This is a genomic window from Vibrio ouci (assembly GCF_004551525.1).
Taxonomy (GTDB): Bacteria; Pseudomonadota; Gammaproteobacteria; order Enterobacterales; family Vibrionaceae; genus Vibrio; species Vibrio ouci.
In genome coordinates, this window is the sequence record NZ_SATR01000021.1 from 1 (window position 1) to 81,332 (window position 81,332).

Below are 81,332 nucleotides of genomic sequence, written 5' to 3' on the forward strand. Positions count from 1 at the left end.
AGCTTGGCAAAGTGTTGTTGGCTATATCATCAGATATTACAGCCAAATCAGGCCGCACCTGTATAATGGTGGCCTGACTCCGAATGAGTCAGAAAGGCTTTACTGGAAAACTTACAAAACTGTGGCCAATTTTAGTTGACCACTACAGAATGCTCTTACTGGCGCACACAAAGCACACGAAACCGCAAAAGCATTAGGTGGATTGGGTGTTACAGTCATAGTTAGAACAGTAGATGGTATTGACTATCTGATCCTGAAGAACTACGACGTGTTTAAGCAAACGCTGTTGTACGGTGGAGTGTTCAAGGCAAACAACCCACAAGTAATACGTATTGGTTTGACTGCACTTAGTTCAGTGCAAGGTATGACACAATACGTTAAGGTTTCCTCACCAACGGAAATTCTCATCGGTTCTAGCATCAATGTGTTGCAGTTCATACTTAACGATGAGTACACACTACGGAAACTCGGTATCGACCAAACCAAGATACTAATAAACATATTATTGACGGCGGGTATTAGTCTAGGAGTTGCAACCGCATTCCCTGTAGTTGCTGCAAGTGCATTGTATAGCGGTATTACATTAGTAATAGTTAGTACAGCGGTAGCCATGTTTGATAGTCTTACTGACGTACATGAAAAATTAATAGAATCAGTTATTGGTGAAGAAAAAACGAATGAAAGCAACGATAAGTAGAAACTATAGAATATTTTGGTTTATTTTCACCCCAAGTCTATTGATCGGATACTCGTACTTGATATACGTAACCTTAGTTGGATTCATTTCAGAACCCGACAGTGTTATATATGAACCCATTGGTTACGTATACGGACTGCTATATTTGGGTTACTTCCCGTTAATCCCAATATTTCTATTAAGACTGAAAGAAGTAATCACACTGAAGGAAGTAACGTACCCCAAGAAACTAATAAACGTGTTGGGTGTAGTTGGTCTGTCTTTTGGGGTTGCGTTGAATCATCTTACTTACAGTTTTGTTATTGAACCCAACAACATGCTTCAATGTCCCGCGAAACTAGGATACAAAGAAAACTTAGTTCAAGAATACGTTACTGATATTAAAGTGTGTAGGTAGTTCTGTTCCTGGAACAACGAACTCAGCTCTTTGTTTTGCTGTGGCTGTATGACTCGTTCACCCGCGCTTAATAGGAATGTACTGTTATCCATACTTTGGGACACTGATTCAATGCCTCCGTGCGCTTGGCTGAAATTAACGGATTTAACTTCTTCTATAGCTGCTGCACCCTCAAGTGTTGCCATCGTTACCGCTGAAATATTGTAAGGAAATAGAGCACTAGCCCACGCCTCATTAAAATCCAGCTCGATCGTAAAGAGCTCGACACTATTGGGGCTCGCTCTCTGCCTGTTCTAAAAATTGGTGACCGTATTATGATTGGTTGGAATCCGGGGAACTTTGAGAAGATCTACAACGCTAAATAATCTCAACGTTGTGAATTGTTCGTACGACCTGAACATATAAAAGCATCAGGCCGTACAATCCGCCGCACTCTATTCAGTGACGGTTTGTGAATCACTCCGCTTACGCGTTACCACGCCTTTCAGCTTTGAAAACACTCCTTTAATATCTTCAAGCATCAGATAGAGACACGGTACCAGTACCAAGGTCAACAAAGTGGCAAACAGCACAGCAAAACCAAGTGCAACAGCCATTGGGATGACAAACTTCGCTTGCAAGCTGGTCTCAAACATAATTGGCAAGACACCAACAAAGGTTGTAATTGAGGTCAGTGTGATCGCTCTAAATCGCGCGCAACCTGCTTCAATCACCGCTTCTTTAATGCTCACGCCCTTAGCTCTAACTTGGTTAACGTAATCGGTCATCACCAAAGAGTCATTGACGACTACGCCCGCTGCGGCAATTAGGCCAAATGTTGACATCATGCTGAGGTCGAGCCCAAACCAATAATGACCCCATATTGCGCCCGTTAAGCTAAACGGAATCACCGACATAATAATCAATGGTTGAGCATAGCTCTTAAGCGGCACGGCAAGCAGAATGTAGACGATAATCATGCCGGCAATAAAGAAGATGATCTGTTCATTTTGCTGTGCTTGCTGCTCTTCTATAGAGCCACCTAATTCACTCTTAACACCGGGGTAATTAGAAAGAATCTCTGGGATGATCTCACTATTCACTTGCTCGACGATTTGGTTTGGTTCAACTAACTCTTCATCAATAGAGCCGTATACATAAACGCTGCGATAACCGCCTTCACGACGAATGCTACTAACGCCTGGTTGCTGATTAATCTCAACCACATCGCCAAGCATCACTTTCTTACCTTCTGGGGTAGTGATAACCGCATAGCGCAGTGACGAGAAAGCTTCACGGGTCAATTTCGGGTAACGCACCATGACTTTAATTTCTTCACCATCGCGTAATACGCGCTGCGCCTCGCCGCCATAGAAGCTACCTCCGACTTGAGTGGCAATATCAAACAGATCTAAACCGAGGTCGTAAGCGACGGGCGCGAGCGACAATAGCACTTCCTGACTACCAGAATCGATGGAGGATGAGATATCAAACAAGCCTTGTTGCTGCTGAAGAGAAATGATCAGATCGCGCCCTGCAGCATTGAGGTTTTCTATGTCAGAGCCATACAGTAGAAAGCCAAACTCATCGCCCTTTTCGTCATCATTGACGTTATCCGACACATTGAGCATCTTTAAACCGGGAATGCTTGGCAGACGTTCACGCCAACGCCTAGCCAACTCGAAGGTGTTGAACGGCCTTAGCTCTTCATCCACCAGAGGGATCACTAAACGTCCTTCTTTACGCCCTTGGCTAAAGGTCAGAATATCACGCACCATTTTCTGACCTGTCTCCTGCTCTATCTCACTATCAATGGCCAGTACTGTGGATTCAACCAACTTGAGCGCTTCAATGGTTTGCTCACTCGACACATTGTCATTCATCACTAGCTTGATACTAGGAAAGTCATGGGGAACCTTAGGCGAAGGAACAACTCGGACATAACTCGCCATCACCATAGCGACACTTACCGCTAATACGCCGACAAAGGTTGCAAACACGCTCCAACGCCAATGTGTACACCACTTAACGAAGTTTTTGTATGGACCATTGATGAAGCCAAAGAAACGAGTATTAAAACGATCTCGCCAGCTGCCTTTCTTAATCGGCTTAAATTTCGAGTGCGCCAAGTGCGAAGGCAGAATTAGCTTAGATTCAATCAAGCTAAAGAACAGACAGAGAATCACGATGGATGCGATGCCAAAGAAGAAGGCTCGCTCTATCCCTTTGGACATCAAGAACGGCGCAAACACTGCCATGGTTGTCAGTACGCCAAAGGTCGCAGGAGTAGCAACTCGCTTAGCGCCACGCACGACATTTTCGACGCCACCGCCGTGTTTCTCGATTTCGCTGTAGGCACTCTCACCAATGACAATCGCATCATCGACAACAATACCTAGCACCATAATGAAGGCAAACAACGAAACAATGTTGATACTGACGCCAATGAATGGCATCAACATAACCGCACCTAAGAAACAGACTGGAAGGCCAACCATCACCCACATTGCTAGCTTAACGCGTAAAAACAAACTCAACATCAAGGCAACCAGCACCGCACCTTGAAGCAGGTTTTTAAGCATCATGTCTAAGCGAGCATTTAAGTAGTAGGTCATATCGACCAAGGTTTTGATCTGTAAATCTGCCGGCAGGGTTTGATTTTTCTGCTCCAAATACGCCTTCACAGATTCAGCAACCGTGACCATATTCTGATCTTTAGTCGCTTTGACCGAAAGATACATCGCATTTTGACCAGAATAGCGGAAGTAACGGTCATCCTCGGTAAAACCATCTTTAATGGTCGCAATGTCTTGCAGAAGCACCTTACCGCCATTGGCACCAATCTTCACTGGAATATCGCGGAACTCTTCACCGCTATAGTATTGGTTTTCAATTCGTACCGAGATCATCCCTGCATTAGTTCTTACTTCACCTGCCGAGTAATTGGCCGAATAACGTTGAATCGCCCTACTTACATCATTCAGCGTTAGGCCGTATTTCTGTAGCACCCTTGGTTCGATTTCTACCGCGATCTCATATTCAGGTGCACCAAGGTCAACCAAAGCCACGTTGTTTAACTGCAGCAGTTCATCTTCAATTTGTTTTGCTATCGGTTTAAGCTCAAGCAAAGTACGATCACCGACCAAAGCCATCTCAATAACATCTTGTCGCCATTCGTATTGATAGACTTGAATCGGCTCCATAGCGTCAGGGAAATTGGAGGTCGAATCGACTTTTTGTTTGACCTTATCCAACACCGCGTCAATGTCTTCATTAACATTGATTTCAAGCTCAATATTGCCGCTACCACGGTACGCCGTTGATACTGACTTTTTAATGCCAGTCACGTCTTTAAGTGACTCTTCCAACTTGATCAGGATACTTTCTTCAATCTCTTGCGGCGAGGCTCCCGGGTATTGGGCACTAACATTGATATAGTTGACCTCAATATTGGGGAACATCTGTCGCTGGATAAAGAAAAAGCTCACCGTACCAATGATCAGTATGAACACCATCATCAAATTGGCGGCCACTGAGTTATTGGCGAAGTAAGCGATCAGCCCTTTTTGTTTAGACTCTTCCATGACCGACCTCTACTTATCTAGCTGACTGTCTTGAACAGCGACTTCAACTTGCAGCCCAGTTTGCGGATATTCAGGCACGGTCAAAACGATTTGATCATCGTCACTCAAACCTTGATTGATCAGCATGAACTCTTTTTCAGCGCGCAAAACATTGACCGTTCTCGGCTCAAGTTGGTTATCACTATTCACCACCCACACTTGGCGATTATTGACCAGTTCCTGAGGAAGACGATAAATGTGTTTGAGTTCCTTGCCTGGGAACTGCACCTCAACATAAGAACCAAACTTCATCGGCGTTTTATCACTTTCTATCGCGTACGGATTGTCTACTCTCACGACCATATTGATCATACGAGTACTGCTATCAATCACCCCTAAATCACGGTCGATAACACCTTCACGATGAGTATTCTCAATACCTCTTTGAATCACTTGCGCTGGAAGCCCTGCGTAATCTTGCGGTAGAAATGCACTGTCAAAACCTGCAATCGGGATGTGTATTTCTCCCGCTTCAACATTGTTAAGTGTCGCAACATGTGCCCCTGCCGAAATAAATTGACCGACACCGATATCTTTTGCGACAACTAACGCGTCGTATGGAGCAACAATTTTGCAGTTTGCTAAGTCACGTTTCGCACGTTTAAGCTCAGCTAACGCCGACTTAACCTGTGCGTCTGCACTCAACAGTTGTGGCTTACGTAAATAAAGGTCTGTAACCTGTTTTTTAGGAAGGTTTTTAGCTTGGCGCGCTGCAACTTCTGCTTTGGCTTTCTCTTCGATAAGCGCAGCTTTAGCCCCCGCTAACTGCGCTTCAGCTTGCAGTACTGCCGCTTGATAATTATCACTTTCAATGCTGAATAAGACTTCGCCTCGTTTGACGATGCCACCGACAACAAAGTTAGGATGCCAACTGACAACTTCTCCAGATACTTGGGAAGAAAGCTGCGTGACTTCAACAGGTTGAAGCTCTCCATGACTGGTAATTACCACCTTGTGATCGCTGGAGTTTATTTTGGAAACTTTAACTATTGGCGGTGCTTTCGGTGGTTTACTCTCTAGTGACTCCGGCGCACTTGATGCAATCGCAGAATACCCAGCATAAGCGCCACCTAAAATGATAAAAGGCAGTAGCCAACGTAACGGCTTAGTCGTCATTTGAGTTCCTTGTCAGTTTATTTATTATTTATATGAATAGTTGTACGTCTGAATAGTGCTTCGACATCAATTACAGGAAAACTATCCCATTGATTGAAGCATTTTTATAGATATAAATAATATCTTGAGCACGAATCATTATTGAGACTAAGCGAAGTAATGCGCAAAGCAGTACCACTTCATATTATTTGGTGGGTATTTGATGCCCTAACGAATGTCTGGGCATCGAGTGTTAACCTAGATTAAGTTAGCCGAATGTCTTTACCTGAAAGTGTGGGTTGTCCACCAGCACTTCCAATTTTGACAGCGTATCAAGTACAACAAGTTGCTCGATGGAATCTACGACCAGCTTAATACACTCTTGTTGATCTTCATTGCGCGCGGTATCCAGCGCCTTCCCTTCTAAACTTTCACCGTCTTTGAATGTCAGGCGAACCGGATAACGGTGCATACACACTATCTCAATGTAGTCATAGTCACTGCAGCTAATCATCGCACTTACCTACTCTCACTTGTGGTTTATAACACTGCACATCGTCATTATAGATAAACTCAACCTCATTTTTGATGCTGTCTAGTTTATCCTTTTGGTAATGAGAGACATAAAGGAGCTGGCTTAAATTTTCTTTGGCGATCAGCTCTAAGGTGTTTTTGACCAAGCGACGACCAAGATAATCTAGCCCTTGGTATGGCTCATCTAGGATCAATATTGCTGGTTGTTTGACGATGGCTCGCGCGATCAAAAGCAGTCGCTGCTGACCATATTCTAACTGCCTAAACGAGGTATTGGCATGCTGTGACATGTGCAAGATCTCAAGCCATTCCCGCGCCACGATGATCTCTTTTTTGCTCGGCTGTTGATAGAGACCAATCGAGTCATAAAACCCGGATAGAATCACATCAATCGCTTTGCAGCTAACACGGTATTGTAAGTGCAGCGCCGAAGAAACCATGCCAATGTGCTGCTTGATCTCCCAGATTGACTCACCGCTACCACGCTGCTTACCAAAGATCTGAATGTCGTTGGAATAACACTGTGGGTGATCGCCAAATATCAGGCCAAGTAAGGTACTCTTGCCACAGCCATTAGGGCCTTTAATTTGCCAATGCTGCCCGTTTTCAATCCGCCAGTTTAAATCGGTGAAAATGGTTTTCTCTGTGTACTCGACTCGGCCATTTTGTATTTCGAACACTGGATTTTCAAAGTGATGGGAATGCTGATAGCGATGGATCAGCTCCATCATTTGCTCACTCTGTTGCTGAGATTGAGCTTTGATTTGACTGATAATTGGATGAGATTCCCATTCGCGCTTGTTCATCGTACTTTCAAGCTTGCCATGATTGAACAGAGCAATATGTTCTATCCATTCTGGAATATCTTCTTCACGGTTGAAGGTCACAATCATTTGCACGCGCTGAGACAGCTCAGATAAGAACTCAGCTAACGCCGCCCGATGGGCAACGTCTAAGCCAGTAAATGGGTTATCCAGTACAATCAGATTAGGCTCGGTCGCCAGCGCCCTAGCAAGCATGACCCGGCGCGTCTCTCCGGTAGAAAGCACTCGAAAGCCACTCTGCTTTAGGTGCTGCAGATCAAGCTGTCCAATCAATTGCTCGGTCAGTGACGACGACTGACATTGCTCATAGATCAAGTCGTAAACAGCGGTGCCGCTATCGACCTTGTCGAGATAATCCGTTTCATCTTTTGCGATTTCTTCTTCCAACAGACGCTGCTGCTCCACCAAGGAGACTTGGGCGATACGACCTTGGGTTAACTGAAGTGAGGATGGATCGGCTGCCAGCTCGCCACAGAGAAGGCAACCGAGCGCAGAACCAATGTCGCCTTCGGTACTAAAGACGCCCCAAGATTGTTTCTCTTCAATTGTCCATTGCTCAATATCGAGCTCATGCGTGCCTAAGTCCAAGTGAAGCTGTTGAATATCAATTTGCATGAAACGGTGTCCCTACCTTTCAAGATTTTGCGAGTGTTAACTCCAAATTACTGTAATTGTTTAATAAGTGCGATAGAGATTAAGCAAAGTGTGATATTTGCAGATAAGTGCTTTCATCACACGTATTGCTTAACAAAATCGATAAAGGTTTTGTCGGCAATAGAGAGATAACCGTCCTTTCGCCAAGCCAATGCCAGATCCAGCTTTACCTTGGGTTCAAAAGAAATGCCAACCACATCCTTTTCATGTTGAGTGACCAGTTCTAACAGCGCGGTAATGGCAAACTCATGCTTGACGATACTTAAGATCATTGGCAATAAATTGGTTTCAAATGAGAACAGCATTTCTTTGTCACACAGCTTGGCTTGATTCTCGATAAAGTCTCGGTGGAAATAACCCGCTTTAAACATCACAAGTTCATGTTGAAAGAACTCATCAAACGTAATCGAATCTTGGCTGGCAAACTCATGCTCTTTCGATACAACCGCGACCATTTCAGAGGTGAGTAAGTGGTCTGTTTCTAGGTCGTCAGGTACATTTTCATCATTAATCACGCCTATATCGAGCTCTCCGTCTAATAGCATCTGCCTAATTAAACGGGTCCCGGCATCGACTAACGTCAGCTTAAGGTGCGGATAACGGCTCTTAAACGCCATGAGCACTTCGGGGAAAAAGTAAGACCCCATCATGCTCGGCGCGCCAAGGCGTACTTCCCCTTTCTCTAGCCCTTTTAGCTCATCGATCGCAAGCTGAGCGTCTTCTAACTGTTGTAATACCCGCTTCGCGTGCTCATAAAGGATGTGCCCCTCATCAGTCAGTGATACTTGCCTCTCTTCCCGACGAAACAGTTCGACGCCCAGACTCTGCTCTAGTTTTTTAATCGACACACTCAACGCTGGCTGTGCAATATGGAGCGCTTTAGCCGCTTTGGTAAAGTGTTGATGCTCGGCAACAGCGACAAAATGCTTTAACGGTTTTGATTCCATAGTGGTCATACTAAAAATATATTAGGTTTATATTTTTAATATATTTTATATATCACCATTAGACTGATATTTTGCTCACATAGTTTCCAATCAGATACCGACCATGATCGAACTCAAGAGCAAAGATTACCGCCGCGTCACCTTCAGCCTAGCGCTAGGATCTTTCTTAGTGTTTTGTAATCTTTACCTTTTCCAACCGATGCTGCCTTATATGGCAGATTACTTTTCCGTCAGTGAAACCCAAATCAACTGGCTGTTTGCTGCAAGTACATTAGCGCTCTCAGCCTGTCTTGTGCCATGGGCCGTTGCCTCTGAAGCAGTTGGACGACGCAATGTGATGCTATTGGGCCTGCTCGCCATGCCGTTTATTGGTGGCATTATGCTGCTGAGCGACTCGCTATTATTACTCGTGGTCGCCCGCGCACTAATGGGCGTTGCCTTGGCGGCATTTGCCTCTGTCGCGGTGGCTTATATGGTAGAAGAACTCTCTGAAACCGCCTTTAGTCACGCTATTGGCGGCTACATTGCTGCCAATTCGTTGGGTGGTATTGCTGGTCGTATTGTCGGTGGGACGCTCACGGATGCTTACGGTTGGCAGCAAGCAGTGATGGTAATGGCAATATTCACCTTGTTCGGTGCCATTTGTGTTGTGTTTCTTTTACCTAAGCAAAAGAACTTCGTCCCACAAAAAGGGATGCTACGTCAGCACAATCGCGCACTCATAAAACATCTATCAAACAAGACTATCTGGTTTGCCATGCTCATCGGCGGCGTCAATTTCGCCTTGTTCGTTAACCTCTACTCAGTAATGGGCTTTAGACTAGTTAGTGAGCCTCATAACCTGCCTATCGGTTTGGCTTCGCTTATCTTCCTTTGCTATTTAGCCGGGACCATCAGCTCCAAAATGACCTCTCTTTGGACAAAAACTCGCAATACTATTTCTGGGATGATGACGGGCACTGTTATCAGCTTACTGGGTATGCTCATCGCCTATATTGATGCATTGCCGTTTATGCTATTGGGATTGCTACTGATCAGTTTTGGCGCATTTTTCACCCATACCTTGGCGTATTCGTGGGTTAGCCGTAAAGCAACCCATGCCAAGGCGACCGCGACAGCGCTTTACTTAGTTCACTACTATGTCGGGGGAAGTATTGGTGGCTTCTTCCTTATCTATTGTTGGCAACACGGTGGCTGGGGAATGGTCATAACTGGTGGTCTGTTCCTGTACGCCGCGATCTTCCTACTATGCCAACTACTAAAAAAATTTGAACAAAGCAGTACACAGGCAGAGGAGCATCCCTCAACCGATTCTGCTATTCTTGCGCCAAATACTAAATTGGAAGCAAAATGACAGCCAATAACTCAACACCTAACAACACTGAAATCGTCGCTAATGCTGTCGAGCAATGGCTAAATGATGTGGTGATTGGTCTTAACTTGTGTCCGTTTGCGGCAAAGCCTCAACGTAATAAGCAGATTAAGATCTTCGTTAGTGAAGCCGCAACCGAAGAAACGTTACTCGAAGATATTTTGACGCAACTTCTGGAGCTTGAATCCACGGAGCCTGAGCAGCTAGAAACGACGCTTGTTGCGGTGCCAAACATGCTGCAAGATTTCTATGATTACAACCTGTTCATTGATTGGGTCGAAGCACTAATTCGTCAACAAGAGTGGGATGGTATTTTCCAGTTAGCGACTTTCCACCCTGACTACTGTTTCGGTGGCGCAGAGCCTGAAGATGCAGAAAACTTAACTAACCGTTCTCCGTATCCGGTGTTCCACTTGATCCGTGAAGAGAGCATGGAGAAGGTACTTAAGCACTACCCTAATCCAGAAGCAATCCCTGAAACCAATATCGCCCGCGTTGAGTCATTAACTGCGCAAGAGAAAGCAAAGCTGTTTCCATATCTGGTTTAGAGCACTTCCTTTCTCTCATCATTTCAAGATGGCCCCATACCTAAGGCTTACTAGCTTTCGCAGTAAGCCTTATTAGTACCGATGGGCTACAGGTAAGATTTATCCCAAGCACGTGTAGTAAAAGGCTTATTCATTGGTTCTTGGCTACTTAAATGGTATCTTAGCCTCTTCAATTACATGCGTATTAGAGGCCTTGCTATGCAGGTTGTTTTGGTCGAAGACAACGAAATTTTAAATCACCATCTTTCATCTCAGCTTAAAGACCGAAATCATACTGTCTACTCAGATAAAACGGCCTCTGCTTGCCTGCAGACCATCCAAAAACAGCCTAACGCAGATGTAATGATCATCGATCTCGGTTTGCCCGACTTTGATGGGATCACTCTTATCAAACAAATACGCCGCAAAGAAATTCAAGTCCCTATTTTAATTCTTACTGCTCGTGGTGATTGGCAAGATAAAGTAGAAGGGCTAAACGCAGGTGCCGATGACTATCTCACCAAGCCGTTTCAGTTTGAAGAGTTAGCCGCAAGACTAGAAGCTCTAGTAAGACGTTATCAAGGCTTTGCTTCATCAAATATTACCGTTGGTGATCTCACGTTAGACACACAAGCGAACAGCATTGCTTTCCATGGCACTTTGCTAGAGCTCACCGCTTTAGAATATCAAATCTTCGAGTACTTGATTCGCCACCACCAGCAAGTTATTTCCAAAGAACAAATTGCTAGTTCCCTTTATGATTCAGGGCAAGAAGTCCAGCTTAACAATATTGAGGTGATCATTTCGCGTTTGCGTAAAAAGCTCTCCAGCTATAGTGATGATAAGATAATTACAACAATCCGAGGCCAAGGCTACCGCTTGATATTTAAGGAAAGCGATTAATGAAACGTTTAGTCTCAACCAGTTTTCGTCGCCGAGTTCTGGCTGTTTCACTATGTGCTGGACTCAGTTTTGTTTTAGTCATCGGCTTTCTTTACTACCAAATTGCTAAAGCGAATCTCATCAAAGACTACTCGTTGCAGGTTTATAGCCATATACCGGCAATAACGAACGAGTTAGTTTCCTCTAAGTTAGTCCCCCCTCCTGAATCATGGCCAACTATTTATCCAAACGATTCAGAACAATTTGCGATGGCGATTTGTGATGAAGAGAATAACGAGCTTTGGCGATCTATGGACGAAGAGTCCCGTCAGAAAATGCTTAAGGCCGGGCTATTTGTACCCAAGATAGATAACTATTGTCTCGACCCGTTGCTACCTACTAAGCTCAACACGGTCGAACTGATTCAAACTGAACGTGGGGCTGCGTTTATAACGCAAGTATTACCACTTGATGCTACTGAGTATAACCCTCAAGGGCGAATCATTGTTTTCCGTCGCGTTGGCGACAAAATAGAGAACTTAACTGAATTAAAAACGCACGTAATGCTCGCGACTGGCTTTGTCGCTCTTATCATTGCCCTGATTATCCATTGCCTATATCGATGGGGGTTCCGCCCATTCAAAACTCTTGAGCAAGAGCTGAAAGATGTGAAAGCGAGTAAAAAGAACAAACTGTTAGAGACTTACCCTGAAGATTTGGCGCCTCTCACCAACGCCCTAAACGAAATGATCTTCCAGCAGCAAGAAAACGAACAACGATACCGTAGAGCGCTAAACGACTTGGCCCACAGCTTAAAGACACGTGTTGCGGTTTCTCAAGCACTACTTAGTGATATCGAACAAGGCAAGATCGACGCAATCAACCAGCAGTTATTGGAAATGGATGATGTGATTCAAGGTCAATTGAAGAGAGCCTCGTTCGGCGTTAAAGGCATCACCGAAAACTCAACCCTTATCAAACCCGTTATCAATAGCCTACTGATGATGTTTGATAAGGTTCACATGGATAAAGGCCTGCAGGTCGAACTGTTTATCTCAAAAGGACAAACACTACCCATGAGTAAATCAGACATTATGGAAGTGTTTGGTAATCTTCTCGAAAACACCTACCGATTCGCTAAGTCACGCATAGATATATTCGTAAATAATGGCGAGAGTGGCCTGATGGTCACCATAAATAACGATGGTCCTCCTATCGAGCCAGAAATCCGAGATAAATTGTTTCAGCGAGGGGTAAGAGCCGATGAACAAAACCCAGGAACAGGTTTAGGGCTGGCGCTGTGTGATGAAATCATTCACAGCTATAAAGGAGCGATTTGGTTTGAAGATCCAGCTGACCCATCCATGGGTGTCAGCTTGAAAATTATGTTGCCTTATACCTAACTAACTTTGTGGCTTAAGCTCAACTTCTACTCGTCTATTTAGGTGGCGTCCATACTCTGAATCATTACTTTTGATTGGGTGTTGTTCGCCATCAGTCACCGCTTTGATATTTGTGTTCAAGTAGCTAGTAACAGCTTCAGAGCGCTTTAACCCTAACACCAAGTTGTATTGCTCAGAGCCAAGAGAGTCGGTGTTTCCTACTACAGTCAATTCACTCTCACTAGCGTCGATACGCGCTTTCACTTGTGAAAGAAGGTAGCGTGACTGCGCATTCAGATCGCTTTTATCAAAATCAAACAGTACTTGCGCTTTTAGCTGTGGTTGCCACTGTTCATTGGGCGCAAGCGTAGCGTGACTCAGCAAATACTCAGCACAGCTTGCCTCTACACCTACCTGTTGGAGACTTTGTCTAACACTGTCTAACTGCTCTTTGTTGCCTTTATCGGTCGAGATTTGTAAAAATGCACCTTGGTGATACATCACTTGCTGACCGCGTCCAACCATCACTCGCTCTTCATACTCGTTACTGCCCTGTTGACAGTAATAATAAAGTGCTTCGTTGATGTCACTATCGACGGTTTCCGCCGCGACAAATTGACTCATTGGCAGTACCGCTAGCAAACACAATTTCAATTTACTATTCATCATTATCTTTCTCTGTTATTGCGCCAAATGACCGACTTCTTCAGTGATCAGTGACAAGATTTTATTGAGGATGTCATCCTTGTTTTCAGCTTTATAGACGTTATCTTTACCAACACAATTGCGCAGACCCACATTGGCATTCAGCTCATAATCGAAGCCAATCACTGCCATGCGCGCATTCATTTGCTCCCCATCTGGCGTTTTCATTCCTTTACTGTCGGCCATGCCATTCACTGTCATAGGGCCGCCATTGACCAAATTTAGAATGTTCTTGCACATGCCTAGATTCACTAGCTTCTCTGTTTGGCCTGCGTAATGTTTGTAGTCTTCCCCATCGGATAAAATTATAACCAACTGCTTTGGGTTAACCGCTTTAGCTTTAACAATCTGGCCTGCTCGAATAATGCCTTGTAATGAGGCTGTACCACCATCAGCCTGAAAATCATTTACCGTATTAATGAAACTAGTAAAATTTGTTGTGAAGAAAATGTCTTTAAAAACTGCATCTTCAGCTTGGCTCGGCACCCTTTGTGCGGCCCCCTTTACAACAAACTGCTGATTAATTGTTTTCTGAGGATAAAATATGTCTTTCTCATCGTAACCCGGCTGTAACGTTGTGATTCGTTGATCTCTTATAATCAACTTTCCATTGCTTCCTGTATTGATTGTACGTCGGTTGTAGCCCGTGATAGCAACTCGGTGAGGATGCTCAGGGTAAAGCTGGTTATACACAGAAAGCTCGTTCGTTACGTCCTCAATAATATCTTTAAGATCTTCTATTTTACTTTTTGATCCACCAGTCCAATCTAGGTTCATTGAATCAGAAAAATCAACAACGAAGATAATATCGACAGGTTGGCTTTGATAACGACGAGCTTTCGAAGAACCGGTCACATCAAAGCTTTCTCCAAAGCCTGCAATCACATCGTCACCTGGGAACCAAGATTGATGTTGAGCCTTACCAGCAACGCGATATTCAAAGAATCTTGCTTCTCCCTTTTCAATACCTGCGGCGCATTCAGGGATCTCTTCACAAGAAAGTTTTCTTACTGATACTGCTTCTAACGACTTCATGTCATACAAATAGTGATCGATGTAGTCTTGGGCCAGCTGATGATCTTCTTCATCTTTTGCAGAAACCGCTAATACCGCCGCTTCTGCTGCCTCTTCCAACCGCGCTTTGGTTTGCAATGCTCGTGCACCATCAGAACCAAGCATGAACACGCCAAATAATGCCGGGATCATGATTGCAAACAGCATTGCTGCGTGACCGGATTGCTTATTCATTGAGTGTTTCATTTTATCTCCCGATCACCACAGAATCTGACATGACGTTAGTGAACTTTTTGCCTAACAAATCACCAATCCAATTACTGGTTTCGTAACACATGGTCACACGATACAAAGGCATTTCTCGACCGCGATTACTCACAACCGTTAAGTGTTCCAAATCAGTGATGGATTGCGCTACCTCGCAGGTTACTCCCCCGCGGTTTTCTGCAATCACTGGATTCGGTTTACCCACTTCTTTAAAGCTCAGCTCTTCGACTAACAAACCGTATTTATCGGTTTCAAATGCGCCGAAAGTTCTTTGCAAAGAACGTTTCGCGAGCGTATCAAGGTCATTCACTTCTTTAGCAGTAAGTTGATAATCAGCGTCATATAACTGGGTGCGTTCTTTGACAATATTAACCAGAGAGTATGAGAGGCGGTCTAACTTACCTTTCACCGAGAGTTTGATGATCACGTCGCCACTAAAGGCCAGCAGCAAGCTAAAGAACACACCGACAATGGCAAACTCAATACTGAAAGTACCGCGCTGTTTAGACTTCAAATTGGGAGCGTTCATATTCTTGTACCACTATCATTTCTCGACTCATCAAATTTGACGTTGTCACGAAGTAACTGAAGATAGGTTTAAAGCGATAGTTAATTCGGTAGATTGCAATAGCTGCATTGTCCGCTTTACCACACTCAGTGCTTTCTAGGATCTCGGAGCTACCACATAAATCTTCTACATCGACTAGGTCATCGAGTGATTTCACGTATTGAATCGTGACTTGGAAGTCATCCCCATCAACCACCTGGTTCCAGATACTGCCCTCTCGATGTAAGACGTCTTGCACCGTCTCCATGTAATTGTCCGAGCCCTTTTTGGCGGTGCGAGCAATCTCAGAAATCGCAAGATCATTGATGGCAGAGATATACGAGATGTAACTCATCTCCACCCAAGCCATACACATCAGCCAAAACGCAAAGAAACCAATGGCAAACTCGATACTTGCCACTCCGCGCTGCTTAGCTTTCATCATGTGCCTCTGAAGCCTGCATGCCACTCACGGCTAGAGAGCGGCTTTCTGCTGAGTAGACACTGTGGTTACGAATCGCTTTATAGATCTGTTCTATTTGATGTTGGCTAAATCGGTCACTCAATACCGATTCAACAAATGAATAGTGACCTAGCTTTGCCATGCTTAACGTCAGGTTGGCAATCATCTGCTCATCAGCCTGGCCGCGCTTATACAAAGGTAATAATCTCTGTGCCGCCGATTGGTAATTTTCTTGTGCGATATCCAATACCGCTAGGTTATTGTTCACCGTTGCTGAGTCATAAAAGTGCTCTCGTGCACGTTCAAAGTAACCACGTGCTAACTCATACTGATAGCTATAGCCATAAAAGGTGCCAAGTAGGTTCTCGGCTGCTGCGTTCTCTGGCGACTTTTCAAGTACACGTTTAGCACTATTGATCGCCGCAGGGTATTGGCCGAGTTCACTGTAAGCTCGGCTTTGAAGCAATAAGCTCTCAACACTTGCGTTTTTTTCCTTGGTTACAGGCGCGATATAAAACAGTGCAGACTCCGCATCCCCCATCGCGAGGTAGCTCGTTGACAGTTTCTCTCTTAACTCAACCGTATCTTTCTTCTGAAGCTGTTTCTTGTATAACTCGGTCAGTTGGACATGATTATTGGTTTGTTTGTAAATGGTCTCTTTGGACTCGTCTTGCTGCCAATTGGATTGCGTCGAGCTACAAGCCACTAACGCGAATGTAAGACCCATTGTGATAATTTTCTTAAGCATTGAGCATTAACCTCATGACACCTGGTGCGGCGATAACAAAGACAATTGGGATCAAGATGAAGACGATAAGTGGTATCGACATCTTGGCGGCTAACTTCCCTATCTCTTCTTCCAACTCCAGCATCTGAACTTCTCGGATATCTCCAGCTAAAGTCGTTAACATGGTGTAGATTGATGAGCCATGTTGAATGCTCTGGCTCAATGTCATCACGAAACTGCGCATTTCTGATGACGGCACCTTGTCATACAGCTCTTCCAGTGCTCGTTGCATACCCACAATTCGAGCGCGATGGTTCGTTTTGTCCAATAGACTGGCCATCTCTTGGTTGAAGCTGCCCATTTCCACCGATAAATACTTCATCGAAGCTTCTATGGTCATACCGGTTTGGACACAAATCGCCATTAAATCGATCAAATACGGCATCTGCTTTGAGATTCGTCTTTGACGCGCTTTTGCCATTGAATCTAAGATAATGTCAGGCAAGGCAATGGCGATCATCGCCCATGCCCCTGCTGCTGCAATCCAATGATTGGTTTGCCCCTCTGTGAACCAGAAGAAAGCGCCAATAATGACCTCACCCAGAACCAAAGAAATGTACTTCATGGGCATAAACAGATGAGCAAACCGGGTATCACTGAAACCAGCACTTTCAAAGCGTACGCTTACATCATTTTGAGATGTCGTGAACACAGACGTTACCGGCTGTAGCCACTGCGTCATTTCATTCCGTGGAGCGCTTTTACTTTCCGCGTATCGATTCGTTTTGGCCAAAGCAGCAATACGTCGCTTTTGTTTAACTTTATAAAATAGCCAATAAGCTAAGATCAAGATGCCGAAAGCGATACCTGTCCAAGCAAAAAATAACTGCAATTGGTCATTCATTACTTCACCTTTTTCATTAGCATCCAGATGATTAGCATGCCGATACTTTCACTGATAATGACGTAGTACAGTATCGGACGCCCCTCTGGGTGAAACATCACAAATTCAAAGTTCTCTGGGCTTAGAAACTGTAAAATAAACAGAAAGAAGAATGGTGTTGCGCCGACAATCTTGGCTGAAATTCGCGCCTCGGACGTCATGGCATACTTCTTTCTTTCTACTGCTCTTGCTTCAAACATTTGCCTGTTCAATCGCGACATCACATCTTTTAGTTGTCCACCACGCTGCATGTTGGCTCGCAGTGTAATGACAAAGAAATGAAACGACGGATACGGAAAGCGGCGACACGACTTTCGAAACACCTCATCAATGGGTTCACCTAAGTTAAGACGCTCACTCATTAGCTTGAATTCTTTGCCCACCTCACCTTCTAACTTTTGGCCTACATAAGTAATGCCTCGGCCGATACTTTCACCAGCACTGAGAGAGCTAGTTAGCATGTTCAACGCATCGGGGAATGTTTCTTCAAAACGTTGTTGTTCACGTCTTTGTAAGAACAAATATCCCCAAATCCATGCGAGTATTAACGCCACAGGTAACACTTCAAACATAGGTAGTCGCAACATGGTTTGGTTGACAACCCCAACAGCCGTTAAGGCCAACACTGAAAACAATGCAATTTTTAATGCGGCCATTTTGCCTAACTGACGCTGAAGGTTATCCCAACGCTGCAATATTCTCTGTTTTAGATTTCGATCGGAAAGACTCGCCATATTGATGGCCTGTTGGGTAAAACTCGCGTTATTCGCTGCGTTGACTTTCGAGTTTTCCAAATAGTCATTGATCGTTTGCTGCCGCTCAGGCTTTAGAGCAACAAAGACGAGCGCAAACCCGCCAAGGATGATTAACCAATACATACCCGCTCACTAGTTGTGTAGTGTCATTAACTCAATGACTTGGGTCAGCTGATGCTCGACACCAAAGAAACGTGCCTTTTCAAACAAAGCAGAACGGGCCATAACCCCTGATGTTGTATATGAGCCTTGAATTCGGCCATCCAGGTTTTCTGGCGAAGCTTTAAAAGAAAACAGCTCTTCTAGCACCACATTCGTTCCTTCAATGCCAACCACTTCAGTGATGCTCATGATCTTACGTGAGCCATCATGCAAGCGGCTAACCTGAACAATGAGATCAACCGCGCTGACAATCGAGCGTCGAATCGCTTCCAACGGTAAGTTACTGGTTGCCATCATCACCATAGCTTCGACGCGAGCAAGCGCATCTCTTGGCGTGTTCGCGTGCAATGTCGACATCGAACCATCGTGGCCTGTGTTCATTGCTTGCAGCATTTCAAACGCTTCACTGCCACGACATTCGCCGACAATAATTCGGTCTGGACGCATACGCAGCGAGTTAATCACCAAATCTCTTGATGTCACTGCCCCCGTCCCCTCAATACCATTGTTTCGGGTTTCCATTCTCACAACATGTGGCTGCTGCAAACGAAGCTCCGCGGTATCTTCGATGGTGACGATACGCTCACCATCAGAGATATGCTGAGACAAGGCATTGAGCAAAGTTGTTTTACCCGAACCCGTGCCCCCAGAAACCAGTATGTTCAATCGACAGCGAGCCGCGATTTGCAATAGCGCCGCCATTTCGTTCGAAAGCGAACCAAATTCCACTAGGTGTTCAAAACCTATACTTTGCTGGCGAAACTTACGAATAGAAATCGAAGTACCATCAAGCGTGATTGGCGGAATGACGATATTAACTCGGCTTCCATCCTCTAAACGTGCATCACAAGTCGGCGAAGACTCATCAACACGGCGACCTACTCGGCTGGCAATACGCTTTGCAATATCCAATAGCTGCTGCTCATCAATAAAACGGATCGGAGCCTGCTCAACTAAACCGTTTCTTTCGATGTAAATTTGCTTGTGGCCATTGATCATGATGTCGGTAATCGAATCATCATCCATCAAGACTTGTAGTGGCCCTAAGCCGACAAGTTCATGGATTAGACTAGTGACATACTCAGATTTCGCCAACGACGACACCGGAAGCTGCTCTCGATTTACCAGCATATCCACCGCATTGGCCAGCTGAGCCTCTAGTTCACTACGAGACAAACTCTCGATAACACTAGCATCCAGCGCATCAAAGATCTGACGACGTAACTTAAGGTAAACACTTTGAGATTGTTCCATGATGATTACCCGTTACGCTTTAACAAGTTACGTAAAGAAAAGCCTTTGCTCGGCGCTACTTTCTCACCAACCAATAGCGCGACTAGATTTTGTAACCCTTGCTTCATTTCTGAGCGTGTATCGCTAATCAAATCACCTTGGAGCAAATAGTGATTTGCTTTAAAATCAAACACTAACTGCGCATCGGCTTTACGACCAAAGTACTTTTCTACATCTGCTTCATTGATCGAGGCAGCATTATCAGGTCTAGAACGATTCATGACCATCAGTACGGTAAGCTCTGGGTAGCGCAGCTCGATTTCAGAGCTAATACGATTGAGCTCGCGCAGTGATGAAACTGTGGCATCAAATACCAAAACTAACACGTCAACACCATCTATCGCTTTCTCAAATTCAGCGTTAGTTGTTGCAGTGTGTGAGTAGTCCTCAACCACAAAGGTATTGCTTTGAACCATCTGCTGCTTCAGTGCTTGAGTGTACTGATGGAGCTCTTCTCGGCTAAATTCGTCAGACTCAACCGCAAGTATCGACAGGTGTTTTTCAATATTTTGTACAAGGCTCAAGGCAATATCGCTATCAATGCCCGTTGCCAGCGTTCCTTTTTGAACGCTGCGTTTATTGAATTTCTTTAGCCCCATCATCACATCAATGTTGCTGCCAGTGTAAGTATGGTCAACCAACAGTGTGCTAGCGTGATGATACTTCGCCAATGAGCGCGAAACTTCACAAGCCACTAAGGATGTACCCACCCCACCTTTTACACCCATAAATGCAATCTGCTTAGCTTTACGGTTTTGGCCTACGCCACGTTTGTCGACATGGTTATTTGCCACATTGCGATAAAAGTCGGCAATTTCCGCTTCGTTTGCGGGCCAGAAAAGGTAATAAAAACCAAGCTCTTTTAGTGCACGAATGGTTGAGATAGCATCTTCACTGCCGATGATGATCACAGAGACATGAGGAGGAAGGCTACGTGATAGTTGCTTCGCATCCTCAACTACATCGCTGCTTTGGTTAAGCTCAACCAACACAACTTCAACCTCTGGATTCTGCTCCAACTTGTCAAAGTTCTGAGGTTGATTGATTAACGCTTGTGGTTCCTCAAAGCCTTCAAAACGAAACGCCTTTTGTACTAAGGCACTGCAGAGCTGAGACTGATAGAACAGTGCACAACGGCTTTGCTTCGCAACATTTTTAGGTCCTGAACTACTTAACTTATCAACTAAATCAAACATACCAATCCCCTAAATAGCGTTTTGTGGATTAACCATTGATTGCCAGCGACTGGTGTCGGTATTACAACCTAAACTGCCGCGACCATATTTACCAACTTGTTCTTGGTGGCAAATTTCAAGCTTCACCTGGTGCACTGTAGCGGCGACTTCAACCTTAAATTGTCCGCTTTTTTGATGCTTGAAATAGACGATACGATTCGTATCAACCCCTGCTTCAATCAATTGTCTTTTCGCCGATTGGTACAAACCGTCTCCATGAGTTCCGGCAATTTGGATTTTCCAATCTGCGCGAGTAACCAGCGTTGGATGCTTATCAATAAAAGTATTTAGCCTTTCCGATAGGTGATCTTGGCTTGTTTCTGTTAACTTGAACTGGTAAGTGACTGGAATAACTTCAATTGAGGTGCCGCGTGGCTCTTCAATGTGGTCGGCACAACCCACTAACGCTGCAGCCAGAACAACTGAAATGATTAATGCTCTCATTGGCTAAAACCTCCTGCTGATAGAACTTCGTCTGCCCATTTTTCTTGCGACGTTTCATACTCGCTATCTAAAGCAAAAAAACGTTTTAACGTGCTGGTTTTTTTCATTGTCGGCAGCTGGATTTGATTAGCTTTAACCGGTTGAACAAGGTTAACTGTCGCAACAATCACCAATTCCGTCTTATTGCGCTCCGTCCCTGTATGACGGAATAAACTACCCAAGATAGGAATGTCACCAATAAACGGGATTCGCGTTAACGACTCCTTCTCTTCACTGTTGAGTAAACCACCTAAAACAAAACTTTGACCATCACCTAGCTCTACCGTTGTTTGTGCTCGGCGAGTGTGCAATGCGGGTATATTAAAATCATCACTGGTATATTGCTTATCAAGTGAACTCACTTCCGGCGATAGCGCGAGTTTAATTTTGTCGTCACGCAATACCTTCGCCATTAATTCGAGCCTCACACCGAACTCTTTATACTCAACGCTAGTCCCACCATCATTGGAGGTCATTATCGGCAGCTCGCCACCCACTAAGAAACTGGCTTTTTCTCCAGAGATCACTGAAAGATTAGGCTCTGCTAATACTTGACCAACCGTATCCGTACCTACAGCAGAGATAACAGAGACAATATCGCTAGCGCTAAAACTAGTTAATTGGTCAACGAAGATCCCTGCATTCCCCCCACTACCCATTTTGATACCAAAATCTTGCATAAAGGTATGTGAGACTTCCGCAATGGTAAGTTTGACATTCACTTGTTTAGTAGCAGCAACTTCAATGTTGTTAACCACACCTTGGTACTCAAGCTGAGTCATAAAGCCGATTTCAATGTCATCATCATCTTCTTCAGCCATTTCAAAAGTGGCCGCTGTTTTCACTCTTTTCCCAAATAGCTCGCCGACTAGCTTAAGAATATTGTCTTTTTCTTGCTCGGTACTGACACTGCCGCCTAGCACCACATTGTCACCAATGCCGGACACAGTCACTTGTGCATAGGGGAACTGCACAGCAATCTGCTGCTCTATCGCTCGATAGCTTTTGTTTACTACCAGCATTTTATTAATCAATTCTTTGCCATCACCATCAAAGGCGATAAAGGATGTTGACCCCATCTCTTTGCCCAAAACGACTACTTTATGCGCGTCAATAACTTGGTAATCGGCAACCGTTTGTGAAGAAATAAAAACTGATGCAGCTTCGCCAGAAATAGACAACGACTTGGCTTCACCTTGGGTTAAGTTAATCGTCCCTTGAGCAAATGTGCATAAAGGCATTAACGTCATTAGCATTAGGGCGCTTATTGTTTTTTTCATACCCGGTCTCTTAATTAAAACGAAATTCACGAATACCACTTGCACGGCCTTGAACACGAATGATGTCAGCCGAATCCGCCACTAAGTCATTTGCGTAGGCTTCACCTAACGATTTGTGTACCGCTATCTCTGCTACTCGACTTGCGACAGTGAGTCGAGCTAACTGCTGATTGGTCACTTGAAGAATCAACGTCACTTCACTGTCATCATCTCGATTTAGAGAGTCCAATGACTTTTCAGGTAAGACCATGTCTAAGACTTTGATCTGTGCCAGTAACGGCATCATGGTTAAATGCTGGATGTCCGATACGGTTTGGTCAGTCGATAGGTTCTGACTTGGCGTGGAGAGCACAGAAATATCGACCAAGTCACCAGCACTAATCGTCCCGCCAACGACATCCTTACCAGGAACTGTCACGTTATACGGAACAAAGCCAGATTGAAGTACCACGTTTAGGTAATCGCTTTCGCCCGGCATTGCGACAACATCGTCACTAACAATGTCACCAACAGATAAATCCTTCACGGCAAACATTGGCTCATCCCAATCCAAATCAATATCACTATCGATTCCAACTAGAGCCGCCTTTGCTTGGGGTAGATACTCGACCATTAAATGGCCGCGAGTTAACTTGGCGCCTTTTGCTAGCTCATGCTTTACGCGCCAAACTTTGTACGTCACTTCAGGTGAAGTAGTTGGCTTGGGTGTTTCTGCGGGCTTGGCGTTGGTCACACCATAAAGCCCAATAGATATAGCGACGAACGCTAAGCCAAGAATGATTTTTGAATTCATTGATCAACCTACAACGATGCCGCTATACCTAATAAGCTTCCCAAACAAATAGGTACACCATAAGGCACCCCTTTGTTGACCCAATTAGCATTGCCAGTCATTTGACTGACTACCCATTGGGAAATGGCTAAGGCTCCACCTGCACTTACAATAATAAAAACGGTCAGCGGAAAGTAATTGGGCGATATCATCAAACTATAAGCCGCCAATAGTTTGCTATCTCCGGCAGCCATGATGTTGAAATAAAACAGCAAGGCACCGATAGCAAGCACTGGGATTGGCATGGCTAATTGTTCATATCGACCCTGTTTGAAGACAAAAAAAACACCCAACAGAGTAATCACTATCACCACTCCATTGGGTATTTTTCTATGTCTGATATCTTGATAACTGGCTACTAAAGCCATGGTGGCGATAAAAGGCAGCCACCATAGTTGTATATTCAAACTACTATTTAATACCAGACGCCGTATTAATGTTTCTGGTAATTGCAGCGATCGCGCTATCCAATGCTGTTTTTAGAGAACCATTGAACACGGCAAGAACGATCGCTGACATACATACACCTAGGATTGCGTATTCAATTGCTGTTACACCGCGCTCGTCGTTTTTGAATGATTCAATAAATAGTTGAGTTTTAACAAATGCTTTAGTTAACATCTTTGTTTCCTGTTGATTAATGGACTGTGTTGTTTACGGAAGAGATATTAAAAACTGTTGCATTTGCTAACAACGGAAGTGATAAGCTCCTCACATTTCCCTGACAATAACGGCGTTTTCATTCAGTTTGGATTCAGTTTCGCGGTGAATATCGCCCCCTCTACTCATTCACAGCAGATTTAATGAGGTTCGCGGATAGCGAGAACGGAGCCGCTTTGGTAGTATTGGCACAACATAATGACATCCGGACCTATTGGATATGCACCTTTCAAAACTGACCACAGACATTTTTAACCATCTTTACCGCGATATTTCTGAATTCCGCAGCACGTTTGATCTACCTGTTGCCGCGCCAGAAAGCTTAGATGACAAAGCTGACACTCTTCACACATCACTTGCAATTGAAGAACTGACCGAGCTAGCAGAAGCGGATAACAAAACAGAGCAAGCTGATGCGATCATCGACAGTGTTTATGTTTTGATGGGTCGTTTGGTGCACCTAGGCCACGATAAAGTCGAAGATAATCTAGCGATCAATTATCTGATTGATCTACTGCTTAACGTTGCGGTAAACCGTGGTATCGACTTTATCCCTTGCTGGGATGAAGTTCACTCAAGCAACATGAGCAAAGTATGTCGTAACGAAAAAGAGTACGCTGAAACTGAAGCACATTACGCAGAGCAAGGCATTAAGCTAATGGCTGTACAGAAAGGTGATTACATCATCGCAAAATGTGCGGAAGACTTTGTTGCTGAAGGCAAAACGATTCGCCAAGGAAAAGTTCTAAAATCGGTTTACTACCGTCCAGCCGCTCTTGCGCCTTTAACTAAGTAGTTAAAAGCACAACACAAAATAAAAAAGCCGCTTGCAGTTCAAGCGGCTTTTTTGTGTCTGTATCACGCTGATATTAGTCGAACAGTAAAACGGGACTTCCTTCGACGTGCGCTTTAGTAACTTTGGTTTTGAACACCCGCGACAGTTCTTTAACCGATAAGACGTCTTTAACCTCTCCCACCCTTTGTAACACGCCCTGCTCTAGCAACAGTGCTTTATCGGCATGCTTGAGCGTTCTATTTAAATCATGGTTAGACATGATGACGCTAATACCCATATCTGCCACACGCCTAATCAACTTGTATAACAGCGTTTCTTGGCCAATATCGAGTGGTGCTGCTGGCTCATCAAGAATAAGCAATTTCGCATAAGGGTTTAGTGTTGGCCAAATCTGCAAACAAATGGCGCACAGTCGAACGCGTTGCCACTCCCCCCCTGAAAGGTGGTGAATAGAACGATGGAGCTTGTCATCGATCTCAAGCAATTGGGATAGCTCATGGATTACTGACTCGATGTCTGGTGAGTGAGAGTCGATATGTGTAGGTAAAGACAACGCTAAATACTGCACCACATCGAGATTAAATGCTGGTCGGTCACTTTGGCATAAGAACGCGCGGCAAGTGGCCAGTGATTCGATAGAACTGCTGGCGACGTCTTGCTCAAAGATGGACGCCTGACCATCAAAATCTAACAAACCTGCCACCGCTGATAGCAAAGTACTTTTGCCACTGCCGTTAGGACCAATCACGTGCAAAATTTCACCTTGGTTGACCTCAAAGGAGAGCGGCAGTAATCGTGAGCCAACCGATAAGCTATTAACGTGAATCATGATTATTCACCAACATCCAGATAAAGATCGGCGCACCAATTGAGGTTGTCACCACCCCCAATGGAAGCTCAGCCGCATCAAGTGCGGTTCTTGCGACAAGGTCAGCAAAAACCACCAGCGTGGCGCCCGATAAGGCTGAAAGCGGAATCAAATAACGATTCTCACTGCCTATAGCCAATCGTAAAAGGTGCGGTACCACCAATCCTACAAAACCAATTACGCCACCTAACGCAACCGCGCCGCCAACAAGTAAGGACACTGCTAGGATCAACTTCCAACGTACAGCGTCAATATCTACACCAAGCTGCTTTGCGTGCAATTCGCCCATCATTAATCTATCAAGCAAGGTGCCTTTAAAACATAGCCATAACAGCACTGGGATAAGGACAAGAGTCAGCATGTGGTGATACCAACTTGCTGCACCTATGCTTCCCATCAGCCAATACATCAGCTGACGCAGGCTTAGGTCATCGCTAAAGTAGAACGCCCAAGTCACTACCGCTCCGGACAATATACCCAGTGCCACACCGACCAATAGTAAGCGTGTGGTGGTCAAGCGCATCGCTTTGGCGACAAAGACGAGCAGCATTGTGAAAGCCAGTGCACCAAGCACTGCAGCAATCATAAAGCCAAATGGTGTTGCTAGCGTCGGCGCAAAGAACAACAGCAGTACCATGAGCACGCTAGCGCCGCCGGATATACCAAGTACGCCAGGTTCTGCGAGAACATTACCCAATAAAACCTGTAATACGGCACCAGAAACGGCAAGCGAAGCCCCAACCGCAATTGCAGCCAGCAAGCGAGGTAAACGTAATTGAACAATCAACTGTTCTTGTAGCGATGAAAGCGATTCAAACGGCGAGATAAACACTTCACCTACCATTAAGTAAAGCGCGCTAATGATAAAAAGTGAAAAGGCGCAGAGCCCACCAAAGCGTATCCATCTTTGCTGCCTGCGATTGAGTAGCTGAGTAAATTCCATGTGGTTGCTGAGTAACCGAGCCTAGCCCCTAAAAATAATGGCTTAACGATACCGTTAAGCCATTAAAATAGAAAGTGTAATCACTATATTCAACTTGAATGATTGTTATCAATCGTAAACAAGCTGGCCTTCGTCATAGCGAGTTTTCACCGGGCAAACCATCAAAGCGGCACGCTGACCGATAGCAACATGACGATTAGGGAAAACAATTGCTTCCCCTTCATTTTTAGCCATCAGTGGTTTATCGCCATCATGTCCGAAAACTTCACCATGTTTAAAGGCGGTAAAGTTTGCTACTCCGTCATCAAACAAAAAGTCAAAGTCATCATGCAGACGTACAATAGTACGACTGACTCGATACATGACCGGTTTACGTGGCAAATGCTCTGGTTCACTGTCTGAAATCAAATCACGTAGCGACAGATCAAACGCCACTAACTTATCCAATTCATTTTGACCAATTTTAGCCACTCGGCCAAGCTCAACAGTCAGTGCCTGCGCACCAAAGTTCTCGGCGCTATACCAACTAAACGTGCTGGATGGCGCATTCGAAAACATCACCGCTTCTAAATGGGCACTAGAGACAAATTCCATTAACGCCTGACTACGCACTGGATGTCTCACCTTCGGGCTGACGACAAATGAGTAATGCTTTGAATCGCGAATCGCACAATGAAGATCAAGGTGCCAACGCTGTTCTTGCTGAGTATTTTCAAAGAAATCAGTGACAATTTGTTTTAGGTTATTCGCAATGTCGAGTTCTTTCGAAGGCTCATACTCTTTGTCGTCAAACAAACGATTTAAGTTCATTTCAATGAAGCGCGTATGGGCGTTAGTTGCCTCTGGGTGCGCATTAATGAACAGAAGTCGCTCGGTAACGGTTTGAAAACCTGTTTGGATATCTGTGATGATCTTATCGACGATCTCCATTGGCGCTGTTTCATCACCATGGATACCGCAAGAGACAATGATGTGCTTGCTCTCTGATGAGAGGTTTGGAGGAATCACCTCCAACACACCACGTTGATGTAATTTGAATACTGTTCCACCAGCCACAGTCATTTCATTGGCAGGCATTTCTTGTTCTAAGTCTAAGCTGTCAAAAAGAAAAGATTGGCGAAAGAGATTTTTCGTCATGCGCTACTCCTTTATTGCACAGCGGGTATGTTAAAGAATTGTTCATCTAAATTATGTAGGGGCGATCCCACTTATGGACACAAATTTTGTGCTTCATCGTAATTTATTAAATTGCCACCACCTTCTCGGCTGGTAGCGTCGCTGTACAAATTAGCCGAGCAATTGCCCGGCTAATGATAATACCATGATTTAGAACCTGTTATTTTTGATCTAGCAACAACTCAAACTCATCAATCTTGGCTTTTACTCGATCAATACTTTGCTGCCAAAAATCCGCATTCGATAAATCCATACCCAAATGTTTTGCGACGACCTCTTCAGCCATCATTGAGCCTGTATCGCGTAACAGATTCACATAATCGGTATAGAAAGACTCCCCTTTACTCTCACGTTGAGCGTAAACGCCAATGCTAAATAAATAGCCAAACAGATACGGGTAGTTGTAAAAGCTCACCTCTGAAATCGAGAAGTGCAATTTGCTAGCCCAGAAGTATGGATCGGGCTCTGACATGGAATCCCCGTACCACTCACTCCATGTTTCGCTCATCAGGTTACAAAGTTCGGGACCTGATAGCTCACCGTTACTGCGCTGCTCATAGAATCGTTTTTCAAATTCAAAACGCACAGGAATATTAATCATCAATGCATAGCAACTTGAGAGTTCTTCCCATAACATTTCTAGCTTTTCTTCACGGCTAGACACTTGTTCTAGCAGATAGTCACGCACAATGTTTTCAGCAAAGATCGACGCCGTTTCGGCCAACGTCATCGGGTAACGTGTCTGACAAAGTGGCATGTCACGCATCACCCAGTTGTGGAACGCATGACCAATCTCATGAGCCAGCGTTAACAAGTCTGAACGACTGCCACCCCATGTCATAAATACAAGTGGCGTTCTTGTTGCAGCAAACTTAGTACAATAAGCCCCTAAACGGCGATTTTCAGTTGGCTCAGCATCAATCCAGCCATTTTCAACCATGCGGGTAACAAAGCTCGCCATTTCTGGTTCCACTTGCTCAAACGCGGCGTAGATGATCTCAATCGCTTCATCGAATGAGTACACTTTTGGCTCAGCGTCGGTCAAACTTGGCATTCCGGCTAGATGATTCCAAGGACGCATTTGTGGCAAACCATGAACGCAAGCCATCAATTGACCCGCTTTCTGCCCAACCGCCCTATTCGCTTTCGCAGTCTCCATCATCGCATTTAATGTAGAAGCTTGAATTCGACTGTCATGAAGGCTTGGGTCTAAGAAACTTACATCAGCGACTTTTGAACGCTTTTGATATTCCGTTAAGCGCCAACCTCCAAGTGCATTGAGGATTGCAGCGAACGACTCTTGATTGTCTTTCATCGACTCTTGGATACCACGCCAAGCTGGCTCTTGCGCTTCAAAATCCGTCCCATAGAGGGTACTCGCCGCTTGAGAGAAGCCTACTTTGGTTCCTTGGCCATCTTGCAAGGTGACTTGTAGCGACCCCGTGATGTTATCGTATAATCGACCCCAGGCATCTCGACCATCCACTTGCATTGCGGTCAGGAGTTGCTCTTCTGCAACCGATAGCTTGGTCTCGGCAATCTTTCGTGTACATTCAATTTGGAATGCTTGGCCATTTACATCACCACTTTCATGGTTAAGCACATCAGTAATAAAGCTCTCTGGTGCGACCGTGAGTGCATTTTCATAAGGCGTAAACGCCTGAGAAAGTTCAGAGTTTAATTTAGCAATACGACCAATTAGCGCTTTGGCTTGAGTATTGGTTGCATCAATCGAAGCGTTACATTGAGCAAAAGTATTTACCGTCGCCAGCAGTTTTCCTGCTGCTTCACTGGTTTGAATGGCATTTTGCATAACACTGACGGCGCTGCAGTTATCGACATGAAGCACCAATACCTCAATGCACTGCTTAATGAGCTCAATGTCTTGTTCTATCTTTGGGTCTTCAAGGTGTTGATAAGCAATTGATAAATTCCAACTCGGTGCTGTCATCTTGTGTCCTTACCTTAAATTAATGGTTTACCAATCATACAAACTCGTAGGTAGTTTTTATCGGCTTGAGTGAGTTGTATGTGGGTCAGTGTTTGGTGACCGATTTGTAGGGTTGAGTAGAGCGATGGATTAGCACAATCGAGCTGCAATACATTCGCTAAAATCATTCGAATCGTGCCACCATGACATACGATCAATGTATCTTGGTCAAGCGTTTGGATAAAACTTTCCCAAGCCTTTGAGATTCGATTGTAGAACTGTTCTAAAGGTTCCGCATTGGGCAGCACATTGTTCGCAGGATCACGCCAAAAAGCATCAAATTTGGCCCAGTCAGACGATGCCTCTTCAAACGGCACACCATCTAAATCGCCAAAATGGGTTTCTTTCCAATTGTCGGTCACGTTGAGAGCAAGCTCTGGGCAATCATCAACTAGCTGCTGAGCCAATACTTGGCATCGCTTTAATGGCGAGCTTTCAATTGCGGTAAAGCCTAAGCCCTCTTTACTCAATGCGTTACAAATCGAGTGCTGTGTAGCCAAAGAGACTTCAATATCAGTATGGCCATAGAGGGCTGGTGCACCTTGCGTTTTACCGTGGCGTAATAGATAGATATTGAACGTCTTCATTTCAGTCATTGGTTGCGTCACGCTTTAGTTCCTTTAAGAATCATAGGCAAACCAGCAGCGACAAACGTCACTTGCTCCGCAACTTTCGCTATTGCTTGATTCATCCAGCCGGCGTTATCGACAAAGAGCCTAGAGACTTCACCCATAGGCACAACGCCTAAGCCAACTTCATTAGAAACCAGAATCACTTGTGCAGAAGTGTTATTAAGAGCTTCAACCAACTCCGTCACTCGCTGTTGAATCTGAGCCTCATCTAGCGTAGTACCTTCATTGTAGATAACGTTATTGAGCCACAGGGTTAAACAGTCAACTAGAACCACATCGTTACTATCAAAGCGAGTTAATAAAGCAGCTAATTTGGTCGGACACTCATGCTCTGTCCAACTATCGCCTCTTGATTGCTGATGGTGAGCTATACGCGCTCGCATCTCTTCGTCAAACGGGATAGCGGTCGCCACGTAATGCTTGGTTGATTGCTTGGCTAGCTCACTCACACAAGTTTCAGCAAAACGTGATTTCCCAGAGCGAGCTCCGCCTAAAATGAGATGTATACTCATGCGCCATTCACCATCCATGCAATCAAGGTTAGGTAGATCAATAGTTCACTGAGTTGTTGCGCCGCACCTAAACAATCTCCGGTAAAGCCACCGATTCGCTCTAGAAGCCAACGCTTGAACAGAAAACGAAACACGATAATCACCGCCACTAAGGTAAAGGCAACAGGCAAGCTCAGAAGCAAACAAGGCACTACACCTGTTGCCAGCAGTACGGTAAGTTCCAGTTTAGACTGCTGCTGAGCAAGAGGTTTGCTTTTACTGGCATCCGCATCACTGACATAAGGCATATCATAGATCAGCGATGCCGCAACGGCGCGCGATAAGGTGTATGCGACAATAATAAACGTCGCTATTTGCTCAAACTTAACCAGTTCAGACAGCAGTACATACTTACCAAGTAGTACCATCACCAACGCGCTCGCCCCATAGGTACCGATGCGACTATCTTTCATAATGGTGAGGCGACGCTCTAGGGTCATGCCGCCACCGATACCATCGGCCATGTCCGTCAAACCATCTTCATGAAACGCGCCAGTCAACATAAGGCTAAACACCATCATGATAATAATCGCGACTGAAGCAGGTAGAACAGACGATGCCAAACCATATACGAGAGCGCACAAGCTACCTAACAGTAACCCCACAAGGGCAAAGTAACGCCCCGCTTGATTCATCCGCTCTTCACTGTAAGGAATTGAAGCGGGAACCGGAATTCGAGAGAAAAAACCAAGCGCTAGCATAAACAGTTGGTACTGGTACTTGAGAGTCATCATTGCTCGACAACCACTCCTGCCTCTTCAAAGCTGGCCATATTGTTGTAGAACTCCGCCGCCGCGCGAAGCAGTGGCATTGCCAATACTGCGCCCGTCCCCTCACCTAAGCGTAGAGACAGGTCCAAAATCGGCTCAGCGTCGAGTTCTTTAAGTAGATACTGATGCCCGGCTTCATGAGATTGATGAGCAAAGATCATGATATCTCGACATTGCGGGTTGATCAGAGCCGCCGCGTACGCTGCTGCTGTGACGATAAAACCATCAACCAGTACTGGCGTGTTGCGCTTAGCTGCGGCAAGGAAGCCACCGACCATTTGCACAATCTCGAAACCGCCGACTTCAGCCAATACCGATAATACGTCCTGGTTACGACAACGAGAGACGCCCAGCGTAACTAGCTCTACTTTTCGTTGCCACTGCTCATCACTGATACCTGTGCCGCGGCCAACACAATCTTTGGCATCACGCTTAGACAAGGCACTTAGGATTGCAGCGGCGCTGCTGGTATTACCGATGCCCATTTCGCCAAACATGACGATAGTACTGCCATCTTCAATCATCTGAGTAACCAACGTCTGACCGAGTTCAATGCCTTGTTTGACTTGCTCAGCCGTCATTGCGGCTTGTTTGGCGAAATTTTCTGTTCTGCTGCCGAGTCGCTGAACGATAAAGTTCGCATAGTCATGCTCGACAGGAAGCAAGATCCCTGTATCAACGACCTTAAGGGCCACATCATTGGTGCGACAGAAACAATTGATCGCCGCGCCGCCCGCTAAGAAGTTTAAAACCATTTGCTGCGTGACAGCACTTGGCGCAATGCTAACACCCTCATCGGCGATACCATGGTCACCCGCGAAGACAATTGCGGTTGGGTTCTTTAACTCAATATTTGTGACAAGGTCACCTTCATTGCCACTTTGAATCATCGCAAGTTGGTGCGCAATCGTTTCTAGCTGGCCTAATGCGCCGACTGGTTTAGTTTTTTGATTGATACGATGCCAAATAGCATCAGAAAAGCGTTGTTCTAACATAGGGAGTTTACTTAGGCCTTGCGACTGAAAAAACGTTGTTGATAGTGGCATACTGGCTACCGCCAAGACGAGACAATGGATTCACTTTCAAAGCGTCCACAACCAGTCGGTCACTTCGTTCACCAATCACTTCAGGCGAAATATAGATTTGTTCAATTTCAGCGAAGATAAGACTTTGCGGAGTTTCACCAATCTCTTTCACTTCAAATAGCTTACAGCCAAACGCGATCGGGCAGTCTTTAACACGAGGCAACTCAAAACCTTCAAACTCGACAAGCTCTAACTCAGACGCATCCACCTCTGACTCACCGTGGTCCAGTGTTGCAGCAGTTTGAGTCACTTCATTGGCCAAGGCTTCATGGGCAATATGGACAACCATTCGCCCCGTTTCAAGAACGTTACGAGTGGTATCTTTCACCTCACCACTTGGCTTTTTACCCACAGAAAACATTAATAGTGGTGGGTTGCTAGAAATAGGCGTAAAGTAAGAAAACGGCGCGAGGTTATAATTGCTTTCCCCAGACTCAGTCAATACCCAAGCGATGGGTCTCGGTATCACGGTTTGAGTCATAAGGTGGTAGATTTGGGTAGGTGCTAGTGTGCTGAGATTGATGTTCATCTCTTATCCTTTTCGCTGAAATCCTTCGCTCCGAGTGTAACTTGAAATCAGGGACTTAACACCCCTTATCACCATATGCCTCCCCTGTTTTCTACTAATTTGACTCCTATTCTGAGTGGAAATATGAAAGTTTTAACAGTTGTAGTCTATCTTATTAATAAGATGAGGAATTATAACGGCATGAACTCTGCATTCTTTTAGCCGTGATATCGCTTATCTCATCTGTAACGTGAAGGAGGCTTTATGTTTGCCAACCAACGATCGAATAAGCAAAAACCGAACAAATCTCCACAACGAAATCAAAAGAAAGTCCCTATGTCTCTAACATAGCTGTAAAAAGACCTCGCTAATCTAGCGAGGTCTTCCGTAATCTCCCATCGCTCTATATCGTTCAAAATCTGTTGTTATTGTTTACTCACTGCCCAGTTAGTGTTGTGCAGTTTGTTTTCGATCACAGTAATTGCGCGGCGTTTGTTGGATGCTTACCGATTAAGCGCGGAGTTTTCCGCAGGACTGAAACGCACTACACGTAACCTATGACAGATAACCTAATTGTGATCACCGCTGGTAGTACAGGACTGGTTGGTAATGAGCTTCTCAAGCAAATGTTGGACGCAGGCCCAATTGAACGCATCTACGCGCTGTCACGTAAAGAGTTACCGTTTTTCCATTCTAAACTAACCACAATCAAACACCCTGAGCTGCGCGTGCTTGATTGGCAGTCCGATGAGCCTCAACCTAAATACGGGTTTATTTGCCTAGGCACCACATTAAAAGAGGCAGGCTCAAAGCAAGCATTAGAGAAGATTGATCATGAACTGGTCTGCCAGGTCGCTCAAGAGATGAAACTTCTTGGCGTGACTCATCTAGCCGTTGTATCGAGTGTCGGTGCGTCCTCGCGATCGTTTTCTCACTACTTGCGCTGTAAAGGACGTATGGAGTTAGCCATCGAAAGAATGCAGTTTGAGCGAGTGGTGTTCGCCAGACCTGGCCCACTTAAAGGGCTTAGAGAGAACCCGCGTAAAGACGAAGTCGTTACCCAAACCATGCTTAAAATCATGCAGCCTTTGATGATTGGTCCGCTCGCCAAGCTGATTCCAATCGACGCCGCTGACGTTGCTCAAGCAATGCAATATCAGTTATTCAGTCACTCAAATAAAAAAATCGAACTTATTGATTCAGTCGATATGAAAAAACTGCTCAAGAAATATCGCTAATCGATTAATATTTATAAACATTTGCTTAAATTCTCTTCAACCTCTCCCTTTAATAACTCAACGTTATATTTAATACCCAAATGTCACTTCATTTGGGTATATCAAATCCATTAATCTCTTACCAAACCACACCCCATAAGGTATAAATTTCACTTATACCTAACAATAAAATCATAAGGACAATCAATTATGTCAGTCATGGCTATCGCTGCTTTAGCGGTATTTGTCGGCATTCTCTTCTTTCTCTACGGACAGCAGAAAAAAGAGAACACACTTTCTCGCTTGGTGCTATTGGGCTTAGTTTTCGGTAGTACGTTTGGCCTTGCACTTCAGCTTATCTTCGGCGAAGGCAACCCAGTTATCGCTCAAACTCTTGAGTGGGTAAATATTGTTGGCCGCGGCTACGTTGGCTTACTGAAAATGATCATCATGCCACTAGTGCTTGTTTCGATGATCGCAGCGGTAGTTAAACTGGAAAAAGGCGGTGCTCTGGGTAAGATCTCGGGCCTCACTATTTCTGTTCTGCTGGCTACTACGGCTATTTCAGCGATTATTGGTATCTTAGTCACGCAAGCATTTGGTCTAAGCGCAGAAGGTCTAACCGAAGGCGCACGCGAAACCGCTCGTATTGCAGCACTAGAAAGCCGTGCAGATCGCGTCAGCGATCTTACTATTCCTCAAATGCTGGTGAGCTTTATCCCAACCAACCCATTTGCTGATCTAACTGGTGCGCGCTCTACATCGATCATCGCAGTGGTAATCTTCGGTGTTCTAACAGGCATTGCTGCTCGTAAGGTAATGGCTGAGAAAGAAGAGCTTGAATCACCAATTCGCACGTTTGTCGAAGCATCGCAATCTATCGTAATGCGTTTAGTTAAGATGATCATGGCACTAACGCCGTATGGTATTGCTGCTCTGATGGCGAAAGTGGTTGCAACGTCGAGTGCATCAGACATTCTTAACTTACTCGGCTTTATCGTTGCCTCTTATGTCGCGATTCTGCTGATGTTCGTTGTGCACGGTATTTTGGTTTCTTTTGTTGGCGTAAGTCCTAAAGAGTACTTCCAAAAAATCTGGCCAGTGCTAACGTTCGCGTTTACCTCTCGCAGTTCTGCGGCAACTATTCCGCTAAACGTTGAAGCGCAGATCAATAAACTGAATGTACCACCAGCGATTGCTAACCTATCGGCTTCATTTGGCGCAACCATAGGTCAAAACGGCTGTGCGGGTATCTACCCTGCCATGCTTGCAGTAATGGTAGCACCAACGGTTGGTATCAACCCGATGGAAATCAACTTCATTCTGTCTCTTGTTGCAATCATCGTGGTGAGCTCATTTGGTATTGCTGGTGTCGGTGGCGGCGCAACGTTCGCTGCTCTTATCGTGCTGCCAGCAATGGGGCTACCTGTTACTATCGCAGCGCTACTGATCTCTATCGAACCATTGATCGATATGGCTCGTACGGCGCTTAACGTATCAGGCGCGATGACAGCAGGCACGATCACTAGCCGCTTAATGAAACAAAAAGCTTCCGATGAACAGCTGGAAACACAGCAAGCGTAAGAGCATTTGGTTCTGATTCAATGGCCGACATCATTTGTCGGCCATTTTTTTATCATTTGAACTGATTTGGCCTTATCTCGTTTGCTATGAGGTTGGCGCAATGGTCTAATACTCAGGTGAATTTCAAACACTTGGTAATAGATAATGCAACAAGAGCATCAACCTACGTTTTTCTTCTTCGACTATGAAACGTGGGGAACTAGTCCTGCTAAAGACCGTCCGTGTCAATTTGCGGGTGTGCGCACTGATATGGACTTCAATATTATTGGTGAGCCTCTTGTCATCTACTGCCAACCTCCGGCGGATTACCTTCCTCACCCTGAAGCTGCCTTGATCACGGGTATCACTCCACAAACCGCTGAAACACAGGGTTTATCAGAGCCTGAGTTTATCGCTAAAATCCATGAACAATTGGCGACACCAAACACCATTAATTTGGGTTACAACAGCATTCGCTTCGACGATGAGGTCACACGTTACACCTGTTACCGCAACTTCATTGACCCGTATGCGTGGAGCTGGCAAAACGGTAACTCACGCTGGGATCTATTAGATGTGATGCGCGCTTGTTACGCACTTCGCCCTGAAGGGGTCGAGTGGCCAGAAAACGATGAAGGCTTTATCAGCTTTAAGCTGGAGAATTTGTCCGTTGCCAACGGCATTGAGCACGAAAATGCTCACGACGCGATGGCCGACGTTATTGCCACGATTGAAATGGCGAAAAAAGTTAAAGCTGCGCAGCCTAAGCTGTTCGATTACTTCTTAAGTATGCGTCATAAACGTAAGCTCAATGAGCTGGTCGACATCGTCAATATGACGCCGCTGATGCATGTTTCTGGCATGCTGGGTAAAGAGTGTAACTACACCAGTTGGGTTGTGCCGGTAGCTTGGCACCCAACCAACCAAAATGCGGTGATTTGCGTCGACCTAGCGAAAGACCCGCAAGCGCTGCTTGATCTAGACGTTGAGCAGTTGAACGAACGCCTTTACACCAAACACTCTGAGCTGGGCCCCGACGAGCTACCAGTGCCGGTTAAGCTGATTCACCTTAACAAGTGCCCTATTCTTGCACCTGCTAAAACCTTAACGGCTGAGAACGCCGAAAAGATTGGTATTGACCGCGAGCAATGCCTGAAGAACCTTGCCTTGCTGCGTCAGCACCCTGAAGTACGCGAAAAGCTGATTGGCCTTTATAGCGCAGAACGTGAATATGAAAAGAGCTCAGATGTCGATACCATGCTTTACGATGGCTTCTTCTCTCCTGCAGATAAGACAGCGATGGATATTATTCGCGAAACCGACCCGAATAACCTCGCGGCGCTGGATATTACCTTTAACGATCAACGCATTGAACCATTGCTTTTCCGCTATCGCGCGAGAAACTTCCCTTGGACTTTAGATGAGTCAGAGCAACAACGCTGGGCAAATCACTGTCGCGACTACTTCGAAAGTCGTATTGAAAACTACATGCTTAATTTGGAAAACTTAGTTCATGAGCATGAGAGTGATCAAAAGAAGATGGCTATTTTAAAATCCATCTACCAATACGTACAAAAGCGAGTATCCTAGAAACAAAATAGAACAATACTGACCAAGTCCTGCCCCTACAAGAATGCCTAATCACCCAATCTAATAAAAACTAGGGATTAGGCTCTGAAATCATTAGAGCTTTCATCCGACTGAAAGCTCACAGTTGGACATCACTAGATTATGGCGAAAACCTTGCTTCAATATGTCGTCTCCATCGGCTTGATATTTCTCTGCCTGTTGGCCGGCATTAACATTCAACACCTTCTCGATATTTCGATCCCTGGCAGCATCATTGGCATGTTGATCCTGTTTGGCCTGATGGCGAGTGGCTTGGTCCCTTCAAATTGGGTTAAGCCAGGTGCAACATTATTCATTCGCTACATGGTGTTGTTGTTTGTCCCTATCAGTGTCGGACTGATGCAGCATTTTGATATGTTAATTGATAACGCTCTGCCAATTTTAGCCAGCGCAGTTGGCGGTACCTTAATTGTTTTAGTCCTGCTCGGCTTAATGCTGGATCGCATGCTTAAAGGAGGACAAAAATAATGTGGTTAATGGTTACAATATTGGTCTTCTTTGCTGCGCGTTGGCTTTGTCAGAAGTTTAATAGCCCATTTATGAATCCGCTGTTAGTCAGCATTGCAGTCATTATCCCGATCCTGACTTACTTGAAAGTGCCGTTCGAGACTTACTATGCGGACAACCAATGGATTAACTACCTTCTCCAACCGGCTGTTGTCGCGTTAGCGTTTCCACTCTACGAGCAGTTGCCACAAATCCGCGCCAACTGGCGAATTATCATGCTAGCCTGCGGCGTAGGCAGCGTGATGTCGATGTTCACCGCATCTATGATTGCTGTCTATCTGCAAGCGGATATTTCCTTAATTGCCAGTCTACTCGGTAAATCGGTGACCACCCCAATTGCAATGGAAGTCTCTAGCCACCTTGGCGGAGAGCCCGCAATCGCAGCCATCTTGGTACTGATTGTCGGTCTGTTTGGCGCGATTATGGCTTACCCTATCTATAATCTGCTCAACATTACTCACCCAATTGCCAAAGGGTTAACCATGGGCACAGTGTCTCACGCTCTGGGCACCGCGACTTGTGCCGAGAAAGATCCTCAAGATGCAGCGTTTAGCTCACTTGCGTTGGTGGTTTGCGGCGTCATTACTTCTATTCTCGCGCCTTCATTCTTTACACTCGCTGTCTGGCTGTCTGCCTAACTAAAATGTATCGAGTTGCTTATTGCAGCTCGATACACATCACGAATTGATTCAATGCAATCGTTATCATGTGTGAGCTCACTCTAATTATGCAAGCCAATCAGTCGTTACATTCAAATGCGTGATCTACATCTCTGAAGTATTCTTCGTTTTACCTAAAATGTAATACCAATATCGTGGTTTATAGCCTGCATTCACGCTCTAAACTCAAAGATATCAACTTAGTTATATAAAGGATTCACTATGAGAAGCCGCATTGAACAGGCGTTAGCTGAAGCGCCAAAAAACGTAGCAGATTTCCTATCTCCTATCCTTCTTGCTGACGATTTTGACGCGACGCTTTCTTCCGAGCAATTTGAACAGCTGTTAGCCATTTCTGGCCTTGAAGACGCCGAGCTTCGTGTGACTCTACTTCCATTCGCGGCAGCTTACTCCTATGCTCCACTGTCTAACTTTTACGTTGGTGCGATTGTTCGTGGCCTATCAGGAAAACTTTATTTCGGTGCTAATGTTGAATTTGATGGTGTGCAACTGGGTCAAACCGTGCATGCAGAGCAATCAGCGATCAGCCACGCTTGGATGAAGGGTGAACAAGGCGTTGCCGATATCACTATCAACTTCAGCCCATGCGGTCATTGCCGCCAATTTATGAACGAGCTTTCAACCGCCGATAAATTGCAGATTCAACTTCCTGAACGTGACAGCAAATCATTGCAAGAATACCTACCAGAATCATTTGGCCCTGCAGATCTTGGTATCACGTCGGCATTAATGACTAACATTGATCACGGTAAGCAAAGCCAAGAAGATGACGAAGTGTTACAACTGGCGATTGCCGCTCTAAACCGCAGTCATGCACCATATACTCATAACCTAAGCGGTATCGCGCTGAAAATGGCTAATGGTAAAGTATACCAAGGCGCTTACGCTGAAAATGCAGCCTTCAACCCTAGCCTGCCACCACTTCAAGTTGCCTTAATTCAACTGCTACTGGATCGTCAGAAGTTTGAAGACATTGAATCGGCTGCATTAGTTGAAGTGTCTGAAGGGACAATCAGTCACTTAGCAACGACTCAGTCAACGCTAGAAGCATTGAACCCAGACATTCCAATGACTTACCTAGAACTGTAATAAGAAAAGGCGCTAAACAGCGCCTTTTTTAATGGTGTTTGTTTTTGATTTAAGCTTCATAGAACCGGGTTGCATCCACCTCTAACTGACTTTGCGCGATTGCCTTTTCAATTTTCACTTGTGATGTTTTCAAGTTAACAAACGCGACATCGATAAAGCGGTTATATTTGCGTGAGTAAAAACATTTAATCTCAGGTTTAAGCGGTTCATTCGAATTAGAAGTCCAAACAATACCTACTCGACCATCACTTAGCTCTACGATGGCACCCACAGGATACACACCGATACAATTAATAAACTTATAAACCAATTCTTTATCAAGGTGGTTAGGCGTTAGGCTAAGTAAAATTTTAAATGCTTCTGCTGGACTCATCCCCTGCTTGTAACAGCGGTCTGCCGTCAGCGCATCATAGATATCGACAATACAGCTCATACGCCCATGCAGTGGCAGTTGGTCAGCCGTTAATCCATTTGGATACCCAGTGCCATCAAGCTTTTCATGATGCATTAAGCACACATCTCGACTGACATCGCTCAAGCCCTCTATAGTCACAATAATTTCACTAGCGAACACTTGGTGCAATTTCATGTGTTCAAACTCTTCTGGCGTCAATCTAGCCGGTTTGTGAAGAACCTTGTCATTCACTTTAATCTTGCCAACATCATGAACAATGCCACCAATCGCCATCTGCTTGAGCATGTCTCTCGGCAGTTCAAGGTACTTACCAAACGTCACCAGCAACGTGGCAACATTGACTGAATGCTCAAGTAAATACTCATCTTTGGTACGCAGCGCTGAGACACAATGCAATGCGTCGGAATGTAACAACACAGACTCAATCAAATCATCAGCCATGACATCCAGCTCATCTAACTCGAACGGCTTGCCCTCAAAGGTTTGAGATAAGATTTTTTGCGCTAAACCTTTTGCATCACGAATGATTTTTTGTGCTTTTTGCTGCTGAGAAAAACGGCTGAGCTTTTTCTTTTTGACTGGTTTAACGTCCTCTGCCACCTCTTCTTCAGGCTCCGGGTCAATGGCAGGTTTAAACACGCTGCCTTTTACCGACAATTCTGGGTCAACCCACGCAAACTTAATACCATTGTCGATTAGCTGTTTAATTGCTTGCTGCGAAGAAACGCGCCCAGCATTGGCTAGGTTTACTCGTTTGCTATCTTCAATCGCGGTGACAAACATACCCGTCGTCAACGTATTGATAGGGATTTTTACTGAGTTTTTCGGGTCATACTGCATGAATACTGAAGCCAGTTAAATGTTAAGAGTAATACAATTCACAGAAATTATATGTCTGATCGTTAGGTTTTACTTAATTTGGCCTAATTAGATATAAATCCATCAATACATTAATTAAAACTTGAGAACCAAGTCAGTATTGTCGAATAAATAGCCATGTTTTCATTCATTTAGACTAAGTGATGACATCTGATAGCTAAAATCGTCAAACAGCGCACGCAAACGTTTGCTTTTTCTCTAAGCTTGAGTATTATGCGTCACAGATATTACTCCTCTTAAACGTTAAGGTTATTTATGTTCGGTACTGCGACAGCTAAAAATTCGACACGTGTTCTGCTCTTAGGCTCTGGTGAACTTGGCAAAGAAGTCGCCATCGAGTGCCAACGTCTTGGCCTTGAAGTCATCGCCTGTGACCGCTATGAAAATGCACCAGCCATGCAAGTTGCTCATCGCAGTTACACACTGGATATGCTTGATGGTAAAGCGCTAGAAGAGATCATCGCTAAAGAACAACCTGATTACGTCGTACCTGAGATCGAGGCTATTGCAACCGATACGCTCGTCGAACTTGAAGCTAAAGGGCTAAATGTCGTTCCTACCGCTAATGCCACTAAACTAACAATGAATCGTGAAGGGATTCGTCGCCTTGCAGCAGAAGAGCTGGAGTTGACTACCTCACCTTACCGCTTTGCAGACAACTATCAAGAGTTTGCCGCCGCTGTTGAGGCAGTTGGTATTCCTTGTGTATGCAAACCAGTGATGAGCTCTTCAGGCAAAGGACAAAGCGTTATCAAAACTCCTCAAGACGTTGAAAAAGCTTGGGACTACGCTCAAGAAGGCGGTCGTACTGGTGCGGGGCGTGTGATTGTCGAAGGCTTTATCGACTTTGATTATGAGATCACTCTACTCACTGTACGCGCGGTTGACGGTGTGCACTTCTGCGCGCCAATTGGTCACCGCCAAGAAGATGGAGATTACCGTGAGTCATGGCAGCCACAAGCCATGTCTGACAAAGCGTTGGAAGCAGCTCAAGATGCGGCAGGCAAGGTCGTTAACGCACTAGGTGGATTCGGTATTTTTGGTGTTGAACTGTTTATTAAAGGCAACACTGTTATCTTTAATGAGGTATCTCCTCGCCCTCACGATACAGGCCTTGTCACTCTTATGTCTCAAGACAGCTCTGAGTTTGCCCTTCATGTTCGCGCGTTTACCGGTATGCCAATTGCGGGCATTACTCAATATGGCCCAGCAGCATCTGCGGTAATTTTAGGTCAAGGAACGTCAACCAACATCCAATTTGATGGTTTGGCAGAGGCACTAGCACAACCACAAACACAAGTCCGTCTGTTTGGTAAACCTGATATCGATGGCCGCCGCCGTCTAGGTGTCGCTATCACACGTCGAGACACTATCGAACAAGCTATCGAAGACGCAGTAGCAAGCGCTGCCAAAGTAAAAGTGATCTACTAATTCATTTTATTGTTCGAAAACTAAAAGGCCTGGTTCACTGACCAGGCCTTTTTCGTTGCAATCACTTTAAGATTCGATGAGATACACTTCTTCAGCGAATCGAGATAGCCCTTTCTTGGCGATCTTAGGGTGATCATCACCCGCTTCATCACGATAAAGTTTGGTCACTTTAAACTCAGAATAGAGTGAACGAATCTCTTGCTCCGCAACTGAGAACGGAGGACCTGCCATCTCTGATTGTTGATAGTCCAAGCTGACCAACAATATACGCGCGCCCGGCTTGAGTAGTGATTTGATTTTTTGCACATACTCAGCACGCATCTCTTCTGGCAGCGCCACCAAAGACGCGCGATCGTAAACAATATCGACTGGTTGAATCGGCGCAGTAAAGAAATCGCCGGTATAAATCGACAGTTCATCAAACTGAAATAGCTCATGCTGCCCATTGACTGGCATCACCATTGGGGTGTAGAAATGTTCAGCAAAGAAAGCTCGAACGGCAATATTGCTTAACTCGACGCCTTGCACATCTTCATGCTTTGTCGCTAGCCAAACCAAATCTTCTGACTTACCACATAACGGGACAAAGACTTTATCTTGGTGATTAGGCTTAGTGTGATTCCAATATTGGATCAATAGTGGGTTCACATCTTCCAAGTGAAAACCTATTTGGTTGGCGGCCCATTTACCATGCCAAAACTCGGGATCTCTCATTATCATTCTCATTGACTGACTTTAGTGGGCATAGCCTATCTGAAAGCGCTCACAAGTGGTATCCCCGTTTAACAACAAGATGAAAACTCTATTCAGATTAAGTTCATGTTCGCCGTTTATACTTGCTTACAAGTTAGCAATGAACCTTGATTCAAAGATGAACTCTAAACAATTGCTCGGATTTTTTGAGAGTGACTTCAAAGTTCAGAACAAGAGCAAGGCGGTGCTGCTTGGAATGGTGAATAGCAGCCCCATTTAATAAGTACAGATGAGTAGCGCTAGTGATTGAATCTTTTTTCGACACCTTTTTAGCTAAGCCCTACACATCTAAGGAGAGTGAATGAGCCTATTTTTGCGAACGACGGCCCTGATGCTTCTAATGCTCAGCCGCGCACCTGCATTTGCTGCTATTCCACCCGCACCAGGTAACGAGGAAAACCGTTCAACCAATCAGAACGAGGTTTGCTCGAAAGCATTCAAACATAACCTAAGCGGCCTTTACGGCATTCAATCTATTTCGTCTTCACCAGTACAACCTTATTCTGATTTCGATGTGCTTTACAGCAAAGCGCACCAAGCTCAAGCCGAGCTAGAAACCCTATGTAAAAGCACCGCACTATTAACATCAACAGACGCATATTTTGCGGGTGTTAAGTCATCTCAACGTGCAAAAGAGAAAATCGCCTACGAGCTAGATGGTCAAACGGAGCGTATTACTGACCTAGCGCGAGCAACTATCGTAGCGGATGATATTGAAGGCTTGATGTCTGCTTATGAGGTGCTAAACCGTGAAACTACCATCGTTAAAGTCAAAAACCGCTTCAAGAAACCCGCGGCTTCCGGTTATCGCGATCTTAACCTTTTAGTGCAATTGCCTAAAACCAATCTGGTTGCTGAAGTTCAGCTTCATTTAAAAGCAATTGCTGATGTGAAAAGCGGCCCAGAGCATGCAATTTACGAAAGGATTCAAAAAATCGAACGTACTGCTGCTATTGAATCACGTGATTTCAACGAGATTGAACAAGCGCAAATCCGCAACATGCGTCGTGAATCTAAAGAGCTGTATCAAAACGCTTGGCAGCCCTACATTACGACACACCTAAGCGCAGCTTAAACTCATTACGGCCTAGTCTTACTAGGCCGTAATTTTTCGCAATACCCAAACTTTTAAACTAGCTTTTGATAGAAGGCTTAATAATAAAGTTGGGAGGCGGTTATGCGAGTATACGCTGGTTTGTTCACTGCGTTTGCTAGCCTCCTAATGCCTGCCAAAGCCTTATCTGACGACGGCTTTGGCCCAGTGCAAACCTATACTCAGTCACCTTTTCATACCAATAATCTCTCCCCTCAACTTCGCTCTGGCTTCTCGATGCCAAACTCGAACTATGAGGTTTATACCGCTGGTGTTATCTCAAGTATTTGGGCTGTGACGGATAAATATGAGCTCGATTACTATCAAAACCAAATCGCGCTCGGGACCAAGTGGCAGTTAAGTTCAAACTGGCAATTGGATCTTCATTATCGTTGGAACTACGCTGGCAATAATCATCTTGATAGCCCAACAAAAAAGTTTCACGAGTTTTTTGGTTTAGAACAGAATGGCCGAGATAATGTCGAAAATCATCGCTTTGTGATTCATATGCCTGAATACGGCATTCAGCTAGAGGGATTTAGAGGGGAGACGTTAAGCCATGCTCTGACTGGTTATCTTCAGTATCAACTTTATACGCTACCCCACCACGGGGCATCGCTTGGACTGTCACTCTATTACAATGATACTTCACATGGCATCTTCAGCTCATCAGATTTTGAGCAAGCACTGCAGGTTAACTATGGCTATGTTCGCGACGCCCATTCATTAGACGCGACTGCCGCTATTACTTTTCGCAGCACGCCCACCGTGTTTGAACAAATGCCCTATCGCGATCGTACTTGGATGGTTGGTGCAAGTTACCGCTATCAGCTTTACGATAGGCACACGCTCATCGCACAGCTAGTGGTATTACAAGGTGTCACAGATGATGATGGAGAGTTCTCCGAGCCTTCAACCGAGTTTACTTACGGCTATCGTTATACTCTCAAAAATACCGCAGTGGAACTCACTGCGGTAGAGAATATGTTTAATGCTGACAACAGTACCGATATCGCTTTCGGTATCGCTTTCCGCTATCGTTTTGGCGCCGATGAGGCTAGATAGACAAGATGCGGTTTACCACCGAGTGAATTTCACTGTCAGAGGCATCTTTTGCGAGCGAAAATGAGACGTATTGGTCACCTCTCATGCTAAATGAGCGATCCACTTCCGCTAAGCAGTGCACCAGATTGCCATCAAGTATAAATGAGACTTCAATTTCTTTGCGGTTGATAAAGCCATTGCTACGAAATTCAATTTCTTGGTAACAGCCAGACTTAGAAGAGAAGTTACCACCTCGTAAGTGCCCTTTCTCGACATCCGCTTTAACCATGGCAAAACCCGCTTGTCCGATAGCAGAAAGTACCTTGGAGACTACTGGCAACGGTTTTACTTCAACAAAGTCACGATCTTTAGGATCGATGGCAAAATCAATATCAAGGGTCGTTTCTACCCAAACATGACACAGATTCTTGAGAACATTTAACGCTGTGATAGGCGTTTCATCATTCAATCTGAATTCAAAAGGCACTTGTTTGGTTTCGTTTGGCTGGATAACAAAAGGTTGAACGGCTTGAAGCTTACCAATAATGAAGTCTTGGTAACTGGTGCTTTCATCGCTTTCCACTTTTACTTCAGTACAAAGCTTTAGGTTAATCGCATCAATTTGCTGCTCAACGTCTCCACCTTTGATATGAACCGTGCCTGTTAGTGTCTCACCTTGAAAGACAGACATACTGTCTAAAACCGTATCAACTTTCGCAGCGCCAATTCCTAAAGAAGCCTTTAACTTTCCAAACATAAACTGTCCTTATGATTTATTGTGTTTAATGATTTATCTTGATGGCGTCATTTATGCAAGCGCTTTCGAGTCGTATGCCGAAAAAACGTGCACACTAAAAAGATTTAGTTGTCCCTGAGAGCTCATCACTTGCATTAATCGTATAAATGTATAACCATTTGTATAGTCAAATATAAAAATGATGATTTTATGAGTAACTCGCCTCTTTACTTGCAGATTAAGAAATTTATTGCCGATCAAATCGATAAGGGTCTATGGCCGGTTGGACATCGCATTACCACTGAGCTTGAGCTGACCAAGCAGTTTAAGGTCAGCAGAATGACAGTGAATAAAGCGATTCGAGACTTGGTTGCTGAAGGCCGTTTGGTAAGGCGTCCTCGCCTAGGCACTTTTGTTTGCGCTCCTGACGACAAAGCGGAGTCACCACTACTCGATATTCGTAACATTGCTAAAGAAGTAGAACAGCGAGGCAAACAATACAGCAGTAAAGTGATCAAGCAGGTTTCGCTTACCGCTGATGACACGGTGGCGATGAAGCTCGGCGTCATGCTAGGCAGTGAAGTTTTTTATAGTGAAATCATCCACTTTGAAGACAAGTCACCGATTCAACTAGAACTTCGCTGGGTTAACGCAAGCTATGCGCCGAACTACCTAGAGCAAGACTTTTCACAAATGACGCCCAACCAATACCTTTCGGAAAACTGCCCACTCAGTGCCATTGAACATACGGTTGAAGCGATCGTTGCTGATGACGCCGTCCGCTCTGCGCTCAGACTGGCTGTCAACGAGCCTTGCCTTCTACTAAACCGTAGAACTTGGAGTGACGAACGCTTAGTCAGCACGGCATTACTCTACCATCCGGGTACTCGATACAAATTAAGCTCTAAAGTTTTGCTCTGATAAAGAATTTCATACTTTTTACTGATCACATTTTCGCAACATTAAACTTGATCAATTATCTGATTTGAACGAATAATTGTATATACATTTAAATCAGAGCAACCGATATGAGTTTTTGCAGTGATCTCGTTTTGTCGAACGCCAAGGTCGTCTCAATGACACCGGGCCAAGATGGCTATGCCCTCTCCCCTCTTTGCCATTTACATATCAAAGATGGGCGAATCGCCGCTGTCTCGCAACAACCGATCGAATCCCAAAACACTTACGATTGCCAAGGTAAGCTAGTTACCCCCGGTTTCATTGATTGCCACACCCACCTGATTTTCGCTGGTAGCCGCGCAAACGAGTTTGAAATGCGTCTTAACGGCGTTCCTTATCAAGAGATCGCCAAACAAGGTGGCGGTATTCTTTCCACGGTTAAAGCAACTCGCCAAGCCAGTGAAGAGCAACTAACCGAACTGGCGTTACCAAGACTCGATGGTTTAATCCAAACGGGCGTGACCTCTGTTGAGGTTAAATCAGGCTATGGCTTAACTATCGATGACGAGCTCAAGATGCTACGCGCTGCGAAAGCACTCGAAGCGCATCGAAAAATTCGTGTTTCCACTACACTGCTAGCAGCGCACGCTCTACCTCCAGAATACGCTGGCCGCCCAGATGACTACATCGAACTGGTTTGCAAAGAGATCATCCCACTAGTCGCCGAAGAGCAGTTGGCAACTAGCGTTGATGTCTTTTGCGAATCGATAGGCTTTGACCTGACGCAAACAGAAAAGGTCTTTCAAGCTGCAGCAGAACATGGCCTTAATGTAAAAGGCCACACTGAGCAATTGTCTAATTTAGGTGGCAGCGCTCTTACTGCGCGCTATTCCGGCCTTTCAGCCGACCATATAGAGTTTTTGGATGAAGATGGCGTCAAAGCGCTCGCGGCTTCCAACACCGTTGCGACACTTTTACCGGGCGCATTTTATTTTCTTAAAGAAACCCAACTTCCACCTATTGAGTTGCTGCGTCAACATAAAGTCCCGATGGCAATCGCGACAGATTTGAACCCCGGCACATCGCCATTTGCAGATTTGACTATGATGATGAATATGGGTTGCACTTTGTTTGGCCTGACTCCTGAAGAAACACTACGCGGAGTGACCTCAAATGCAGCCAAGGCACTCGGCTATGGTGAGTCGAGAGGTCAGATTGTCACAGGCTTTGATGCTGATCTGGCAATCTGGGATATTTCTCACCCTGCTGAGTTTAGCTATTTCCAAGGCGCGCCACGACTTTCTGCACGCCTTGTGGCCGGAGAGTTAGATCATGTCTAATCAATTAACTACAAGCCTTGAGTTTCATTGGCAAGGCCGTCACGACGCAGAAGATGGTGCGCAAGGAAAACGTGTTCACCATGTGGTAAAGCAAATGCAAGTCACTGAATTGCAGCCCTACCACAATGCCATCAGCATTCTTGGTTTTTGTTGTGATGCTGGCGTAGCTCGCAACAAAGGACGTATTGGTGCTCACCGTGCCCCAGATTTAATCAGGCGCGCTCTGGCTAATATGGCATGGCATAAAGAGAGCCACCTCATCGACTTAGGCAACGTCATTTGTGATGATGATTTACTTGAGCAAAGCCAAGACCAATGCGCCAATGTGATTGCTACCGCTCTCAAGTCTACCCCTGTGATTACTTTAGGTGGGGGCCATGAAGTCGCATGGGCATCGTTCCAAGGGTTAGCACGCTACTTTGAGTATATTAATCCAGCCAAGCCACCGAAGATCGGTATTATCAACTTCGATGCACATTTCGATTTACGCGCATTTGAAAGCGAACGTGCTGAAGTAAAACCGAGCTCAGGAACCCCATTTAATCAAATTCAAAAATATTGCTTTGAGAACGACTGGCCATTTCACTATGCCTGCTTAGGGGTAAGTAAAGCCAGCAACACTGAAGCGCTTTTCAAACGCGCAGATGAATTAAATGTCTGGTACATAGAGGACAAAGAGCTCACGCCTCTCAATCAGGTCTATCACTTAACTCAGCTACAGCACTTTATCGATAATTGCGACTTTATCTATCTCACCATCGACTTAGACGTTTTCCCAGCAGCCACGGCCCCTGGCGTCAGTGCGCCGGCGGCACGCGGGGTGAGCATTGATACGATCGCGCCTTTTATCGACCGAATTTTGCACTACAAACAAAAACTGGCCTTAGCCGATATCGCAGAGTACAACCCGACGTACGACGTAGACAGTCAAACCGCCCGTCTTGCCGCACGATTATGCTGGGATATCGCGAACGCCTTTTCAGAAAAATAACAATCAACCAAATAGCGGGCAATGAATAGGATGCATCAGTATCAAAGACCCCTATTTGTCTGAATAACGTGAACAACAAGGAGTTTTACCATGACACAGCGCCAAGTAGAGGATATGCGTCTCGATACTACAAGGACTATACGTGCCCCACACGGGGCAACCTTGAGAGCAAAATCTTGGCTAACTGAAGCACCGCTTCGAATGCTGATGAACAACTTAGACCCTGATGTTGCTGAGCACCCGCACTCATTGGTTGTTTATGGTGGTATCGGCCGTGCAGCCCGTAACTGGGAATGTTATGACAAGATCGTCGAAGTACTAGAGCGTCTAGAAGATAATCAAACGCTGTTGGTTCAATCAGGTAAACCTGTTGGCGTTTTTCCAACGCATAAGAATGCCCCTCGCGTACTGATCGCTAACTCTAACCTTGTGCCTCACTGGGCGAACTGGGAGCACTTCAACGAGCTCGATAAAGAAAGCTTGATGATGTACGGGCAGATGACCGCGGGAAGCTGGATCTACATTGGCTCTCAAGGCATTGTTCAAGGCACCTACGAAACCTTCGTCTCAGTGGCGAAAAAGCACTTTGATGGTGAAGCAAAAGGCCGCTGGGTGCTAACGGGTGGTCTTGGCGGTATGGGCGGCGCTCAGCCTCTCGCTGCGACAATGGCAGGCTTCTCAATGATTGCGGTTGAATGTGATGAGTCACGTATCGACTACCGCTTACGTACTGGCTATGTTGATAAAAAAGCCACCAGCCTAGATGAAGCATTAGCGATTATCTATGAATCAGAAACGCCAGTTTCTGTTGGTCTACTAGGTAACGCTGCTGACGTATTCCCTGAGCTTGTCGAGCGCAACATTACTCCTGATGTCGTGACTGACCAAACATCAGCTCATGATCCGCTAAACGGCTACCTGCCAATTGGTTGGTCAATGGAGCATGCAGCAGAGATGCGCCTAAAAGATGAAGCTATGGTGGTTGACGCAGCAAAAGAATCAATGGCTATCCAAGTGAAAGCGATGCTGGCTCTGCAAGAGCGCGGTGCAGCGACACTCGATTACGGCAACAACATCCGTCAGATGGCACTAGAAAAAGGCGTCGAAAACGCATTCGATTTCCCAGGCTTTGTTCCTGCTTACATTCGTCCGCTGTTCTGTGAAGGTATTGGCCCATTCCGTTGGGCAGCACTATCCGGTGATCCAGAGGATATCTACAAGACAGACCAAAAAGTAAAAGAGCTGATTCCAGATAATCCGCACCTACACAACTGGCTAGATATGGCGCGTGAGCGTATTCAGTTCCAAGGTCTGCCTGCTCGTATCTGTTGGGTTGGACTAAAAGATCGTGAACGCCTAGGTCAAGCCTTCAATGAGATGGTGAAAAATGGCGAGCTAAAAGCGCCAGTCGTAATTGGTCGTGACCACTTAGACTCTGGTTCTGTTGCCAGCCCGAACCGCGAAACTGAAGGTATGTTGGATGGCTCAGACGCAGTTTCTGACTGGCCACTAATGAACGCACTACTGAACACTGCAGGCGGAGCAACTTGGGTTTCTCTACACCATGGCGGCGGCGTTGGTATGGGCTTCTCACAACACTCAGGTATGGTAATTTGTTGTGATGGCAGCCAAGATGCATCAGAGCGTATTGCTCGCGTTCTACATAACGACCCAGCAACGGGTGTTATGCGTCATGCTGATGCTGGCTACGATATCGCTAAGCAGTGTGCCGCAGAGCAAGGCCTAGATTTACCAATGCTAAACGAAGAACTGCGTAAGCTTAAATAAGGATTATGAAGATGTTAAACCTCACACTTAAGCCGGGACAACTTAACCTAGCCCTACTGCGTCAAGTGAGCCGTTCGCCAATCAATCTAACTTTGGATTCAAGTGCGGTACCAGCGATTGAAGAAAGCACCCAAGTCGTTGAGCAAGTTATCGCAGAAGATCGCACAGTCTATGGCATTAATACTGGTTTTGGTCTTTTAGCCAACACACGCATTGCTCCAGAAGATCTAGAAACTCTGCAAAAGAGCATTGTTCTTTCTCACGCAGCAGGTATTGGCGAGTTTATGTCTGACGAAACCGTTAGACTGATGATGGTATTAAAGATCAACAGCTTGTCACGTGGTTACTCAGGTATCCGCCTAAAAGTGATTCAAGCGCTGATCGACTTGGTAAACTCTCAAGTCTACCCATGCGTACCGCAAAAAGGCTCAGTAGGCGCGTCAGGTGATTTAGCTCCCCTAGCCCATATGAGTACAGTGCTACTTGGGGAAGGCCAAGCGCGTCATAACGGTAAAATCATTTCCGGTATTGAAGCGCTTAAGATTGCAGGACTTGAGCCTATTACGCTTGCGCCAAAAGAAGGCCTAGCGCTTTTAAACGGAACTCAAGCATCGACTGCTTTTGCACTAGAGGGCCTGTTTGCGGCAGAGGATCTGTTTGCTTCAGCAACAGTGTGTGGCGCGATGTCGGTAGAGGCTGCTCTTGGTAGCCGCCGTCCGTTTGACCCTCGTATTCACCGCGTACGTGGCCACCGTGGACAAATGGACGCTGCCGCTGCGTATCGCCACTTACTTGATATCAACAGCGATATCGGTGAGTCGCACACTGGTTGTGAAAAGGTTCAAGATCCTTACTCACTGCGCTGCCAGCCTCAGGTAATGGGCGCATGTTTACAGCAAATTCGTAATGCTGCAGATATCTTGCAAGTCGAAGCGAACTCAGTGTCAGATAACCCGTTAGTATTTGCGGAAGATGGCGATATTATTTCTGGAGGTAACTTCCACGCCGAGCCTGTTGCAATGGCAGCGGATAACCTGGCCTTAGCAATTGCTGAAGTTGGCAGCCTGTCAGAGCGCCGTATGGCTCTGTTGATTGATAGCGCGCTTTCGAAACTACCACCATTCTTGGTTGACAATGGCGGCGTTAACTCGGGCTTTATGATTGCTCAGGTTACCTCAGCAGCACTGGCGAGCGAGAACAAAACCCTTGCTCACCCAGCGTCTGTAGATAGCTTGCCAACCTCAGCCAACCAAGAAGACCACGTATCCATGGCAACCTTCGCTGGCCGACGCCTGCGTGACATGGCAGAGAACACTCGCGGCATTCTTGCGGTCGAGTACTTATCAGCAGCACAAGGGCTAGACTTCCGCGCGCCAAATAAGTCATCGGCTCGCATTGAAGAAGCCAAGCAGATCCTGCGTGAGAAAGTCTCGTTCTACGATAAAGACCGTTACTTCGCACCAGACATCGAAGCGGCCAATGCACTGCTTAAACTAGCGGTACATAACCATTTGATGCCAGAGGCACTACTGCCAAGTGTCAAAGTCGCTTAAGACAATTTGAACAGCACATAAATACAAAGCCCTGCGATTTAAGCAGGGCTTTTTCGTTGCAGACTAAATAAGAGACGCTAAATCCAACGTCTAACCCTTTGTTTGTAATCAATGTATGACGCGCCAAACAGAGACTCTAAAGCACGCTCTTCTGGCAGGATTTGGAAGCGGTTCATATAGAGGATGAATGTAAAAGAAAACGCGATTGAGAAAAGGTTTTGCTGCCAATAAGCAAAGCCAAATAGAAGTAGAAATAAACCGAGATACATAGGATTGCGTGTATAGGCGAAAATGCCACTATCCACCACTGTAGAAGCAGTATCTACTTTTACCGGGTTAACCGTGGTCTGAGCTCGCCTGAACTCATATACACCGGCGATACCGACAAATCCAGCCACGACAAAACAGACTAAAAACACCACTACGTTCAGCGGTAAACTAACCGTAAAACGAATAAACTCATGGCTGATATGATTGATGGCAACTACGAATAAGACAAACAAGGCCACAGGCGGGATTTTGCGCTCTAATACATCCATGTACTTTCCCTAAAATTGAGTTACCTATAAAAATAGCTCAACCATTAAGGCTGAGCTATTTAGATTTACACTATCTGGAGCAGTGCTTGCAGCGGATGCTGAACCTTTTCCTGCTCAAAGCGTTTCACTTGGCTTCGACAAGAATAGCCCGTCACTAAGCAGCGCTCCTTAGGTAAGTCTTGCAACCTTGGCTTCCAGCTCAGGCCATAAATATCTTTCGACATCTGCAGCTTATCTACCTCATGACCAAACGTACCCGCCATACCACAACAGCCGACCGGAATAGTATCGAGTCGTGCGCCAAAGTGGGCAAAAATAGCTCCCCACTCTTTCTCAGCATTTGGCATCTTGGTCTTTTCAGTACAGTGGGCAAACAAGTACCATGGCTCATCACCATTAGGTGCTTGCTGTTCAAACTCGGCTAACTTAGGCTCTAGCCATTCGTGCACCGTTAGAACTTGGAAGTCACCACGTTTTTCCTGTAGCACCTCTTGATACTCATCTCGATAGCAGAGCACCAGTGCAGGATCGACACCAACTAAAGGAATATTAATATCTGCTACTTGTTGCAAGAACGCCGCGGTGTTTTTCGCATTGTCGGCAAACTTCTTAAGGAAGCCTTTCACATGCTGAGCTTTACCATTTGGCTTAAACGGCAGTAATACCGGTGTCTTACCCAACTTACTCACTAACGTAGCAAAATCTTCGACTACTTGAGCGTCGTAGTAACTCGTAAATGGGTCTTGAACGATCACAACGTGATTCGCTTTGTCTTCTTTTGATAGCGCAGCTAACGCCTGGAGATCAAAAGCTTTAAGTCCAACAAGGCGCTTACTCAAAGTAGGAATAGAAAGCAGCGGCGAGTCCACATAGCCAACCGACTTAGCCGTGAGATCTTGAACCCATTGCTGCTTTAACGCTCCATTAACCAGCTTAGGCGCTTTAGCCAATACTGGCAGCATGCTTTCAATATTCGCCACCAAGTAATCTTTCGCTGGACGTTGGTAACGTGAGTAGTAGATGTTTAAAAAGCGCGAGCGGAAGCTTGGGACATCCACTTTAATCGGACATTGGCTCGCACACGCTTTACAAGCTAGACAGCCATTCATCGCCTCATACACTTCATGAGAGAAGTCATACTCATGACGTTTATTTAAACTATTGCGAACGCGATCAATCATAGTCTTGATTGAAGCGCTCTCTTGCAAGGACTGCTTTTCTAAGTCGAGAATATCGACTCCTTGATCGGTCAGTTGACGGAGCCACTCTCGCACCATACCAGCGCGCCCTTTTGGCGAATGTCTTCTATCCGCGGTCACTTTCATCGATGGACACATTGGCGACGAGGTATCGTAGTTAAAGCATAAGCCGTTGCCGTTACACTCCATCGCTTGCTTGAAGCTGTCACGTACTTCTACGTCGATCTGGCGATCATAGTAGCCACGTTTGGTGTCAGTCACTTTGACCAATTCATGATTACTTTCTAGCGGCGTACAGATCTTACCCGGGTTCATCTTATTCTGTGGGTCAAACGCAGACTTGACTCGGCGAAGCTCGGTAAACAGCTCTTCACCAAAGAAGTCAGGACCATACTCTGAGCGGAAGCCTTTACCATGCTCGCCCCACATCAGACCGCCATATTTCGCCACCAGCTTGACCACTTCATCAGAAAGTTCATGCATCAGAGCTTCTTGCTTAGGGTCGCATAAATCAAGAGCAGGACGAACGTGCAATACGCCCGCATCAACGTGGCCAAACATACCGTAGTTGAGTGATTTCGCATCAAGCAACTCTCGAAACTCTACGATAAAGTCGGCTAAGTTCTCAGGTGGCACACAGGTATCTTCTGCAAAGGCAACAGGCTTTGCTCGACCTTTTGCTGCGCCAAGCAGACCCACGGCCTTTTTACGCATGTTGTAGATGCGACCAATACTCGCCACATCACTACACACTTGATAGCCAATAATGCCCGCTTCATTGTTCTCTATCATGGCATCAAGGCGCTGGCTTAATGCTTCAACCTGAGCACTGACTTCTTGCTCATCTTGACCAGCAAACTCAACCATGTTGATCCCCTGCATATCTTTGCCAGGAACATCAGTGAGCAAATCACTAACGGTATGCCAAACAATATCTTGCTTAGCTAAGTTCAGCACTTTTGAGTCAACCGTTTCAACCGACAGTGCCTTTGCTTCGACCATAAATGGTGCATTGCGTAAGGCCGACTCGAAGCTGTTGTACTTAACATTCACTAAAGTACGGGCTTTGGGAATTGGGGTAAGGTTGAGCTTAGCTTCAGTGATAAAGGCTAAAGAGCCCTCTGCGCCACACAGCACGCGAGTTAGGTCAAATTGGTCTTGTTCCACGTCTAACGCGTTCTTTAAGTCATAGCCGGTTAGGAAGCGATTAAGCGGGGGAAATTTCGCATCAATCTGCGCTCGTTTATCACGGCACACTTTTTCGGTCGTATGGAAAGCATTAAACGCGTACTCGCCTTCTTCTGGCATTCCGCGAGATAAATCGGATTCAATACACGATCCATCAGCAAACACCGCTTGTAAAGAGAGCACATGATCAGAGGTTTTACCGTACCTTAAAGAGCCTTGGCCGGATGCGTCGGTGTTGATCATGCCGCCAAGTGTCGCGCGGTTACTGGTTGATAGGTCGGGAGAGAAAAAGTATCCGTATGGACGAACCGCATCATTAAGCTGATCTTTGACCACACCCGTTTGAACTCGGACCCAGCCTTCATCTTCATTGATTTCAAGGACTTTGTTCATATGACGCGATAAATCCACCACAATCCCTTTAGTCAAAGATTGACCATTAGTTCCGGTACCGCCCCCACGAGGAGAAAAGGTAATGCGTTCACATTGGGAATTGTTGCTTAGCTTGCCGATTAACACCACGTCTTGGGTGGTTCTTGGGTGAACAACGGCTTGAGGCAACTGCTGATAAACACTGTTATCAGTGGCAACCGCTAAACGACTAGAAAACTGACTTTCAATATCGCCTGTAAAACCAGCGGCTTCGAGTTCTTTTAGAAAGGTGAGTACAATCGGATCCACATCCGACTGAGAATGTAATCTTGGTAACATTGGCTTCCTGCTCCCTACGACGCTGATCCAATCAGCACTGGGTTCGCTATAATTTGAACTATTATTTGAATCTCGTCACTTTACAACATTTAAAAGGGTGATCAAAACAGAAATGCAGTGTCAGAATGGAACTTATCGCATTTTTTTCCCACACTTAAAATGAATAAAAACAATTTAAAGTGTTTCTATGAGCGAATCATCCATGAAAAAAAATAAAGTTGTCACAACAGAAGATATTCTATTAAAGCTATGCCAGTCCGTTTCTGGTGTATTGAGCTCCGCAACCAGCTCGCAAATTACATACTCAGCCATGGTGCAAAAAATCACCAAAACCAGTTTAAAACCTGACTTTGGCTGTTTTGTTCTTTTCGATGGTGGCTTCTCAGGTTTAGTGGTTATTAACTTCACCTCTAAAGCTGCGCTAGAAGTTTACACAAACTACATGCGCAATATGGGGATGCCTGAAGAAGAGCTTGCTGTCCTGCACACCTCAGATGAAGTAGCGGATGTACTAGGCGAACTGATGAACCAATTGGTCGGTAACTTTACCAATCAGGTCCGTAAAGATCTTCACACCCACATTACTCAGAACCAACCGAAAATGCTGGCGCTGAATAAGCAAGTGAACCTCTCGGTTGATACTAACCTTGATCGTCCGCAAGCTCGTCGTGTGACCTTCTCTACCGACCAAGGCAACATTTTCTACTTAGAACTTGCGATGGATAAAACTGAATTTATCCAACTAGAAGAGTTCGAGTCAGCTGAAGACGAATGCCCAGATACAATTTTGGAAAAAGCTCAGCAAAAAATGAAGTCGGATAAAGAGACAAAGTCTGAGGCGGCGAGTGGTGCCAATGCAAACGACTTGCTTGATGAACTAGGCATCTAACTCGTCGCTCGTCCGTAATGTTTATACGCGCTACCACCACGGGTGGTGGCGTGTTATTGGCTTTTTACAAACTCCGCACAGTGAAACTCACCGCATAAGTCCGATTCGTTTTCGGTACCGTGTCCCGCACCTATCTGGGTTTCTATCTCCTCTGACATCCGCCGTTCATGCGTTGGATTATTTCCGTTTTAACTCATAACACGGTAAAATGGCCGACTTCGTAAAATTAATGAGATTTGTTCCGGTCAATGAATAAACAGAAAGCCCTTAAAAAAATTGCAAAATGTTTAGAGCTTGGTAACTCAGCCAACGTAAACGAAGCAGCAAATGCGATTAAAATGGCTCATCGTCTAATGCTGAAATACGGCTTAGATAAAGACGATATCGAGTTTATCAAGATGGGCAAAACTCAATCGACACACCTACTCCCAGCCAACGTCGGTTCGAATATCCTAAGGATCATTCGTGGTATTAACACCAAGTTTGGTGTTGAAGCAGTCCTACTGAATCACAAAGGGCTAAAGCGCGTGGAATTTATCGGTGAAGCAGACCGAGCCATCTTCGCAGCCTTTGCCTTCGATATTATTTATCGTGAAATGAACGAGCAAACGGGCCGATTCCGTAACGGTTTTGCTGGTTCAGGCACCTCCAATGCTGAAGTTACCCGACGCGTGAATTCATTTCTTTCGGGCTGGGTTGAAGGCGCACTCGAAAAGCTGCCAATTATCAGCCCTGACGAAGACTCAGCGAAGAAAATTGATGATTACATCGACAAAGAGTTTCAAAACATCGATCGTGAGACTTTCAAGCAGCAGCTTAGAGAAGCGATGAAGAACCTCACTGATGACTATGAGGTCGGTTTGAAGAAAGGTCGCACTGTTTCAGTCAGTCGCCCGATCAATGGTGCACAAGCGCCTAAAATGCTCAGGTAGTTCAAAAAACAGACGCCAATTGTCATATTGTGTCAAATTATGCTTTTTAGATTTGACATAACGAATATCATAAGGTTTATTCACTGTCGATCGAAAACCCGTATGAATTACGGGGAACTAGCATAATACACGGAGACGTTATCGTGAAAAAATTAACACTCGCATTGGCTGTCGCAATCGCACTTACTGGCTGTCAGGCAACTCAACGCCAAAACGCGACCACTGGTGAATCAGAAACTAACTCGGCAACGAAAGGCGCATTGTTCGGCGCTCTAGCTGGTGCTGCAGTTGGCCTAGCTACGGGTGATGACGCTGATGAACGTCGCAAGCATGCACTAATTGGCGCAGCAGGCGGTGCAGCTGTTGGTGGCGGCGTAGGTTATTACTTTGACCAGCAAGAGGCAGCACTTCGTAAGGAGCTGCTAGACTCAGGCGTTCAAGTTGAACGTGTTGGTGAGAACCAATTACTGCTTCGTCTAGAAAATGGCATCGGCTTCCATTCGAGCTCTTACGCACTTGACCCAAGCATCCACAACACTCTACGTGGTGTTGCCCGTATCCTTGTTGAATACCCAGATACTAGCCTAGTGATTGATGGCCACACAGACAGCACTGGTAGCGATACAACAAACCAAGTGTTATCTGAGCGCCGCGCTGAATCTGTACGCTCATACCTAGTTTCACAAGGTGTAGCGGCTGGCCGCGCAGTGGCACGTGGTAATGGCGAGCGTTACCCACTATGCACTAACGACACTACAACAGGTCGTGCATGTAACCGTCGTGTAGAGATCCAAATTCTACCGCTTAAATAAGTCACGTTGCACCAGTACATTGACTAACAATTGGCTTCTTCGGAAGCCAATTTAGTATTGGTTACACAATTTTCACTCATCTTGCTCTATCTCTGCGTACGAATTGATATACTTAGCCAATAGTTAAGCTGGTTTTAGCCATTTTGAGGTCACTTTTGCGCACACTCTCCCTACTTTTATTATTTCTGTCTTCTTCATGCCTCGGGCAATCTATTGAAGAGCTTATCCAAAGTGCGCAGAGCCAAAACGTCCAAGCCCAACTAGAATTAGCTAACCGATACTCCACAGGTGACCAAGTCGAACAATCGCAATCAGAAGCGTTTTATTGGTACCAGCAGGCTGCGCAAAATGGCAACAGTACCGCAGCTTCGGCATTAGGACACGCTTATCTTAGTGGTGAGGGAACCAAATCAGATACTGAAAACGCGATTTTCTGGCTCAGCCAAGCAGCAAGCAATGGCAATTCGGATGCGGCGAGATTACTCGGTAAGCTTTACGAAGATCTCAAACAAAGCCCAGATACCCTCGACTTAGCGGAGCTATGGTATCAAGAAGCGTCACGCACGAACCCTCAAGCAGAGGAAGACTATGCGCGCGTGTTAGAGGCACAATTTAATGCCCGTCGCGCAAAACAAGTTGCGGCCATTGATCAGCTTGAAGTCGCATTTGATACGACCGATATTGAAGTGAGCCCAAAAGCACAGTCGATAGCCAACAGCCAAGATGCACAGAATATGACGTTATACGGGATTTTAGCCCTACTAGGCACAAGCTTACTGGTCATTGGCTGGCTATTTCGTCGCAATCAGCGTCTTTCACTCTCATCAACAGAGCTCGACGATGAAGCCAAGCGAAAACAGATTAAGCTAGAGCGAGAGCTAAAGCGCAAAGATGAGCTATTAAAGCAGCAAAAACGTCAGCTAGAGACGCTCTACCGCCATATCAAAAAACAGCAGGCAGCGACGCCTAAAGCTCCTAGCGCAGATTCTACCCCTAAAGACAAACCACTCACCCTCGCCTGCGCGTTATTTGGTTATAGCCCAAACGCTATTCCCGATGAAAAGCAGGTAAAAGCCCGTTACAAGCAATTGTCTAAAATCTACCATCCAGATTTGAAAGGCAGTGACGCAGAAATGAAACGTTTAAACCAAGCGTTAAAACTGATTCTTAAAGTTATTAACAAATAGTTACAAAATGCGTATCAATAGGTGGTGTAAATACGATAAGCCTTGCAATACCAAGCTGCGCAATCGATCCCCCTCCCATTAAACATAACAAATGCTTAACCAATCCATGTTCTCTATGCCATAATTTGCCGCGAAAATAACACCTAAATTATAAAGGTGAGGAGAGTATTATGTTTACGATCGAAGGCATCTGTGACTGGTGTAAAAAACCAAGTATGCTTGCCAAGCATGAGTATGTTGATGGTTTGTGCCACCACTCATGCAAAGAGTGCAATGATTTAGCGACACTAGACGTACGTCAGTTTAACATTGCCGAGCTGCAACAAAGAGAGCGTAACCCTAACGCTTTACGCTAAGTTGTTCGCTTCTCCGAGAAGAAATAAGGGCCGCCATTGAGTGGCCTTTTTGCTTTCTAGCATTAGCCACAATGACAGCCCATCATGTAGGTCTTTTATTCTTATGGGATGTGTGAGCTACACCGCATCCGGCTGATGTTCAGGGGCGGCTTGAATAAATGCCCTTACCTTGCCAAGTGACGTTGTCACATCAACTAGATTCGGATAACTCGTCAGATCGACGCCAAAACGCTGCGCGTTGTACATTTGAGGGACTAAACAGACATCCACCAGCGAGATTTCGTTGCCCACACAGTACTGACCTCGCGTAACTGAGATACGTTGCTCCAAGGCTTCAAACCCGGTGGCTATCCAGTGTTTATACCAAGCACTCTTTGCATCTTCATCAACATGAAGTTCATTACTCAAATACTGCAAAACACGTAAGTTGTTTAATGGATGCACATCGACAGCAATATCTTGCGCCATCGCTTTCACCAAATAACGTAACTCGCCACTTTTTGGAACCAGCGGAACATCGCTGTAGGTTTCGTCGAGATAATCGATAATTGCCAATGACTGGTTAAGCGCCAGACCATTGTCCATTAAGACTGGCACTAGTTGATTGGGGTTTAGACGCTTAAATTCGGTGGAGTGTTGCTCCCCACCGTTATTAACCAAATGCACAGAGCGCTGTTGGTAGTCTAGACCTTTTAGGTTTAGTGCAATACGTACTCGATAAACCGCCGACGAGCGCCAGTAACCATAAAGAATACGATCATGCATACTTCACCACCTGCTGATCGATTGAACCGAAAATCGACTCACCACTTTGATTTAGCATTTCCATCTTGATTCGATCACCAAACTTCATAAACGAGGTCGATGGAGACCCATCACGGATGGTTTCAATCATGCGCACTTCCGCAATACACGAGTAACCTACGCCCCCTTCAGAGATTGCCGTGCCATATTCCGTGCCCTGCTTATTCGATACCGTGCCTGAGCCAATAATCGCTCCAGCAGACAGAGGACGAGATTTGGCGGCATGCGCGATTAGCTCAGGAAACTCAAAGGTCATATCGACGCCAGCATTCGGACAACCGAAAGGTTGATTGTTATAGAAGCTCAGCAGTGGCAGATTCACTTTTCCGCCATCCCAGTCTGCACCTAACTCATCTGGCGTTACTGCCACCGGCGAGAAGACCGAAGACGGTTTAGATTGGAAAAAACCAAACCCTTTACCTAGCTCATTAGGAATTAAGCCACGCAAAGAGACGTCATTAACAAGCATCAGCAATCGAATCGATTTGGCGGCATTTTCAACCGATACTCCCATTGGCACATCACCTGTGACTACTGCAACTTCCCCCTCAAAATCAATCCCCCACTCTTCACTGACTACCGGAATATCATCTCTAGGAGCAATAAAGGCATCAGAGCCACCTTGGTACATCAAAGGGTCAGTCCAAAAGCTAGGCGGCATCTCAGCACCGCGTGCTTTTCTGACCAATTCAACATGGTTGACGTAAGCGGAACCATCCGCCCATTGATAAGCGCGTGGCAATGGCGATTCACACAGCGACTGGTCAAAAGCCATCTCTTGAGTCAGTTCACCATTATTGAGAGCCACATACACTTCGTTTAACTGTGGTTCAACATTGTCCCAGTTATCCAACGCATATTGCATCGTCTGAGCCACTTCAGGAACAGCAACGCATTTAGCAAGATCTTTACTGACAACGACCAACAAGCCATCGCGGCTATCATTTTTCAAGCTAGCTAACTTCATACTTTATCCTCGCGTTACTTTTCCTGCCAACTGTAGATATATTGCTGATTTTCTACTTGTTTTGCTTCATCACTAAACTCAAGTGCATGACGAGTATCAATCATCACCGCGACTTCATCGGTAAACTTCTTCTTATATTCTTGTCCTGCTTTGAACGCCTTTGGGTGAGGTCCGTGAGCAAATCCCGCCGGATGGAATGTCACCATACCCGCTTCGATATTGTCTCGGCTGAAAAAATCACCGGCGTGGTAAAACAGCACTTCATCGTAGTCATCATTGCTATGATAGAAAGGCACTTTCAGCGCACCAGGGTCGCTTTCGATTGGCCTTGGCACAAACGTACACACGACGAAGCCTTGGCCGACAAACGTGGTATGCGCAGAAGGAGGCAAGTGATAGCGATGAGACATCAACGGCCTAATATCACGCCAGTTGACGCGAACCACAGCAAGGTCGCCATGCCAACCAATGGCATCGAGCGGATTAAATGGGTAAGTTACGACACTGACATCACCGTGGCGTTTAATGTGTACCTGCGTCGATTGATCTGAGTATTGCGCTTTAAACGCCTCATCAATCTTGGGCACATCTAAGACCGCAGGGTCAAATATGGCGTGATTACCGACCATCCCCTTCTCTGGCAAAGTGTACGCGGCATCGGTATTTTCAATCATGAGAACAAACATTGGCTCATGTGGCTCAATGCGCCATGTCGTCGAACGAGGGATCATCACGTAATCCCCTTCCGTTACTTTTAAATGGCCGTAGTCACAAAATAGGTCTGCCTTACCTTGGTGGATAAATAGCAGCTCATCACCGTCAGCATTACGCACCAAATGGCTCATCTCTTTATCAAACTTCCACACTCTGACTTTGCAGTTTGCATTGTGTAGCAAATGAGGCACCGCCCAAGGTGACGTTTGAGTGGCTGTTTCGACGTCACTGAAATCGAATGCGCGCGGTTTTAACTCCCCATCCCACTCACTCCAGCCTGTCGGTGCGTGTTGGTGATGAAAGTGTGAGGCAGGGCCAAAGAAGCCACTTCGCCCCGCTTCTCGCTCGTAAATAGCCTCCTGCGGGAAATCGGCATGTGCTTGCTTAGAGCACACTCCCTCCCGGTGAGGGAATGTAATCCACTTATGCATCGTCTAACACCCCGCGGCGAATTTGATCTTCTTCGATGGATTCAAACAGCGCTTTAAAGTTACCCTCGCCGAAACCTTCATTACCTTTACGCTGGATAATTTCAAAAAATACTGGGCCAATCACCGTTTGTGTGAAGATCTGCAGCAAGATGCCATCTTTCATTGGCGCACCATCAATCAGGATGCGTAAATCACGCAGTTTCGCCACATCTTCACCGTGGCCTTGTACACGGTCGTCCACTTTTTCATAATAAGTATCTGGTGTCGGCATGAAGTCCATACCGCGGTTGCGCAGGGTTTGAACCGTTTGATAAATGTTATCTGTGGTTAGGGCGATATGTTGGATGCCCTCGCCATTGTATTCGCGAATAAACTCTTCGATTTGCGACTTATCATCTGAAGATTCATTAATTGGGATACGGATTTTTCCACATGGTGCTGTCATTGCTCGACTGACAAGGCCCGTCAGTTTGCCTTCGATATCAAAATAACGAATTTCGCGGAAGTTACCTATACGCTCATAGAAGCCAGACCATACGTCCATATTGCCCTGCTTCACGTTGTGAGTCAGATGGTCGATTTCATATAGGCCAACATCCATTTTTGCCAAGCGCTCTTTGGCGTCATCGTAGAAACGGAAATCGACTTCATAAATACTGCCGTCTTGGTAACGATCGACAAAATAGAGCAAGCTTTCACCGATGCCGTAAATTGCTGGAATGCTCAGCTCCATCGGGCCAATTTCCGTCACGTACTCTTTTCCGCCATTCTCTAACGCTTGCTTCATCGCCACTGCTGCATCTGCAACACGAAAAGCCATGCCACAAACAGACGGACCATGTACCTTAGCAAATCCGTGTGCCTGGCTATGAGGCTGTGCGTTGACAATAAAGTTCACATCACCTTGGCGATATAACCAAGCTTCCTTTGAACGGTGCTTCGCGACTTCTGCAAACCCTAGAGAGTTAAACAAGTTTTTTAACTTCTCAATGCCCTCTTGATCTGCCGCCGTGTATTCGACAAATTCAAAGCCATCGGTGCCTAGTGGGTTGTACGCTTCGTTCATTTTAGATCCCTCGTTATTGGTTAACTCCGTGTTTCTCTTAATAACTTGGATCACATCGAGGAATAATTGAACCTTTTGCCTGCAGTTGACAATCTTGATACCACCCGAATACAAGTGTAAATAACATGTTAACACTAAAACTTATTGCTATAAATCAAAAGCTTAAACTACAAATTGAAGTAACATTTTATTTACATTGCCAGTTTCCGTACACCTTTATGGACACATTTTATAGCTATTGCACCTTAGCTCTCATTGAGTGACAACATGTACCCTCAAATACAATTTTGCTTAACGTAAATAGAATTTGCTGAAAATTTACCAAGAGCGGCCGATTACTTGATTTAACGCAGGCTTTGTCTCGTGCCACAACGATAAGGTAATGCCTCTGTTCCCATACAAGGTATTACAATGACTCAAATAAACCGTGAACGCCTAATCGACCATTTCTGCCAACTGATCCAAATCGACAGCGAATCGCGTGATGAAAAGCAGATCGCTGAAACACTCTCTGAACAACTTGGGGAACTTGGCTTTACTGTGCACAAGTTGCCAGTACCGCAAGAGATCTCTAACGGCTTCAACATCTACGCTCGTCTTGAAGGCCAATTAGAAGAAAGCATCGTATTAAGCTGCCATATGGATACTGTTACTCCAGGTAAAGGCATCGAGCCCGTGATTGAAGACGGCATCATTCGCTCAAAAGGCAATACGATTCTTGGTGGTGACGACAAATCGGGCATCGCAGCCATTATGGAAGCGGTTCGTATTATCCAAGAACAAAACGCAGACCATAAGACGATTGAGATTGCGTTTACTGTTCACGAAGAAGGCGGACTGTTTGGTTCTGAACACTTCGACATGTCATTCATTCAGTCTAACAAAGCGATAGTGTTAGATACTGGCGGCCCGATTGGCACTATCGTAAACGCAGCCCCTGGTCAGCAAAAGATCGTTGCTAAGTACATTGGTAAGCCTGCTCATGCCGGTCTCGCACCCGAGGAAGGTATCAGCGCGATTCAAGTTGCCGCTGAAGCAATCACGCAAATGAACCTGTTACGTATTGATGAAGAAACTACCGCCAACATTGGTATCGTCGAAGGGGGCTGCGCAACCAATATCGTTATGCCTGAACTAAAAGTGGTCGCTGAAGCACGTTCATTGAACGATGACAAACTGACGGCACAAGTTGAGCATATGATCACAACATTCCAAGCGGCTGCCGACAAGCACGGTGCGCAACTAGAGATCGAGTCAACTCGCGCGTATAACGCCTTTGTTATTGATGATAACCACCCGCATATTCAAGCGGTGAAGAGTTCGTTTGAAGCGATTGGCGCTAGCCCTTACACCAAAGGCACCGGCGGTGGTAGCGATGCAAACAACTTCAATGCGAAAGGTCTAACAACAGTGAACATCTCAACGGGGATGGCTAAGGTCCACACGACTGAAGAATTCATTGCGGTTGAAGATATGGTTAAGGTAACAGAGTTTATGTATCACTACCTGACACATTAATCCTCTACTCCTTCGATTAAAAAAGCCGCATGATGCGGCTTTTTATTTACGGATTACACCTTATCTTCGAATAGCGGCTTATTTTCTAATCACTACGGGCTCACTCACCTCTTGCTGTTTTAGCATTGAGAAAAACTCGTCACGAGATAAAGGTTGAGAAAACAGATAGCCCTGATACTGGTCACACTGCTCTTGCGCCAGCACATCGAGTTGCTCTTGAGCCTCTACCCCTTCAGCCACCAGCTTTATACCCAAACTGTGACCCATTTGAATGATGGTCCTAATCAGGATGCGATCGGAGTGACTGGTCGCACACTCATCGACAAAACATTTGTCGATCTTGATGATATCGACCGGTAGTTGCTTAAGGTATTTCAAGCTTGAATACTCTACCCCAAAGTCATCGATCGCAATCGAAACACCTATTGCCCGTAACTGCCTGCAGATATCGGTAATGTTCTCCGGATCGCTCATCAAGGTCGATTCGGTGATTTCGAGCTGCAGTAAGTGAGAAGGCAGTTTGATCTCTTTAAGCGCTTTGACCACCACATCAAATAAATCCGCATGGGCAAACTGTACCGTGGATACGTTCACGGCAATACACACTGGCGTTCCTGCGTCATTGAACATCCTTGCCTGTCTGCAAGCCTCATAAATGATCCAGTGGCCGACAGGGACAATTTGGGTGGTCTTTTCAGCCACAGGAATAAACTCAGTAGGCGGCACCATACCTAACTGTGGGTGATTCCAACGTAGCAAGGCTTCCGCCCCCATAACTTGAGCAGAATCCACCGAAACTTTCGGTTGAAACATCAGCACAAATTGCTCACTTTTCAGCGCCGATTTAATTTCCGTTTCTATTTGATGCTGGCGAATCGTCTCGCCAAGTAACTCGTCATTAAACCAGCAAACATTGTTGTCATGATCTGAGCGAGCTTTGAATAAGGCAAAGTCGGCGTTCTTTTCCCACACTTCGTTACTGCCAGATGCATCTTCTGCAAGTGCAATCCCCATACAAAAGCTTAAGCGATGTGACGTGTCATCAACACTGTACATAATTCTTTGATTTTCATTGAGTTTAGACACTAAATCTTCCAGTTTATTGGTTAGCTCTTCACTCTCAACCAATACCAGAAACTCATCCCCACCCAAGCGATAGACCGTGCCATCCGTACCAATCACATCACGCATGTGCTGGGCAAAAGCCACCAGTAAATCATCACCATGCCGATAGCCCAATCTATCATTCACATTTTTAAAACCAACCAATCCAATATGAATCAAGCCGAAGTGGATTGCATTCGCTTTGTCGACCTGTGCTATCGCATCTTTGTAAGCATTCATGTTTGGCAGTTTGGTCAGATAATCAGTCTGACTTTTGGTTCTAAACTCTGCCGCTTGCTGCTTGGTTTTCACATAGTAATAAGTCATTAGAGTGGCAAACAGCGTAATGGCGGTTAGCTCTAAAGAGGTGTCAATAAACGCATCAAAATCCGATAGCGACAATTGGTATAGATAACCATTGATCAAAGCAGCACACACCGCTATTGGCCACAACGTGCCAGGGAAAAGGACGATGTAGCAGAAAGGCAATAGAAACAAGCATTCTTTAATCGCATCTAAGGGAAACGATTGGACTAACCCACCAAAGATAAACAGCGCCGTGGCTGAAAAAGCAAAGATATGTTTTAAAGATTCTGATGTGACGACCAATGCCATAAGGAGAAAAGCGGGAAACAGGTAATAGGCGTATTCCCAAGGGTGAGGCTGCGAAATCAACCCGTGCGAAGTAATGCCTACTGCCCCTATATACGCAATATAGACGATTACCTGCATACCTTGATTAATTTTAACCAGTTGCATCCGATGCCTTACCAATCCCTGTGCTCATATAAACAGTAGCGCAAATTCAACATTTCGAGAGGACGAAATGAACATATTGTTCTATTTAGCTTAGGTGACCTACAAAAAAAGCGCCTCTGTAGGCGCTTTATATGAATTCTTTGATTATGGTACGGCTTACAAACCAAGCTCTTCCGATAATGCTTGCATCTGTTTCAAGTCCATTTGATGAACTCGAATCATTTGCTCAATTTGGCTCAATCGAGAGTTCGCTTCGTCTTGCTTATCGCACGCATCTGATTTTGCATCCCACGAAGTCCCTTCAAGGTAGACATCACAGGCTTTTTTAAGCGCTACCAGTTTCGGCTCTAGCTCGTCACGCTCTTTCTCTAACGCTTCTAACTCTTGCTTCACTTTCAATTCTTGCTGGAACAACTCTCTTGAACGTTCAAACATGGTCGCCTGCATATCAGCTTGGCGGTTCAGTTTGCTGTTTTTAGAGTTAGCACTATCAAGTTGTTCACGTTGCGTTGTGACTTGCTGCTCAAGCGAAAGATTCACTTTTTCCAACTCTTTCACTTGCTGCTCAAGCTTGCTCATAGACGCTTGGTGAGCTTCTTGTTGCTCTTGGATGGCCAGCTGCAGCTTCTGCTCAACTTCATCATCGACTTTAGCGACTTTTTCTTCCACTCGAACAGCCATCTGTTTCTTGTCAGCGGCCAGCGTTTGATACTGTTGTTCCAACGTATGGTAAGTCTCTTCCCATTTTTTTGCGGTCAACGTTGAGCCAATCAAGCCCCCTAATGCCAAGCCTAAAACGCCAGCAATAATGATATATATCTGAGTGCGTTTATCTCGCTCTTCAATGACAACAACGTCATCATTTTCTTGGCTATCGGTTTGTTCGTTCAATTCTTTGCTCCGAGTCGTTAGCGGATGAGTTCTGTGACCATTAATGTCGCGGTATAGATTAAAAAGCCAGATACCATGGTAATCACAACGTATTTTTGTAGCTTCTCGCTGGTTCGATAACGTATCAACACATAAGCTAACGCGATCAAAAATACTATAGCCAATAACCTTGTCATAACCTCTCCTTAGGCAGACTTTCTACTTCTTACTTTATACCATTTTTGTCCCTAAATAGTCAGAATTACGTAGGTTTCTTGTCGAGCAAACAGAGCACATTGGCTCAAGGTCGCACTAACAGGACAAACAATCATCAACTACCGGTGTGAGCTAGCATTTAATTTGGTGACAACGGCAATTTGGGGTATAAAGGACTCACAATTATCAGTGAGATATTAGATATGAAACCATACCAATTAAACAACAAAAAACGTCGTATTCAGAAAAAACTGTTCTTAGGTGAGTTTGCAATGCTTGGCTTCGAACTAAGCTGTGAAACGACGATCAACGACTTCGATCGTTACGATACGTTTGTTGATGACTTCATTGATTATGTAGACGCTCTTGGCTTATGTTTCGGCGGCGGTGGCCTTGAACTTTTTGAAGGTTTCCTATGCTGCACTGAACGTTATGCCGATGTGACTGAAGAGCAGAAAGCACAAGTTGTCGCTTGGCTAGAAGCTCGTGAAGAAGTGACATCAGTAAAAACGAGCGAACTCGTTGATGCTAACTACTTCTAAATAAAGAATAGCGCCATAACGGCGCTATTTTTTTATCTGCTACCTTACCTCTAACCCTAAATTGTACTGAGCTAAACATCTCAAAACGTAACTGACTTTAAGAAACGCAGCGATCACTATCGTACTTATATGCGCCGCGATTTGTTGAGGCAAAGAGAATGCGTCTGCATAAGGGTAAGAAATCAGTACACTCACAAGCATAGCCAACGCCGTTACCGCTAAAGCAACGTTAGAGAATGAGAGTAACATACTGAAATTTTTTTTCGTTGGTTGAGCAATCATATCGACCTCACTGTGATCTTTATTTTGTTTTACCCTTCTATTGCAGTTTCCTTGCCAAATAAACTAACCCTTATAAAACAAGCAAATAAAACAACCCCAACCCAATAATAAGTCATATTGACTCACAATTTACACAAGTCAAAATGACACACCCAAACCATTAAGACATTGAAATTCGACCGCAAAATTATTGTTATTTCATATGAAAATTTTGGTTGAATTACACCAAAAGAATGATAGAGTTCACACGTCAGCATGATTTCAGAACTGTTGACTAACTTTTATCCACTAGTTGGATAATCGTTCCGATGAAGACTGCAGGAGAGTGGTTATTTACCAAATTTTAACATTTGGTAAGAATAACCTACCGAAGAAGTAAATCTTTCAGGTGCCACGTTGTGGTGAGGACTGTCGTTGGAGGAACCTCTGGAGAGAACCGTACTACTTAGTTGTAGAAAGCGGTCGCCGAAGGAGCAAGCTCTACCCTAATTGGTAGTGTGAAACTCTCAGGCAAAAGGACAGAGGAGTGGAAAGACCTATTCTGCTGCATGGCGTTTGTTGTGCATCAATACCAGAGATCCGCGATCTCTGCGCTTTCACTCTTCTCCTTAAATAAGCATTATCACTTAAGGGGAAATCATGGATAACCTACAATCTTTACTTAAAACAATCGACAATTTTGTCTGGGGCCCACCGCTGCTCATTTTGCTCGTTGGTACTGGTGTCTACTTCACTTTTCGCTTAGGCCTATTACAGTTTCGACACCTGCCTACTGCCCTCAAAATGGTCTTCAGTAAAGATGACTCTAATAAGCAAGGTGACGTTTCAAGCTTCGCCGCGTTATGTACTGCTCTATCTGCCACCATTGGTACTGGTAATATTGTTGGTGTCGCAACCGCGATAAAACTAGGTGGTCCAGGCGCACTGTTTTGGATGTGGCTGGCAGCCTTATTCGGTATGGCAACAAAATACGCTGAATGCTTGTTGGCAGTAAAATACCGCCAGCAAGACAGCAACGGTCAGATGATCGGTGGCCCAATGTATTACCTGCAATATGGCGTAGGTTCAAAAGCGTTAGCCGTTATGTTTGCGGTCTTTGCTTTAGGCGTGGCCTGCTTCGGTATTGGCACCTTCCCTCAGGTAAACGCTATTTTGGACGCGAGCGAGATCTCTTTTGGTGTCTCACGCGAGATTTCAGCCAGCGTACTAACCCTTCTAGTTGCTTTCGTTACCTTGGGCGGTATTAAATCCATCGCTAATGTCGCAGGTAAGGTCGTTCCGACTATGGCGCTGTTCTATGTGCTTGCCTGCTTAAGCGTGATCATCATGAATGCTGATAAGCTGCTTGAAGCAATAGAATTGGTGCTTGTTTCTGCGTTTACTTCAACGGCGGCAACAGGTGGTTTCTTAGGCGCAAGTATTATGCTGGCTATTCAGTCTGGTATCGCACGCGGGGTATTTTCTAACGAATCGGGCCTTGGTAGTGCACCAATGGCTGCAGCGGCGGCAAAAACAGACTCATGTGTTAAGCAAGGCCTGATCTCAATGACAGGTACGTTTTTCGATACTATTATCATCTGTACCATGACAGGCCTAGCGTTGATCCTAACTGGCGCATGGCAAAGTGACTTTGCGGGCGCAGCGATGACCACCCATGCGTTTGCTGTTGGTCTCAACGCACAGACATTTGGCCCAATGCTGGTCTCTATTGGCCTAATCTTCTTCGCCTTCACGACGATTCTAGGCTGGAACTACTACGGTGAGCGCTGCGTTGTGTATCTGTTCGGTACCAAAGCGGTATTACCTTACAAGTTTATCTTTGTCGCTTTAGTCGCATCAGGTGCATTCCTTCACCTCGATATGATTTGGATTATTGCCGATATCGTCAACGGTTTGATGGCGATACCTAATCTGATTGGCCTCATCGCGCTGCGTCAGGTAGTGATTGAAGAAACCAAACAATACTTCGCCGCCAGTGTTAACTCACTGAAAGAGCCTCAGTTGCAAAACTAACCCAGTAAAAAACAGCGACCTCGGTCGCTGTTTTTTTATTCTTCCACCATGAGTTTTATCCCCAAACCGACTAACACGGCCCCGGTCGTCGCTTCCATCCTTTTCATAAAGGTCGCACTTTTCAACAGACTCTTTGCCGAGTTTAGCAATCCCGCCAGTCCACACTGCCAGATCATCGCAATCACAAAGTGGATACTCGCCATCAAGCAAGATTGCACAAATGCCGAACCTTCAGGATTAATAAACTGAGGTAAAAAGGCCAAATAAAACACCGCGGTTTTAGGGTTAAGCACATTAGAAAGAAAGCCTTCTCTCAGTGAGCGCTTAACGTCGATTCGTGTGTGCGCGCACTCTGTCGCCAGCGATCCGACCTTCCCTTTCCAAACACTTCTTAGGGTCGTCATTCCTAACCAAATCAGGTACGCCGCACCGACCATCTTAACAAGGTTAAACAACTCAGCAGACTGAGCTAAAATGGCAGAGATGCCCACTGCTGAAAACGTGGCGTGAACAAAAAGGCCAAGACAGATCCCTAAACTGGTTGTCGCACCATCGGCAAAACCGCCACGTGAAGAGTTACGTACCACCAGCGCGGTGTCCAAACCCGGCGTCAGTGTAAGGATGGTTATCGCTAACAAAAAAGCTTCAAAATTATTGAACACGTCAACTCCTATGACAGTGGCTAGTGGGAGGCTCATGTCGATATTGAACCCTCTTACCCCAATCTGGCAATAAAACACCCTACTAAAAACGTGATCATAGTTCCACTAATGATTGAACTCACATTTTTTAATGCATGCAGATGTACTGAATGACAGCCCATTAAAATTTATTTAGTATGCCGTTAGGTAACAACCTATTTCACGACATGTCACTTCGGGGGGAAGAAACACATGGTGATGGTACAGCTCTCTTACCAGGTAATGGGCATTGGTAAATGGATACAAGTTAACGTCAGCCAAGATGTGGCTAACGCACTACTGATTGAATACGAAAGCTATGGCTGGCCCGTCAAATTAACAATACAAGAAACGGAATTGCAACTCGCTAACCATGGATAAAACAAGCGGTAATAACTTGGTCTACCCGATTTAGGTTGGTAGACTTTGTTTTTTATCCAGTCACGGAAGGCGATTTATGAGCGCATTCAACAAATTAGTAGCCCACTCTCAGAAAATATCTCACTTTGAACACCTTGCAGCCATTGTTGGTTGGGATCAAGCAGCAATGATGCCCTCTGGCGGTAATGAGGCTCGCAGCAGCGCGGTTGCTGAGTTATCGGTTCATATCCACTCTCTTCACACGCAGCCGCAGCTTGCAGATTGGTTTGCTCAAGCTGAACAAGAAACTCTCAACACTCAAGACTGTGCAACGCTAAGAGAGCTTAAGCGTCAGTGGCAGCAGGCAAACTTACTTCCTGAGTCTTTGGTGCAAGCGAAATCATTAGCGGGTTCAAAATGTGAACATGCATGGCGTAGCCAACGCGGTGATAACGACTGGCAAGGTTTCGAAAAGAACTGGGCAGAAGTGGTTAAGCTATCTCAAGAAGAAGCGCAAATAAGAGCAGAGGCGAATAACCTAACCCCTTACGACGCCATGCTCGATATTTATGAGCCGGGTACGAGCTCTGAATCTCTTGACCGACTGTTTAATGATGTAAAAACTTGGCTACCAGATCTGATTGATCAAGTCATCGAAAAGCAATCAACTGAGCACTTCATTGAGCCACAAGGTACGTTCGAGACCAGCAAACAGAAAGCGCTCGGCTTAGAAGTGATGAAGCTATTGCAATTTGACTTCGAACACGGTCGATTAGATGAAAGCGTGCACCCATTTTGTGGCGGTGTCCCGAGTGATGTAAGAATCACAACTCGTTACGATGAGAACGAGTTTGTTCAATCGTTGATGGGCATTGTCCACGAGACTGGCCATGCTCGTTATGAACAAGGCCTGCCGACTGCTCTCGCTGGATTGCCTTCAGGCGAAGCTCGTTCAATGGGTATTCACGAATCGCAGTCACTGTTTTTTGAAATGCAGGTTGGCCGAAGTGACGCCTTTATTCAGCATCTTGCGCAGCTCGCAGGCAAGCACTTTACTCAGCATGACAAAGCCCTGTTCACTCAAGAGAATTTCCAGAAGCTTTATACCCGAGTGAAGAAAGACTTTATCCGAGTCGATGCTGATGAGCTCACCTACCCTGCTCACGTTATTTTACGTTATGAGATCGAGCGCGATCTTATCAATGGCAACATCAAGCACACTGACGTCCCTGAGCTCTGGGATAGCAAAATGCAGCAATACCTTGGCTTATCAACTCAAGGCAATTTTAAGAACGGCTGTATGCAAGACATTCACTGGACGGACGGCGCATTCGGCTACTTCCCTTCTTATACCTTAGGAGCGATGTATGCGGCGCAATTTATGGCGTCAATGAAGCAAAGCGTCGATGTTGATGGCGCAATTCGCAGCGGAGATCTTAGCCCGATATTTACTTGGTTATCAGACAATATCTGGAGTAAAGGCAGCTTACTCACAACCGATGAGTTAGTGAAACAAGCCACGGGTGAAACGCTAAACGCAAGTCACTTTAAGCAACACTTAGCTAATCGCTATCTATAACCGTTAGTCAGTAACAAAAAACGCCTCAATGATCCGTCGATTATTGAGGCGTTTTTATCATTATTAGATTGATATCAAGGGCGTTAAGCCTTCTTAACATATTTGGCGGTGACCATCATCTCGCCGCCTTTATCCAATTTACAATCAAGTTGGTGATCTTTGCCTTCCACAATGCGTCGAATGGTCGCTTTAGTGCCAATCTTTAGCACTGCTGAGCTTCCTTTCACTTTGAGATCTTTAATAAACGTGACCTTATCGCCTTGCTCCAGCACCGCACCATTCACATCTTTGATCGCATTGGCTTCTTTCTCTGCGGCAATTTCTTCAGGGTTCCATTCGTACGCACACTCTGGGCACACTAAGTTGCTTTGGTCTTGATACACATATTCAGAGGAACAATTTGGGCAAGGAGGGAACGACATAACTATCTCTTTATTCAGTGACTATTGACTCTATGGTAAAGCTTAATGGCAGCTTAAGCGAGTAATATGCGCCGCTTTCATTGCATATAAAATTAACTTAAGTTGTATAAGCATTCATTTTCATACTACGCTTTATCAGCAACAGATAAACCAAGGAGGAGATGGTTATGGACAAACTGCTTTCATCAGCGTTAAAAATTGGCCAACGAACTCAAGTCACTAGCTTATTTGCGAGCAAAGGTTTCAAAATCGCAATGACCGACTTTGACGACGTTATATTTGAAAAAGCCGGTGTTCGAGTCAATGTGCATTTTGACCGAGCCTCCAACGCACAATCTGTTTCTATTTTAGGTGGACGTTCTGAACAACTCTTGAAGTAAATCGCTAAACGTTTCACCTTTAGACAAGTTGGTCGACAATTTCTCCTAGAACAGGTAAGACCGACAATACCAGCAAACCTGACATGACTAGGTTAAAGCATTTCTTGTAGCGCTCGCTGTTTAACAACTTTTTCAAGACTGATCCAAATAGTAGCCACACGCCTACACATGGAAAAGAGACTAAGAAAAAGGTCAACGCAATCATCAGGTTTTGGCTTAAAAAGCTCGCCCCAGTAGTCGTGAATGCGGCGATAGCACCCGTGGCAACGATCCACGCTTTTGCATTTACCCATTGGAACAAAGCACCTTTCATAAAGGTAAAGGGTTGTGTTTGATGTTTTGATTCAACTGACGTCGAAGAGCCCGCGATAAGGTAAGCGAGATATAAAAGATAAACGACACCAACACACTTGATGATAAAGTGCAGAGACGGAAAAAGCTCAAACAATTCGGAAAATCCTAACCCGACCATCAACAGCATGATGGTGAAGCCAACGCAGATACCTGTGAGCAGTGGCAAACTCTTCTTTATGCCAAAGTTTACACCTGACGTCATGACCATGATGTTGTTTGGCCCTGGTGTGACTGACGATGACACAGCAAATAAAACGACGGCTAGTAGGTATTCCATATAATTGACTCTTCTCACTCATCCATATACTGCACATGAGGACTGAGTGTTTATTAATCAATACTCTTTAATCAATCTCATACATATCTATTAGACTGACGCCGCTCAAGATCAGTACTTTGAAATACCACAAATAAAAAGCCCGCCATATGACATGGCGAGCTTTTCATTACTTTTGATTGCGTAAGGCAAGTTCAACATCTTTAAAGACTTGATACTCTTTTTTGGTGCAGCCTCTTGCAAGAGCAACCCAATGATCACCGGTTTCATCTGTCCCGATAAACTCTGCTCTCAACTCATGTTTTCGCCAACAAGAAAACCCGATAACGAAGGTAAGCGCCAAAGCAATGAATCCAAATTGAGGGACAAACGCCCAAGTTGCCGCTGAAAGGACTAAAGCAAGTGAAACAATATTCACAGCATTGTCTCTCCAGCCTAACTTGCGTACCTCTACACGTTTTATTTTGCTCAAACGGTAGCAGTCTTTGCCAACGGACAAGCCGCTAGCGGTCACTTGAAAATCATCCGCCTTGTAATACTTACGAATTCGGCCCACTAGCCTTTTACCATCATTGTTATTTCTCATCGCCTTTCTCCATGTTATTAAAGGTTAGTAAAAACTAATATAATCATAGAGTTATGCTTGAGAACTCATTTTATAAACCAAGCAAATAACACAATCAAGAAAAATCGAAATTTTTAATCGTAAAAGTAACAAGAACTAGTCGGTTAGCCACTCGATAGCGGACTGATAATCGCCAAAAGAACGCATATCTCCAGAGATAAACCATCCGCCCACTTTCGACGCTAAGTCTTGCCAATTTTTGTCACCATAAATCGCAACTTTCTCCAGTTTGAAACCGAGCTTTAAACCCAACTCAAAATCATCCCACGCTGCACGTAACTCCCAACCTGAGAACTCGGTGATATCAACAAGCATCTTAATATGCTTGCGGTTTACAGCCTGCAGTGTGGAGTCGAGAACCGGAGTAATGGCTTGATAGTCTTGATGGGTAAGCTTTCCGGTAACTTTAAAGACGAGGATAGATTGATCGTGTATACGCTCAATCCCAAGGGTAATGCCATGACGTTCATTGTTCATAACCAGCTCCTTTACATTGTCTGCTGGCTATAGACTAGAACATCTATGCAACGGCGAGTGAGAACTAGACTCCAGTTTTGAAGGAGTCCAAATGAATCAATCAGGTAGAGGACTTAGCAATTACAAAACAGCGGCTAATCACCAAGCAGCCTTCCGTGGTCGCTTAGATATTCTGTATTGCTCTTTTAGTGTGTTCTACTTGCAAAAGGTCTCAATATACAGGGCTTCAACCTTATCTCTTGCCCACGGAGTTCGTCGTAAAAACTTTAAAGAGGACTTGATTGAAGGATTACTATAGAAACAGTTGATTTGTATTTCTGCATCTAGGCCTTCCCAACCGTAATGCTCTTGTAATCGCACAAGGATTTTTTCTAAGGTCAATCCGTGCAATGGGTTATTGGGCTGGTCTTGGCTCATGTTTGGGTATTCCTGCGATGCTAATTTTGAAAGCCGAAGTCTATCAGATAGAGTCTTACGATACTGAAGGTTTTCACGTAAAAACTAACGATGACAAAATGCACTATTTTTTAAGTACGTTCAGAATGAACTTATCAACTTCTGCATAAAAACGGGCAGGATCATTTTGTACCCAATGGTTTGCGCCTTCAAACGCGACGTTCTCAAGCGTTGAGATAAATTCAATAGCCCGGTTGCAACCTTTTAGGCTTTGGGTTCCCCAGAAATATGCTGTCGGTATCGATAAATTTTCATACGTTTGTCCCCACGCGACAACACCTCTGTCATCTTGAGTACTATGTTGCGCATAAATCTGGCTAGCGGTTTCGCCCAACACTTCGGGCTCACAACGCCTTACTGAAGAGAGATACTTAACGCCCGCACCATGACCCCATTTCATTGTAAAACGCGAGGCAAAACCTTCACCTTTTACCCACTGAGAAAACTCATGTTGGTTTAGCTCTGCATATTTCTCAGCTATCACTTGAGACAGGATGATGTTTTCCGCATGAAGCCCCCCCTCCGCATTAATAAAGCCCTGAATCACACCTTGCTTATCATAGTCACAGACTAGCGTAGACGTATCACCGCCCCAAGAGTGTCCAAGGAGAAAACACTGTTCAATGCCCAACTGTTCTAATGCTTGTAAGATTCGCTTCGCTTGCGTTTCCGTAGTGTGGGACATAACAGACGCGGGAGAGTAACCGTACCCACATAAGTCAAACATGACCAGATTGTAATTAGGTAGCCAATCTATCGCGTCCGCAAAACACAAATGCGACTCACCTAATCCATGGATTAGAACTAAGGTTTCTCGAGAATCTTGGATTGGTGTCGACAAGCAATACAAACTGTCTCCAGCGATATCTAACCATTTTTCTTCTAACACATTGTCCTCACAACTCTAACGGCTTAAGTAGTATTTATCTTAACGAATCGTATCTGAAACGAAAGAGATTACTTCAGAAAACCAGAGTGTTTAATTCCAAGCCGAAGCAAAATCTTTATTCTGATTTCCCAACACCTATTCCTGAATAGCGACCCTACTTAAGGTATTGTCATTCTATGGTTTTAGCTGCCACTAAAACCTTCTATGTAGTAGTTCGATTGAATGCTGGCTCCTCAATTGAGAGACCGATAACAAGCAAGAACGCTACGTAGACTTTAAACACTCACCTCGAATAACCCAGGGCTTGAGCAACTTTCAAGTCAACAAGAGTTCGCTAATTATGAATCAAACCATCACCGTCGGCGTAGACACGGGTAAATTACAATTAGACATTCACATTCGACCTTTAAAGCTATTTTTCTCCGTCGAAAATTCAGATATCGGAATCCAATACGCACTGAAGATCATTAAGCTACACCAGCCAGATCGTATAGTTATCGAAGCGACTGGCCGCTTAGAAATGCCTTTTGTACTCGCTTGCGCAAAAGCAAAACAGCCGATTGTGAGAGCGAATCCTATCCACATTAAAAGGTTTGCGGGTGCCATTGGCCGACGAGTTAAAAGTGACAGACTCGACGCGGAACTTATTGCTCATTACGGTGAAGCTATTCAACCTCCCCTAACATCGATAAAGCCAAATGATCTGCGTCTAATGAGCGACCTGATTGCTCGTCGAGAGCAGTTGCTTTCCATGCGCACAATGGAGAAAAATCGTATTCAGATATTGCCTAAGCCATTGCATTCCACCATAAAGCCTGTACTTACAGCATTAAACCGACAAATCACCAAGCTTGAAGAAAAGTTAGTTTCACTCATTGACCAGTGCCAAGAGTATCGGGGAAAAAGTGAAATTCTGAAAAGCGTCCCCGGAATTGGCGATATTGCAGCTGCCTCCCTCATCTGTAACCTTCCTGAACTCGGTTACATTACCAATAAACAAGCCGCTTCACTCGTAGGTGTCGCCCCTATAACTAAGGAGAGCGGTGGTTATAAAAGAAGGCGTGTAACCCAAGGAGGAAGAGCTCAAGTCAGAACGACTCTTTATATGGCGATGATGTCGGCCATGCAATGTAACCCGATTTTTAAAACGTTTTATACGCGGCTGGTTGATGCTGGCAAACCAAAGAAAGTCGCCATCATCGCATGCGTGCGCAAAATGGTCGTCATCCTGAACTCGATGCTGAAAAATGACACCATGTGGCAAGAAGAGAGAGTTATAACTTAGCTACTTTTCTAGTCAGATAGATTATGTTCGAGTAGCTAGCGCGCTCGCAATTCAATCGCTAAGTTAGTTAAGTCTGGATAGATATCCCCTTTTCGAAAGCCCATGATGTCGATCGTTTGTGCAACGTCAAATATGCATTCAGCGGGAATAATGTACTCGCTAAGGAAGCTTTCGTTACTAGACTTATCAGTTAACGGCTTTTGCTCGGAGTGGATGGTAAAACAGCCCTGCTGGACAAACATTCTCATATCACTTTCAGCGGCCATCGCGGCCATCACCTTGTTGTTTTCTTTGCCGCGATGAGAGAAAGCCGGCGAGATCATGGGATGACACATATGAGCATTGATGGAAGGCGTGACGCTTCCAAGCCCCTCAATTTCGTTTAGAACATGAGGTTTTAATACCCAGATACTCGCATCAACAGGTTGAGTGTGCTTACCATCCAGGTAATCTTCAATAGCGAAATAAATAGCAATGAGAGACGAGCGGCTCCAATCAAGCAATCTCGTAGGCAACCCATAATGCTGCATCAAGCTTAACCAAGCAGCAGAGTCGTTATACGAAGGGAGTGGCCCATAGCGCGTGCCCGCTCTTGCACAAAACGTATTTGTTAAGTGTCTCTCCCCATCCTTATTATAATCTCGCCAAACCGCTTGTTATATGCCTGAACCCAAAGCCTGAGAGTCCCTTAGTGAGCACCCAAAGCAAGAACTACAAGCTATATAGCCTTTTGCGATCTTTGCGATAGCACTTAAAAGCCAAGACCCAGAACGAAACTAAGGCAAACAATGCTACCTTGTCGTATCTATGTAATAGCTTCCCAACTGCGGCATCTTCCAAAGGTTTCATTACCCCTTGGAACTCAATTTCAGCGATGAAGTATTTGCCGACCAATAAAATTACGAAGTGAAAAACGACGCCAAAAATCAATGCTAATTGAGTGCGTTTGGACAATGAAAGCACATATAGAAATTCATATACAAAGTTCATTTTTACTTCCTAGCTGTATTGGCATATAACGCCCAATTAAGTAGTGAGCAACGCTGCCACTCACTAAAAGTATTGTGCCGTAATCACCAAAGCTGATTCAAACCAAAAGTGCCAAGCGTTGCGAATCTGCTTAAATTATTGTATGGATAATAAGCGCTCCAATCGGGTAAGGTGAGACCCAGACTTTAACTGCAACTAAAGTTCTTCTATCTGGTAGTTCGATTAAATGATGGCTCCTCTATCGAGAGACCGA

General features: G+C 45.2%; 82 protein-coding genes, 4 pseudogenes and 1 riboswitch. Of the genes and pseudogenes, 35 read left to right on the forward strand and 51 right to left on the reverse strand.

Features of this window, described 5'->3' with window-relative positions; genetic code table 11:
• A pseudogene (locus ELS82_RS14220) lies at positions 1-139 on the forward strand (IS3 family transposase); the annotation flags it as partial.
• A gap of 129 nt (positions 140-268) precedes the next feature.
• Positions 269-697, forward strand: coding sequence for a hypothetical protein (locus ELS82_RS14225; RefSeq protein ID WP_134836062.1), 429 nt, complete (start codon positions 269-271; stop codon positions 695-697).
• A gap of 360 nt (positions 698-1,057) precedes the next feature.
• Here ELS82_RS14225 and ELS82_RS26310 read toward each other — a convergent pair whose 3' ends face one another.
• Positions 1,058-1,279: a hypothetical protein gene (locus ELS82_RS26310; protein WP_167489326.1), complete on the reverse strand. Its 222-nt coding sequence runs from the start codon at positions 1,277-1,279 to the stop codon at positions 1,058-1,060.
• A gap of 51 nt (positions 1,280-1,330) precedes the next feature.
• On the opposite strand from ELS82_RS26310, the pseudogene ELS82_RS26940 reads away from it, so the two are divergent.
• A pseudogene (locus tag ELS82_RS26940) lies at positions 1,331-1,459 on the forward strand (thioredoxin domain-containing protein); the annotation flags it as partial.
• Between the two features lie 69 nt (positions 1,460-1,528).
• Here the strand turns inward: ELS82_RS26940 and ELS82_RS14235 are convergent.
• From ELS82_RS14235 to ELS82_RS14255, 5 genes are all read right to left on the reverse strand, one after another.
• A complete protein-coding gene (locus tag ELS82_RS14235; RefSeq protein ID WP_134836063.1) occupies positions 1,529-4,657 on the reverse strand; it encodes an efflux RND transporter permease subunit in 3,129 nt (1,042 codons plus the stop codon).
• Between the two features lie 9 nt (positions 4,658-4,666).
• Positions 4,667-5,812: an efflux RND transporter periplasmic adaptor subunit gene (locus tag ELS82_RS14240; protein WP_134836064.1), complete on the reverse strand. Its 1,146-nt coding sequence runs from the start codon at positions 5,810-5,812 to the stop codon at positions 4,667-4,669.
• Positions 5,813-6,059: 247 nt separating this feature from the next.
• Entirely contained in the window at positions 6,060-6,305 is a 246-nt protein-coding gene (locus tag ELS82_RS14245) for a Rho-binding antiterminator (RefSeq protein ID WP_134836065.1), read from the reverse strand.
• Entirely contained in the window at positions 6,298-7,764 is a 1,467-nt protein-coding gene (gene modF / locus ELS82_RS14250) for a molybdate ABC transporter ATP-binding protein ModF (RefSeq protein WP_134836066.1), read from the reverse strand. The genes ELS82_RS14245 and modF overlap by 8 nt, the downstream gene beginning before the upstream one ends.
• Positions 7,765-7,880: 116 nt before the next feature.
• A complete protein-coding gene (locus ELS82_RS14255; RefSeq protein ID WP_134836067.1) occupies positions 7,881-8,750 on the reverse strand; it encodes a LysR family transcriptional regulator in 870 nt (289 codons plus the stop codon).
• A 103-nt stretch (positions 8,751-8,853) separates the two neighbouring features.
• Between ELS82_RS14255 and ELS82_RS14260 the strand changes: the two genes are divergently transcribed.
• The 4 genes from ELS82_RS14260 to ELS82_RS14275 all read left to right on the forward strand — a co-directional run bounded on the left by ELS82_RS14260 (position 8,854) and on the right by ELS82_RS14275 (position 12,934).
• Positions 8,854-10,104 (forward strand): MFS transporter, encoded by a 1,251-nt coding sequence (locus ELS82_RS14260; RefSeq protein WP_134836068.1) that lies wholly within the window; start codon positions 8,854-8,856, stop codon positions 10,102-10,104.
• Complete coding sequence (locus ELS82_RS14265; protein WP_134836069.1) at positions 10,101-10,670, forward strand: DUF1415 domain-containing protein; 570 nt, start codon at positions 10,101-10,103, stop codon at positions 10,668-10,670. The genes ELS82_RS14260 and ELS82_RS14265 overlap by 4 nt, the downstream gene beginning before the upstream one ends.
• 198 nt (positions 10,671-10,868) lie before the next feature.
• A complete protein-coding gene (locus tag ELS82_RS14270; protein ID WP_134836070.1) occupies positions 10,869-11,552 on the forward strand; it encodes a response regulator transcription factor in 684 nt (227 codons plus the stop codon).
• A complete protein-coding gene (locus ELS82_RS14275) occupies positions 11,552-12,934 on the forward strand; it encodes an ATP-binding protein (protein ID WP_134836071.1) in 1,383 nt (460 codons plus the stop codon). The genes ELS82_RS14270 and ELS82_RS14275 overlap by 1 nt, the downstream gene beginning before the upstream one ends.
• On the opposite strand, the gene ELS82_RS14280 is transcribed toward ELS82_RS14275, so the two are convergent.
• The 14 genes and pseudogenes from ELS82_RS14280 to ELS82_RS14345 all read right to left on the reverse strand — a co-directional run bounded on the left by ELS82_RS14280 (position 12,935) and on the right by ELS82_RS14345 (position 24,240).
• The gene (locus ELS82_RS14280) at positions 12,935-13,582 is read right to left on the reverse strand and encodes an OmpA family protein (RefSeq protein ID WP_134836072.1); all 648 of its coding nucleotides are present in this window, start codon (positions 13,580-13,582) and stop codon (positions 12,935-12,937) included.
• 12 nt (positions 13,583-13,594) lie between these two features.
• Positions 13,595-14,878 (reverse strand): TadE/TadG family type IV pilus assembly protein, encoded by a 1,284-nt coding sequence (locus tag ELS82_RS14285; RefSeq protein WP_134836073.1) that lies wholly within the window; start codon positions 14,876-14,878, stop codon positions 13,595-13,597.
• A gap of 1 nt (position 14,879) precedes the next feature.
• Positions 14,880-15,428 (reverse strand): tight adherence pilus pseudopilin TadF, encoded by a 549-nt coding sequence (tadF, locus tag ELS82_RS14290; RefSeq protein ID WP_134836074.1) that lies wholly within the window; start codon positions 15,426-15,428, stop codon positions 14,880-14,882.
• On the reverse strand, positions 15,403-15,888 hold the full coding sequence (locus ELS82_RS14295) for a TadE/TadG family type IV pilus assembly protein (RefSeq protein ID WP_134836139.1): 486 nt from the start codon (positions 15,886-15,888) through the stop codon (positions 15,403-15,405). Before ELS82_RS14295 ends, tadF begins: the two co-directional genes overlap by 26 nt.
• The gene (locus ELS82_RS14300) at positions 15,878-16,657 is read right to left on the reverse strand and encodes a tetratricopeptide repeat protein (RefSeq protein ID WP_134836075.1); all 780 of its coding nucleotides are present in this window, start codon (positions 16,655-16,657) and stop codon (positions 15,878-15,880) included. Before ELS82_RS14300 ends, ELS82_RS14295 begins: the two co-directional genes overlap by 11 nt.
• Complete coding sequence (locus ELS82_RS14305; protein ID WP_134836076.1) at positions 16,650-17,540, reverse strand: type II secretion system F family protein; 891 nt, start codon at positions 17,538-17,540, stop codon at positions 16,650-16,652. The genes ELS82_RS14300 and ELS82_RS14305 overlap by 8 nt, the downstream gene beginning before the upstream one ends.
• Positions 17,540-18,457, reverse strand: coding sequence for a type II secretion system F family protein (locus tag ELS82_RS14310; RefSeq protein ID WP_134836077.1), 918 nt, complete (start codon positions 18,455-18,457; stop codon positions 17,540-17,542). Before ELS82_RS14310 ends, ELS82_RS14305 begins: the two co-directional genes overlap by 1 nt.
• Before the next feature lie 9 nt (positions 18,458-18,466).
• A complete protein-coding gene (locus ELS82_RS14315) occupies positions 18,467-19,750 on the reverse strand; it encodes a TadA family conjugal transfer-associated ATPase (RefSeq protein WP_134836078.1) in 1,284 nt (427 codons plus the stop codon).
• Between the two features lie 5 nt (positions 19,751-19,755).
• Positions 19,756-20,985, reverse strand: coding sequence for a CpaE/TadZ family protein (locus ELS82_RS14320; RefSeq protein ID WP_134836079.1), 1,230 nt, complete (start codon positions 20,983-20,985; stop codon positions 19,756-19,758).
• Positions 20,986-20,994: 9 nt separating this feature from the next.
• Complete coding sequence (locus ELS82_RS14325; protein ID WP_134836080.1) at positions 20,995-21,468, reverse strand: hypothetical protein; 474 nt, start codon at positions 21,466-21,468, stop codon at positions 20,995-20,997.
• A complete protein-coding gene (locus ELS82_RS14330) occupies positions 21,465-22,787 on the reverse strand; it encodes a type II and III secretion system protein family protein (protein WP_134836081.1) in 1,323 nt (440 codons plus the stop codon). Before ELS82_RS14330 ends, ELS82_RS14325 begins: the two co-directional genes overlap by 4 nt.
• A gap of 10 nt (positions 22,788-22,797) precedes the next feature.
• Positions 22,798-23,580, reverse strand: a complete 783-nt coding sequence (locus ELS82_RS14335) for an RcpC/CpaB family pilus assembly protein (protein WP_134836082.1) — start codon at positions 23,578-23,580, stop codon at positions 22,798-22,800.
• Positions 23,581-23,714: 134 nt separating this feature from the next.
• Positions 23,715-23,987, reverse strand: a pseudogene (locus tag ELS82_RS27700) (prepilin peptidase); the annotation flags it as partial.
• Between the two features lie 43 nt (positions 23,988-24,030).
• Complete coding sequence (locus tag ELS82_RS14345; RefSeq protein WP_134836084.1) at positions 24,031-24,240, reverse strand: Flp family type IVb pilin; 210 nt, start codon at positions 24,238-24,240, stop codon at positions 24,031-24,033.
• Between the two features lie 259 nt (positions 24,241-24,499).
• Between ELS82_RS14345 and ELS82_RS14350 the strand changes: the two genes are divergently transcribed.
• Positions 24,500-25,075, forward strand: a complete 576-nt coding sequence (locus tag ELS82_RS14350) for a nucleoside triphosphate pyrophosphohydrolase family protein (protein ID WP_134836085.1) — start codon at positions 24,500-24,502, stop codon at positions 25,073-25,075.
• 73 nt (positions 25,076-25,148) lie between these two features.
• On the opposite strand, the gene btuD is transcribed toward ELS82_RS14350, so the two are convergent.
• The 9 genes from btuD to ELS82_RS14395 form a co-directional block, all read right to left on the reverse strand.
• The gene (gene btuD, locus ELS82_RS14355) at positions 25,149-25,904 is read right to left on the reverse strand and encodes a vitamin B12 ABC transporter ATP-binding protein BtuD (RefSeq protein WP_134836086.1); all 756 of its coding nucleotides are present in this window, start codon (positions 25,902-25,904) and stop codon (positions 25,149-25,151) included.
• Positions 25,891-26,886 (reverse strand): vitamin B12 ABC transporter permease BtuC, encoded by a 996-nt coding sequence (btuC, locus tag ELS82_RS14360; RefSeq protein WP_134836087.1) that lies wholly within the window; start codon positions 26,884-26,886, stop codon positions 25,891-25,893. The genes btuD and btuC overlap by 14 nt, the downstream gene beginning before the upstream one ends.
• Positions 26,887-26,994: 108 nt before the next feature.
• Entirely contained in the window at positions 26,995-28,023 is a 1,029-nt protein-coding gene (locus ELS82_RS14365) for a succinylglutamate desuccinylase (RefSeq protein ID WP_134836088.1), read from the reverse strand.
• Positions 28,024-28,222: 199 nt separating this feature from the next.
• On the reverse strand, positions 28,223-30,013 hold the full coding sequence (locus ELS82_RS14370; protein WP_134836089.1) for a M3 family oligoendopeptidase: 1,791 nt from the start codon (positions 30,011-30,013) through the stop codon (positions 28,223-28,225).
• 14 nt (positions 30,014-30,027) lie between these two features.
• Complete coding sequence (locus ELS82_RS14375) at positions 30,028-30,660, reverse strand: histidine phosphatase family protein (protein WP_134836090.1); 633 nt, start codon at positions 30,658-30,660, stop codon at positions 30,028-30,030.
• Complete coding sequence (gene cobU / locus ELS82_RS14380; RefSeq protein WP_134836091.1) at positions 30,657-31,196, reverse strand: bifunctional adenosylcobinamide kinase/adenosylcobinamide-phosphate guanylyltransferase; 540 nt, start codon at positions 31,194-31,196, stop codon at positions 30,657-30,659. Before cobU ends, ELS82_RS14375 begins: the two co-directional genes overlap by 4 nt.
• The gene (locus tag ELS82_RS14385) at positions 31,193-31,969 is read right to left on the reverse strand and encodes an adenosylcobinamide-GDP ribazoletransferase (RefSeq protein WP_134836092.1); all 777 of its coding nucleotides are present in this window, start codon (positions 31,967-31,969) and stop codon (positions 31,193-31,195) included. Before ELS82_RS14385 ends, cobU begins: the two co-directional genes overlap by 4 nt.
• Positions 31,966-33,000 (reverse strand): nicotinate-nucleotide--dimethylbenzimidazole phosphoribosyltransferase, encoded by a 1,035-nt coding sequence (gene cobT / locus ELS82_RS14390; RefSeq protein WP_244230791.1) that lies wholly within the window; start codon positions 32,998-33,000, stop codon positions 31,966-31,968. Before cobT ends, ELS82_RS14385 begins: the two co-directional genes overlap by 4 nt.
• A gap of 7 nt (positions 33,001-33,007) precedes the next feature.
• Entirely contained in the window at positions 33,008-33,619 is a 612-nt protein-coding gene (locus ELS82_RS14395) for a flavin reductase family protein (protein ID WP_134836094.1), read from the reverse strand.
• 536 nt (positions 33,620-34,155) lie between these two features.
• Between ELS82_RS14395 and ELS82_RS14400 the strand changes: the two genes are divergently transcribed.
• The 6 genes from ELS82_RS14400 (at position 34,156) to cdd (ending at position 40,283) form a co-directional block, all read left to right on the forward strand.
• On the forward strand, positions 34,156-34,836 hold the full coding sequence (locus tag ELS82_RS14400; RefSeq protein ID WP_134836095.1) for a Rossmann-fold NAD(P)-binding domain-containing protein: 681 nt from the start codon (positions 34,156-34,158) through the stop codon (positions 34,834-34,836).
• A gap of 189 nt (positions 34,837-35,025) precedes the next feature.
• On the forward strand, positions 35,026-36,399 hold the full coding sequence (locus ELS82_RS14405) for an L-cystine transporter (protein ID WP_134836096.1): 1,374 nt from the start codon (positions 35,026-35,028) through the stop codon (positions 36,397-36,399).
• Positions 36,400-36,543: 144 nt separating this feature from the next.
• Positions 36,544-37,968 carry an exodeoxyribonuclease I gene (sbcB, locus tag ELS82_RS14410; RefSeq protein ID WP_134836097.1) on the forward strand — a complete coding sequence of 475 codons (1,425 nt, stop codon included), beginning with the start codon at positions 36,544-36,546 and terminating at the stop codon, positions 37,966-37,968.
• A 141-nt stretch (positions 37,969-38,109) separates the two neighbouring features.
• Positions 38,110-38,475, forward strand: a complete 366-nt coding sequence (locus ELS82_RS14415) for a CidA/LrgA family protein (protein WP_134836098.1) — start codon at positions 38,110-38,112, stop codon at positions 38,473-38,475.
• Positions 38,475-39,152 (forward strand): CidB/LrgB family autolysis modulator, encoded by a 678-nt coding sequence (locus ELS82_RS14420; protein WP_134836099.1) that lies wholly within the window; start codon positions 38,475-38,477, stop codon positions 39,150-39,152. The genes ELS82_RS14415 and ELS82_RS14420 overlap by 1 nt, the downstream gene beginning before the upstream one ends.
• A gap of 243 nt (positions 39,153-39,395) precedes the next feature.
• Positions 39,396-40,283 carry a cytidine deaminase gene (gene cdd / locus ELS82_RS14425; RefSeq protein ID WP_134836100.1) on the forward strand — a complete coding sequence of 296 codons (888 nt, stop codon included), beginning with the start codon at positions 39,396-39,398 and terminating at the stop codon, positions 40,281-40,283.
• A 49-nt stretch (positions 40,284-40,332) separates the two neighbouring features.
• On the opposite strand, the gene ELS82_RS14430 is transcribed toward cdd, so the two are convergent.
• Positions 40,333-41,538 (reverse strand): cyclic di-GMP phosphodiesterase, encoded by a 1,206-nt coding sequence (locus ELS82_RS14430; RefSeq protein WP_134836101.1) that lies wholly within the window; start codon positions 41,536-41,538, stop codon positions 40,333-40,335.
• A 294-nt stretch (positions 41,539-41,832) separates the two neighbouring features.
• Between ELS82_RS14430 and purT the strand changes: the two genes are divergently transcribed.
• Positions 41,833-43,008, forward strand: coding sequence for a formate-dependent phosphoribosylglycinamide formyltransferase (gene purT, locus ELS82_RS14435; RefSeq protein ID WP_134836102.1), 1,176 nt, complete (start codon positions 41,833-41,835; stop codon positions 43,006-43,008).
• A gap of 66 nt (positions 43,009-43,074) precedes the next feature.
• Here purT and ELS82_RS14440 read toward each other — a convergent pair whose 3' ends face one another.
• Entirely contained in the window at positions 43,075-43,722 is a 648-nt protein-coding gene (locus ELS82_RS14440) for a thiopurine S-methyltransferase (protein ID WP_134836103.1), read from the reverse strand.
• Between the two features lie 340 nt (positions 43,723-44,062).
• On the opposite strand from ELS82_RS14440, the gene ELS82_RS14445 reads away from it, so the two are divergent.
• Together ELS82_RS14445 and ELS82_RS14450 are read left to right on the forward strand one after the other, a co-directional pair.
• A complete protein-coding gene (locus tag ELS82_RS14445) occupies positions 44,063-44,836 on the forward strand; it encodes a nucleotidyltransferase family protein (protein WP_134836104.1) in 774 nt (257 codons plus the stop codon).
• A 102-nt stretch (positions 44,837-44,938) separates the two neighbouring features.
• Positions 44,939-45,919: a DUF3187 family protein gene (locus ELS82_RS14450; RefSeq protein WP_134836105.1), complete on the forward strand. Its 981-nt coding sequence runs from the start codon at positions 44,939-44,941 to the stop codon at positions 45,917-45,919.
• Here the strand turns inward: ELS82_RS14450 and ELS82_RS14455 are convergent.
• Positions 45,912-46,655 (reverse strand): sporulation protein, encoded by a 744-nt coding sequence (locus tag ELS82_RS14455; RefSeq protein ID WP_134836106.1) that lies wholly within the window; start codon positions 46,653-46,655, stop codon positions 45,912-45,914. The genes ELS82_RS14450 and ELS82_RS14455 overlap by 8 nt on opposite strands.
• Before the next feature lie 189 nt (positions 46,656-46,844).
• On the opposite strand from ELS82_RS14455, the gene hutC reads away from it, so the two are divergent.
• From hutC to hutH, 5 genes are all read left to right on the forward strand, one after another.
• Positions 46,845-47,555 (forward strand): histidine utilization transcriptional repressor HutC, encoded by a 711-nt coding sequence (hutC, locus tag ELS82_RS14460; protein ID WP_134836107.1) that lies wholly within the window; start codon positions 46,845-46,847, stop codon positions 47,553-47,555.
• A gap of 107 nt (positions 47,556-47,662) precedes the next feature.
• Positions 47,663-48,874 carry an imidazolonepropionase gene (gene hutI, locus ELS82_RS14465; protein WP_134836108.1) on the forward strand — a complete coding sequence of 404 codons (1,212 nt, stop codon included), beginning with the start codon at positions 47,663-47,665 and terminating at the stop codon, positions 48,872-48,874.
• Positions 48,867-49,865: a formimidoylglutamase gene (hutG, locus tag ELS82_RS14470; protein WP_134836109.1), complete on the forward strand. Its 999-nt coding sequence runs from the start codon at positions 48,867-48,869 to the stop codon at positions 49,863-49,865. Before hutI ends, hutG begins: the two co-directional genes overlap by 8 nt.
• Positions 49,866-49,955: 90 nt before the next feature.
• Positions 49,956-51,653: a urocanate hydratase gene (gene hutU, locus ELS82_RS14475; RefSeq protein ID WP_134836110.1), complete on the forward strand. Its 1,698-nt coding sequence runs from the start codon at positions 49,956-49,958 to the stop codon at positions 51,651-51,653.
• 5 nt (positions 51,654-51,658) lie between these two features.
• Complete coding sequence (hutH, locus tag ELS82_RS14480) at positions 51,659-53,206, forward strand: histidine ammonia-lyase (RefSeq protein WP_208733180.1); 1,548 nt, start codon at positions 51,659-51,661, stop codon at positions 53,204-53,206.
• Between the two features lie 77 nt (positions 53,207-53,283).
• Here hutH and ELS82_RS14485 read toward each other — a convergent pair whose 3' ends face one another.
• Positions 53,284-53,745 (reverse strand): methyltransferase family protein, encoded by a 462-nt coding sequence (locus ELS82_RS14485; protein WP_134836112.1) that lies wholly within the window; start codon positions 53,743-53,745, stop codon positions 53,284-53,286.
• A gap of 65 nt (positions 53,746-53,810) precedes the next feature.
• Positions 53,811-56,843: a D-2-hydroxyglutarate dehydrogenase YdiJ gene (ydiJ, locus tag ELS82_RS14490; protein ID WP_134836113.1), complete on the reverse strand. Its 3,033-nt coding sequence runs from the start codon at positions 56,841-56,843 to the stop codon at positions 53,811-53,813.
• 202 nt (positions 56,844-57,045) lie between these two features.
• On the opposite strand from ydiJ, the gene ELS82_RS14495 reads away from it, so the two are divergent.
• The 5 genes from ELS82_RS14495 (at position 57,046) to ELS82_RS14515 (ending at position 61,019) form a co-directional block, all read left to right on the forward strand.
• On the forward strand, positions 57,046-57,732 hold the full coding sequence (locus ELS82_RS14495) for a DUF3334 family protein (RefSeq protein WP_134836114.1): 687 nt from the start codon (positions 57,046-57,048) through the stop codon (positions 57,730-57,732).
• A 248-nt stretch (positions 57,733-57,980) separates the two neighbouring features.
• Positions 57,981-58,664 carry a DUF2786 domain-containing protein gene (locus ELS82_RS14500; protein ID WP_134836115.1) on the forward strand — a complete coding sequence of 228 codons (684 nt, stop codon included), beginning with the start codon at positions 57,981-57,983 and terminating at the stop codon, positions 58,662-58,664.
• Between the two features lie 143 nt (positions 58,665-58,807).
• Positions 58,808-59,476: a YiaD family glycine zipper/OmpA-like lipoprotein gene (locus tag ELS82_RS14505; protein WP_053441541.1), complete on the forward strand. Its 669-nt coding sequence runs from the start codon at positions 58,808-58,810 to the stop codon at positions 59,474-59,476.
• 155 nt (positions 59,477-59,631) lie between these two features.
• The gene (locus ELS82_RS14510) at positions 59,632-60,663 is read left to right on the forward strand and encodes a J domain-containing protein (protein ID WP_134836116.1); all 1,032 of its coding nucleotides are present in this window, start codon (positions 59,632-59,634) and stop codon (positions 60,661-60,663) included.
• A 170-nt stretch (positions 60,664-60,833) separates the two neighbouring features.
• Positions 60,834-61,019, forward strand: coding sequence for a hypothetical protein (locus tag ELS82_RS14515; protein WP_134836117.1), 186 nt, complete (start codon positions 60,834-60,836; stop codon positions 61,017-61,019).
• Between the two features lie 117 nt (positions 61,020-61,136).
• Here ELS82_RS14515 and maiA read toward each other — a convergent pair whose 3' ends face one another.
• From maiA to hppD, 4 genes are read right to left on the reverse strand one after another with little or no spacing between them, the layout of a single operon-like run.
• Entirely contained in the window at positions 61,137-61,784 is a 648-nt protein-coding gene (gene maiA, locus ELS82_RS14520; protein WP_134836118.1) for a maleylacetoacetate isomerase, read from the reverse strand.
• A complete protein-coding gene (locus ELS82_RS14525; RefSeq protein ID WP_134836119.1) occupies positions 61,777-62,790 on the reverse strand; it encodes a fumarylacetoacetate hydrolase family protein in 1,014 nt (337 codons plus the stop codon). Before ELS82_RS14525 ends, maiA begins: the two co-directional genes overlap by 8 nt.
• A 14-nt stretch (positions 62,791-62,804) precedes the next feature.
• Positions 62,805-63,935 (reverse strand): homogentisate 1,2-dioxygenase, encoded by a 1,131-nt coding sequence (locus ELS82_RS14530; RefSeq protein ID WP_134836120.1) that lies wholly within the window; start codon positions 63,933-63,935, stop codon positions 62,805-62,807.
• Positions 63,928-65,001 carry a 4-hydroxyphenylpyruvate dioxygenase gene (gene hppD, locus ELS82_RS14535; protein WP_134836121.1) on the reverse strand — a complete coding sequence of 358 codons (1,074 nt, stop codon included), beginning with the start codon at positions 64,999-65,001 and terminating at the stop codon, positions 63,928-63,930. Before hppD ends, ELS82_RS14530 begins: the two co-directional genes overlap by 8 nt.
• Positions 65,002-65,412: 411 nt before the next feature.
• Here hppD and ELS82_RS14540 point away from each other — a divergent pair, with 411 nt between their 5' ends.
• A complete protein-coding gene (locus ELS82_RS14540) occupies positions 65,413-66,519 on the forward strand; it encodes a M20/M25/M40 family metallo-hydrolase (RefSeq protein ID WP_134836122.1) in 1,107 nt (368 codons plus the stop codon).
• 78 nt (positions 66,520-66,597) lie between these two features.
• Here the strand turns inward: ELS82_RS14540 and ELS82_RS14545 are convergent, their stop codons facing one another.
• The 3 genes from ELS82_RS14545 to ELS82_RS26315 form a co-directional block, all read right to left on the reverse strand.
• The gene (locus tag ELS82_RS14545; protein ID WP_134836123.1) at positions 66,598-68,382 is read right to left on the reverse strand and encodes a putative bifunctional diguanylate cyclase/phosphodiesterase; all 1,785 of its coding nucleotides are present in this window, start codon (positions 68,380-68,382) and stop codon (positions 66,598-66,600) included.
• 156 nt (positions 68,383-68,538) lie between these two features.
• Positions 68,539-69,273, reverse strand: coding sequence for a chromosome partitioning protein ParA (locus tag ELS82_RS14550; RefSeq protein WP_134836124.1), 735 nt, complete (start codon positions 69,271-69,273; stop codon positions 68,539-68,541).
• Between the two features lie 17 nt (positions 69,274-69,290).
• Complete coding sequence (locus ELS82_RS26315) at positions 69,291-69,449, reverse strand: hypothetical protein (protein ID WP_004413776.1); 159 nt, start codon at positions 69,447-69,449, stop codon at positions 69,291-69,293.
• A 222-nt stretch (positions 69,450-69,671) separates the two neighbouring features.
• Between ELS82_RS26315 and ELS82_RS14555 the strand changes: the two genes are divergently transcribed.
• Positions 69,672-70,010: a 50S ribosome-binding protein YggL gene (locus ELS82_RS14555; RefSeq protein ID WP_134836125.1), complete on the forward strand. Its 339-nt coding sequence runs from the start codon at positions 69,672-69,674 to the stop codon at positions 70,008-70,010.
• Positions 70,011-70,049: 39 nt separating this feature from the next.
• Here the strand turns inward: ELS82_RS14555 and ELS82_RS14560 are convergent, their stop codons facing one another.
• A complete protein-coding gene (locus ELS82_RS14560) occupies positions 70,050-70,292 on the reverse strand; it encodes a hypothetical protein (protein WP_134836126.1) in 243 nt (80 codons plus the stop codon).
• 416 nt (positions 70,293-70,708) lie between these two features.
• A riboswitch (glycine riboswitch) is annotated at positions 70,709-70,824 on the forward strand.
• A 107-nt stretch (positions 70,825-70,931) separates the two neighbouring features.
• Between ELS82_RS14560 and ELS82_RS14565 the strand changes: the two genes are divergently transcribed.
• The gene (locus ELS82_RS14565) at positions 70,932-72,305 is read left to right on the forward strand and encodes an alanine/glycine:cation symporter family protein (protein ID WP_134836127.1); all 1,374 of its coding nucleotides are present in this window, start codon (positions 70,932-70,934) and stop codon (positions 72,303-72,305) included.
• Between the two features lie 35 nt (positions 72,306-72,340).
• Here ELS82_RS14565 and ELS82_RS14570 read toward each other — a convergent pair whose 3' ends face one another.
• Complete coding sequence (locus tag ELS82_RS14570; RefSeq protein WP_208733182.1) at positions 72,341-73,003, reverse strand: LysE family translocator; 663 nt, start codon at positions 73,001-73,003, stop codon at positions 72,341-72,343.
• Between the two features lie 195 nt (positions 73,004-73,198).
• Between ELS82_RS14570 and ELS82_RS26320 the strand changes: the two genes are divergently transcribed.
• Positions 73,199-73,366 (forward strand): hypothetical protein, encoded by a 168-nt coding sequence (locus ELS82_RS26320; protein WP_167489328.1) that lies wholly within the window; start codon positions 73,199-73,201, stop codon positions 73,364-73,366.
• Positions 73,367-73,442: 76 nt separating this feature from the next.
• A complete protein-coding gene (locus ELS82_RS14575) occupies positions 73,443-74,924 on the forward strand; it encodes a carboxypeptidase M32 (RefSeq protein WP_134836129.1) in 1,482 nt (493 codons plus the stop codon).
• A gap of 83 nt (positions 74,925-75,007) precedes the next feature.
• Here ELS82_RS14575 and ELS82_RS14580 read toward each other — a convergent pair whose 3' ends face one another.
• Positions 75,008-75,346: a zinc ribbon domain-containing protein YjdM gene (locus ELS82_RS14580; RefSeq protein ID WP_134836130.1), complete on the reverse strand. Its 339-nt coding sequence runs from the start codon at positions 75,344-75,346 to the stop codon at positions 75,008-75,010.
• Between the two features lie 167 nt (positions 75,347-75,513).
• Between ELS82_RS14580 and ELS82_RS14585 the strand changes: the two genes are divergently transcribed.
• Positions 75,514-75,726 (forward strand): hypothetical protein, encoded by a 213-nt coding sequence (locus ELS82_RS14585; protein WP_167489330.1) that lies wholly within the window; start codon positions 75,514-75,516, stop codon positions 75,724-75,726.
• Positions 75,727-75,745: 19 nt separating this feature from the next.
• Here the strand turns inward: ELS82_RS14585 and ELS82_RS14590 are convergent, their stop codons facing one another.
• The 3 genes from ELS82_RS14590 to ELS82_RS14600 all read right to left on the reverse strand — a co-directional run bounded on the left by ELS82_RS14590 (position 75,746) and on the right by ELS82_RS14600 (position 77,459).
• Positions 75,746-76,357: a LysE family translocator gene (locus ELS82_RS14590; RefSeq protein WP_134836132.1), complete on the reverse strand. Its 612-nt coding sequence runs from the start codon at positions 76,355-76,357 to the stop codon at positions 75,746-75,748.
• Between the two features lie 169 nt (positions 76,358-76,526).
• The gene (locus ELS82_RS14595; RefSeq protein WP_134836133.1) at positions 76,527-76,943 is read right to left on the reverse strand and encodes a DUF6232 family protein; all 417 of its coding nucleotides are present in this window, start codon (positions 76,941-76,943) and stop codon (positions 76,527-76,529) included.
• 135 nt (positions 76,944-77,078) lie between these two features.
• Positions 77,079-77,459, reverse strand: a complete 381-nt coding sequence (locus ELS82_RS14600; RefSeq protein WP_134836134.1) for a SpoIIAA family protein — start codon at positions 77,457-77,459, stop codon at positions 77,079-77,081.
• 91 nt (positions 77,460-77,550) lie between these two features.
• On the opposite strand from ELS82_RS14600, the gene ELS82_RS26325 reads away from it, so the two are divergent.
• Positions 77,551-77,757, forward strand: a complete 207-nt coding sequence (locus tag ELS82_RS26325) for a hypothetical protein (protein WP_167489324.1) — start codon at positions 77,551-77,553, stop codon at positions 77,755-77,757.
• Here the strand turns inward: ELS82_RS26325 and ELS82_RS14605 are convergent.
• Together ELS82_RS14605 and ELS82_RS14610 are read right to left on the reverse strand one after the other, a co-directional pair.
• Entirely contained in the window at positions 77,655-77,876 is a 222-nt protein-coding gene (locus ELS82_RS14605; RefSeq protein WP_134836135.1) for a VF530 family protein, read from the reverse strand. The genes ELS82_RS26325 and ELS82_RS14605 overlap by 103 nt on opposite strands.
• A 103-nt stretch (positions 77,877-77,979) precedes the next feature.
• Entirely contained in the window at positions 77,980-78,804 is an 825-nt protein-coding gene (locus ELS82_RS14610) for an alpha/beta fold hydrolase (RefSeq protein ID WP_134836136.1), read from the reverse strand.
• A 340-nt stretch (positions 78,805-79,144) separates the two neighbouring features.
• On the opposite strand from ELS82_RS14610, the gene ELS82_RS14615 reads away from it, so the two are divergent.
• Complete coding sequence (locus ELS82_RS14615) at positions 79,145-80,089, forward strand: IS110 family RNA-guided transposase (protein ID WP_134836137.1); 945 nt, start codon at positions 79,145-79,147, stop codon at positions 80,087-80,089.
• Between the two features lie 35 nt (positions 80,090-80,124).
• Here the strand turns inward: ELS82_RS14615 and ELS82_RS14620 are convergent.
• Both ELS82_RS14620 and ELS82_RS14625 read right to left on the reverse strand, forming a co-directional pair.
• Positions 80,125-80,709: pseudogene (locus ELS82_RS14620) on the reverse strand (FRG domain-containing protein); the annotation flags it as partial.
• A 91-nt stretch (positions 80,710-80,800) separates the two neighbouring features.
• Complete coding sequence (locus ELS82_RS14625) at positions 80,801-81,079, reverse strand: hypothetical protein (protein WP_134836138.1); 279 nt, start codon at positions 81,077-81,079, stop codon at positions 80,801-80,803.
• Positions 81,080-81,332 lie beyond the last annotated feature (253 nt).

Coding starts and splice junctions, on each gene's coding strand:
- ELS82_RS14530 (WP_134836120.1), bottom strand. CDS start 63,935: ATGCATAAGTGGATTACATTCCCTCACCGGGAGGGAGTGTGCTCTAAG.
- ELS82_RS14605 (WP_134836135.1), bottom strand. CDS start 77,876: ATGAGCCAAGACCAGCCCAATAACCCATTGCACGGATTGACCTTAGAA.
- ELS82_RS14260 (WP_134836068.1), top strand. CDS start 8,854: ATGATCGAACTCAAGAGCAAAGATTACCGCCGCGTCACCTTCAGCCTA.
- ELS82_RS14310 (WP_134836077.1), bottom strand. CDS start 18,457: ATGTATTGGTTAATCATCCTTGGCGGGTTTGCGCTCGTCTTTGTTGCT.
- ELS82_RS14320 (WP_134836079.1), bottom strand. CDS start 20,985: ATGTTTGATTTAGTTGATAAGTTAAGTAGTTCAGGACCTAAAAATGTT.
- ELS82_RS14385 (WP_134836092.1), bottom strand. CDS start 31,969: ATGATGACTCTCAAGTACCAGTACCAACTGTTTATGCTAGCGCTTGGT.
- hutG (WP_134836109.1), top strand. CDS start 48,867: ATGTCTAATCAATTAACTACAAGCCTTGAGTTTCATTGGCAAGGCCGT.
- ELS82_RS14485 (WP_134836112.1), bottom strand. CDS start 53,745: ATGGATGTATTAGAGCGCAAAATCCCGCCTGTGGCCTTGTTTGTCTTA.
- hutI (WP_134836108.1), top strand. CDS start 47,663: ATGAGTTTTTGCAGTGATCTCGTTTTGTCGAACGCCAAGGTCGTCTCA.
- ELS82_RS14415 (WP_134836098.1), top strand. CDS start 38,110: ATGGCGAAAACCTTGCTTCAATATGTCGTCTCCATCGGCTTGATATTT.
- ELS82_RS14585 (WP_167489330.1), top strand. CDS start 75,514: ATGGACAAACTGCTTTCATCAGCGTTAAAAATTGGCCAACGAACTCAA.
- hutH (WP_208733180.1), top strand. CDS start 51,659: ATGAAGATGTTAAACCTCACACTTAAGCCGGGACAACTTAACCTAGCC.
- ELS82_RS14555 (WP_134836125.1), top strand. CDS start 69,672: ATGAAACCATACCAATTAAACAACAAAAAACGTCGTATTCAGAAAAAA.
- ELS82_RS26325 (WP_167489324.1), top strand. CDS start 77,551: ATGAATCAATCAGGTAGAGGACTTAGCAATTACAAAACAGCGGCTAAT.
- ELS82_RS14265 (WP_134836069.1), top strand. CDS start 10,101: ATGACAGCCAATAACTCAACACCTAACAACACTGAAATCGTCGCTAAT.
- ELS82_RS14245 (WP_134836065.1), bottom strand. CDS start 6,305: ATGATTAGCTGCAGTGACTATGACTACATTGAGATAGTGTGTATGCAC.
- ELS82_RS14370 (WP_134836089.1), bottom strand. CDS start 30,013: ATGACAGCACCGAGTTGGAATTTATCAATTGCTTATCAACACCTTGAA.
- hppD (WP_134836121.1), bottom strand. CDS start 65,001: ATGAACGAAGCGTACAACCCACTAGGCACCGATGGCTTTGAATTTGTC.
- ELS82_RS14240 (WP_134836064.1), bottom strand. CDS start 5,812: ATGACGACTAAGCCGTTACGTTGGCTACTGCCTTTTATCATTTTAGGT.
- ELS82_RS14275 (WP_134836071.1), top strand. CDS start 11,552: ATGAAACGTTTAGTCTCAACCAGTTTTCGTCGCCGAGTTCTGGCTGTT.
- purT (WP_134836102.1), top strand. CDS start 41,833: ATGTTCGGTACTGCGACAGCTAAAAATTCGACACGTGTTCTGCTCTTA.
- ELS82_RS14300 (WP_134836075.1), bottom strand. CDS start 16,657: ATGCTTAAGAAAATTATCACAATGGGTCTTACATTCGCGTTAGTGGCT.
- cobT (WP_244230791.1), bottom strand. CDS start 33,000: ATGTTAGAACAACGCTTTTCTGATGCTATTTGGCATCGTATCAATCAA.
- ELS82_RS14525 (WP_134836119.1), bottom strand. CDS start 62,790: ATGAAGTTAGCTAGCTTGAAAAATGATAGCCGCGATGGCTTGTTGGTC.
- hutC (WP_134836107.1), top strand. CDS start 46,845: ATGAGTAACTCGCCTCTTTACTTGCAGATTAAGAAATTTATTGCCGAT.
- ELS82_RS14595 (WP_134836133.1), bottom strand. CDS start 76,943: ATGAGAAATAACAATGATGGTAAAAGGCTAGTGGGCCGAATTCGTAAG.
- ELS82_RS14315 (WP_134836078.1), bottom strand. CDS start 19,750: ATGGAACAATCTCAAAGTGTTTACCTTAAGTTACGTCGTCAGATCTTT.
- ELS82_RS14615 (WP_134836137.1), top strand. CDS start 79,145: ATGAATCAAACCATCACCGTCGGCGTAGACACGGGTAAATTACAATTA.
- ELS82_RS14235 (WP_134836063.1), bottom strand. CDS start 4,657: ATGGAAGAGTCTAAACAAAAAGGGCTGATCGCTTACTTCGCCAATAAC.
- ELS82_RS14450 (WP_134836105.1), top strand. CDS start 44,939: ATGCGAGTATACGCTGGTTTGTTCACTGCGTTTGCTAGCCTCCTAATG.
- cdd (WP_134836100.1), top strand. CDS start 39,396: ATGAGAAGCCGCATTGAACAGGCGTTAGCTGAAGCGCCAAAAAACGTA.
- tadF (WP_134836074.1), bottom strand. CDS start 15,428: ATGAACGCTCCCAATTTGAAGTCTAAACAGCGCGGTACTTTCAGTATT.
- ELS82_RS14560 (WP_134836126.1), bottom strand. CDS start 70,292: ATGATTGCTCAACCAACGAAAAAAAATTTCAGTATGTTACTCTCATTC.
- ELS82_RS14500 (WP_134836115.1), top strand. CDS start 57,981: ATGAATAAACAGAAAGCCCTTAAAAAAATTGCAAAATGTTTAGAGCTT.
- btuD (WP_134836086.1), bottom strand. CDS start 25,904: ATGATTCACGTTAATAGCTTATCGGTTGGCTCACGATTACTGCCGCTC.
- ELS82_RS14295 (WP_134836139.1), bottom strand. CDS start 15,888: ATGAAAGCTAAGCAGCGCGGAGTGGCAAGTATCGAGTTTGCCATTGGT.
- modF (WP_134836066.1), bottom strand. CDS start 7,764: ATGCAAATTGATATTCAACAGCTTCACTTGGACTTAGGCACGCATGAG.
- ELS82_RS14515 (WP_134836117.1), top strand. CDS start 60,834: ATGTTTACGATCGAAGGCATCTGTGACTGGTGTAAAAAACCAAGTATG.
- ELS82_RS14455 (WP_134836106.1), bottom strand. CDS start 46,655: ATGTTTGGAAAGTTAAAGGCTTCTTTAGGAATTGGCGCTGCGAAAGTT.
- ELS82_RS26315 (WP_004413776.1), bottom strand. CDS start 69,449: ATGACAAGGTTATTGGCTATAGTATTTTTGATCGCGTTAGCTTATGTG.
- ELS82_RS14570 (WP_208733182.1), bottom strand. CDS start 73,003: ATGAGCCTCCCACTAGCCACTGTCATAGGAGTTGACGTGTTCAATAAT.
- hutU (WP_134836110.1), top strand. CDS start 49,956: ATGACACAGCGCCAAGTAGAGGATATGCGTCTCGATACTACAAGGACT.
- ELS82_RS14405 (WP_134836096.1), top strand. CDS start 35,026: ATGTCAGTCATGGCTATCGCTGCTTTAGCGGTATTTGTCGGCATTCTC.
- ELS82_RS14590 (WP_134836132.1), bottom strand. CDS start 76,357: ATGGAATACCTACTAGCCGTCGTTTTATTTGCTGTGTCATCGTCAGTC.
- ELS82_RS14545 (WP_134836123.1), bottom strand. CDS start 68,382: ATGCAACTGGTTAAAATTAATCAAGGTATGCAGGTAATCGTCTATATT.
- ELS82_RS14600 (WP_134836134.1), bottom strand. CDS start 77,459: ATGAACAATGAACGTCATGGCATTACCCTTGGGATTGAGCGTATACAC.
- ELS82_RS14325 (WP_134836080.1), bottom strand. CDS start 21,468: ATGAGAGCATTAATCATTTCAGTTGTTCTGGCTGCAGCGTTAGTGGGT.
- ELS82_RS14305 (WP_134836076.1), bottom strand. CDS start 17,540: ATGAATGACCAATTGCAGTTATTTTTTGCTTGGACAGGTATCGCTTTC.
- ELS82_RS14445 (WP_134836104.1), top strand. CDS start 44,063: ATGAGCCTATTTTTGCGAACGACGGCCCTGATGCTTCTAATGCTCAGC.
- ELS82_RS14365 (WP_134836088.1), bottom strand. CDS start 28,023: ATGACGAAAAATCTCTTTCGCCAATCTTTTCTTTTTGACAGCTTAGAC.
- ELS82_RS14580 (WP_134836130.1), bottom strand. CDS start 75,346: ATGTCGTTCCCTCCTTGCCCAAATTGTTCCTCTGAATATGTGTATCAA.
- ELS82_RS14330 (WP_134836081.1), bottom strand. CDS start 22,787: ATGAAAAAAACAATAAGCGCCCTAATGCTAATGACGTTAATGCCTTTA.
- ELS82_RS14400 (WP_134836095.1), top strand. CDS start 34,156: ATGACAGATAACCTAATTGTGATCACCGCTGGTAGTACAGGACTGGTT.
- ELS82_RS14495 (WP_134836114.1), top strand. CDS start 57,046: ATGAAAAAAAATAAAGTTGTCACAACAGAAGATATTCTATTAAAGCTA.
- ELS82_RS14420 (WP_134836099.1), top strand. CDS start 38,475: ATGTGGTTAATGGTTACAATATTGGTCTTCTTTGCTGCGCGTTGGCTT.
- ELS82_RS14280 (WP_134836072.1), bottom strand. CDS start 13,582: ATGATGAATAGTAAATTGAAATTGTGTTTGCTAGCGGTACTGCCAATG.
- maiA (WP_134836118.1), bottom strand. CDS start 61,784: ATGCATGATCGTATTCTTTATGGTTACTGGCGCTCGTCGGCGGTTTAT.
- ELS82_RS14575 (WP_134836129.1), top strand. CDS start 73,443: ATGAGCGCATTCAACAAATTAGTAGCCCACTCTCAGAAAATATCTCAC.
- ELS82_RS14540 (WP_134836122.1), top strand. CDS start 65,413: ATGACTCAAATAAACCGTGAACGCCTAATCGACCATTTCTGCCAACTG.
- ELS82_RS14255 (WP_134836067.1), bottom strand. CDS start 8,750: ATGGAATCAAAACCGTTAAAGCATTTTGTCGCTGTTGCCGAGCATCAA.
- btuC (WP_134836087.1), bottom strand. CDS start 26,886: ATGGAATTTACTCAGCTACTCAATCGCAGGCAGCAAAGATGGATACGC.
- ydiJ (WP_134836113.1), bottom strand. CDS start 56,843: ATGTTACCAAGATTACATTCTCAGTCGGATGTGGATCCGATTGTACTC.
- ELS82_RS14395 (WP_134836094.1), bottom strand. CDS start 33,619: ATGAACATCAATCTCAGCACACTAGCACCTACCCAAATCTACCACCTT.
- ELS82_RS14350 (WP_134836085.1), top strand. CDS start 24,500: ATGCACCTTTCAAAACTGACCACAGACATTTTTAACCATCTTTACCGC.
- ELS82_RS14440 (WP_134836103.1), bottom strand. CDS start 43,722: ATGAGAGATCCCGAGTTTTGGCATGGTAAATGGGCCGCCAACCAAATA.
- ELS82_RS14270 (WP_134836070.1), top strand. CDS start 10,869: ATGCAGGTTGTTTTGGTCGAAGACAACGAAATTTTAAATCACCATCTT.
- ELS82_RS14565 (WP_134836127.1), top strand. CDS start 70,932: ATGGATAACCTACAATCTTTACTTAAAACAATCGACAATTTTGTCTGG.
- ELS82_RS14345 (WP_134836084.1), bottom strand. CDS start 24,240: ATGTTAACTAAAGCATTTGTTAAAACTCAACTATTTATTGAATCATTC.
- ELS82_RS14430 (WP_134836101.1), bottom strand. CDS start 41,538: ATGCAGTATGACCCGAAAAACTCAGTAAAAATCCCTATCAATACGTTG.
- ELS82_RS26310 (WP_167489326.1), bottom strand. CDS start 1,279: ATGGCAACACTTGAGGGTGCAGCAGCTATAGAAGAAGTTAAATCCGTT.
- ELS82_RS14285 (WP_134836073.1), bottom strand. CDS start 14,878: ATGAAACACTCAATGAATAAGCAATCCGGTCACGCAGCAATGCTGTTT.
- sbcB (WP_134836097.1), top strand. CDS start 36,544: ATGCAACAAGAGCATCAACCTACGTTTTTCTTCTTCGACTATGAAACG.
- ELS82_RS26320 (WP_167489328.1), top strand. CDS start 73,199: ATGGTGATGGTACAGCTCTCTTACCAGGTAATGGGCATTGGTAAATGG.
- ELS82_RS14625 (WP_134836138.1), bottom strand. CDS start 81,079: ATGAACTTTGTATATGAATTTCTATATGTGCTTTCATTGTCCAAACGC.
- cobU (WP_134836091.1), bottom strand. CDS start 31,196: ATGAGTATACATCTCATTTTAGGCGGAGCTCGCTCTGGGAAATCACGT.
- ELS82_RS14335 (WP_134836082.1), bottom strand. CDS start 23,580: ATGAATTCAAAAATCATTCTTGGCTTAGCGTTCGTCGCTATATCTATT.